Annotated in this window: 112 protein-coding genes, 4 tRNA genes and 1 riboswitch (2 of these 117 cut by a window edge); of the genes, 59 read left to right on the top strand and 57 right to left on the bottom strand. The window is 72.7% G+C overall.

From position 1 onward, the window contains the following. Positions 1-397, top strand: partial view of a bifunctional PIG-L family deacetylase/class I SAM-dependent methyltransferase gene (locus ASD06_RS16210; protein ID WP_056680048.1) — the 3' end only. The gene continues 980 nt to the left of window position 1, outside the view; 397 of the gene's 1,377 nt are visible here — the last part of the coding sequence; its start codon lies beyond the left edge, outside the window; the stop codon is at positions 395-397. Continuing rightward, a complete protein-coding gene (locus tag ASD06_RS16205) occupies positions 394-1,947 on the top strand; it encodes an HAD-IIB family hydrolase (protein WP_056680045.1) in 1,554 nt (517 codons plus the stop codon). The genes ASD06_RS16210 and ASD06_RS16205 overlap by 4 nt, the downstream gene beginning before the upstream one ends. Before the next feature lie 146 nt (positions 1,948-2,093). Here the strand turns inward: ASD06_RS16205 and ASD06_RS16200 are convergent, their stop codons facing one another. After that, on the bottom strand, positions 2,094-2,744 hold the full coding sequence (locus ASD06_RS16200; RefSeq protein WP_056680042.1) for a bacterial proteasome activator family protein: 651 nt from the start codon (positions 2,742-2,744) through the stop codon (positions 2,094-2,096). A 133-nt stretch (positions 2,745-2,877) separates the two neighbouring features. Between ASD06_RS16200 and ASD06_RS16195 the strand changes: the two genes are divergently transcribed. After that, positions 2,878-3,738, top strand: a complete 861-nt coding sequence (locus tag ASD06_RS16195; RefSeq protein ID WP_162248099.1) for a universal stress protein — start codon at positions 2,878-2,880, stop codon at positions 3,736-3,738. Positions 3,739-3,856: 118 nt separating this feature from the next. Here ASD06_RS16195 and ASD06_RS16190 read toward each other — a convergent pair whose 3' ends face one another. The 5 genes from ASD06_RS16190 to ASD06_RS16170 form a co-directional block, all read right to left on the bottom strand. After that, positions 3,857-4,486 carry a M15 family metallopeptidase gene (locus ASD06_RS16190; protein WP_056680036.1) on the bottom strand — a complete coding sequence of 210 codons (630 nt, stop codon included), beginning with the start codon at positions 4,484-4,486 and terminating at the stop codon, positions 3,857-3,859. After that, entirely contained in the window at positions 4,483-7,251 is a 2,769-nt protein-coding gene (locus ASD06_RS16185; protein ID WP_056680034.1) for an FtsX-like permease family protein, read from the bottom strand. The genes ASD06_RS16190 and ASD06_RS16185 overlap by 4 nt, the downstream gene beginning before the upstream one ends. Beyond that, complete coding sequence (locus ASD06_RS16180; protein ID WP_056680031.1) at positions 7,248-8,015, bottom strand: ABC transporter ATP-binding protein; 768 nt, start codon at positions 8,013-8,015, stop codon at positions 7,248-7,250. The genes ASD06_RS16185 and ASD06_RS16180 overlap by 4 nt, the downstream gene beginning before the upstream one ends. Then, positions 8,012-8,593, bottom strand: a complete 582-nt coding sequence (locus ASD06_RS16175; RefSeq protein ID WP_056680029.1) for a PadR family transcriptional regulator — start codon at positions 8,591-8,593, stop codon at positions 8,012-8,014. The genes ASD06_RS16180 and ASD06_RS16175 overlap by 4 nt, the downstream gene beginning before the upstream one ends. 241 nt (positions 8,594-8,834) lie before the next feature. Then, positions 8,835-9,812, bottom strand: a complete 978-nt coding sequence (locus ASD06_RS16170; protein WP_056680026.1) for an NAD(P)H-quinone oxidoreductase — start codon at positions 9,810-9,812, stop codon at positions 8,835-8,837. Positions 9,813-9,966: 154 nt separating this feature from the next. Here ASD06_RS16170 and ASD06_RS16165 point away from each other — a divergent pair, with 154 nt between their 5' ends. Next, positions 9,967-11,199 carry an MFS transporter gene (locus ASD06_RS16165; protein ID WP_056680023.1) on the top strand — a complete coding sequence of 411 codons (1,233 nt, stop codon included), beginning with the start codon at positions 9,967-9,969 and terminating at the stop codon, positions 11,197-11,199. On the opposite strand, the gene ASD06_RS16160 is transcribed toward ASD06_RS16165, so the two are convergent. After that, positions 11,141-11,773: a molybdenum cofactor guanylyltransferase gene (locus tag ASD06_RS16160; protein ID WP_056680021.1), complete on the bottom strand. Its 633-nt coding sequence runs from the start codon at positions 11,771-11,773 to the stop codon at positions 11,141-11,143. The two genes, ASD06_RS16165 and ASD06_RS16160, sit on opposite strands and share 59 nt — an antisense overlap. Before the next feature lie 195 nt (positions 11,774-11,968). Here ASD06_RS16160 and ASD06_RS16155 point away from each other — a divergent pair, with 195 nt between their 5' ends. From ASD06_RS16155 to cysE, 6 genes are all read left to right on the top strand, one after another. Next, a complete protein-coding gene (locus ASD06_RS16155; protein WP_056680018.1) occupies positions 11,969-15,667 on the top strand; it encodes a nitrate- and nitrite sensing domain-containing protein in 3,699 nt (1,232 codons plus the stop codon). 114 nt (positions 15,668-15,781) lie between these two features. Next, the gene (locus ASD06_RS16150) at positions 15,782-16,234 is read left to right on the top strand and encodes a roadblock/LC7 domain-containing protein (RefSeq protein ID WP_056680015.1); all 453 of its coding nucleotides are present in this window, start codon (positions 15,782-15,784) and stop codon (positions 16,232-16,234) included. A 5-nt stretch (positions 16,235-16,239) separates the two neighbouring features. Further along, the gene (locus ASD06_RS16145; RefSeq protein ID WP_200942258.1) at positions 16,240-16,641 is read left to right on the top strand and encodes a DUF742 domain-containing protein; all 402 of its coding nucleotides are present in this window, start codon (positions 16,240-16,242) and stop codon (positions 16,639-16,641) included. Beyond that, positions 16,622-17,260, top strand: coding sequence for an ATP/GTP-binding protein (locus tag ASD06_RS16140; RefSeq protein ID WP_056680013.1), 639 nt, complete (start codon positions 16,622-16,624; stop codon positions 17,258-17,260). Before ASD06_RS16145 ends, ASD06_RS16140 begins: the two co-directional genes overlap by 20 nt. 258 nt (positions 17,261-17,518) lie before the next feature. Further along, on the top strand, positions 17,519-18,451 hold the full coding sequence (cysK, locus tag ASD06_RS16135) for a cysteine synthase A (protein WP_056680010.1): 933 nt from the start codon (positions 17,519-17,521) through the stop codon (positions 18,449-18,451). Positions 18,452-18,492: 41 nt separating this feature from the next. Beyond that, positions 18,493-19,080, top strand: coding sequence for a serine O-acetyltransferase (gene cysE, locus ASD06_RS16130; RefSeq protein ID WP_056680006.1), 588 nt, complete (start codon positions 18,493-18,495; stop codon positions 19,078-19,080). Positions 19,081-19,201: 121 nt separating this feature from the next. Here cysE and ASD06_RS16125 read toward each other — a convergent pair whose 3' ends face one another. Further along, positions 19,202-20,194, bottom strand: a complete 993-nt coding sequence (locus ASD06_RS16125) for a Gfo/Idh/MocA family protein (RefSeq protein WP_056680003.1) — start codon at positions 20,192-20,194, stop codon at positions 19,202-19,204. Then, positions 20,191-21,747, bottom strand: coding sequence for an EAL domain-containing protein (locus ASD06_RS16120; protein ID WP_056680000.1), 1,557 nt, complete (start codon positions 21,745-21,747; stop codon positions 20,191-20,193). The genes ASD06_RS16125 and ASD06_RS16120 overlap by 4 nt, the downstream gene beginning before the upstream one ends. A gap of 154 nt (positions 21,748-21,901) precedes the next feature. Between ASD06_RS16120 and ASD06_RS16115 the strand changes: the two genes are divergently transcribed. Then, positions 21,902-21,988 (top strand) — tRNA-Ser (locus tag ASD06_RS16115). A gap of 38 nt (positions 21,989-22,026) precedes the next feature. Continuing rightward, positions 22,027-23,166, top strand: a complete 1,140-nt coding sequence (locus ASD06_RS16110) for a DUF3048 C-terminal domain-containing protein (RefSeq protein ID WP_056679997.1) — start codon at positions 22,027-22,029, stop codon at positions 23,164-23,166. On the opposite strand, the gene ASD06_RS16105 is transcribed toward ASD06_RS16110, so the two are convergent. The 3 genes from ASD06_RS16105 to ASD06_RS16095 all read right to left on the bottom strand — a co-directional run bounded on the left by ASD06_RS16105 (position 23,156) and on the right by ASD06_RS16095 (position 26,029). Further along, positions 23,156-23,770 carry a GerMN domain-containing protein gene (locus ASD06_RS16105; RefSeq protein WP_162248098.1) on the bottom strand — a complete coding sequence of 205 codons (615 nt, stop codon included), beginning with the start codon at positions 23,768-23,770 and terminating at the stop codon, positions 23,156-23,158. The genes ASD06_RS16110 and ASD06_RS16105 overlap by 11 nt on opposite strands. After that, positions 23,767-25,158, bottom strand: coding sequence for a HAMP domain-containing sensor histidine kinase (locus tag ASD06_RS16100; protein WP_200942257.1), 1,392 nt, complete (start codon positions 25,156-25,158; stop codon positions 23,767-23,769). Before ASD06_RS16100 ends, ASD06_RS16105 begins: the two co-directional genes overlap by 4 nt. Before the next feature lie 157 nt (positions 25,159-25,315). Further along, positions 25,316-26,029, bottom strand: a complete 714-nt coding sequence (locus tag ASD06_RS16095) for a response regulator transcription factor (RefSeq protein ID WP_056679989.1) — start codon at positions 26,027-26,029, stop codon at positions 25,316-25,318. Between the two features lie 174 nt (positions 26,030-26,203). Here ASD06_RS16095 and ASD06_RS16090 point away from each other — a divergent pair, with 174 nt between their 5' ends. The 3 genes from ASD06_RS16090 (at position 26,204) to ASD06_RS16080 (ending at position 27,330) form a co-directional block, all read left to right on the top strand. Further along, a complete protein-coding gene (locus ASD06_RS16090; RefSeq protein WP_162248097.1) occupies positions 26,204-26,548 on the top strand; it encodes an STAS domain-containing protein in 345 nt (114 codons plus the stop codon). A 1-nt stretch (position 26,549) separates the two neighbouring features. Further along, positions 26,550-27,056, top strand: coding sequence for a hypothetical protein (locus ASD06_RS16085; RefSeq protein ID WP_056679986.1), 507 nt, complete (start codon positions 26,550-26,552; stop codon positions 27,054-27,056). Positions 27,057-27,129: 73 nt separating this feature from the next. Beyond that, entirely contained in the window at positions 27,130-27,330 is a 201-nt protein-coding gene (locus ASD06_RS16080) for a hypothetical protein (protein ID WP_056679984.1), read from the top strand. Between the two features lie 6 nt (positions 27,331-27,336). Here the strand turns inward: ASD06_RS16080 and folP are convergent, their stop codons facing one another. From folP to ASD06_RS16040, 8 genes are all read right to left on the bottom strand, one after another. Continuing rightward, the gene (gene folP, locus ASD06_RS16075) at positions 27,337-28,143 is read right to left on the bottom strand and encodes a dihydropteroate synthase (RefSeq protein ID WP_082538205.1); all 807 of its coding nucleotides are present in this window, start codon (positions 28,141-28,143) and stop codon (positions 27,337-27,339) included. A gap of 193 nt (positions 28,144-28,336) precedes the next feature. Beyond that, positions 28,337-29,443: a 1,2-phenylacetyl-CoA epoxidase subunit PaaE gene (gene paaE / locus ASD06_RS16070; protein ID WP_056681114.1), complete on the bottom strand. Its 1,107-nt coding sequence runs from the start codon at positions 29,441-29,443 to the stop codon at positions 28,337-28,339. A 23-nt stretch (positions 29,444-29,466) separates the two neighbouring features. After that, positions 29,467-29,973 (bottom strand): 1,2-phenylacetyl-CoA epoxidase subunit PaaD, encoded by a 507-nt coding sequence (gene paaD / locus ASD06_RS16065; protein WP_056679981.1) that lies wholly within the window; start codon positions 29,971-29,973, stop codon positions 29,467-29,469. Continuing rightward, the gene (paaC, locus tag ASD06_RS16060) at positions 29,967-30,719 is read right to left on the bottom strand and encodes a 1,2-phenylacetyl-CoA epoxidase subunit PaaC (RefSeq protein WP_056679978.1); all 753 of its coding nucleotides are present in this window, start codon (positions 30,717-30,719) and stop codon (positions 29,967-29,969) included. The genes paaD and paaC overlap by 7 nt, the downstream gene beginning before the upstream one ends. Further along, the gene (gene paaB / locus ASD06_RS16055) at positions 30,716-31,039 is read right to left on the bottom strand and encodes a 1,2-phenylacetyl-CoA epoxidase subunit PaaB (protein WP_369853782.1); all 324 of its coding nucleotides are present in this window, start codon (positions 31,037-31,039) and stop codon (positions 30,716-30,718) included. The genes paaC and paaB overlap by 4 nt, the downstream gene beginning before the upstream one ends. Positions 31,040-31,092: 53 nt before the next feature. Next, positions 31,093-32,079, bottom strand: a complete 987-nt coding sequence (gene paaA, locus ASD06_RS16050) for a 1,2-phenylacetyl-CoA epoxidase subunit PaaA (RefSeq protein ID WP_056679975.1) — start codon at positions 32,077-32,079, stop codon at positions 31,093-31,095. Positions 32,080-32,265: 186 nt separating this feature from the next. Beyond that, on the bottom strand, positions 32,266-33,351 hold the full coding sequence (locus ASD06_RS16045; protein WP_056679973.1) for a hypothetical protein: 1,086 nt from the start codon (positions 33,349-33,351) through the stop codon (positions 32,266-32,268). 30 nt (positions 33,352-33,381) lie between these two features. Beyond that, on the bottom strand, positions 33,382-34,626 hold the full coding sequence (locus ASD06_RS16040; protein WP_056679970.1) for a hypothetical protein: 1,245 nt from the start codon (positions 34,624-34,626) through the stop codon (positions 33,382-33,384). Positions 34,627-34,671: 45 nt separating this feature from the next. Here ASD06_RS16040 and ASD06_RS16035 point away from each other — a divergent pair, with 45 nt between their 5' ends. Beyond that, on the top strand, positions 34,672-35,106 hold the full coding sequence (locus ASD06_RS16035; RefSeq protein ID WP_056679967.1) for a hypothetical protein: 435 nt from the start codon (positions 34,672-34,674) through the stop codon (positions 35,104-35,106). Then, positions 35,082-36,305: a hypothetical protein gene (locus tag ASD06_RS16030; RefSeq protein WP_056679964.1), complete on the top strand. Its 1,224-nt coding sequence runs from the start codon at positions 35,082-35,084 to the stop codon at positions 36,303-36,305. The genes ASD06_RS16035 and ASD06_RS16030 overlap by 25 nt, the downstream gene beginning before the upstream one ends. Before the next feature lie 6 nt (positions 36,306-36,311). On the opposite strand, the gene ASD06_RS16025 is transcribed toward ASD06_RS16030, so the two are convergent. From ASD06_RS16025 to ASD06_RS16010, 4 genes are all read right to left on the bottom strand, one after another. After that, positions 36,312-36,908 carry a TetR/AcrR family transcriptional regulator gene (locus ASD06_RS16025; RefSeq protein ID WP_056679960.1) on the bottom strand — a complete coding sequence of 199 codons (597 nt, stop codon included), beginning with the start codon at positions 36,906-36,908 and terminating at the stop codon, positions 36,312-36,314. Positions 36,909-37,003: 95 nt separating this feature from the next. Further along, entirely contained in the window at positions 37,004-37,450 is a 447-nt protein-coding gene (locus ASD06_RS16020) for an iron chaperone (protein ID WP_056679957.1), read from the bottom strand. Positions 37,451-37,552: 102 nt separating this feature from the next. After that, a complete protein-coding gene (locus ASD06_RS16015; RefSeq protein WP_056679954.1) occupies positions 37,553-38,680 on the bottom strand; it encodes a mannosyltransferase family protein in 1,128 nt (375 codons plus the stop codon). Beyond that, positions 38,677-39,681 carry a 2-dehydropantoate 2-reductase gene (locus ASD06_RS16010; protein WP_200942255.1) on the bottom strand — a complete coding sequence of 335 codons (1,005 nt, stop codon included), beginning with the start codon at positions 39,679-39,681 and terminating at the stop codon, positions 38,677-38,679. The genes ASD06_RS16015 and ASD06_RS16010 overlap by 4 nt, the downstream gene beginning before the upstream one ends. 45 nt (positions 39,682-39,726) lie before the next feature. Here ASD06_RS16010 and ASD06_RS16005 point away from each other — a divergent pair, with 45 nt between their 5' ends. Then, a complete protein-coding gene (locus ASD06_RS16005; protein WP_056679951.1) occupies positions 39,727-40,488 on the top strand; it encodes a class I SAM-dependent methyltransferase in 762 nt (253 codons plus the stop codon). Positions 40,489-40,492: 4 nt separating this feature from the next. Here the strand turns inward: ASD06_RS16005 and ASD06_RS16000 are convergent, their stop codons facing one another. After that, positions 40,493-40,693, bottom strand: coding sequence for a hypothetical protein (locus ASD06_RS16000; RefSeq protein WP_056679948.1), 201 nt, complete (start codon positions 40,691-40,693; stop codon positions 40,493-40,495). An 81-nt stretch (positions 40,694-40,774) separates the two neighbouring features. Next, positions 40,775-41,731 (bottom strand): ribose-phosphate pyrophosphokinase, encoded by a 957-nt coding sequence (locus ASD06_RS15995; RefSeq protein WP_056679945.1) that lies wholly within the window; start codon positions 41,729-41,731, stop codon positions 40,775-40,777. 71 nt (positions 41,732-41,802) lie between these two features. Between ASD06_RS15995 and ASD06_RS15990 the strand changes: the two genes are divergently transcribed. Then, a complete protein-coding gene (locus ASD06_RS15990) occupies positions 41,803-42,771 on the top strand; it encodes an alkaline phosphatase family protein (protein WP_082538129.1) in 969 nt (322 codons plus the stop codon). Between the two features lies 1 nt (position 42,772). Here ASD06_RS15990 and ASD06_RS15985 read toward each other — a convergent pair whose 3' ends face one another. The 9 genes from ASD06_RS15985 to ASD06_RS15945 form a co-directional block, all read right to left on the bottom strand. Beyond that, on the bottom strand, positions 42,773-43,822 hold the full coding sequence (locus tag ASD06_RS15985; protein ID WP_056681106.1) for a zinc-dependent alcohol dehydrogenase family protein: 1,050 nt from the start codon (positions 43,820-43,822) through the stop codon (positions 42,773-42,775). Between the two features lie 51 nt (positions 43,823-43,873). Continuing rightward, complete coding sequence (locus ASD06_RS15980) at positions 43,874-45,046, bottom strand: nucleotide sugar dehydrogenase (protein WP_056679939.1); 1,173 nt, start codon at positions 45,044-45,046, stop codon at positions 43,874-43,876. 19 nt (positions 45,047-45,065) lie between these two features. Then, the gene (locus ASD06_RS15975; protein WP_056679936.1) at positions 45,066-45,698 is read right to left on the bottom strand and encodes a 3-oxoacid CoA-transferase subunit B; all 633 of its coding nucleotides are present in this window, start codon (positions 45,696-45,698) and stop codon (positions 45,066-45,068) included. 1 nt (position 45,699) lies between these two features. Continuing rightward, complete coding sequence (locus ASD06_RS15970; protein WP_056679933.1) at positions 45,700-46,488, bottom strand: CoA transferase subunit A; 789 nt, start codon at positions 46,486-46,488, stop codon at positions 45,700-45,702. 152 nt (positions 46,489-46,640) lie between these two features. Next, on the bottom strand, positions 46,641-47,828 hold the full coding sequence (locus ASD06_RS15965; RefSeq protein WP_056679930.1) for a thiolase family protein: 1,188 nt from the start codon (positions 47,826-47,828) through the stop codon (positions 46,641-46,643). Further along, positions 47,821-48,249, bottom strand: coding sequence for a PaaI family thioesterase (locus ASD06_RS15960; protein WP_082538128.1), 429 nt, complete (start codon positions 48,247-48,249; stop codon positions 47,821-47,823). Before ASD06_RS15960 ends, ASD06_RS15965 begins: the two co-directional genes overlap by 8 nt. Before the next feature lie 51 nt (positions 48,250-48,300). After that, a complete protein-coding gene (locus ASD06_RS15955; protein ID WP_056679927.1) occupies positions 48,301-48,768 on the bottom strand; it encodes a hypothetical protein in 468 nt (155 codons plus the stop codon). A 328-nt stretch (positions 48,769-49,096) separates the two neighbouring features. Next, a complete protein-coding gene (locus tag ASD06_RS15950; RefSeq protein WP_056679924.1) occupies positions 49,097-51,058 on the bottom strand; it encodes an acyl-CoA dehydrogenase in 1,962 nt (653 codons plus the stop codon). Beyond that, positions 51,055-51,741 carry a TetR/AcrR family transcriptional regulator gene (locus tag ASD06_RS15945; protein WP_056679921.1) on the bottom strand — a complete coding sequence of 229 codons (687 nt, stop codon included), beginning with the start codon at positions 51,739-51,741 and terminating at the stop codon, positions 51,055-51,057. Before ASD06_RS15945 ends, ASD06_RS15950 begins: the two co-directional genes overlap by 4 nt. Before the next feature lie 90 nt (positions 51,742-51,831). Here ASD06_RS15945 and ASD06_RS15940 point away from each other — a divergent pair, with 90 nt between their 5' ends. From ASD06_RS15940 to ASD06_RS15930, 3 genes are read left to right on the top strand one after another with little or no spacing between them, the layout of a single operon-like run. Beyond that, positions 51,832-53,112 (top strand): acetyl-CoA C-acetyltransferase, encoded by a 1,281-nt coding sequence (locus tag ASD06_RS15940; protein WP_056679918.1) that lies wholly within the window; start codon positions 51,832-51,834, stop codon positions 53,110-53,112. Further along, complete coding sequence (locus ASD06_RS15935; RefSeq protein ID WP_056679915.1) at positions 53,112-54,431, top strand: 3-oxoacyl-ACP reductase; 1,320 nt, start codon at positions 53,112-53,114, stop codon at positions 54,429-54,431. Before ASD06_RS15940 ends, ASD06_RS15935 begins: the two co-directional genes overlap by 1 nt. Then, a complete protein-coding gene (locus ASD06_RS15930; RefSeq protein WP_200942254.1) occupies positions 54,428-55,279 on the top strand; it encodes a MaoC/PaaZ C-terminal domain-containing protein in 852 nt (283 codons plus the stop codon). Before ASD06_RS15935 ends, ASD06_RS15930 begins: the two co-directional genes overlap by 4 nt. A 127-nt stretch (positions 55,280-55,406) precedes the next feature. On the opposite strand, the gene ASD06_RS15925 is transcribed toward ASD06_RS15930, so the two are convergent. Continuing rightward, complete coding sequence (locus tag ASD06_RS15925) at positions 55,407-55,886, bottom strand: TspO/MBR family protein (RefSeq protein ID WP_056679912.1); 480 nt, start codon at positions 55,884-55,886, stop codon at positions 55,407-55,409. A 109-nt stretch (positions 55,887-55,995) separates the two neighbouring features. Between ASD06_RS15925 and ASD06_RS15920 the strand changes: the two genes are divergently transcribed. The 5 genes from ASD06_RS15920 to ASD06_RS15900 all read left to right on the top strand — a co-directional run bounded on the left by ASD06_RS15920 (position 55,996) and on the right by ASD06_RS15900 (position 60,281). Next, a complete protein-coding gene (locus ASD06_RS15920) occupies positions 55,996-56,502 on the top strand; it encodes a VOC family protein (RefSeq protein WP_056679909.1) in 507 nt (168 codons plus the stop codon). 34 nt (positions 56,503-56,536) lie between these two features. Next, complete coding sequence (locus tag ASD06_RS15915; RefSeq protein ID WP_082538127.1) at positions 56,537-57,436, top strand: DNA-3-methyladenine glycosylase; 900 nt, start codon at positions 56,537-56,539, stop codon at positions 57,434-57,436. An 83-nt stretch (positions 57,437-57,519) separates the two neighbouring features. Next, the gene (locus tag ASD06_RS15910; protein WP_056679903.1) at positions 57,520-58,515 is read left to right on the top strand and encodes a serine hydrolase; all 996 of its coding nucleotides are present in this window, start codon (positions 57,520-57,522) and stop codon (positions 58,513-58,515) included. Between the two features lie 57 nt (positions 58,516-58,572). Then, on the top strand, positions 58,573-59,037 hold the full coding sequence (locus ASD06_RS19800; protein WP_056679900.1) for a MarR family winged helix-turn-helix transcriptional regulator: 465 nt from the start codon (positions 58,573-58,575) through the stop codon (positions 59,035-59,037). Next, a complete protein-coding gene (locus ASD06_RS15900) occupies positions 59,034-60,281 on the top strand; it encodes an MFS transporter (RefSeq protein ID WP_056679897.1) in 1,248 nt (415 codons plus the stop codon). The genes ASD06_RS19800 and ASD06_RS15900 overlap by 4 nt, the downstream gene beginning before the upstream one ends. 166 nt (positions 60,282-60,447) lie before the next feature. Here ASD06_RS15900 and ASD06_RS15895 read toward each other — a convergent pair whose 3' ends face one another. Then, a complete protein-coding gene (locus tag ASD06_RS15895) occupies positions 60,448-62,541 on the bottom strand; it encodes a bifunctional diguanylate cyclase/phosphodiesterase (RefSeq protein WP_056679894.1) in 2,094 nt (697 codons plus the stop codon). A 109-nt stretch (positions 62,542-62,650) separates the two neighbouring features. On the opposite strand from ASD06_RS15895, the gene ASD06_RS15890 reads away from it, so the two are divergent. Continuing rightward, a complete protein-coding gene (locus tag ASD06_RS15890) occupies positions 62,651-64,288 on the top strand; it encodes a long-chain fatty acid--CoA ligase (RefSeq protein ID WP_056679891.1) in 1,638 nt (545 codons plus the stop codon). Between the two features lie 18 nt (positions 64,289-64,306). Here ASD06_RS15890 and ASD06_RS15885 read toward each other — a convergent pair whose 3' ends face one another. Beyond that, complete coding sequence (locus tag ASD06_RS15885; RefSeq protein WP_056679888.1) at positions 64,307-65,854, bottom strand: LCP family protein; 1,548 nt, start codon at positions 65,852-65,854, stop codon at positions 64,307-64,309. 282 nt (positions 65,855-66,136) lie between these two features. Between ASD06_RS15885 and ASD06_RS15880 the strand changes: the two genes are divergently transcribed. After that, positions 66,137-66,223 (top strand) — tRNA-Ser (locus ASD06_RS15880). A gap of 202 nt (positions 66,224-66,425) precedes the next feature. Beyond that, positions 66,426-67,442: a hypothetical protein gene (locus tag ASD06_RS15875; RefSeq protein WP_056679885.1), complete on the top strand. Its 1,017-nt coding sequence runs from the start codon at positions 66,426-66,428 to the stop codon at positions 67,440-67,442. A 7-nt stretch (positions 67,443-67,449) separates the two neighbouring features. On the opposite strand, the gene ASD06_RS15870 is transcribed toward ASD06_RS15875, so the two are convergent. Both ASD06_RS15870 and ASD06_RS15865 read right to left on the bottom strand, forming a co-directional pair. Next, entirely contained in the window at positions 67,450-69,345 is a 1,896-nt protein-coding gene (locus tag ASD06_RS15870; RefSeq protein WP_082538123.1) for a penicillin-binding transpeptidase domain-containing protein, read from the bottom strand. Between the two features lie 98 nt (positions 69,346-69,443). Next, on the bottom strand, positions 69,444-71,303 hold the full coding sequence (locus ASD06_RS15865; protein WP_056679880.1) for a phosphoenolpyruvate carboxykinase (GTP): 1,860 nt from the start codon (positions 71,301-71,303) through the stop codon (positions 69,444-69,446). A gap of 439 nt (positions 71,304-71,742) precedes the next feature. Between ASD06_RS15865 and ASD06_RS15860 the strand changes: the two genes are divergently transcribed. The 6 genes from ASD06_RS15860 (at position 71,743) to ASD06_RS15845 (ending at position 76,607) form a co-directional block, all read left to right on the top strand. Continuing rightward, positions 71,743-71,815 (top strand) — tRNA-Arg (locus tag ASD06_RS15860). A gap of 157 nt (positions 71,816-71,972) precedes the next feature. Beyond that, a riboswitch (SAM riboswitch) is annotated at positions 71,973-72,088 on the top strand. Between the two features lie 15 nt (positions 72,089-72,103). Further along, on the top strand, positions 72,104-72,223 hold the full coding sequence (locus ASD06_RS20060; protein WP_369853768.1) for a putative leader peptide: 120 nt from the start codon (positions 72,104-72,106) through the stop codon (positions 72,221-72,223). Between the two features lie 129 nt (positions 72,224-72,352). Then, positions 72,353-73,273: a sulfate adenylyltransferase subunit CysD gene (cysD, locus tag ASD06_RS15855; RefSeq protein ID WP_056679877.1), complete on the top strand. Its 921-nt coding sequence runs from the start codon at positions 72,353-72,355 to the stop codon at positions 73,271-73,273. Beyond that, on the top strand, positions 73,273-74,520 hold the full coding sequence (locus tag ASD06_RS15850; protein WP_082538122.1) for a sulfate adenylyltransferase subunit 1: 1,248 nt from the start codon (positions 73,273-73,275) through the stop codon (positions 74,518-74,520). The genes cysD and ASD06_RS15850 overlap by 1 nt, the downstream gene beginning before the upstream one ends. Then, positions 74,517-75,377 (top strand): sulfite exporter TauE/SafE family protein, encoded by an 861-nt coding sequence (locus tag ASD06_RS18630; RefSeq protein ID WP_162248096.1) that lies wholly within the window; start codon positions 74,517-74,519, stop codon positions 75,375-75,377. Before ASD06_RS15850 ends, ASD06_RS18630 begins: the two co-directional genes overlap by 4 nt. A 270-nt stretch (positions 75,378-75,647) precedes the next feature. Continuing rightward, on the top strand, positions 75,648-76,607 hold the full coding sequence (locus tag ASD06_RS15845; protein ID WP_056679874.1) for an MEDS domain-containing protein: 960 nt from the start codon (positions 75,648-75,650) through the stop codon (positions 76,605-76,607). A gap of 19 nt (positions 76,608-76,626) precedes the next feature. On the opposite strand, the gene ASD06_RS15840 is transcribed toward ASD06_RS15845, so the two are convergent. Both ASD06_RS15840 and ASD06_RS15835 read right to left on the bottom strand, forming a co-directional pair. After that, entirely contained in the window at positions 76,627-76,980 is a 354-nt protein-coding gene (locus ASD06_RS15840; protein ID WP_056679871.1) for a hypothetical protein, read from the bottom strand. 9 nt (positions 76,981-76,989) lie between these two features. Continuing rightward, the gene (locus tag ASD06_RS15835; RefSeq protein ID WP_056679868.1) at positions 76,990-78,099 is read right to left on the bottom strand and encodes a low specificity L-threonine aldolase; all 1,110 of its coding nucleotides are present in this window, start codon (positions 78,097-78,099) and stop codon (positions 76,990-76,992) included. Between the two features lie 91 nt (positions 78,100-78,190). Here ASD06_RS15835 and ASD06_RS15830 point away from each other — a divergent pair, with 91 nt between their 5' ends. From ASD06_RS15830 to ASD06_RS15820, 3 genes are all read left to right on the top strand, one after another. After that, a complete protein-coding gene (locus ASD06_RS15830) occupies positions 78,191-79,573 on the top strand; it encodes a pyridoxal-dependent decarboxylase (protein ID WP_056679865.1) in 1,383 nt (460 codons plus the stop codon). 62 nt (positions 79,574-79,635) lie between these two features. Then, positions 79,636-80,214, top strand: a complete 579-nt coding sequence (locus tag ASD06_RS15825) for a hemerythrin domain-containing protein (protein WP_056679862.1) — start codon at positions 79,636-79,638, stop codon at positions 80,212-80,214. 5 nt (positions 80,215-80,219) lie between these two features. After that, positions 80,220-80,507 carry a hypothetical protein gene (locus ASD06_RS15820; RefSeq protein ID WP_056679859.1) on the top strand — a complete coding sequence of 96 codons (288 nt, stop codon included), beginning with the start codon at positions 80,220-80,222 and terminating at the stop codon, positions 80,505-80,507. A gap of 38 nt (positions 80,508-80,545) precedes the next feature. On the opposite strand, the gene ASD06_RS15815 is transcribed toward ASD06_RS15820, so the two are convergent. From ASD06_RS15815 to ASD06_RS15795, 5 genes are all read right to left on the bottom strand, one after another. Continuing rightward, positions 80,546-81,334 carry a uracil-DNA glycosylase family protein gene (locus ASD06_RS15815; protein ID WP_056679857.1) on the bottom strand — a complete coding sequence of 263 codons (789 nt, stop codon included), beginning with the start codon at positions 81,332-81,334 and terminating at the stop codon, positions 80,546-80,548. A 40-nt stretch (positions 81,335-81,374) separates the two neighbouring features. Then, positions 81,375-83,045 carry a S41 family peptidase gene (locus ASD06_RS15810; RefSeq protein ID WP_056679854.1) on the bottom strand — a complete coding sequence of 557 codons (1,671 nt, stop codon included), beginning with the start codon at positions 83,043-83,045 and terminating at the stop codon, positions 81,375-81,377. A 13-nt stretch (positions 83,046-83,058) separates the two neighbouring features. Next, entirely contained in the window at positions 83,059-84,603 is a 1,545-nt protein-coding gene (locus tag ASD06_RS15805) for an amidohydrolase family protein (RefSeq protein WP_235502387.1), read from the bottom strand. A gap of 100 nt (positions 84,604-84,703) precedes the next feature. Then, positions 84,704-85,645 carry a threonine/serine dehydratase gene (locus ASD06_RS15800; protein WP_200942252.1) on the bottom strand — a complete coding sequence of 314 codons (942 nt, stop codon included), beginning with the start codon at positions 85,643-85,645 and terminating at the stop codon, positions 84,704-84,706. A 121-nt stretch (positions 85,646-85,766) separates the two neighbouring features. Further along, complete coding sequence (locus tag ASD06_RS15795) at positions 85,767-86,633, bottom strand: slipin family protein (protein WP_056679851.1); 867 nt, start codon at positions 86,631-86,633, stop codon at positions 85,767-85,769. Between the two features lie 162 nt (positions 86,634-86,795). Here ASD06_RS15795 and ASD06_RS15790 point away from each other — a divergent pair, with 162 nt between their 5' ends. The 3 genes from ASD06_RS15790 to ASD06_RS15780 all read left to right on the top strand — a co-directional run bounded on the left by ASD06_RS15790 (position 86,796) and on the right by ASD06_RS15780 (position 89,696). Then, positions 86,796-87,506 carry a hemerythrin domain-containing protein gene (locus ASD06_RS15790; protein WP_056679848.1) on the top strand — a complete coding sequence of 237 codons (711 nt, stop codon included), beginning with the start codon at positions 86,796-86,798 and terminating at the stop codon, positions 87,504-87,506. Between the two features lie 148 nt (positions 87,507-87,654). Continuing rightward, complete coding sequence (locus ASD06_RS15785) at positions 87,655-88,449, top strand: polysaccharide deacetylase family protein (RefSeq protein ID WP_082538202.1); 795 nt, start codon at positions 87,655-87,657, stop codon at positions 88,447-88,449. After that, entirely contained in the window at positions 88,446-89,696 is a 1,251-nt protein-coding gene (locus ASD06_RS15780) for a YncE family protein (protein WP_056679842.1), read from the top strand. The genes ASD06_RS15785 and ASD06_RS15780 overlap by 4 nt, the downstream gene beginning before the upstream one ends. Before the next feature lie 24 nt (positions 89,697-89,720). Here the strand turns inward: ASD06_RS15780 and ASD06_RS15775 are convergent, their stop codons facing one another. After that, positions 89,721-90,671: a L,D-transpeptidase family protein gene (locus ASD06_RS15775; RefSeq protein WP_056679839.1), complete on the bottom strand. Its 951-nt coding sequence runs from the start codon at positions 90,669-90,671 to the stop codon at positions 89,721-89,723. Between the two features lie 53 nt (positions 90,672-90,724). Further along, a complete protein-coding gene (locus ASD06_RS15770; RefSeq protein WP_082538119.1) occupies positions 90,725-91,378 on the bottom strand; it encodes an NYN domain-containing protein in 654 nt (217 codons plus the stop codon). Positions 91,379-91,488: 110 nt separating this feature from the next. Here ASD06_RS15770 and ASD06_RS19795 point away from each other — a divergent pair, with 110 nt between their 5' ends. The 5 genes from ASD06_RS19795 to ASD06_RS15750 all read left to right on the top strand — a co-directional run bounded on the left by ASD06_RS19795 (position 91,489) and on the right by ASD06_RS15750 (position 95,501). Further along, entirely contained in the window at positions 91,489-91,611 is a 123-nt protein-coding gene (locus ASD06_RS19795) for a hypothetical protein (RefSeq protein WP_255354509.1), read from the top strand. 63 nt (positions 91,612-91,674) lie between these two features. Continuing rightward, on the top strand, positions 91,675-92,589 hold the full coding sequence (locus ASD06_RS15765; protein ID WP_056679836.1) for an LLM class F420-dependent oxidoreductase: 915 nt from the start codon (positions 91,675-91,677) through the stop codon (positions 92,587-92,589). Positions 92,590-92,659: 70 nt separating this feature from the next. After that, positions 92,660-93,790 (top strand): Re/Si-specific NAD(P)(+) transhydrogenase subunit alpha, encoded by a 1,131-nt coding sequence (locus ASD06_RS15760; protein ID WP_056679833.1) that lies wholly within the window; start codon positions 92,660-92,662, stop codon positions 93,788-93,790. Next, a complete protein-coding gene (locus tag ASD06_RS15755; RefSeq protein ID WP_056679830.1) occupies positions 93,790-94,110 on the top strand; it encodes an NAD(P) transhydrogenase subunit alpha in 321 nt (106 codons plus the stop codon). The genes ASD06_RS15760 and ASD06_RS15755 overlap by 1 nt, the downstream gene beginning before the upstream one ends. Continuing rightward, positions 94,107-95,501 carry an NAD(P)(+) transhydrogenase (Re/Si-specific) subunit beta gene (locus ASD06_RS15750; RefSeq protein ID WP_056679827.1) on the top strand — a complete coding sequence of 465 codons (1,395 nt, stop codon included), beginning with the start codon at positions 94,107-94,109 and terminating at the stop codon, positions 95,499-95,501. Before ASD06_RS15755 ends, ASD06_RS15750 begins: the two co-directional genes overlap by 4 nt. Here ASD06_RS15750 and ASD06_RS15745 read toward each other — a convergent pair. Further along, on the bottom strand, positions 95,488-95,913 hold the full coding sequence (locus ASD06_RS15745; RefSeq protein WP_056679824.1) for a hypothetical protein: 426 nt from the start codon (positions 95,911-95,913) through the stop codon (positions 95,488-95,490). The two genes, ASD06_RS15750 and ASD06_RS15745, sit on opposite strands and share 14 nt — an antisense overlap. A gap of 85 nt (positions 95,914-95,998) precedes the next feature. Between ASD06_RS15745 and ASD06_RS15740 the strand changes: the two genes are divergently transcribed. Further along, positions 95,999-96,769: a 1-acyl-sn-glycerol-3-phosphate acyltransferase gene (locus tag ASD06_RS15740; RefSeq protein ID WP_056679821.1), complete on the top strand. Its 771-nt coding sequence runs from the start codon at positions 95,999-96,001 to the stop codon at positions 96,767-96,769. A 22-nt stretch (positions 96,770-96,791) separates the two neighbouring features. Here ASD06_RS15740 and ASD06_RS15735 read toward each other — a convergent pair whose 3' ends face one another. From ASD06_RS15735 to upp, 3 genes are all read right to left on the bottom strand, one after another. Further along, a complete protein-coding gene (locus ASD06_RS15735; RefSeq protein ID WP_056679818.1) occupies positions 96,792-97,370 on the bottom strand; it encodes a PH domain-containing protein in 579 nt (192 codons plus the stop codon). Positions 97,371-97,383: 13 nt separating this feature from the next. Beyond that, positions 97,384-97,551 carry a hypothetical protein gene (locus ASD06_RS19195; RefSeq protein WP_235502369.1) on the bottom strand — a complete coding sequence of 56 codons (168 nt, stop codon included), beginning with the start codon at positions 97,549-97,551 and terminating at the stop codon, positions 97,384-97,386. A gap of 145 nt (positions 97,552-97,696) precedes the next feature. Then, the gene (gene upp / locus ASD06_RS15730) at positions 97,697-98,335 is read right to left on the bottom strand and encodes a uracil phosphoribosyltransferase (protein ID WP_056679815.1); all 639 of its coding nucleotides are present in this window, start codon (positions 98,333-98,335) and stop codon (positions 97,697-97,699) included. Positions 98,336-98,444: 109 nt separating this feature from the next. On the opposite strand from upp, the gene ASD06_RS15725 reads away from it, so the two are divergent. Both ASD06_RS15725 and tadA read left to right on the top strand, forming a co-directional pair. Next, positions 98,445-99,059, top strand: a complete 615-nt coding sequence (locus tag ASD06_RS15725; RefSeq protein WP_056679812.1) for a tRNA adenosine deaminase-associated protein — start codon at positions 98,445-98,447, stop codon at positions 99,057-99,059. Beyond that, on the top strand, positions 99,056-99,535 hold the full coding sequence (gene tadA / locus ASD06_RS15720; protein ID WP_255354513.1) for a tRNA adenosine(34) deaminase TadA: 480 nt from the start codon (positions 99,056-99,058) through the stop codon (positions 99,533-99,535). The genes ASD06_RS15725 and tadA overlap by 4 nt, the downstream gene beginning before the upstream one ends. Here tadA and ASD06_RS15715 read toward each other — a convergent pair. Next, a complete protein-coding gene (locus ASD06_RS15715; RefSeq protein ID WP_157371757.1) occupies positions 99,532-99,852 on the bottom strand; it encodes a hypothetical protein in 321 nt (106 codons plus the stop codon). The two genes, tadA and ASD06_RS15715, sit on opposite strands and share 4 nt — an antisense overlap. Before the next feature lie 121 nt (positions 99,853-99,973). Here ASD06_RS15715 and ASD06_RS15710 point away from each other — a divergent pair. The 4 genes from ASD06_RS15710 to ASD06_RS15695 all read left to right on the top strand — a co-directional run bounded on the left by ASD06_RS15710 (position 99,974) and on the right by ASD06_RS15695 (position 102,483). Continuing rightward, a tRNA-Ser gene (locus ASD06_RS15710) sits at positions 99,974-100,063 on the top strand. Positions 100,064-100,341: 278 nt separating this feature from the next. Then, on the top strand, positions 100,342-100,938 hold the full coding sequence (locus ASD06_RS15705) for a hypothetical protein (protein WP_056679802.1): 597 nt from the start codon (positions 100,342-100,344) through the stop codon (positions 100,936-100,938). Then, positions 100,935-101,147: a hypothetical protein gene (locus tag ASD06_RS15700; protein ID WP_056679799.1), complete on the top strand. Its 213-nt coding sequence runs from the start codon at positions 100,935-100,937 to the stop codon at positions 101,145-101,147. Before ASD06_RS15705 ends, ASD06_RS15700 begins: the two co-directional genes overlap by 4 nt. A 94-nt stretch (positions 101,148-101,241) precedes the next feature. Then, on the top strand, positions 101,242-102,483 hold the full coding sequence (locus tag ASD06_RS15695; RefSeq protein ID WP_056679796.1) for a hypothetical protein: 1,242 nt from the start codon (positions 101,242-101,244) through the stop codon (positions 102,481-102,483). 67 nt (positions 102,484-102,550) lie between these two features. Here ASD06_RS15695 and ASD06_RS15690 read toward each other — a convergent pair whose 3' ends face one another. Next, positions 102,551-104,695 carry an FUSC family protein gene (locus ASD06_RS15690; RefSeq protein ID WP_056679793.1) on the bottom strand — a complete coding sequence of 715 codons (2,145 nt, stop codon included), beginning with the start codon at positions 104,693-104,695 and terminating at the stop codon, positions 102,551-102,553. 101 nt (positions 104,696-104,796) lie between these two features. Between ASD06_RS15690 and ASD06_RS15685 the strand changes: the two genes are divergently transcribed. The 4 genes from ASD06_RS15685 to ASD06_RS15670 all read left to right on the top strand — a co-directional run bounded on the left by ASD06_RS15685 (position 104,797) and on the right by ASD06_RS15670 (position 110,057). Next, positions 104,797-105,417: an L-threonylcarbamoyladenylate synthase gene (locus ASD06_RS15685; RefSeq protein ID WP_056679790.1), complete on the top strand. Its 621-nt coding sequence runs from the start codon at positions 104,797-104,799 to the stop codon at positions 105,415-105,417. 80 nt (positions 105,418-105,497) lie between these two features. Beyond that, complete coding sequence (locus ASD06_RS15680; RefSeq protein WP_056679787.1) at positions 105,498-107,228, top strand: ABC transporter ATP-binding protein; 1,731 nt, start codon at positions 105,498-105,500, stop codon at positions 107,226-107,228. Further along, positions 107,225-109,219 carry an ABC transporter ATP-binding protein gene (locus tag ASD06_RS15675; RefSeq protein ID WP_056679784.1) on the top strand — a complete coding sequence of 665 codons (1,995 nt, stop codon included), beginning with the start codon at positions 107,225-107,227 and terminating at the stop codon, positions 109,217-109,219. The genes ASD06_RS15680 and ASD06_RS15675 overlap by 4 nt, the downstream gene beginning before the upstream one ends. Before the next feature lie 4 nt (positions 109,220-109,223). After that, a complete protein-coding gene (locus ASD06_RS15670) occupies positions 109,224-110,057 on the top strand; it encodes a CoA transferase (RefSeq protein ID WP_056679781.1) in 834 nt (277 codons plus the stop codon). A gap of 8 nt (positions 110,058-110,065) precedes the next feature. Here ASD06_RS15670 and ASD06_RS15665 read toward each other — a convergent pair whose 3' ends face one another. Together ASD06_RS15665 and ASD06_RS15660 are read right to left on the bottom strand one after the other, a co-directional pair. Beyond that, positions 110,066-110,683, bottom strand: coding sequence for a LytR C-terminal domain-containing protein (locus ASD06_RS15665; RefSeq protein ID WP_056679778.1), 618 nt, complete (start codon positions 110,681-110,683; stop codon positions 110,066-110,068). 13 nt (positions 110,684-110,696) lie between these two features. After that, positions 110,697-110,996: a type II toxin-antitoxin system VapB family antitoxin gene (locus ASD06_RS15660; protein ID WP_056679775.1), complete on the bottom strand. Its 300-nt coding sequence runs from the start codon at positions 110,994-110,996 to the stop codon at positions 110,697-110,699. A gap of 107 nt (positions 110,997-111,103) precedes the next feature. On the opposite strand from ASD06_RS15660, the gene ASD06_RS15655 reads away from it, so the two are divergent. Next, on the top strand, positions 111,104-112,416 hold the 5' portion of the coding sequence (locus tag ASD06_RS15655; protein ID WP_056679772.1) for a helicase HerA-like domain-containing protein. It continues 265 nt past the right edge of the window; 1,313 of the gene's 1,578 nt are visible here — the first part of the coding sequence; its start codon is at positions 111,104-111,106; the stop codon falls past the right edge of the window.

The raw sequence follows: 112,416 nt of genomic DNA, 5'->3' as shown, positions 1-112,416 counted from the left end.
GGATCCGGTGGCAGCGGCGGTGGATCGCGCCGTCGAGCGCACCGCTGGCCTGCCGAACGTCCACGTGCGGCGCGGCGGCGTTCCGGCGGACTGGCCCGACGGCGACTTCGACCTCGTGGTGCTCTCCGAGGTCGGCTACTACTGCGGTCCCGCTGATCTGGCTGACCTGGTCGACCGCGCCGCGCGGAGCCTCACGGACGACGGCGTCGTCGTCGCGTGCCACTGGCGCCACCCGGTCGCCGAGTACCCTCTGGACGGCGACGCGGTGCACGAGGCGCTGCTGGCCCATCCCGGCCTGGCGCCGCTGGCCCAGCACGTCGAGGAGGACTTCAGGCTCGACGTCCTGGCGCGGCCACCGGTGTGCAGCGTCGCGCAGCAGACGGGCCTCGTGCCATGAGCGCCCGGCCCGTCACCGCCGTGGCCGTTGTCGTGCCGGCGCGCGACGAGGAGGAGCTGCTGCCCGGGTGCCTCGAGGCTGTGTCGCTTGCGGCACAACGCATCTGCCTTCCGGTCGTGGTGGTCGTGGTGCTCGACCGATGCCACGACCGCACGGCGGACGTCGTCGCCGCGCGCCCCGAGCTGATCGCGGTGGAGTGCGACGCCGGGGTGGTCGGCACCGCGCGGGCGATGGGGGTGAGCGCCGCGCTGAGGCACCTGCACCAGCACGACCTCGACGGTGTCTGGATCGCCTGCACCGACGCCGACTCGCGCGTGCCGGTCGACTGGCTCGAGCACCAGCTGAAGCTCGCGGACGACGGCGTCGACCTCGTGCTGGGCACGGTCGACCTCGCGGGCGACGAGCTGCCACCGGCCACGGCTGCCCGCTGGTGGCGCGACTACAACCGGCTGGTGGACGAGGCGGCGCACGCGCACGTGCACGGGGCCAACGTCGGCGTGCGCGCGAGCGTCTACGTCGCTGCGGGGGGGGTTCGCGCCGGTCTCGGCCCACGAGGACGTGCTGCTCACGCGCGCGGTCGCGCGGCTGCCGGGGGCCACGGTGGTGCCCTCGGTCGCCGTGCCGGTGGCCACGAGCGACCGCCTGCGCGGTCGCGCGCCGGAGGGCGTGTCGGCCGACCTGCGGCGTCTGGCCGGCTCCGGTCTGGAGAGCACCGCCTGAGCGCTGCGCCGCCCTGCGACAATGACCGCATGCGCATGGTGGCGACCGACCTCGACGGCACCATCGTGGGCCCGGACGGCTCGATCAGCGCCCGCACCGTGCAGGCACTGCAGGCCTGCCAGGACGCCGGCGTCCGCGTCGTGTACGTCACCGGACGCCCGCCGCGGTGGATGGGCGAGGTGGTGTCGCAGACCGGTCACCGCGGCACGGCGTTGTGCGGCAACGGTGCCGTCGTCTACGACCTCGCGGCCGAACAGGTGCTGCACGCACGCGTTCTCACGACCGACGTCGTCCTGGAGGTAGCCCGCCGGCTCACCGAGGCGTTGCCTGACGCGACCTTCGCCCTCGAGACCGTCACCGGACTTCGCCGCACCAGCAGCTACGTGGTGCGGTGGGACGTCGGCGTCGAGGCGGTCGTGGGCGACCTGCCATCCCTGCTCGCCGACGACCCCGGCGTCGTGAAGCTGTTGTGCCGCAGCGAGTCGAGCCTCAGCGACGACATGCTTGCGCGGGCGATCCCCGTGCTCGACGGTCTCGCCGCGCCCACGCACTCGAACCCGAACGACGGCCTGCTCGAGATCTCGGCGCTCGGCGTCGGCAAGGCGTCGGCGCTGGCCGAGCTGGCGCGCGAGTGGGGGATCGACCAGGCCGACGTCGTGGCGTTCGGCGACATGCCCAACGACCTCGACATGATCGGCTGGGCCGGGCGAGGGTTCGCCATGCGCGGTGGGCACGCCGACGTCCTCGCCGTCGCGCACGACGTCGCGCCGCCGGTCACCGAGGACGGCGTCGCCCAGGTGCTCGAGCGCCTCCTCGCCACCCTTCCGTAGGTTTTGGCGCGGTGGCACCCCGTCGCCAACCTATGGCGCAAGGGTGCCCCAGACGCCGTCGGCGGCGAACGCCGCTGGGGCGCCCCGTTGCCAACCTATGGCGCAAGGGTGCCACCGCGCCCAAAAGGGGGGCGCCGAGGTGGGCGTCAGAGGTACTGGCCCGTCCCGTGGTCGGGGCCGTCGGCCTGCTCGGGCCGGCCGGGCATGCCCGGCTGCCCCGGTTGCGGGTGGCCGGGGAACGACGGCGAGCCCCCCTGGCCGGCGGCGGGCAGCGCCCGGCGCATCTCCTCCAGCTGCGCCCGCGCCGCCATCTGCTGGGCCATGAGCGCGGTCTGGATGCCGTGAAAGAGCCCCTCGAGCCAGCCCACGAGCTGCGCCTGCGCGATCCGCAGCTCGGCGTCGGACGGCGTCTCGCCCTCGCCGAACGGCAGCGCGATCCGCCGCAGCTCCTCGACGAGCTCGGGTGCCAGGCCCTGCTCGAGCTCGTGCAGCGAGCGCTCGTGGATCGCCGCCAGGCGGCTGCGCCCCGCCTCGTCGAGCGGCGCGCTGCGCACCTCGTCGAGCAGCTGCTTGATCATGCTGCCGATCCGCATCACCTTGGCCGGCTGCTCGACGAGCTCGGCCGGGTTGCGCTCGAGCTCCTCGTCGTCGTCACCTCCGGGCGCGGACGCGACGCCCATGCCTTCGGGCGTCACGACGACGATGCGGCTCTGGTCGTCGCGGGACGAGCCGAGGTCGCGCTCATCCTGCCGCGAGGCGTCGTCGGTGCCCTGCGCGCGGTCGTCGGATTCGCTCATGCCCCCATCCTGCCCAGCCGAGGGCACCCGCGCAGTACCGGGGTCGAGGGACCTTCTCCCCGGCACCCCCGCCTTCGCGAGCGTGACGATGAAGGCAGCACCTGAGCGACTCCGAGTGAAGCGGGTGGTGGCCATGAGCTTCGAGCAGCCGGCCCGACGTCGAGAGCGGCCCCTGGTGGTGGTCGGGTACGACGAGGGCGAGGCCTCGCGAGCCGCTGTGCGCTGGGCGGGCGCTGAGGCGGCTGCGGCGGGCAGCGACCTCGCCGTGGTGGTGGCGTGGGAGTCCGAGGCGGGCAGCGTCGGTGGGCGGCGCGGGGGTGACTGGGCCCAGCAGGCGGCGGACGACGCCGTGGGCCTGGCCCGCGCCACGGTCGGTGACCAGCTCACCGTGAGCACGGTGGTCGAGTTCGGGCCGCCCGCGGCCGTGCTGCTGCAGGCCGCCCGCGACGCCGAACTGCTGGTGCTCGGCACGCGCGGGCACGTCGGCGCGGTGGGCGTGCTGCTCGGCAGCGTGAGCCGCGAGTGCCTGCGGGCCGGCGAGGTGCCGGTGGTGCTGCTCGGGCCGGACGCCGCCCCCGCCTTGGAGAACCGCGTGCTCGTCACGAGCGTGCACGGCGCCGCCGCCGGCCCCGCGGTGCAGTGGGCGGTGCAGCGGGCCGTGTCGCGGCACCACCCCGTGCACCTGCTCGACCGCTGGAGCGTGCACGCCATGGGACCCGGTCTCACGGTGGGCCACGAGTACGACGCGGCGCGGCAGGAGGCGCTCGAGCGGCACAGCGAGGCCATGGAGGAGCTGCGGGCCGTGGTGGCCGGGCGCGTCCCGGTCACCGGTGAGCTCGTCGAAGGTCGCGGCGTCGACGTCGAGTACGCCCGCAGCAACGCCGGTGACCTGCTCGTCGTCGAGTGGGACGACACCGAGCACCGCCCCTCGCTGCGCTACGAGCGCTGCCCCGTCGTCATGGTGCCCGCGCCTGTGACGGCCACCGTGGTCTGACGACGGCCGACCGCGCCGTCGTCCGGGCGCGCGCCCTCGCGCGCGGCCTGACGCAGTGCGATGGTCTGCCGTTGGCGCAGCCGCGCGAGCTTGAGCCGGCGCCGGCGCTCGTCGCCGGTCACGCGTGCGGCTCCAGGGTCGGGCAGGGCTGGCCCTTGTGGGGCGCGAGCAGCTCGAAGTGCCACGGCTCGTTGGCGTAGCGGCGGCACAGCCCGTATCGCACGCCGTGCTGCTCGAGCCAGGCTGCGGCCGGCCGCGGCCCGACGTCCACGGCCCCGCCTTGCACGTGCTCGGACTGCGACGGCGGCAGCACCCACCGCCGCGCCTTCTGCGCCGAGCCGTACTTGATGATCGCCTGGTCGTACAGCGCCTGCTGCTTGGCCCGGCTGCGCCACCCGGAGGTGACCCGCAGGTCGACCCCGGCTGCCGCGGCGTCGCGGGTGGCGCGGTCGAGCGCGCGCTTCATCGCCGGCTGCAGGTGGCTGACGTCGCCGGTGCCCGAGGGTTCGACGGGTGCGGGGTCGCCGGCCTCCAGCGCCTGCGGCGCCCTCGACGCGGTGCCGGCGTCGGCCACCGGCGGGGTGGCGCCGTCCGCGAAGGCGCCGCGGGCGGCGTCCCACGCGGGCCCGGCGACGAGCACCATCGCCACGACGAGGGACGCCCGCCACGCCATCCGCAGCCGGCGGTCGCGCCGCGTGTCGATGACGTACGTCGCGTGCTCGCCCGGCCGGTCGTCGTCGGCGCTCACTGGCCCAGCCGTCGCGTGAGGGGCAGCCGCGAGCGCACGCCGAGCCCGGCCACCGCCGCGGCAAGCAGCGGGACGCCGACCCCGACCACGAGCAGCAGCAGCCACGGCACGTCGATGGTCGGCGACGACCACTGAGTGCTGCCAGTGGCCTCGTCGAACCGCGCGGCGGTCAACGGCCAGGTCACGGCGAGCCCGGGCACGAGTCCCACCGCGATCCCGGTGAGGCTGCCCAGCAGCCCGATCACCACCGCCTGCGCCGCCGCCATGACCCGGCGGGTGCGCGGCCGGGCACCGACGGCAGCCAGCGTGGCGGCGTCCGGTCGTCCGTCGACGAGGGCGAGGCCGGTGGCCGTGAGGGTGCCGACCAGGACGGCGAGGGCCGCGATCGCGATGAGGCCGACGAGCGGCAACGTGAACTTCTCGTCGAACCCGCGCTCGGTGTAGACGTCGACGTACTGCGCGCTGCCGCGCAGTACCTCGGCGAGGCGGCTCTGGGTGTCGCGGTCGAGCGGCGTGCTCGACGGCGACAGCACCCCGCCGCTCTGCGCCCAGGCGAGGCCCGCCGCGCTCGCGGTCTCGGGCGTCACGACCGCCCCGACCACGGTGAGGAGCCCGTTTTCGCGATGAGGCGCCAGCGCCGCCGCGGGCAGCTGCACCGTGCGGACGTCGCGGACCATCGGCGTGTCGTCGGCGTAGTTGGTCTCGTACGTCGTCAGCCGGACGTGCCCGCTGTCGTCGATGAGCGCGGGCGAGGGCACGAGCACGCCCCCGTTGTCGAGCACCGTCCGCTGCTCGGGGGTCAGGCGGTAGCCGAGGGCGTCGAGCGTCGTGAGATCGGCGACGACGGAGGTGGTCCCGTTCCAGTTGACGGGCGTCTGCTCGCTCGTGCCGCCGAACTGCCAGTTGCTGCACCGCGGCGGCGTGTCCGATCCTTCCGGGACAGCCGGACAGCCCTGCGGCCGGACGTACACGCCCGGCTGCCAGGACGACAGCCGGTGCGTGCGGCCCAGCTCGCCCGTGGGGAGCAGCTGGCGTCCGGGCACGAGGCCCGCGACGGTCTGGGCGGCGAACGCCCACCAGGTCGCGTCGACGTCGCCCGCCTGGACCGTCGTGACCCCGGGTGCCAGCCGGGGCCGGTACTCCGCGCGGCTCTGGGCAAAGTCGCTGCTGGCGCCGATCGCGAGGGTGGTGACTCCCGCGACGGCGGCCATGACCGCGGCGACCGCCGGCGCGGTGCGGCCCCGCTGGCGGGCGCTGTCGCGGGCGGCGAGCCGCAGGCCGAGCGGCAGGCGGCGACCGAGCCGGCCCACGGCGCCGATCAGCGCCGGCAGGAGCGCGATGGCGCCGAGCACCATGACGAGCGTCCCTCCCGCGACCCAGAACTCGCCGCCCTGCCGGGTGCCGCGCACCAGCGCCGCGCCGGCGCCAGCGGCGAGCAGCACCAGGCCCAGCACGGGCAGCCCGCGGTGCGAGCGCAGCTGGCCCCGACGTCCGGCGAGCACCTCGACGACGTCCTGCCGGGCAGCCGACCGGGCCGGGAACCAGGCCGCCACGATCGCCGCCACCGCCCCGAGCGCGGCGGCGGCGAGCAGAGGCAGCCAGGCGACGTCGAACGGCCCGAGGGTCGTCTGCGGGCGCACGCGGGGCAGCACCCAGACGACGACCGCGGCGATCGGGATGCCGGCCACGGCGCTCGCGGCCGAGGCGAGCCCGCCCGTCACCAGCGCCTGCGAGAGCACGATCCGGCGCACGTCGCGCGCTGTCCCCCCGGCGGCCACCACCAGCGCGAGCTGGCGGCGCTGACGGCGCACCCCGACGGCGAACGCGGGCCCGGCGAGCAGGATCACCTCGAGCACGATCGAGAACACGACGAGGACGAGCACGGCGCGGCTCTGCGCGGACGAGCTGCCGTCCGAGAAGGCCCCCGGGTCGGAGAGCGTCGACTGCCAGTCCTTCGGCGGGTCGAGCACCACGGATCGGGACACGACGACCAGTCCCTTGGCGTTGAATGCGCGCACCTGGGCCCAGCTCACCGGCTCCCGACCGGTCAGCAGGTAGGTGGTGGTCACGTCGCCGTCCGCGGCGGCCGCTGCGGGCGAGCTCGGCGGCGCCACGACCACGGCGCTGTCGAAGCTCGACGGCACGACGGCGACGCCGACCACCTGGGCCGACCCGCGTGGGGGCGCCGAGGCGTCGTCGCCGCCGCTGCCCTCCACGACCACCCGCGAGCCGACGGGGAAGCCGTGCTCGGCGAGCCAGGGCGACACGAGGGCCTCGTCGCCGGAGGCGGGCAACCGACCGCTGCGCAGCTCGACGAACCCGGCGAGGATCGGTGCCCGGGTGTCGGCTGCGACGACGTGGGCCGACAGACGTCCGCGCTCGGTGCGCACGGCGGCGCCCGTGGTGGTGACGGAGAGCACCGGACGGCCGACGGCGCGCTCCAGCTCGGGCAGCGTCCACGGGTCGCTGGGCTCCTCGCCCTCGGGCTGGCCCTCCGCGGTGTGCACCTGCACCCAGTTCGCTCCGTCGACCTCCTGGTCGACGGGCTGCCGGCTCACCGGCAGCACCTGCGCCTGCGCCGCGCCCATCTGCTGCGGCAACGCCTCAACGGGTGACACGTCGTCGGTGGTGTAGACGGTCGCGAAGGTCGTGACGCCCAGCACCGGCAGGCCCACCATGGCGACCACCAGCGCGTTGCGGCCCTTGGCGCGCAGGACGTCCCGGCGCGCCACCCGCAGGGCGGCGCGCCAACCGCGGGGCCTCACGCCCGGTGTCCGTCGTCGAGCAGGTGCTCGGGCTCGGCCGGGTCGCCCGTGGTGTCGACGACCACCCCGTCGCGCAGGAACACGACTCGGTCGGCCCACGCGGCGTGCCGGGCCTCGTGGGTCACCAGCAGTCCGGCGGCTCCGGCGTCCACCCGGGCGCGCAGCACGCGCAGCACGGCCTCGCCGGTCTCGGAGTCCAGGGCCCCGGTGGGCTCGTCGGCGAGCACCAGACGGCGGTCGCCGACCAGGGCGCGGGCGATCGCCGTCCGCTGCTGCTGGCCGCCCGACATCTCGTCGGGGAAGCGGTCGGCGAGCTCGGCGATGCCCACCTCCTCGAGCGCGGCCTGCGCCTGGCGGCGCGCGGCACCGGTGCGCACGCCGTCGAGCTCGAGCGGCAGCATGACGTTCTCGACGGCGGTGAGGGCCGGGATGAGGTTGAGGTCCTGGAACACGTAGCCGAGCGACCGGCGGCGCAGCGCCGCCAGGCCCGTGGGCTTGAGCTGCGAGAGGGCCTGCTGCTCGACGAGCACCTCGCCGGACGTCGGGCTGTCGAGACCGCCTGCGAGGGTCAGCAGCGTGGACTTGCCCGAGCCGCTCGGGCCCATCACCGCGACGAGCTCACCTGGGCGCACGGTGAGGCTCACCGAGCGCAGGGCGTGCACCGCGGTGTCGCCCGAGCCGTGGACGCGGCTGACGTCGCGCAGCTCCAGGACGGCGGTGGCGACGTCCTGCGCAGGGCGCGTGGTCTGCGCCGGGGCGGTCATCGCCGCACCTGCTCGGTGGCGTCGACCGCATCGCTCGCCGGCGCCGCAGGGCGCGGGTCCCTGGCCCTGCGCAGCAGGCGCGCCTCGACGTGGTCGAGCCAGCGCACCTCGGCCTCGGCCGCGAAGACGAGGTTGTCGAGGACGAGCAGCCACGCGAGGTCGTCGGCGTCGGTCGCTCGCTGCTTCAGGCGGGTGAGGTCGCGCAGCGAGCGCAGGGTCTGGGTGCGCTGAGCCTGCACGACCGCGGGGACGTCGACGCCGGGCACCGTGACGGCGAGGGCCAGCTTGATGGTGAGCTCATCCCGGGGGTGGTCGGTGCGGTCGACCGGCGTGAGCCACCACCGGCCGACCACCTGCTGGCCCTGGTCGGTGAGCCGGTAGGCGATGCGTCCGTCCTCGTCCGGCCCCCCTGCGGCCTCGACGAGCCCGTCGCGCTCCAGCCGGCTGAGCGTGGAGTAGACCTGGCCGACGTTGAGCGGCCAGGTGCCGCCCGTGCGAGCCTCGAACTCGGCGCGCAGCTGCGCACCGAACATCGGCTGCTGCGCCAGCAGCGCGAGCAGTCCCTGCCTGATCGACATCGGTCCCCCTGAGGTGGTGCATACCGCGTATGCGGCCCGTGAGCAGCATGTATACGCGGTATCCATCCACCCGTCAACCACCTCTCCCCGTGGTTTGGGCGCGGTGGCACCCCGTCGCCATAGGTTGGCGGCGGGGGCACCCAGTGGCGTTCGCCGCCGCCTCAGTCGTCGGCGACTGGGGCACCCAGCTGCCATAGGTTGGCGACGGGGTGCCACCGCGCCAAAAGACGGGAGAGGTGGCTCAGGGGGTGAGGAGCACCTTGCCCACGTGGGTGGAGTCCTCGAGCAGCCGGTGCGCGTCGGCGGCCTGCTCGAGCGGGAGGCGCTCGTGGACGACGGGCCGCACCGCTCCGGCATCCACCAGCGGCCACACGTGCTCGCGCACTGCCGCCACGATCGCCGCCTTCTCCGCCACCGGCCGCGCGCGCAGGGACGTCGCGACGACGGCGGCCCGCTTGCTCAGCAGGGCGCCCAGGTCGAGCTCGGCCTTGCGTCCGCCTTGCAGCCCGATCACGACCAGGCGGCCGTTGGGGGCCAGCACCTCGACGTTGCGGGCCAGGTACTTGGCCCCCATGTTGTCGAGCACGACGTCGGCGCCGCGCCCGTGGGTGGCCGCCCGCACGCGCTCGACGAAGTCGTCGTCGCGGTAGTTCACCAGCACCTCGGCGCCCAGCTCGCGGCAGCGCTCGAGCTTCTCGGCCGACCCCGCCGTCACCGCCACGCGCGCTCCCACCTGCGACGCCAGCTGGATCGCCATCGTGCCGATACCGCTCGACCCGCCGTGCACGAGCAGCAGCTCACCCGGCATGAGGTGCGCTGTCATGAAGACGTTGCTCCACACGGTGCAGGTCACCTCGGGCAGGGCGGCCGCGTCGACGAGCGAGACGCCGGACGGCACGGGCAGCAGCTGGCCGGCGGGCACCGCGACGAGCTCGGCGTACCCACCGCCCGAGAGCAGCGCGCACACCTCGTCTCCGACGGCCCACCCGTCGACGCCCTCGCCCAGCGCCTCGACGGTGCCGCTCACCTCCAGCCCGAGGTACTCCGAGGCGCCGGGCGGTGGCGGGTAGTGCCCCATCCGCTGCATGAGGTCGGCCCGGTTGACGCCGGACGCCGCCACGCGCACCAGCACCTCGCCCGGCCCAGCGACGGCGTCTGCCACCTCGCTCACCGTCAGCACCTCGACGCCACCCGCGCCGTCCGTCGTGATCGCTCGCATGCGCCGACTCTACGGAGGCCCGCAGATACCCGCCCCTTTCCGGTCAGCACGGGGTCCGCGGGGTTGAGACCACCGGAAGAAGGCGGGTATCTGCCGGACGGCGACCAGGAAACCGGGTGCGGCGGCCACCGCCCGAGCGGCACACTCGTCGCTCGTGCGTGAGCTGCTGCGAGACCCTCGCTTCCGGGCGTTCTGGCTGAGCCAGGCCACCAGCGTGGTCGGCAACGGCATCACCCTCGTTGCCGTCGCAGCCCTCGTCATCCCGGCGCGCGGAGGCGAGGTCTACGGCCTGGTGCTGGCAGCCGAGTCGGCGACCATGGCCGTGCTCCTGCTGGGCAGCGGGGTGCTCGTCGACCGTTACTCACGCACCGCGGTCATGGCCCTCGCCGACGTGTCGCGCGGTGCCGGCGTCGTCGGCCTACTGCTGCTCGCGCGCTCCGGCCCGCTGCCCCTGCTGCTGCTCGCGAGCGCACTGGTCGGTGCGGGGGTCGCCCTGCACCAGCCCGCCCACCGCGCCGCCCTCCCACAGCTCGTCGGCGCCGACGACCTGCGCCGCGCCAACGCGCTCGACACCGCCACGATGCGCCTCGGCTTGGGAGCCGGTACGGCGCTCGGTGGCGTCCTCGTCGCCGTGTGGGATGCGCGCCACGCGATCCTCGTCGACCTGGGCACCTTCGTGGCCAGTCTCCTCACCCTGCTGTGGCTGCGTCTGCCGCCGGTGAGCGAGCGGACGCCGGGCGGCGGGCTGCGCCGGGTGCTGCACGAGGCACGTGACGGCGTCACCGAGGTGCGACGTCGCCCCTGGGCCGCGGTGGTGATGCTGCAGGGCACCCTGCAGGTGCTGTGCCTGTTCGCACCCGCCTTCGCGCTGATCCCCGTGGTGGCCCTGGACCGCTACGGCAGCAGCGCCTACGGCTGGTTCATGACGTCGGGCTTCGTGGGCAGCGTGATCGGCTCGGCCCTCGTCGCCCGCACGTCGCCCCGCCGCCCCGGCCTGTCGGCCATGAACGCGCTCGCGCCCTGCTGCTTGCTGCCCCTCGTGCTGGTCGTCGACCTGCCGCTGATCGCCTTCTGTGCGGTGAACCTCGTGAGCTGGGTGGGGATCGGCTGGTTCTCGGTGCTGTGGTTCAGCGCCCTGCAGACCGAGTTCCCGCCCGCCGTCCAGGGGCGCGTGTTCAGCCTCGAGAGCCTCGCCACCTTCGGCCTGGAGCCCATCGCGCTCGCGGTGACACCCGCCGTCGCGGCGGCCGTGGGCGTCGGCCCGCTCGCCGTCGTGGCTGCTGCGGTGATGCTCATCAGCACCTACGCGGTGTTCCTCGTGCCCGGCGTCACGACGTTCGGCTCGGCGGGGGCGGCTTCACCTGAGCCGGCTCCCGCTCCTGCGTGACGCCGCCCCGGGCCCGCGCCCGCGCTCGCTCGAGGTCGGCCGTGGTGTCGACGTCGAAGGCGGACCCCTCCGGTACCTGCACCTCACGCACGCGCAGGGCGCGCACCACCGAGCGCACCGAGCGGTCGGCGCGGTCGTCGCCGATCGCGGCGCGCAGCGGGCCGGCGCGGTAGGCGGCCAGCAGCGGTTGGGGGCGGCCGCCGTCGAGTGCGAGCACGGCGTCGACGTCGAGCGGCGCCACTGCGGCCTCGCGCGCCAGCAGACCCATCGCGGGCCCGGCGAACGGCTGGTCACCCGCCACGACCGCCAGCCACGCGCCGTCCGGCACGTCGTCGAGCGCCCGGGCGAGGCCCGCCACCGGGCCACCGCCCGGCGGGTCCTCGATCAGCCACGTCACCTGACGCCGGGTGGGCCGGGGCGGACCCACGCACACGACGGGCGTGCCGGGTAACCGCTGGTCGAGCGCGTCCAGCAACGCGTCGAGCACCGTGCCGTCGGCCAGCGCGGCCACGATCTTGTCGTGGCCGAGACGCCGCGAGGCACCGCCGGCGAGGACCACGACCTGGTGCAGCATCCGCCCAGTATCGACGTCCCGGCCTCGGGCTGCGCCCCTCCCTACAGGTCGAGCCGTCCCTTACCGATGAAGCAGTGCGGACCGTGGATGACACGCCGCGACTGACCCGAACGGGTGAACGCCCACCGTTGCGCGTTCAATCTCGACTCCGGCGGCGCCGAAGAGGCTCTGACCGGCGACAGAGGGAAGGGCACCATGCTGCGTAACCGAGGGATCAGGACCAAGCTGCTTGCGGTCCTGGCGCTGCCCATCGTGGTCCTCATGATCGGTGCCGCCGTCGTGGCGACCGCCGGTTTCGCCCGAGCGGGCCAGGCCGCCAAGGTCGAGCGGCTCGCCAGCGGCGCGAACGGCCTCGGTGACCTCGTGCTGCGCCTGCACCAGGAGCGCAGCCTCGCGCTGCAGATGGTGAACGGCACCGCCAACGGCAACAAGGTCAACGAGTTCACGCTCGCCCAGGAGGCGACCAACGTCGCGCTCCTCGAGACCCGCAACTTCGTCAACAGCCTCGACCTGAGCTCGCTGTCGAACGAGGCCGTCGCCGCCGTGGCGGCGTCGGAGGCCGCCCACAACAAGCTGCCCGAGGTGCGGGCCGACATCGCGTCGGGTCACGCCCAGGCCGACCAGGTCGCCGCGCGCTACGACGCGATGATCGCCCTCGACGTCGCGCTGCCGCAGCGCATCGGTGACTCCCTCTCCAACCGCCAGATCGGTCGCAGCCTCGCCGCCTACTCCAACCTCGCGAACCTCGTCGAGCTGGCCAGCCAGGAGGCTGAGATCGGCGCCGCCGTGATCGCCGCCGGTGGCGCCGACCCGCAGAGCGCCGTCCAGCTGTCGTCGCTGCAGGGTCTGCAGAACGAGGCCGTGCAGCAGTTCCGCCTGAACGCCACCAAGGCGCAGGCCGACGCGCTCGACGCGGCGCTCTACCAGCCGATCGACGAGCGCGCCGCGTTCACCTCGCAGCGCCTCGACATCGTCGCCAGCCTCAGCGGCACCAAGCCCGCGACGAGCCAGGGCGCCTGGATCAAGTCCGCGACCGCCCGGGTCAACGCGATCCGCCAGCAGCTCGAGCCGCTGGCCGCCACCACCGCGAAGTTCGCTGCCGCGTCGTCGGCCGACGCCCGCCGCCAGGCCGTGGTGCTGCTGGCCGCCGGTCTGGCTCTCGTGGCCCTGCTCGTCGGCCTCGGCCTGGTGCTCGCCCGCGCCATGACCCGCCCCCTGCGCCGGCTGACCGTCACCGCCGGTGAGGTCGCCGAGGAGCTCCCGAAGATGGTGGAGCGCATGGCGACGCCGGGCGAGGGCCCCGGCGTGCAGATGCCCGAGATCGAGGTCAACTCCCGCGACGAGGTGGGCCAGCTCGCCCTCGCGTTCAAGAACGTGAACGACACGACCGTCCGCGTCGCCGAGGAGCAGGCCGCCCTGCGCGCCTCGATCGCCGAGATGTTCGTCAACGTCGCCCGCCGCAACCACGTCCTGCTCTCGCGCCAGCTGTCGTTCATCGACCAGCTGGAGCGCACCGAGGAGAACCCCGACACCCTCGACAACCTGTTCCGCCTCGACCACCTCGCGACGCGGATGCGTCGTAACGCCGAGTCGCTGATCGTCCTCGCCGGCATCGACGCCGGACGCCGCCTGCGCCGTCCGATGCCGCTGTCGGACGTGATCCGCACCGCCGTCTCCGAGATCGAGCGGTACGACCGCGTCGACCTCGCGCTGCAGGCCGACCCGCCCATGGTGGGTCACGTCGCCCTGACCACCGCGCACATGATCGCCGAGCTGCTCGAGAACGCGACGCAGTTCTCCAACCCCGACACCCGCGTGGTCACCTCGACCGCCTTCAGCAGCTCCGGCGTGCGCATCACGATCACCGACCTCGGCCTGGGCATGACCTGGGACGAGATCACCGAGGCCAACCAGCGCATCGCCGCCCCGCCCGCCACCGAGGTGGTCGGCTCGCAGCGCCTCGGCTTCTACGTCGTCGGGCGCCTCGCGCGCCGCCTGGACGCCACGGTCGCGCTGCGTCCGGGCCGCACCCAGGGCACGGTCGTCACCATCGACCTGCCGCCGGCGCTGTTCGTCGCCGGCACCGTCGCCGACCTGCCCGCCGTCGAGATCGACGCGGCGCCGGTCGAGACGAGCGTCGAGGCCACGCCGTCGGGCGAGGCGGCGTCCAGCGACGCGCAGACGTCCGTGGACTCCACCGTCTCCCCGGCCGGCATCGCCCCGCCCGTCGTGCCCGTGGTCCCGAGCGAGGCGGCGTCCGGACTGCCGCGCCGTGGCCAGGCCGCCGACGTCCCCGCGAACGAGGCGCCCGCCGCGGCGACCGAGACGGCGACCGAGACCGCGACCGAGACCGCGACCGAGACGGCGACCGAGACGGTCACCGCGCGGGTCGAGCCCCGCGTGCCTGTGCTGCCGGCGCCCGCCGACGGCGACAGCGCGGACGGCGCGTCGCTGCCCAAGCGCGTCCGTGACAGTGCGGCGCCCGCGGCCCCGCACCCTCCGGCCCCCGCGGCTCCGGAGGGCCCGCGTGGCGGCATCTTCAGCAACTTCCGCTCGCGTCGCGACGTCGAGGAGACCGTCGGCTCCGTGCCGCCGCCTTCCTTCGGCGACGCGACCCCGGCGGCTCTCGACGACGCCTCGGAGGGGCCGGCCTTCGTGCCGGTGCTCGAGGAGTCGACCCCCGCGCTGCCGACGCGCGCCCAGCCCGCCCCCAGCCCGCTGGACGACGACTGGCAGGTCGCCGAGTCGGTCGAGTCGGTCGAGTCGGTCGAGTCCGTCGAGTCCGTCGAGCCCGTCGCGGTCATCGAGGATGAGCTGCAGGAGATCCCGGGGCTGGCCCCGGAGTCGCACCTGACCCTGGTCGACGCCGAGCCGACCTTCGAGCCGACCTTCGAGGCGGAGCCGACTTTCGAGCCGACTTTCGAGGCGGAGCCGACTTTCGAGCCGACCTTCGAGGCGGAGCCGACTTTCGAGCCGACCTTCGAGGCGCAGCCGACTTTCGAGCCGACCGCCGCGGTGGCCGACCCCGGCGCCGCCCGCTCGACGCTCGCCGAGCTCGCCCGCGAGACCGCGGACGCGACCTCGCACGCTGACGGCGCCGCCGAGACCGACGCCGAGACCGACGCCGAGACCGCCGTCCAGCCGGTCGTCGCCGACGAGCAGCCAGCGGCCGAAGCGGTGCCCGTGGTGCCGGCCCTGCCGCCGGTGGGCGTGCCCGCGATGGACATCCTGCCCACGCGCGGTGGCCGCTCGCGCCTGCGCCGCTCCAAGCCACTGCCGGCGCGGACGTCGACGGCCCCCGCGCCCGCTCCCCTGCCGCCCGTGCCCCTCGTGCCGCCCGTGCCGCCCGTGCCGGCGACGCCGGTCCCGGCCGTGACGAGCACCTTCCCGGTGCCCGCCCAGCCGGCGCCCCCCGCGACCCCCGCGCCCGTGCAGGCCGCGCCGAGCTCGCTGTTCGGCTCCCCCCCGCAGCCGAGTGAGCCGGTCGCCGCGCCGTCGTCGCTGTTCGCGCCGCCGCCGGTGGCCGAGCAGGCGCCGACGCCGGAGCCGGCGTTCGCCCCGCCCGCCCTGCCCGCCCTGGCCGCCGCAGCCTCGCTGCGCGAGCGCTCGGCGATGGCCTCGGAGGCCCTGTCGGAGCTGTCGGCCCTGTCGTCGTACAGCCCGCAGGCCGTCGAGGCGGCCGCCCCCACGAGCCTGACCCGCCGGACGCCGCTCGCGACGCCCGCCGGGCAGATGGCCACGCGTCAGCAGCCTGAGGAGCCGATCGGCGCACGCCGCGGAGCCCGCAACGCTGCCGACGTCCGCACGATGCTGAGCGGCTTCCGCGCCGGCGTCGAGCGGGGCCGCACGTCCCCCGCCGCATCCGCGGCCGAGCACCACGAGCCGGAGGCCTGAGCCCCCTGCTCGCCCGAGCGGACACTCCTCACCGAGATCCGCTCAAGCCCAGCACCACCCAGTCCGATCAACCAGCCAAGCACTACCCCGCAGATGCGACGGAGGACCACCACCGTGACGACGATGAGCACCGAGGCAGCCAACTTCAGCTGGCTCCTCGACAACTTCGTGAAGAGCGTGCCCGGCGTCCGGCACACGCTCGTCGTGTCCGCCGACGGGCTGCTCATGGCGATGTCCGACGACCTCGACCGCACCAGCGGCGACCAGCTGGCGGCGATCGTGTCGGGCATGTCCAGCCTCACCCGCGGGGCGGCTCGACAGCTGCGCTGCGGTGAGGTGCGGCAGTCCATCGTCGAGATGGACACCCTGTTCCTGTTCACCATGAGCATCAGCGACGGTTCGGTGCTGTCGGTCATGGCCGACGCCACCTGCGACGTCGGTCTGATCGGTTACGAGATGGCCCTGCTGGTGAGCCGCACCGAGGCGACGCTCACCCCGCAGCTGGTGTCGGAGATGCGCTCGCGCCTCCCCGTCGCCGGCGCGGTGCGGGCCGGGGCCAACGGGTGATCCCGGTGGACCCCCTCGACTTCCCAGCAGACCTGGAAGAGGACGAGGCGGACGACCTGACCTACGCCGTCCGCCCGTACGCCGTCACCGGCGGACGCACGCGGACGACCACCAACGAGCCGCTGCCCGTCGAGACCCTCGTGCAGGGTCTGGCCAGCCCCGACCAGGTCGGCCTGACGCCCGAGCGTCGCAAGATCCTCGAGCTGACCAGTGAGCAGTACCTGTCTGTGGCGGAGCTCTCGGCTCACGTCCACCTCCCCGTCGGCATCATGCGGGTGCTCGTGAGCGACCTCGCCGACTCCGGCCAGCTCCGGATCCACGGGACCGGATCGGTCTCGGCCACCTCAGCCCCGGCAACCAGCCTCAGCGTCCTGGAGAGTGTTCTCAATGGCATTTCCTCGCTCTGACGTCGCCCCGCAGGGCACGCCTGCAGGAGCCCCGGGTACGCCCACTGCCGCGGGCGCTCCCGACGGCCCTCCCACCGTCGTCAAGATCGTCGTCGCGGGCGGCTTCGCCGTCGGCAAGACGACCTTCATCGGGTCCCTCTCGGACATCGAGCCGCTGCGCACCGAGGCGGCCATGACCGAGCACTCCGTGGGCGTCGACGACGCCGGCGGCGTGACCGACCGCAAGACCTCGACCACCGTGGCCATGGACTTCGGGCGCATCTCGCTCCCGGGCAACCTGTGGCTCTACCTGTTCGGCACGCCGGGCCAGGACCGCTTCCTGTTCATGTGGGACGACCTGGTCAAGGGCGCGATCGGCGCCGTCGTGCTCGTCGACACCGACCGGCTCGACCAGTGCTTCCCGGCCGTCGACTACTTCGAGGCTCGGCAGATCCCGTTCGTCGTCGCGGTCAACTGCTTCGACGGCGTAGCGCGCCACCAGCTCGAGGACGTCCGCGAGGCGCTCGCGATCTCGGCGCACGTGCCGATGCTCTACACCGACGCCCGCGCTCGGGCGGCGACCAAGCAGGCGCTCATCTCCGTCGTCCAGCTGGCGATGCAGCGGCTCACCGGCGCCTGACCCGACCCGCACTCCCGGGCGTGATCATGCACGCCAGCGCCCCGTGACCTCTCCAGGTCACGGGGCGCTGGCGCGTCCCCGGTCGCCGTCGGCGCTGGGGCGCATCATCACGCGGCAGGGCGTCTCGACATGTGGACGGATCGCGTCGAGGGGATGATCGAGGCCTGCACCGGGTGTTCCCTGAGGCGGACGGCGAGCACCGCCGTCCTCGCGACCGTCCCGTTGACCCGGGCCGAGACCTCGAAGGTGAGCACCGCTGTGAGCCGCATCTACGACGACGTCACGAAGCTGGTCGGCAACACGCCCCTGGTGCGGCTCAACCGCATCACCGAGGGCGCCGGCGCCACCGTGCTCGCCAAGCTCGAGTTCTACAACCCCGCCAACAGCGTCAAGGACCGCATCGGCGTCTCGATCATCGAGGCAGCCGAGGCGTCCGGGGAGCTCAAGCCGGGCGGCACCGTCGTCGAGGCCACCAGCGGCAACACGGGCATCGCCCTCGCCATGGTCGGTGCCGCACGCGGCTACAAGGTCGTGCTCACCATGCCCGACACCATGAGCAAGGAGCGGCGTGCCCTGCTTCGCGCGTTCGGGGCCGAGCTCGTGCTCACACCGGGCAGCGAGGGCATGAGCGGCGCGGTCGCCAAGGCCGAGGAGATCGGCGCCGAGCGCGGTGCCGTTCTCGCGCGCCAGTTCGCCAACGCCGCCAACCCCGAGGTGCACCGCCGCACGACCGCCGTCGAGATCTGGGACGACACGGACGGCGCGGTCGACGTCGTCGTGGCGGGTATCGGCACCGGCGGCACCATCACCGGCGTCGGTCAGGTGCTGAAGGAGAAGAAGCCCTCGGTGCAGATGATCGCCGTCGAGCCGGCCGAGTCGCCGATCCTCACCGGCGGCAAGCCCGGGCCGCACAAGATCCAGGGCCTGGGCGCCAACTTCGTCCCCGAGGTGCTCGACACCTCGATCTACGACGAGGTGATCGACGTCGACGCCGAGTCCGCGGTGACGTGGGCCCGTCGCGCCGCGGCGGAGGAGGGCATCCTCGTCGGCCTGTCGTCGGGTGCTGCGCTCAAGGCGGCGGTCGACGTCGCGAAGCGGCCCGAGAACGCCGGCAAGACGATCGTCGTGGTGATCCCCAGCTTCGGCGAGCGCTACCTGTCCACGATCCTCTACAGCGACTTGGTCGACTGATTTCCTTGCACGTCAACCGTTCTGTCCCCTCGCCGTCACTCGTGAAGGGGCTCGCCGGGGTGTGGGACCGCTTCGTCGAGGACCTCGACGCCGCGGGACGCCGTGACCCCGCCGCCCGCTCCAAGGTCGAGCTCGCGCTCGCCTACCCCGGCCTGCACGCGGTGTGGATCCACCGGCTCGCGCACCGGATGTGGCGGACGCCGGGCCTGCGCCTCGCCGCACGCCTGCTCTCGCAGCTCAACCGCTCGCTGACCGGCGTCGAGATCCACCCCGGTGCCACGATCGGGCGGCGGCTGTTCATCGACCACGCGATGGGTGTCGTGATCGGCGAGACGGCCGAGATCGGTGACGACGTCATGCTCTACCACGGCGTCACGCTCGGCGGCCGCTCGCTGGGCCGCACCAAGCGGCACCCCACGATCGGCGACGGTGTGATGATCGGTGCGGGCGCGCGGGTGCTCGGGCCGATCACCGTGGGGGCCGGCGCGCAGATCGGCGCCAACTCGGTGGTGGTGAAGGACGTGCCGACCGGTGCGGTCGTGGTCGGTGTGCCCGGTGTCGTGCGGCTGCCCGCCGGGCCGGCGTCCGACCCCTACGACGTCTGGGCCGACCCCGCCATCTACATCTGACCCAGCCCCCCCGGTTTCCTGGCCGACGTCCCGCAGATACCCGCCTTCTTCCGGTGGAAGGGGCGGCAGAAGCGGGGTTCGAGGCGGAAATAGGCGGGTATCTGCGCGACGGAGACAGGGGTCAGAGGCTGGGGTAGGTGAGGCCGATCTGCCGCCGCACCTCGTCCATCGTGGTCATGATCGCCACCGTCTCGTCGAGCGGCATCACCGGGCTCTCGGTGAGCCCCTCGCGCACGCAGCGCGCCAGCTCGGCCACCTCGTGCCGCAGGCCGTGCCCGGGGTGCGGCTCGTCGTAACGCCACGCCGGCCCCACGCGCGGCACCACGGTGAAGGACGTCGGCGCGTACCACGTGGGGTCGATGTCGAGGTAGCCGTCAGTGCCCACGATCGTTGCGCGGCAAGGGCTCTTGGCCAGCAGCGTCGTCGAGATCACGGCCTGCGCGCCGCCCGGGTGGTCGAGCACCACGGAGGTCTGCGCGTCGACCCCCGTGGACGTCGGCACCGACCGCGCGCTCACACCGGACGGCGTCCCCAGCACCATCGAGGCGAACGACACCGGGTAGATCCCGAGGTCGAGCAGCGCCCCGCCGCCCAGCTCGGCAGCGAACAGCCGGTGCGCCGGGTCGAAGGCGAACCACTGCCCGTGGTCGGCGGTCACCATGACGATCTCGCCCAGCGCGCCGCTCGCCACCACCTGGCGCACCCGCACCAGGTGCGGGTTGAAGCGCGCCCACATGGCTTCCATGGCGAACACGCCGGCGGCTCGCGCGGCGGCCACGACCTCACGCGCCTGCGCGGCGTCCATCGTGAACGGCTTCTCCACGAGCACGTGCTTGCCCGCCGCGATCGCCAGCAGCGCGGCGTCCCGGTGCCCTGGGTGCGGGGTGGTGACGTAGACGGCGTCGACGTCGGGGTCGGCCACCAGCGCCTCGTACGAGCCGTGCGCCCGGGGGACGTCGTGCTCCTCGGCGAAGCGCTGAGCCGAGGCGTCGGTGCGCGATCCCACGGCCACGACCTCGACGTCGTCGAGCAGCGTCAGGTCGCCGGCCATCGCCGAGGCGATGCGGCCGGTGCCGAGGATCCCGAGCCGCAGCGCCGCGCTGGTGGAGGTCATGACTCGCCTTCCGCCGGGATGATGTGGGCCACCACGTAGGTCGGCTTGCCGCGCTCGTCGTCGATGGTCGAGGCCCAGACGTGAGCCGGCACGGGCGACCCGTCACGGTGAAGGTAGCGCTTGGTGACGCGCTGCGTCGGCGCGCCCGGCTCCCTGAGACGGCTGAGGTTCACCGCGTCGGTCGGGGCGTCGTCCGGGTGCGTGATGTCGTTGACCGCCCGCCCCGCGAGATCGTCGGGGCCACGGCCGAGCAACTCGGCGAAGGCGCCGTTGGTGCGCACGATGCGCCCGTCGAGGTCCGACAGCGCCATGCCCACCGGCGACTGGTCGAACGCCCACCGCAGCGTCGCCTCAGTGGACTCCAGCTGGCGGCGGGTCTGCACGTGGCGCGTGACGTCCCGGCTCGTCGCCACCACCTGCGCGGGGTAGTCGTCGCCGTCGTACACGAGCTGGGCGCGTGTGCGCATCCAGCGCCAGGAGCCGTCCTGGTGGTGCACGCGGTGCTGCAGCGTCCAGGGAGCACGGCCCCAGTCGGGCTTGGGTGCGCGCAGGATGCCGCGGCGCTCGTCGGGGTGGAGGAAGTCGGTGACCGAGCGGCCCATGAGCTCGCTCGGGGTGTAGCCGAGGACGGCGAGCGCGCCCGGCGAGGCGTAGAGGACGTGGCCGTCAGGACGCAGGATCGTGGTGAGCTCGTCGGAGCCGATCTGGATCGGGGCGGCCACGGCGACGTCGAGGCTGGTGCCGGCGGGTACGGCGGGCGGACCGAGCGTCGCGCTGAGGACACCCGCACGCTCGGCGTCGTCGTTGGGGTCGGGACCCGGGCGGCCGAAGTACCAGCCCTGCGCGGTGTCGCAGCCCAGGCCCAGCAGCTGTCGCGCCTGCTCGCGCGTCTCGACGCCCTCACCGCAGACCGTGAGACCCAGCGTGTGCGCGGTGTCGATGAGCAGCCGGGCGATGACGGCGTCGCGCGCGTTCTCGTGCACCTGCGCGACGAACGAGCGGTCGATCTTGAGGATGTCGAGTGGCAGCTCGCGCAGCATGCTCAGCGGCGAGTGGCCGATCCCGAAGTCGTCGAGAGCGACCCGGACGCCGAGCGCGCGCAACCCGTGCAGCCGCCGGGCCGTGGCCGCCAGGTCGTCGATCACCGCCGACTCAGTGATCTCGAGCACGAGCAGCGCCGGATCGAGGCCGGACTCCTCGAGCGCGGCGCCGACCTCGTCCTCGAAGTGCCCGGCCGCGAGCTGCACGGGGGACACGTTCACCGAGACCCGCACCGGCGCACCGGCCGCGGCCCAGCGAGCGCCGGCGCGGCACGCTCGGCCCAGCACCTGGGCGCCCAGCTGGTGGATCAGGCCGGTTCGCTCGGCGACGGGCACGAAGACGTCAGGCGGGACGGCGCCCAGCTCGGCGTCGTCCCAGCGGGCCAGCGCCTCGACGGCGATGTGCTGCGCCGACGGGAGCGCGACCACGGGTTGGTAGTGGACGTCCAACCGCTGCGCGGCCAGGGCCTCGCGCAGCCGCGGCTCGACGTCCGTCGGCGTCCCGTGGATCACCGCGCGTGCCCCTTCGTGTGCTCTGCGTGCTGGTCGACGTCCCACTGTGTCACGTAGCCGGCGGCGGCTGGCGGCGACACCCGCTCCGGGCCGGGGCTGACCGGAGAGCCCAAGGCAGGATCGGCGCGCCCGTGCGGCACACTCTTACGTGCTGGGAGGGCTCGCATAGTGGCCTAGTGCGGCGGTCTTGAAAACCGCTAGGCGGGCAACCGTCTCGTGGGTTCGAATCCCACGCCCTCCGCTCGAACCGTACGTCGCTGATCTCGAGGAGAACCACGCATGACCGCGCTCGGACGCCGCACCCTGCTCGCCGGTGCGCTTGGTGCCGCCGGGGCGGCGCTCGCCGCCTGCTCCAAGAAGTCACCGGCAGCCGCCCCGAAGCCGTCGGCCACGCCGTCCCCGACGCCGACGGCGTCGCCGACGGCCAGCCCGGCGGCCGACACGCGCCCCCGCTGGCCGCTCACCGGTGAGCTCATGAAGGACCCCAACGCGGGCAAGCACGCCGCCGTGGCGGTCAAGGTGCCCGACAACAAGAACGAGCACCCGCAGGCCGGTCTCGACCAGGCCGACATCGTCTTCGTCGAGCTCGACGGCTACCGCGACTCCTCCGGCTACAGCGGCACGCGCCTGGTGCCGGTGTTCCACTCCAGCATGGCGCGCGACGTCGCGCCGGTGCGCTCCGTGCGCCCGGTCGACATCCCGCTGCTCAGCCCGATCAACGCGATCATCGGCAACACCGGCGCCACCGGCTGGGTCGGCAAGTACGCCAAGCACTTCGGCAAGTACATCGAGGCGATGCTCACGTACATGGCCACGAAGGGCTCCGGCTCGTACTCGATCGACCCCAAGCGGGTGCGCACCTACCAGGGCAACACCTACTACGACCGGGCCGTCGTCTGTCACCCGGCGGTGCTGGCGAAGCAGACCTCGAAGTTCCGTGCTGGTCCGCAGCAGCCGTACTTCCCGTTCGCCACCGGCGCCGACAAGCCCAGCACCGACACCGGGAAGCCCGCGCGGCGCATCCGCGTGCCGTGGAAGAGCGGCGACTCCTACGACATGAGCTACGCCTACGACGCCAAGTCCGGGCGCTACCTGCGCAGCATGCCGTGGGGCCCGCACACCCTCGCGAACGGCAAGCGCGTGGCGCCGGTCAACGTGCTCGTGATCCGCGCGCGCCAGCACTACGACAAGATCTACCACGGCTCGGGTCACGACGAGCCGATCCACGACATCATCAACAGCAAGGGCACGTTCTACTACTTCCATGGCGGCAAGTACGTCACGGGCACGTGGAGCAAGGGCGCGGTCAACCAGCCGTTCCGCTTCGTGCTCTCGAACGGCGCGCCGTTGAAGATGGCGCCGGGCCAGACCTACGTCGAGCTGGCCCAGCGCGACGCCAAGGTGCGGGTCAGCGCGTGAGCAGCGAGGCGTAGTCCTGGCGGGTCAGCGGGGCCGACGTCAGCGCGCCGCCCGGTAGCGGCACCTCCACCGGCTGGCCGTCGCGTACGAGCTGCACGGCGTCCACCTCGCGCAGCGACGTCGCGGTGAGCACGAGCTGCCCGATCGCGAGCGGGAGCTGGTCGGCCGACGGATCTTTCAGGCCGGCCGCGACCTCCACCTGGGCCAGGCCGTCGGTGAAGTCGCGCAGCTGGATCCGCACTCCCGGCGTCCAGGCGCTGCTGAGGCCCTGGCTGCGCTGGTTGTCGTCGGGCCCGCGCTCGAGCAGCGAGAACAGCGCGGCCAAGCGCGCCGACGTCGTCAGCTGGCGCCCCACCCCCGCAGGCACACCCACCAGCTGGTCGTCGCCGTCGAGCAGGTACAGCTCGGCCTGCTGTCCGGTCCGCTTGGTGCTCTTCAGCTCCGCGTCGTCGGTGGGCGGCGGCGTGCTCGACTGCAGCAAGCCGTACGGCACCTGCTTGGGGTCGAGGGCCCGGGCGGACTGGTCGTGCGGCAGGCCGCAACCGGCGAGCAGCGCGCTCGCGACGACACCCACCACGGCGGCCGCCCACCGGGCCCGCCTCACGCCTGCACCCGCGTGCGCTCGGCGTCCGCCGATGTGGCGATGCGCGCCAGCGGCAGCCGGACGACGAACCGCGCCCCACCGCCCGGACGGTCGATGCACCCGACGTTGCCGCCGAGCGACTGCACGGTCTCCGCGACGATGCTGAGGCCCAGCCCCGTGCCGCGCCGCGAGCCGCGTGAACCGGCGCGCACGAACCGCTCGAAGATGCGCTCGCGCTCGGACTCCGGCACACCCGGGCCCTCGTCGTCCACCGTGACCACGGCATGGTCGCCGACGGCTTCGGCTCGCACGGCCGTCAGCCCCCCCGCGTGCAGGTCGGCGTTGTCGAAGAGATTGACCAGCGCTCGGCTCAGCTGCTGCTTGTCGACCTGGACGACCAGTGGCCCGTCCGGCAGCTGCAGCGGGACGTCGCGGTGCCCGGACTCCAGGGCGTACCGCACCAGCTCGCGCAGGTCGACGTCGCTGAGCGAGCGCAGCGCGACGCCGGCGTCGAGGCGTCCGAGCTCGAGCAGGTCCTCGAGCGAGCGCTGGAACCGCTCGAGCTCGGTGGCGATGAGGTCGAGCGCCTGACGGGACCGCTGGGGTAGCTCGTCGCGCCTGCGCTGCAACAGGTCGACGCTCGTCACGAGGGTGGTCAGTGGCGACCTCAGCTCGTGGCTGATGTCGGCGGCGAAGCGCGCGTCACGAGCGATCCGCTCGTCGAGGGCCTCGACCATGGCGTTGAACGAGCCCACGATCGCCGCCAGGTCGGGGTCGTCGGTGGGCGGCAGCCGGGTGCTCAGGTCGCCGACCGAGATCTGCGTCGCCGCGCGCGCGACGTCGTCGAGCGGGGCGACGACGCGACGCGCGGCGGCTCGGCCGAGCAGCGCTCCGCCCAGGGTCGTCACGAGCGCGAAGCCCGCGAGGACGGCGCCGAGCGTCGACAGCGTGCTGCTCAGCTCGCTGGGCCGCGAGATCTCGTACACCTCGGCGTCGACGGCCCCCAGTGGCACCCCGACGACGATCGTGGGGCCGCGCTCGCTGCGACCCCACAGCACGGCCGCCGACCCGCCGCGCACGCTGTCGCGGACGGTGTCGGGCACGTTGTGGGCGTCGGCGCGCAGCGAGGACGAGAACCACCGCCCGTAGCGGTGCACGAGGATGTCGGTGTCCGCCGGCGGGGCCGCGTTGCCCAGGACGTCGCTCACCTGCGCACCGGACGTCAGCAGCCCATCGCGCACGAACGACGCGTCGGCGAAGGCCTGGCGGGTCGCCGTCCGCTCACGCTGGTCGACCAGGTAGTGCCGCACGACGAAGTACGCGCCGGCCGCGAGCACCACCGACAGCAGCAGCCCGCCGGCGGCGAACGACACCATGACGCTCGCCCGCAGGCCCCAGTGCGACCTCACGTCCGACCACCCCCTCCCGCGCGCGCCCGTTGGGTGGCGCGGTGGCACCCCGCTCCACTCCTATGGCGGGTGGGTGCCCCCGCTGCATTCCCGGAATGCAGTGATCCGCCCCACGGTGCGCTGGCGTGCATGATCACGGGCGGGGGGAGGGGCGGCGTCATCGGACGTCGAGCCGGTAGCCGAGGCCGCGCACGGTCACCACGAGCAGCGGGTGGCCGGGATCGCGCTCGATCTTGGTGCGCAGGCGCCGGATGTGGACGTCGACGATGCGCTCGTCACCGAAGAACCCGCGGTCCCACACCCGCTCGAGCAGCGTGGCGCGGCTCAGCACGCGCCCCGGGGGGTCGGCGAGCTCGCACAGCAGCCGGAACTCGGTGACCGTCAGGTGCACCGCGTCGGCGCCGCGGCGCACTGTGCCGGCCTCGGGCGACAGCAGCAAGGGCCCGTCGGAGGAGTCGAGCACCACCGTGCCGTCGGGGGGTGGCGCGTCAGCCGCCCCCGTGGTGACCGTCGGCCGCCGCAGCAGCGCCTTCAGCCGCGCCAGCACCTCGCGGACGACGTACGGCTTGGTCACGTAGTCGTCGGCACCCGCCTCGAGGGCCGAGACGATGTCGTGGGTGTCGTTGCGCGCGCTGAGCACGATGATCGGGGCGTCGCTCGACGGCCGAGCGCGGCGGATGAACGTGAAGCCGTCCATGCCGCCCAGCATGAGGTCCACGAGCATGAGGTCGACGGGCTCGCGCTCGACCGTGGCGAGCGCGCTCTCGGCGTCGGCGTGCTGCACGACGTCGTACCCCTCGTCCTCGAGGCTGAGGGCGAGGCTGTGGCGGATGCCGTCGTCGTCCTCCAGCACGAGCAGGCGGGTGGGCATGGACCCCATGCTGCCAGCACGCCCCCGGACTCCCTCGTGCGTGACGGCCCAGCGGGAAGTTGTCAACAAACCGCAAACAACCGTTCAGGGCAATCGCAATGTCGGGAGTCCATGCTGGACTTCGTCGCGGGCGGGCCGCAGGGGCCCCGCCGACGCCGCAGAGGGGGTGAAGCCGTGAGCCTGGTGAGCATGACGTCCATCGCGTCCGGACCCTCGGCAGCACCACGGCAGCGCACGGTCGTGGCCGTGCTCGAAGACGCCGCTGTGGCGCAGGGCCTCACCGACCTGCGCAGCCGCCTCACCGAGGTGCTGAGCGCTGGCGACGCCCGCCTGGTGGTCGACGTGAGCGGGCTCGACCGCATCTCGTCCAGCGTGGTCGCTGCCCTGCTGCGGGCCAAGCGCAAGTGCGCGGCTCGCGGCGTCGACGTCGTGGTGCGCGGCTCGGCCGGGCAGAGTCTCGGGCTGCTCACGCGCACGGGCCTGGCCGCCGTGCTCGACGTCGAGGACGAGGAGGCCTGAGGTGGCTCTGCACCTGCCGCTGCTCGAGCCCACGGACGTCGGTTCGCTCGCCTCCCTCGTCCGCGCCCACGGCTGGGTGGTCGCCACGCGCAGCTCCCAGGTGGGCGGCGTGCGTCTGGCGAGCCCGCGGGGCGGCCTGCGCCTCGACGTCGCGGACGCCGGGTCGCCCGAGCGATCGACGCGGGTCGAGCTGGGCGCTGACGGCGGCGTGCACGTGGCGGCCTCCACCACGCCCCCGGCCCTGCTCGTCGACGCCGACTCCGCTCGCACGGTGCCGGCGTTGCCGGGCGGCACCGAAAGCCTCCGGTTGGACGTCGGGCAGCGACTACTCGTACTGTCTGCGGACGCGCTGGACGCGTTGCCGGTGTCGGTGGCTGCGGTGCTGCAGTCTCTTCCGGCGCGACTCGCCGCGGGTGAGCCGCAGGACGTGCTGCGCGAGCTGACCGCCGACCTGGACGCCGGCAGCGCCGCCCTGGTGGTCCGCGAGTCGCCAGTTCACGGCACCTGACTCACTCTGGACGACGACCCGAACCACCCGACCACACGCACCACGAACCCCACGCGAGACCTGAGGAGGCGACATGGGAATCAGCGGAGCTTTCCTGAACGAGCTCAGCGCACAGCGCGCCGCAGCACTGCACGAGCTGCAGCAGGCGCGCGCTGCCGGCAACGACGCCGACGCCGCCCTGGCGCTGGCCCGGCTGCGCGATCTCGACGAGCTGCTCGCCCGCTCCGGCAGCACCGACGTCCGGCTCGACGGCGCGCTCAGCGAGGCGGGCTGATCGCCGTCAGACGTTGTGCTGCAAGCGCACCGGCGCTCGCCAGCCGAGAATCGCCTCGGTCATGCGTACGGCGTCGACTGCCGCTGCGACGTCGTGCACCCGCAGGATGCGTGCGCCCTGCAGCACGCAGTACGCGTGCGTCGCTGTGGTGCCGGCGAGCACAGCGTCCTTGGGGCGGCCCAACGTCTCCTGGATGAAGTCCTTGTTCGACACCGCCGCGAGCAGGGGGTAGCCGAGGTCGGCGAGCTCGCCGAGCCGGCGGGTGAGCTCCAGCGAGTGCAGCGTGTTCTTGTTCAGGTCGTGCCCGGGGTCGACGATGATCCGCTCGGCGGCCACCCCGCGCTCGAGGGCGACGGCGACGCGCGCGAGCAGGAACGCGCGCACCTCCGCGACGACGTCGTCGTACGCCGGTGACGGCAGCTTCTCGCGCGGGGCCGCCTTGCTGTGGCACACGATGAGCGTGCCGTCCTGCTCGGCCACCACCTCGGCGAGCTGCGGGTCGTGCAGGCCCGAGGTGTCGTTGATGACGTCTGCTCCCGCCGCGAGCGCCTCGTGCGCCACGAGGGGGCGCACGGTGTCGACCGAGATGACGACGTCGGTGCGCTCGCGCGCGGCCGCCACGAGGGGGACGATCCGCTCGACCTCCTCGCGCACCGACACCTCCTGGGCGTTGGGCGAGAACGGCACGCCCCCGATGTCGACCCAGTCGGCGCCGTCCGCGACCGCCCGCTCGACGGCCTCGAGTGCCGGCCCGAAGTCGAACGTCGCGCCCTGGTCGAAGAACGAGTCGCGGGTGCGGTTGACGATGGCCATGACGGCCACCTGGCGGCTGAAGTCGAACGTGCGGGCGCCGATCGTGCGCACGCTGCTTGTTGTCACCCGCTGATTGTCGCTCAGGCACTGGCCACCCCCTGCCCCACCCCCGCGCCGCAGGGCCGGCAAATTCCCCGGAAGATGTACGTCTGAAGTCCGCCAGGCGTGCAAATTCCGGGGAATTCGCCGGAGGTCAGGCGTCGAAGTCGACGACGAGCCGGTCGGACGTCGGCACCGACTGGCAGGCGAGCGCGAAGCCCTCGGCGATCTCCTCGGGCTCGAGCGCGAAGTTGCGGGTCATGTCGACCTCGCCCTCCACGACCTTCACTCGGCAGGTGCCGCACACCCCGCCCTTGCAGGCGTACGGGGCGTCGGCGCGCACCGCGAGCGTCGCGTCGAGCACCGAGCCCTCGTCGGGCATCGCGAAGGTCGTGGTGCGGCCGTCGAGGCGCACGGTCACCTGGCAGCCGGTGTCGCCGGACTCGGTGCGGGGGCGGGCGAGTCGGGGCGGCTCGCCGTCGACGTGGAACAGCTCGAGGTGGATCGCCGAGTTCGCGACGCCGCGCTCGACGAGGCGTGTCCGCACCTGCTGCACCAGCTCGAAGGGGCCGCAGAGCAGCCAGTCGTCGACCGTGTCGACCGGCACGACCGATTCCAGCAGCCGGTCGAGCTTGGCGTCGTCGATGCGCCCGGTGAGCAGCTCGGCGTCCTGCGGCTCGCGTGAGAGCACGTGCACGAACTGCAGGCGCGCGGGGTAGCGGTCCTTGAGGTCGGCGAGCTCCTCGGCGAACATCACCGAGCCGCTGTCGCGGTTGCCGTAGACCACCGTGAGCTCGCTGCGTGGCTCCGTCTCGAGCACCGCGGGCAGGATCGACATGACCGGCGTGATGCCACTGCCGGCGACGATGGCGACGTACCGCTTGGCGTTCGTGGGATCGAGGGGGACGCCGAAGCGCCCGGCCGGCGTCATGACGTCGAGCACGTCACCGACGGCCAGCCCGCTGTGGGCGTGCGTCGAGAAGACGCCGCCCTCCAACGACTTCACGGCCACCTGCAGCTTGCCGGACGACGGAGCCGAGCAGATGGAGTAGCTGCGGCGCACCTCCTCGCCGTCGACGGTGGTGCGCAAGGTGAGGTGCTGGCCGGGGGCGTAGCGGTAGGCGTCGGCCAGGTTGTGCGGGACGTCGAAGGTGAGGCGCACGGCGGAGTTCGTGAGGTGGTCGATCTCGCTGAGCCGCAACGGGTTGAAGGCGCCGTGGCTGCGGGCGCTGACCTGCGGCGCGGTGCTGGTGGTGCCGATACCCGGCTCGATCTCGGTGGTCATCAGATGGCCTTGAAGTGGTCGAAGGGCTCGCGGCAGGAGCTGCACTGCCACAACGACTTGCAGGCGGTGGAGCCGAAGTGCGACAGCTCGCGGACGTCGGCTGAACCGCAGCGCGGGCACGTCGGCGCCGCGGGTCGGCTCCCGAGCGTCAGCGGTACGGGGCCAGTGGTGCGCGTCGTGGGCGGCGCGATGCCGTACTCGGCCAGCTTGCGGCGTCCGTCGTCGCTCATCCAGTCGGTGGTCCAGGCGGGGCTGAGCACCGTGCGCACGCGGACGTCGTCGAACCCGGCCGCACGCACCGCGTCGAGGACGTCGGAGGCGATGGTCTCCATGGCCGGGCAGCCGGAGTAGGTGGGTGTGATGACCACCTCGACCGCGCCGTCGTCCAGCACGACGACGTCGCGCAGGACGCCGAGGTCGGCGATGGTGAGCACCGGCACCTCGGGGTCGAGCACCTGCGCCGCCGCGTGGCGGGCCAGCTCGACGTCGGCGGCCACGGTCACCACGTCGCCCCCGGATGGGCCCGGTGCAGGCCCTGCATCTCGTCGAGCATCTCGGCCAGGTCCGGCGTGTGCTCGCCGCGGCGCCCGCCGCCCGCCTCGGGCGCGACGTCCGGCAGCGTCAGCGTCGCCTCAGTGACCACGCCGCGCACGACCTGCAGCACCTCGTCGCGCAGGCTCGAGGGATCGACGGCGACGCCGTCCGCGACGAGCTGTGGGTCGACGAAGTCGCCGTCGAACAGCTCGTCGACGTGCGGCCACACCGTCTCGAGGCCCACCTGCATGCGGTGGTGCGACTCGTCAGTGCCGTCACCGAGGCGCAGCACCCACTCGCTCGCGTGGTCGAGGTGGTAGGTGACCTCTTTGACCGCCTTGGCCGCCACGCCCGAGAGCGTCTCGTCGGTGCTGGAAGCCAAGCGCGAGTAGAGCGCGCGCTGGTAGGCGGCGAACACCAGCAGCCGGGCCATGGAGACCGCGAAGTCGGTGTTGGGCAGCTCGACGAGCTGCACGTTCGTGAACGCGTCGGCGTCGCGCAGGTAGGCCAGGTCGTCCTCGCTGCGGCCGTCGGCGGTGCCGGCGTAGGCCAGCAGCGTGCGGGCCTGACCGAGCAGGTCGAGCCCGATGTTGGCGATCGCGACGTCCTCCTCGAGCTGCGGCGAGCGGGTGATCCACTGCCCGCAGCGCTGCGAGAGCACGAGCGCGTCGTCGCCGAGCGCGAGGGCGTAGGCGGCCACCGGGGCGGAGGCGGTCACAGGTGCTGCACCTCGTCGGGGATGTCGTAGAAGGTCGGGTGCCGGTAGACCTTGTCGGCTGCCGGGTCGAAGAACGCGTCCTTCTCGTCGGGGCTCGAGGCAGTGATCGCGGCGCTGGGCACGACCCAGATGCTCACGCCCTCGCTGCGCCGGGTGTAGAGGTCGCGGGCGTTGCGCAGGGCCATCTCGGCGTCCGGTGCGTGCAGTGAGCCGACGTGCCCGTGCGAGAGGCCGCGGCGGGCCCGCACGAACACCTCCCAGAGCGGCCAGTCGCGCCGGGTGGGCGTGGCCGTCTCGGCCGGCACACCGGACGTCGGCACCGCGCCGTGGCCGCCCTCGGCGGTCAGGTTCGGGTCGGTCGGCAGCTGCTCGCTCACGCCACCGCTCCCCGGGCCCGCGCGGCCTGCTTGTCGGCGTACGCGAGCGCGGCCTCCCGCACCCACGCCCCCTCGTCGTGGGCGCTGACGCGGCGCTCGATGCGCTCGGCGTTGCACGGGCCGTTGCCCTTGATGACCTCGTAGAACTCGGACCAGTCGATCTCGCCGAACCGCCAGTGCCCCGACGCCTCGTCGCCGTCGTCAGCGACCCAGCGCAGCTCGGGGTCGGGCAGGGTGAGGCCGAGCACCTGCGCCTGCGGCACGGTCATGTCGACGAAACGCTGGCGCAGCTCGTCGTTGCTGTGCCGCTTGATGCCCCAGGCCATCGACTGCGCGGAGTTGGGCGACTCGTCGTCCGGCGGCCCGAACATCATCAGGCTCGGCCACCACCAGCGGTTCACCGACTCTTGCGCCATCTCGTGCTGCTCAGGCGTGCCGTGGCTGAGCGTGTGCAGGATCTCGAAGCCCTGCCGCTGGTGGAACGACTCCTCCTTGCAGATCCGCACCATCGCGCGGGCGTAGGGGCCGTAGGAGCAGCGGCAGATCGGCACCTGGTTGACGATGGCGGCGCCGTCGACGAGCCAGCCGATGGCGCCCATGTCGGCCCACGACAGGGTGGGGTAGTTGAAGATCGAGGAGTACTTCTGGCGGCCGGTGTGCAGCATCTCGAGCAGCTCGGCGCGGTCGACGCCGAGGGTCTCGGCGGCCGAGTACAGGTAGAGCCCGTGGCCGGCTTCGTCCTGCACCTTGGCCATGAGGATCGCCTTGCGCCGCAGGCTCGGCGCCTGGGCGATCCAGTTGCCCTCGGGCTGCATGCCGATGATCTCGGAGTGCGCGTGCTGGGCGATCTGACGCACGAGGGTCTTGCGGTAGCCCTCGGGCATCGCGTCGCGCGGCTCGATGCGCTGGTCGTCGGCGATGAGCGCGTCGAAGCGCTCCTGCTGCTCCGGCGTCCACTGCTCGGCGCTGGGCTGCGACGTCATGGGGGCTCCCTTCGGGCGACCGGCTACCCGACCGATCGGTCGGGTCCAGTATGCCAGGGTCTGCCTCCCCCGCCCACCTCGCGCGCTCGCCCGTTGATCACGTTCAGTGGGCGACACTCCGCTTGCCGAGGGGTGCACCCCTCGACAAGCGGCCGGAACCCTCGGCAAGTGCTCCGCGCGGCGACGTCAGGGAGTGGGCTTGGGGCACGCGAGCCCCGGCCGGTAGACGGCGTACTTGCGGCCCTCGGGGTCGAAGGAGAAGCCGAGGTAGTTCTTGTAGAACGTGAAGTGGGCCGTGAAGCCGCCGTGCACGTGCATGAGCCGGTCGCCGCCGGTGTCGTACTCGGCGTAGGTGCCGAGCGCGGCGGCGTGCACGGTGACCTGGGCGCCGTCGGCCAGCGCTCGCGCGTAGCAGGCGAGGTTGGCGCGGCACAGCGCGTACTTGAGGTGCTTGAACTTCACCCGGATCGCCGAGCGCGGCTTCGGGAACGGCTTCAGGACGCCGGCCAGGAACCTGTCGAGGAACACGACGTCCTCCTCCACGACCTGCGTGAGGTGCAGCTCGACGTCGTCCCCGAGCCCGACGCCGGCGTACCCCTTGGCCTGCTCCATGGCCCACATCGTGTGGTGGATGGCGCGCGGGAACGCACAGCCCCACAGCCAGGCGACGGCGTCCTTGGCGAAGGCGGCCCGAAACGCCTTCAGCTCGCCCGCGTCCATCGTCGGAGGGCTGAAGTCGAGGTCGCCGCGACCGTCCTTGTCGTCGGGGTCGCGCGAGGTCGGCGCCACGGGCATCTGCACGTGGATGGGCTGGCCGACCGGTGGGTTCAGCGTGATCGTCATCAGCCGGTCGTCGTCGCTGTTGACCAGGATGGGCCCACCCATCCAGCCGTGGCTGAAGATGCTCAGCTCGGCCAGCGTGCCGGCGTCCTTCGTACCGATGTCCTGGACCCGTTGGTACACGTCCGTGATCGACATGACGTCGGGCTGGCCGGGCTTGAAGCGGCGGTGGCCGCCGACGTCCTGGTAGCTGCCCTTGGTCACCGGCGTGAAGGGCTTGCTGCTGGTGACGGTCTCGACGCGCTTGCCGGTGCCGAAGGTCACCTCGCGCACCTCGACCTCCCCTGACCGCACGTCCATCGTGGTGAAGCGCAGGTCGACGCGCGCGGTGTTGCGCTTGTCGAGCAGGCGCCGTCGGTTGTCGGCGAGCTGGCGGAAGTCGACGCCGGAGAACTCGTAGTCGACGCCGGCGACCAGCAGGTACTGCTTCACGGCGACCTCGCTTCGCTGTCGGTCGGGGCGTCAGTTGTCCGGCTGCCAGTCCTCGCCGACCTTCTTCCACTTCGGCAGCGCGTCGTCGGGCCGCAGCTTGGTCAGCGTGGTGGGCAGGCGCACCAGCCACGGGTCGCCCTGGGGGACCTCGTTGCCAGGCGCACCCTGGGCCTCTTGGATCTCCTTGATGATCGGGACGTACAGCGGGTCGCTGACGTCGGGCGCCGGGCCGCCGTTCCAGATCTCGCCGGTCTCGAGGTAGTGCGCCACCGCGGCCTCGAAGCCTGGCCTGACGGGGAACACGACCCGCGCGGCGCCGGCGCGCAGGAAGTCCGCGAACTGCGGGTCGACGTCGTCCAGCAGCATCCGGTGGGTCCACGCCGGCTTCCAGCCCCAGAAGTACGGGTAGTAGAAGTACACGAGGTGCTCCCACTCGAAGGCCTGCTCGAAGAACCGCACGTACGGCATCTGCGCCTCGGCGCGCGCGAGGTTCGGTTGCGGGTAGCCCTGCGGCGACAGCTCGAGCGCACCGAAGGCCTCGAACTGCTGCGCGGTCAGCATCGTGATGCACTGCTTGCGCAGCTCGGTGGTCGCGATCCGCTGGTTCCAGGCGGGGTTGCGTCCCGTGATCACCACGCCGGCCGCAGCGGCGGCCTCGGCGAGCTTGGACTCGTAGGCCTGCTGCTTGGCCAGGTAGCCGGCGGTGATCGCCGCGTGCGTCTTCAGCTGCCAGGCCTTGTAGGCGCGGGCGGTGCGGGTGCAGAAGATCTCGATGGTGGCGGCGAACTCGCGCGTCTTGGCGGCGAGGACGGCGACGGCCACCGAGCCCACCTCGGCGTCCATCGTCACGTAGCCGGTGCTCCCGAGCGCGTCGATCCAGTTGTTGCCGACCAGCACGCGCCAGGAGGCGCCGTCGTAGGTGCGGTACGTGCGCTGGAACAGGGCGTACGACGCCTGGTAGCCGTCGTCGAGCACGACCTCGATGGACTTGGTGGTCTCGTGGTCGCCGTCCGGCAGCAGCGCGTCGATCGCCTTGGCGACCGTCTTGACCGGCGGCGGGGGCGCCTCCAGGCCAGTGACGTCGTACTGCCGGGCGTAGAGGGTGTAGTTGCCTTCGGTGATCTGGTCGGCCGTGAGGGTGAACGGCGTCGGCTTGACGATCGGGTCGCTCTGCTTGTCCGCCGTCTGCGCCACGACGAACGCGGTGCCCGGCTCGGGGATCGTGACGTCGAAGAGCATCCGCTTGCCGTAGTTGTAGACCTGCGCCTGCAGCACCTTGTCGACCCACTGGTAGACCCCGCTGATGTTGCCGGTGCCCCGGTGTTGTCGAAGCCGTGGTGGTACTTCTCCTCGAACTCGGAGATGGTCGTCGTCGAACGGCGCTCGAGCACCCGCTCGACGACCTTGCTCACCGAGCGGGCCACGACGTCCTTGCTGAACTCCGACGCCTGCTTCGTCGACTCCTCGCTGGAGCTCTTGGTCGCGAAGTCGGCGCTGGCCTTGACCTCCACGAACGTGCCGTACTTGGCATCCACCTGGACGCCGGCCTTGAACTCGGTCTCGTTCTTCAGCGTCTCGCTGGTCTCGCGCTTGAGGGAGAAGCGGTCGGTCGACTGGTTGTCACGCTCCTCCTCCTTCGTGCGCTCGGTCTCGGTGAGCACCGTGGTCTCCGTGCGGTCGAGCCGCCGGGTCTCGCGGTCGAGCACCTCGGACTTCAGCACGTTCTCGACGTGCGCGACCTCACCGCCCTCGTAGCGCAGCACGTGCTGCTTGACGATGAGCAGGTCACCGACGCCAACCGGCTTGATGCTGCCGTGACCCGTCGGCATGGTCGTCCCGGGCGTGCCGACGTAGTCCGACCCCTTGGCGGCGCTGACGAACGAGCTGCCGATCTTCACGAGCTGGGCGACGGTGGTCTCGACGCTGCGCGCAGTGGACGCCTCGGCCTGCACGCGCGCCGTGTGCAGCGCCTGCACGACCTGGGGCAGCGCCGTGGTGGTGGGGTCGATCCGCAGCAGCCGCAACGTCTCGCGCACGTGGCCGGGCAGGCCCTCGACCGCGCTCGACCGCAAGTGCCACGTGGCCTGTGCGGGGACGTCGTTTACGAGCGGCGCGTCACCGCCGTCGCCGCGGTCGCCGACCTCGCTCTCCAGCCGGCCGACGCGGGCGGCGAGGCCGGCGACCGTCTCCTGCGCCGGGCGCGACGACTGTTCGGTGTCGAAGTCCTGGGCCCGCACCGAGCTCACGGCGGCGATCGTGTCCTCGATCCGGCGCAGCTGCTCGTGCTCGTCGTGGCCGGCTGGCTCCTCGGTGCGCGAGGCGGCCTGCGCCTGCGCACCGGCGTCCGCACCCTCGGCGTGCGCGAGCCGGCGGTCCGCGTAGCGGCGTTCGTGGTCGTCCTTGGCCTCGAACGACGGCATCTGCAGCGGTCGCAGCTGCACCGGGTCGGCGCCCTCGGCCAGCCGCCGCAGCGCGTCGTACCCCTGAGCCGCGGCGGCGAGGCCGCGGGCGTCGACGTCCGGCGTCCCCGACACCAGCTTGGCCGCCACCAGCGTGTCGGCGAGAGCGCGCTCCTCCGCGGTGAACCGGTCGTCGCCCGTGAGGTCCGTGGCCCGCTTGCCGGTGTGCGTCTTCACCAGGTCCTGCAGCTTCGGAGCAGGCAGGGGGCCGGCGTCCAGGGCCGCGCGGACGGCGAGGGCGAGGTCGCCGTAGCGCAGGCCGTCGGTGCGCCGCAGCAGCGCCTGCGAGCCGAGCAGCTTGATGGCCTCGCGGCGAGCCAGCTCGCGCCCGCGGCCGGTGTCGAGGTGGCTCGGCTCGAGCACCTTGACGTCGCCGTCGGCAGGAAGGTCGGCGGGCCGAAGCAGCAGGAAGCGGAACAGGTCGTCCATCGGGGTCTCCTCGTCTGGGCGGTGATCACCGCGTCACCGAGGAAGAGCCGTCAGCGAGGATCTTGATACCGCCTAGCTGACTTCGGCCCGCAGCCCGTCGAAGGCCAGCCGGACCAGGACGTCCGCGAGCTCGCGCGAGCCCAGGGCCGAGGGGGCGTTCGGGTCGTACCACTCGGCGAGGGAGTTGACCGTGCCGAACAGCAGGCGGGCGACGAGGCCCGGGTCGACGTCGGCGCGCACGTCGCCCTCGCCGGCGGCCTCGGTGACCAACGCCGCGACGAGGTGGTCGAACTCGCGCCGCCGGTCGAGCGCCCAGCGCTCGGTGCTCGAGTTGCCGCGGACCCGCAGCAGCAGGGTCACGTACGGCAGGCGGTCGACGAGCACCTCGACCTCGCGGCGTACGACGTGCTCGAGCCGGGCCAGCGCGCGTCCCTGCCGCGCCCCCGGCTCGTCGAGCACCGCGAACAGCGGCTCGACGGCGCGGTCGAGCGCCAGCCGCAGGAGCTGCTCCTTGGACTCCACGTGGTGGTACAGCGAGGACTTCGACAGCCCCGCGGCAGACGCCAGGTCACCCATGCTCGTGCCGTCGAACCCGCGCTCGGTGTAGACGCGCACGGCCACAGCGAGCAGCGACTCCAGGTCGTGGCGGCGGCGGGTCACGCCGGTCACCCTAGCCAGGCGCGTCTGGACCGACCGCCTGACCAACTTTGCAGTCCTTTATGGGAGGAACACCAAGGCTCGTCAACCAGGTCGCTGGGTACGGTTCAGGAAACGGCGGCGCGCACCAGCTCGATCACCCGCTTCTCGACCTCCGGGGTCCACGCCTGCAGCGCGTACGACACCGGCCAGAGGTCGCCGTCGTCGAGGTTCGCGACGTCCTGGAAGCCGAGCGTCGAGTAGCGGTACTTGAACTTGCCGGAGTCCTGGAAGAACACCACGACCTTGCCATCGGCGTTCGCGTACGCGGGCATGCCGTACCAGGTCTTCGGCGATAGCTCCGGCGCGGTCTCCATCACGGTGACGTGCACCCGCTCGCCGAGCGCACGGTCGTCGGGCGACATCTTCGCCAGCGACTCGAGCGCCTGCTCCAGCCCGTCGGCCTGCTTCGCGCCCTTCTTGCCCTCGGCGCGCAGCTCGGCGGCTCGCTGCTTCATCGCGGCGCGCTCCTCAGCGGTGAAACCGTCGGACGACGTGGTGCCCTTCGCGCTCATCTGCTGACTCCCCTCGTGCGGCCCCGCTCGGTGCGGCGACCTCGTTGACGAGAGGCTAGGGCCGGCGCGTCTGCTCGTGCTTCTCGATTCCTGACCTACCGCTCAGGCCACCCACAGGTGCGCGGCGAAGGCCAGCGACAGGGCTGCGAGCTGCGGGAGGCACGCGACCGGTATGGCGATCCGTAGCCAGCCGAAACCCCTGCGGCGCACCAGCTCTGCTGCGGCGACGTAACCCGGGAACCAGGTCAGCGCGTACCGCGGCGCGGACGTCAGCATGGTCGAGCACACCAGGACGGCGACGCTCAGCGCGACGTAGGTCGCCTCCGGCCAGCGCCGCCACCGCGCCAGCAGCGCGACGAGCGCGATGCCACCCAGGACGGCGAGCAGGTCGGCCCAGCGGCTCACCACCAGGTCGGGCGCGTGGGCGGACCGGATCGCCGCCCAACCAGCCGACAGCCCCTCCCACGGCCAGGCCGCGTGCCGCACCCAGCCGGTGGTCTGGGCGTCCTGCCAGGCTCGCACCGACCCGGTGCGCCAGGCCAGGTAGCCGAAGAAGGCGAGCACCACCAGCCCCGGTGCCGCCAGTGCCAGGACGTCGACGCGCGGGCGCCGGCGTTCGTCGCGGCGCAGCTGCTCGACGTACATCACCGCGAGGGCGGCGGCGACGAACAGGCCGTTGACCCGGATCGCGGCGGTGCCGGCCGCCAGGGCTCCGGCCCACCACCAGCGACGGCGTGACGCCGCGAGCCACGCGCCGAGAGCCAGCGCCAGGAACAGCGACTCGGTGTAGACGGCCGACAGGAAGACGCCGAACGGCGCCACTGCCAGGAACACCACGGCGTCCCGGCCCGTGCCCGGCGTGCGCAGCTCAGCCACCCGCCACAGCAGCACCGCGGCCACGCTGCCGGCGACGAGGCTGATCAGCAGACCCGCGACGGCCACGCTGCCGCCGGTGAGCGGTGACAGCAGCCGCATCAGCAGCGGGTAGCCGGGGAAGAAGGCCTGGTCGCAGCACGGCAGTCCTGGAGGCAGGTAGCCGCGCTCGGCGATGCGCACGTAGTGCCAGGTGTCCCACCAGGTCAGGCGCTCGAGCAGCCAGCGGCCGGCGTCGTGCCCGCGCAGCGCGGTGTCGAAGCGCAGCAGGTACGCCGCGAGCACCACGAAGGCCGCGAGGCTCACGCGGGACGCCGCCCACCAGCCCGCGAGGGTGAGGTCCCGTCGCCAGGTCACGCGGGATACAGGCCGCGGGCCTGAGCGGCGACGCGCGTGAGCCCCAGCAGCGCGTCGGTGAACGGCGTGGCGACGTCCACCGCCTGCCCCAGCTCGCTGACCGCCCCCACGAGAGCGTCGAGCTCGATCGACCGCCCGGCATCTGCATCCTGCAGCATCGAGGTACGCATCGATCCCATCGACCGGGTGATCTCGAGGCGCTCGGCGATGTCCTGCGCCACAGGGGTTCCGATCCGCCGTCCGATCTCGCGCGCCTCGGACATGATCGCGCTGATGAGCTGCTCGACCAGCGGGTCGGCGATGATGCGGTCCATCGTCGTGCCGGTGAGCACCGAGATCGGGTTCATCGTGAGGTTGCCCCACAGCTTGAACCACACGTCGTCCTGGATGCGCCGCGAGAGGGTGACGTCGAAACCCCCGTGGCGCAGCAGGGTGGCCACCGACTCCAGCCGCTCGGAGGTGCCCCCGTGCGGTTCGCCCAGGATGAGCGAGTGCTTCGTGCCGTGCAGCACGACGCCCGGTGACGCCGTGCTGGCGCTCAGGTGCACCACGCAGCCGATGACTCGCGCCGGCGGCAGGGCTTCGGCGATCACTCCGTCCGGGTCGACCGCGCGCAGGCGCCGGCCGTCGACCGGCCCACCGAGACCGTCGCAGAACCACCACGGGACGCCGTTCATGGCGGGCACCACGACGGTGTCGGGCCCGAGCAATGGCGTGAGCCTCGGTGCCAGCTCGGGCAGCGACTGCGCCTTGACGGCCACGACCACGACGTCGTGCGGGCCCAGCTCGGCTGCGTCGTCGCTGGCCCGTACCGGCCCGGAGATCTCTCCGTCGTGCTCGATGAGGCGCCACCCGTTGTGCCGCAACGCCTCCAGCGTCTCGCCGCGGGCCAGGGCCGACGTCGCGGTGCCCGACGCGGCCAGTCGCGCGCCGATCATGCCTCCGACGGCACCGGCGCCGACGACGCACACCCGCAGGTCGGGGGAAGGGTGCTCGGACATGCCGCGACCCTATCTGCGACGCCCGGCCAGGCGTAACGTACGGGCGTGAGCTTCGCGGTCACCGCCGACGCCTACGACCAGTTCATGGGTCGGTTCTCCACGCCGCTCGCCCGTCAGTTCGTCGGACTGCTGGCCCTGGACGACGGCACCCGCGCGCTCGACGTCGGGTGCGGCCCCGGAGCACTCACCCGCGAGCTCGTCGCCCGGCTTGGCGCCGAGCAGGTGGCCGCGGTCGACCCGGCGCCGCCGTTCGTCGCCGCGGTGCGCCAGCGCTGTGCGGGCGTCGACGCGCGGCAGGCTTCGGCCGACGCGCTGCCCTTCGCCGACGCGACGTTCGACGTCGTCGCGGCCCAGCTGGTGGTGCACTTCATGCGCGACCCAGTGGCCGGCCTGCGCGAGATGGCCCGTGTGGCGGCACCGGGTGCGCTCGTCGCGGCGTCGGTGTGGGACCACGCGGGTGGTGGCGGCCCGCTCGCGGCGTTCTGGGACGCCGTCCGCGACCTCGACGTCGCCGCGCCCGACGAGTCCGAGCTGCTCGGCACGCGGCGGGGCGACCTTGCCGACCTCGCGAGGCGGGCCGGCCTGGACGACGCGGCCGAGCACGCGCTCACGGTCGCCGTGCCGTTCGCGTCGTTCGGTGAGTGGTGGGAGCCGTTCACGCTCGGCGTCGGCCCTGCAGGCGCCTACGTGCGCGGGCTGGAGGACGCTGCCGTGCAGCGGCTGCGTGAGCGCTGTGCCGAGCGCCTGGGCGGCGGCCCCTTCGAGGTGCGGGCCACGGCGTGGGCCGTCACCGCCCGGGCGCGCTGATCACCTACTTCGACGGCTGGGGGACGTTGCAGTCCTTGATCTTCGGGTTCACGCCCACGTAGTTGAGCGGGCCAGCGACGATCGTGACCGCGATGGTGCCCGCCTTGGCGCAGTTGTCGGGGCTGCTGGAGAAGTAGCCGCGCTGCCCGGCCGCGATGGCCCCGATCACCAGCCAGACCAGCACGATGATGCTGCCGATGCGCATGTCGCCTCCTGCGGTACGCCTCTTCCCGAGCGGTCGTCACTCAACCGTGCCGTGGGCGATCGCGCCACTCGAGGCGGGCGCCTACCCGTGAGTGACGGTGTCGGACAGCAGGCTGCTCACGGACTCGCCGCGGTGGATCCGCCCGATGGCGTCGGCGAACAGCGGCGCGATCGAGCGCACCTCGAGGTTCGGCAGGGCGTAGTGGTCGCCCTGCGGCAGGGTGTTGGTGGTGATGACCTCGTCGATGTCGGAGCGGCTCGACAGGCGCTCGATGGCCGGGCCGGTGAAGAGCCCGTGCGTGCACGCCAGGGCCACCCTGCGCACGCCCGCGCGGTGCAGGACGTCGAGCAGCTCGACCACCGATCCGCCGGTGGCGATCTCGTCGTCGAGCACCACGACGTCCTTGCCGGCGACGTCACCGACGATGGCGTCGATCACCACGGTGTCGTCGGCGAGCCGGCGTTTGCTGCCGGCCGCCACCGGGACGCCGAGGATGCGCGCGAACTGGGTGGCGGGCTTGGCGTTGCCGAGGTCGGGTGACACGACGACGGTGTTCGACAGGTCCTTGCCCTTGAAGTGCAGCGCCAGCTCGGCGATCGCCGAGAGATGGTCGACCGGCACCGAGAAGAAGCCGTGCACCTGGGGCGCGTGCAGGGCCATGGTGAGCACGCGATTGGCGCCCGCGGTCGAGATGAGGTCGGCCACGAGCCGGCCGCCGATCGAGATGCGCGGCGCGTCCTTCTTGTCCGAGCGGGCGTAGGCGTAGTGCGGGATCACGGCCGTGATCTGGGCCGCGGAGGCGCCCCGTGCGGCGTCCAGCATGAGCAGCAGCTCGACGAGGTGGTCCTGCACCGGCGGCACCAGGGGCTGCACGATGTAGACGTCGCGCTGGCGGCAGTTGGCCCGCAGCTGAGCCTGGATGCAGTCGTTGCTGAAGCGCTGGATGTGCGTCGGCGAGAGCTCGACGCCGAGATCGGAGCAGATCTCCTCGGCGAGCTCGCGGTGGGCACTGCCGCTGAACACCACGATCTCGCTCATACCCATCAGGGTAGGCGGTAGGCGGCGGGCGGCTGGTGGCGGTCCGGCGCGAGGAGGCGCACGATGGGTCGATGAGTCATCGACGCGCAGTGATCGTTGCGCCACTGCTCGCGGTCGTGCTGCTCGCCGCGGCGTGCGGGGGCTCCGCGCAGCCGACCGCGACCGGCACGAGCCGGTCGGGCGCCGTCAGCGTGCAGCCGAGTGCCCCGTCGGTCACGTCGTCACCGCAGGTGGCCGCGGCCGTCGCCCCGCACGTGAGCAAGCTGCTCGTGATCGTGCTCGAGAACCACAGCCGCTCACAGGCCCTGACCCAGATGCCGGCGCTGGCCGCCCAGGCGCGACGGTACGGGCAGGCGACGCAGTGGTACGCCGTCGCCCACCCCTCGCTGCCGAACTACCTCGAGCTGGCGGGGGGCTCGACGTTCGGCGTCCGAGACGACAAGAACCCGTCGAGTCATCACCTCCGCGGTCGCTCGGTGTTCGGCCAGCTCTACGCGGCGCACCACAGCGTGCGTGCCTACGTCGAGAGCATGCCGAGCGCGTGCGCGCAGACCAACTCGGGTCGGTACGCCGTGCGCCACAACGCCTGGGCCTACTTCACCTGGGCGACGGAGCGCACCTGGTGCCGCCGCTACGACATCCCCGCCGGCACCACCAGCCGCGGCGCCCTGCACGACGACATCGTGGCCGGCCGCCTGCCGCGCTACGCCCAGCTCATCCCGGACGTGTGCCACGACGGCCACGACTGCTCCCTCGCCACGGCGGACGCCTGGCTCGGCGCCTGGCTGAAGCGCATCGAGGCCGGTCCGGACTTCACGTCGGGCCGGCTCGCCGTCGTCGTGACCTTCGACGAGGACGACCGCCACGCCAGCAACCACGTGGCGTTCGTCGTCGCCGCCGCGCAGCTGCACGGCAGGTCGGTCAGCACGCGGTTCACCCACGCCTCGCTCGCTGCGGCGCCCTCGCGCCTGGTTGGCCTGCGGCCGCTGCGGTACGCGGCGTCGTCCCCGGACGTCCTGAAGGCGTTCGGCCTGCGGTGAGTCAGGGGCGCAGCAGCGTCTTGATCGCCGTGCGCTCGTCCATGGCCCGGTAGGCGTCCGCGACGTCGGCGAGCGCGAACGTGGCGTCGAACACCGGGCTCGGGTCGAGCCGTCCCTCGAGGACGTCGGCGAGCAGCTCCGGCAGGTACGCGCGCACCGGCGCCACCCCGCCGCCCACGGAGATGTTGGACGAGAACAGCTGGCCGATCGGCAGCTCGGGGCCACCGGCGGGTACACCGACGTAGCCCACGCGACCGCCCGGCCGGGTGGAGTCGATCGCCTGCTGCATCGACTCCTTGGTGCCGACGCACTCCAGCACGGCGTCGGCCCCGACGTCCTTCGTGAGCTGCATGATCGCCGCGACGCCGTCGTCACCGCGCGCGGCCACGATCTCGTCGGCACCGAACTGTCGCGCCACCGCCTGCCGGTCGGCGTGCCGCGACATCGCCACGACCCGCTCCGCCCCCAGCCGCTTGGCGGCCAGCACCGCGCACAGGCCTACGGCGCCGTCGCCGACCACCACGACGGTCTGGCCGGCTCCCACACCGGCCGCACGGGCGGCGTGGTGACCGGTGCCCATGACGTCCGACAGCGTGAGCAACGCGGGCACCAGCGCGTCGTCAGGCCTCTCGGGCGTCGCCACGAGGGTCCCGTCGGCCATCGGCACGCGCACGAACTCGCCCTGGCCGCCGTCGATGACGTGGCCGGAGGCGTCCGTGCTGCCCCACCACTCGCCGTTGACGCACGACGTCTGGATGCCGTGCTGGCAGTGGATGCAGGTGTTGTCGCTGAGGGCGAACGGCGCGATCACGAAGTCGCCGGGCTTCACCGTGCGGACGTCGGCGCCGACCTCCTCGACCACACCCACGAACTCGTGGCCGATGCGCTGCGGCTTCTTGACCTCGCGCACGCCCCGGTAGGGCCAGAGGTCCGAGCCGCAGACGCAGGCGGCCACGACCTTGACGACCGCGTCGCTGGGCAGCTCGACCTTCGGGTCGGGAATGTCCTCGAGGCGGATGTCGCGGGTTCCGTGGATCACCGTGGCGCGCATGTCGACCACCTTGTCACGCCGCGGCGCAGCGAGCCCACCGGGGCGCGGTTGCTACTGGTCGCCGTGGAAGAGGTCGCGCGTGTAGACCTTGTCCGCCACCGACTTCAGCTCGGGCACGAGGCGGTTCGCGACGACCACGTCGCTGCGCGCGACGAACTCGTCGAGGTCGTGCAGCACCGGCGAGCCGAAGAAGTGCTCCTCGTGCAGCTCGGGCTCGTAGACGATCACGTCCACGCCCTTGGCCTTGATCCGCTTCATGATCCCCTGCACGCTGCTGCTGCGGAAGTTGTCGGAGCCCGACTTCATGATGAGGCGGTGGATCCCGACCACCTCGGGGTCGCGCCTGAGGATGTCGTCGGCCACCCAGTCCTTGCGGGTGCGGTTGGCGTTGACGACCGCCTCGATGAGGCTCTGCGGCACGTCGCGGTAGTTGGCCAGCAGCTGCTTGGTGTCCTTCGGCAGGCAGTAGCCGCCGTACCCGAACGAGGGGTTGTTGTAGTGGTGACCGATGCGCGGGTCGAGGCTCACGCCCTCGATGACCTGGCGCGGATCGAGGCCACGCGTCGCCGTGAAGGTGTCGAGCTCGTTGAAGAAGGCGACCCGCATCGCGAGGTAGGTGTTGGCGAAGAGCTTGATCGCCTCGGCCTCGGTGCTCGCGGTGAGCAGCACCGGCACGTCCGCGTCGAGTGCCGCCTCACGCAGCAGCTCGGCGACCCGCTGGCCGCGCTGGCCCTGGTCACCGACGACCACGCGGGACGGATGCAGGTTGTCGTGCAGCGCCTTGCCCTCCCGCAGGAACTCCGGGCTGAACACGACGTTCGCGCCGGTGCGCTCCACCAGGTCGGCCGTGAAGCCCACGGGGATCGTCGACTTGATGACCATCACGGCGTCGGGGTTGTGCCCGGCGACGTCGGCGACGACGCCCTCCACCGAGGACGTGTCGAAGTAGTTGGTTACCGGGTCGTAGTTCGTGGGCGTGGCGATGAACACGAGCTCGGCGCCGTCGTACGCCTCGGCCGGGTCGGTGGTCCAGGTCAGCGAGAGCTCGCGCTCGGACAGGAAGCTCTCGATGTCGGGGTCGCTGATCGGACACCGGCCGGCCTGCAGGCTCGCGATGCGCTCGGCGTCGATGTCGAGAGCCACCACCGGGTGCCGCTGGGCCAGCAGCACGGCGAGGGACAGCCCGACGTAGCCCGTGCCGACGACGGCGATGCGTGTGGTCATGCGGGACAGTGTGTCAGGCTCAGCCGGCGACGACAGGCGCGCCGGTGGCCTGCTGCAGCTGCTCGAGGCTCACGCCGTCGGCGAGCTCGACGAGCCGGAAGTGGTCGCCGGCGACGTCCAGCACGCCGAGGTCGGTGATGACCCGGTCGACGACGCCCTTGCCGGTGAGCGGCAGCTCGCACTCGGTGAGCAGCTTGGGGCTGCCGTCCTTGGCGACGTGCTCCATCAGCACGATGACCTTCTTCGCGCCGTGCACGAGGTCCATCGCCCCGCCCATGCCCTTGACCATCTTGCCGGGGATCATCCAGTTGGCGATGTCGCCGCTGGTCGACACCTGCATCGCGCCGAGCACCGCCGCGTCGATCTTGCCGCCGCGGATCATGCCGAAGCTGATGGCGGAGTCGAAGTACGACGACCCGGCCTGCACCGTCACGGTCTCCTTGCCGGCGTTGATCAGGTCGGGGTCGACCGCGTCCTCAGTGGGGTAGGGGCCCACGCCGAGGATGCCGTTCTCCGACTGCAGGACGACGTGCACGCCGTCCGGAAGATGGTTCGGGATGAGCGTCGGCAGGCCGATGCCGAGGTTGACGTAGGAGCCGTCGGCGAGCTCGCGCGCGGCCCGGGCGGCCATCTGGTCGCGGGTCAGCGGCATGTCAGGCCTCCTGCTTCTCGGCGCCCGCGCGGACGGTGCGCTTCTCGATCTTCTTGTCGGCGGCCTGCTCGGGGGTGAGGGCGACGACGCGCTGCACGAACACCCCGGGGAGGTGGATGTGGTCGGGGTCGATCTCGCCCGGCTCGACGAGGCGCTCGACCTCGGCGATCGTGACGCGTCCGGCCATCGCCGCGATCGGGTTGAAGTTGCGCGCCGACTCGTGGAACACGAGGTTGCCGTGGCGGTCGCCCACCGCGGCGCGCACGAGGGCGAAGTCGGTGGTGATCGACTCCTCCAGCACGAACTCGCGGGTGCGCCCGCCCATCGTGAACTCGCGCACCTCCTTGGCCGGCGACGCCTCGGCGATGCTGCCGTCACCGTTGTAGCGCCACGGCAGGCCGCCCTCGGCGATCTGGGTGCCGACCCCGGTGGGGGTGTAGAACGCGGCGATGCCGGCGCCACCGGCTCGCAGCTTCTCGGCGAGCGTGCCCTGCGGCGTCAGCTCGACCTCGAGCTCGCCGGCGAGGTACTGGCGCGCGAACTCCTTGTTCTCGCCCACGTAGGAGGCGGTGATGCGCTTGATCCGGCCGGCGTTCAGCAGCACGCCCAGCCCGACGCCGTCCACGCCGCAGTTGTTCGACACGACCGACAGGCCGCTCGCGCCCTGCGCCAGCACGGCGTCGATGAGCACCGAGGGGATGCCGCACAGTCCGAAGCCGCCGACCGCGAGTGTCGCGCCGTCCCGCACGTCGGCGACCGCCGCGGCGGCGTCCGCCACCACCTTGTCCACGTCAGACTCCTCGTCGTTGAGTAATCGCCGCCGCCACCCTAGCCGCGCGGGGGAGACGTCCCTCTGTGGGCCGCCCCCACATCCCCCTTGCGCCACCCGAACCCCTATCCGCCGGCCTGGGCGGCGCACAGCGGCCTGGACGGCGGAAGGGCTCAGGCCTCGAGGACGACGGCGATGCCCTGTCCGACGCCGATGCACAGGGCGGCCAGACCCCAGCCGCCACCCCGTGCCCGCAGGCTGTGCGCCAGGTGGCCGAGCACGCGCCCACCAGACGCGCCGAGCGGGTGGCCCAGCGCGATCGCGCCGCCGTGCGGGTTGACGATCTCGGGGTCGAGCTCGGGCCACGCGGCGAGGCAGGCCAGCGACTGCGCCGCGAAAGCCTCGTTGAGCTCGACCTGCGCCAGGTCGCCCCAGCCGATGCCGGCCCGGCGCAGCGCGTCGTTCGCCGCCTCGACCGGCCCGATGCCGAACACGTCCGGGTCGACCCCCGACACCGCGGACGACGCGATGCGGGCGAGCGGCTCGCGCCCGGCCCTTCGCGCGCCAGCGGCCGAGCCGATGAGCACCGCGCTGGCGCCGTCGTTCAGCGGTGAGGAGTTGCCGGCGGTGACGGTGCCGGCGGGGCGGAACACCGGCTTGAGCGTGGCGAGCCTCTCCACCGTGCTGCCGGCTCGGATTGACTCGTCGCGCTCGAGGTCGGTGCCCGGCACGGGGGCGACCTCGGCGTCGTACGCCCCGGCCGACCACGCGGCGTCGGCCAGGCGGTGGCTGCGGGCCGCGAACTCGTCCTGCGCCTCGCGGCTGATGCCGTGCAGGTCGGCGAGGTGCTCGGTGCTCTCGCCGAGCGAGATGGTCCAGGCCGAGGGCATCTCGGGGTTGACCATGCGCCAGCCGAGCGTCGTCGAGTGCAGCGTCTCGTGGCCGCGCGGGAACGGCGTCGAGGGCTTCGGCAGCACCCACGGGGCACGGGTCATGGACTCGACGCCGCCCGCGACGACGAGGTCGGCGTCCCCGCACTCGACGGCGCGTCGTCCCTGGATCGCGGCCTCCAGACCGCTGCCGCACAGGCGGTTCACGGTGGCGCCGGGCACGGACGTCGGCCAGCCGGCCAGCAGCACGGCCATGCGGGCGACGTCGCGGTTGTCCTCACCCGCGCCGTTGGCGTCACCGAGCAGGACGTCGTCGACGTCCGCCGGGTCGAGCTGGGGGCTGCGCTCGCCGAGGCTGCGCACCACGTGGGCGGCGAGGTCGTCGGGCCGGACGTCGGCCAGCGCGCCGCCGAAGCGGCCGAACGGCGTCCGGACGGCGTCGACGACGTACGCGTCGGCGCGCTCAGCCACGGCCGGCCAGGTTCTGCAGCCTCACCTGGCCGCGCGCGATGAGCCGGTCGGCCGCGTCGCGCGTCTCGACCACCCACACCTGCTGCGAGCGACCCCGGTGCAGCGGCGTGCCCACCGACGTCAGCTCGCCGTCCCGCACGGCCCGGAAGAAGTCCGTCTGGTTCGACACCCCCACCACCTGGCCCTGGTCGCCGAACCACGTCGACGCCGCGACGCTGGCGACGGTCTCGTGGATCCAGGCGTGGATGCCGCCGTGCAGGATGCCGTGCGGCTGGTGCACGGCGGGCACGACGTGCCAGCGCACGCGCATGACGTCGCCCGTGAGCTCGTCGACGGTCAGGCCGATCGCCTCGCCGACCAGGCCGAAGGCGCCGTCAGGGAACGCCGGTGCGCTCTCATCCAGCGAGCTGTCGGTGGACATCGGACCTCCCGGGGTGCGTGGGCTGCTGCGCCCGAGCATGTCACCCCGAGGTCAGGCGGTGGTCGACAGGCCCTCGCGTGCGGCGTCGGCGCTGAGCCGGCTGCTGAGCCCCGGCGCGTAGGCGTGGATGGTGACGGCGGGCCGGCCGTGGTCGTTGCGCAGGCCGTACGCCAGGCCGCGCTCGGCGACGCGCACCGCCGGTGCCTGCAGCACGGTGGCCCACGAACCCAGCACGTCGTCGTCGCGCACCTCGGTGAGCGTGCCCTCGACGACCGCGAAGGCGGCGAGCGCACCGTCGTCGTGCAGGGACTGCTGCTGCGCGGGCAACCAGTTGCGCAGCCACACCTCGACGCCGACGGGGCCGGAGAGCTGCACCTCGTGGGCGTCGGCGGCGCGGCTGACGTGCGGGCGCCAACGGCGCGGTTCGCTCGCGACGCGGCGGACGACGAGGGCCAGCTCGTGCGTGGTGAGCAGCCGGCGGCCGTCGTCGGTGGTGGGACGGGAGGCGATGAGAGTCATGGCCGAACCTTCGGGGTGGGCCGCGGGAGGACGTCCGGCGGCTGGTGGCGGGGGTCGTCAGGCAGCGGGATAACGACACGCTGCGCTGCACAGCCGCATGAGGTCGACGTGACGTCGCACGACGAGCTCGGTGGGCTGGACCTGGGCCATGGTCGGAATCGTGCTCTCACGGGCCAGCGCGTGTCAACACGTGGACGTTCCGTCCCACTCTTCAAGACGCAGCCAGCCGTCCCCCCGTCCCCTTTGGACCGGCAAATTCCCCGGAACTCGTACACGTGAACGCCTCCAGGCGTACGAATTCCGGGGAATTTGCCGGCAGGGGGCTGGGTCAGGTGAGGAAGGCCGCGCCGAGCCAGGAGTCGGGGATGCCGAAGCCGTCGACGAGCGCGCGCGCGTGCGGCCGCAGGCGCTCGCACGCCTCGTTGACCAGGCGGGTCACGCTGCGGCTGCGGGCGGGCGTGAGCCGGCCGTGCTCGACGTACCAGGCGCGGTCACGCTCGACCCCCGACAGCACGTGCAGGGTGCACAGCTCGCGCAGCAGGTCGCGCGCGCCCGGGTCGGTGCACCGCTCGATGGCCGCCAGGAACGACTCGAGGACGACGCGCTCGACGTGCGCGCGTGCAGCCAGCAGCACGTGGTCCTGCGCGTCGTTGAAGACGGCGAAGGCGTCGGCCCCTGGCTTGGCGGCGGCCCGCAGCCGGCGGGCCAGGCCCTCGAGCACGTGCGTCTCGCGGTCGGTGAGCAGCCGCAGCTGCCCGGCCGGGTCGAGCAGGTCGTCGCCGTCGTCGCGCCGGCTCGAGCCGACGTCGGCGAGCCGCTGGGCGAGGGTGCGGGCCGCCGTCCGCTCCACCACGGCCGAGGCCACCTGGCGCGCGACGAACTTCACCGTGCCCCACGAGTCCAGGTCGCCGAACGCGTCGCGGTAGCTGGTGAGCAGCCCCTTCGCCACCAGCTGCAGCAGCACGGTGTTGTCGCCCTCGAAGGTCGTGAAGACGTCGGTGTCGGCCTTGAGCGCGGGCAGGCGGTTCTCGGCGAGGTACCCGGCACCACCGCACGCCTCACGGCACTCCTGGATGGTGTGCGTCGCGTGCCAGGTGGCGAGGACCTTGACGCCGGCCGCCAGCGCCTCGAGCTGGCGCTGGCGCAGCTCGTCGCCGACGTCGCGGTCGGCGTGCGCGCCGGTCTGCACGTCGTGCATCAGCGACACGAGGTCGTTCTGCGCGAAGGCCAGCGCGTACGACGTCGCCAGGGCGGGCAGCAGCCGACGCTGGTGCGTGCGGTAGTCGAGCAGGAGCACCTCGTCCGACGACCCGGGCGCCGAGAACTGGCGCCGCTGCTCGGCGTACCGGATCGCGATGGCCAGCGCCGTGCGCGTCGCGGCTCCTGCGCCACCGGCGACGCTGATCCGCCCGCGCACCAACGTGCCCAGCATGGTGAAGAAGCGGCGGTTGGGGTTGTCGATCGGGCTGCTGTAGGTGCCGTCCGGGCTGATGTCGCCGTACCGGTTCAGCAGGTTGGTGCGGGGCACGCGCACGTGGGCGAAGGCCAGCCGGCCGTTGTCGACGCCGTTGAGTCCCATCTTGGGCCCGCAGTCCTCGATGGTGACGCCGGGCAGGGTGCGGCCGTCGTCGTCACGGATCGGCACGAGCACGCCGTGCACGCCGTGGTGCTGGGGGGCGTCGGCCGGCCCGGTGACGAGCTGCGCGAACACCACAGCCATGCGTGCGTCACGGGCGGCGCCGCCGATGTAGTCCTTGCGCGACAGGCGGTCTGGCGTGTTGATGACGAGCTCGTCGCTGGCGGGGTCGTACGTGGCCGTCGTCCCGAGCGACTGCACGTCGCTGCCGTGGCCGGTCTCGGTCATGGCGAAGCAGCCCGGCAGGTCGAGCGAGATGATCCGCGGCAGCAGCTCGCGCCGCTGCTCGTCCGAGCCGAGGTTCGACACCGCCCCACCGAACAGGCCCCAGTGGACGCCGGCCTTCACCAGCAGCGACAGGTCGGTGTGACCGAGCATCTCGAACGCCGTCACCGACGCCCCGATGTCGTTGGTGCCGCCCGCCTCCACCGGGAAGCCGCTGCGCGCGTGGTCGCTGGCGGCCAGCATGCGCATCTGCTCCGCGACGCGCTCACGCTGCTGCTCGAGCGTGAGCGCGGGGTCGGGCAGCAGGGCCTCGGCGTCGAACTCGGCCCGGGCCTGCTGGCGCACGTGCGCCCAGCGGCCGCCGAGCAGCGAGCGCAGGGCGGCGACCGTGTCGGACGTCGCAGCGGGGGCGGTGGGCGTCGTGGTCATGGCTGCTCCTGGGGGGAGAGGACGACGGTGAGGCCGCCGGCGATCAGTGCGCTGAGCTGGCGAGTGAGCTCCTTGCGCGGCAACGGGTCTGCGGTGGTGAGCCAGTGGTCGGCGGCCGCCCGCACGAGGCCGACCACGCCGTGGGCGAGCGCACCCGCGGCGGCGGCTTCGCGGCCGCTGGCAGCGAGCGCTGCCGTGATCAGGGCGGCCAGCTGGTCACCGATGCGGCTGGTGAGGCCGGTCAGTGGGTCGTCACCCATCGGCCGGTCGAGCAGCGGGTGGGTGACGACGAAGCGGTAGACCTCGGGGTCCTTCTCGACCAGCGCCAGGTAGGAGTCGACCGCCGCCTCGATCACCTGCTCGGGGTGCGCGATGAGCGCCTCGGGCTGGTCGGCGGCGGCGACGCTCGAGAGGGCGTGGTCGAGGTCGCGGGCGATGAGCCGGTCGACCGACTCGACGACGGCGAGGTAGAGGGCGGCCTTGTCGCCGAAGTGCCGGTACAGCACCGACTTGCTGGTGCCGGCCTCAGCGGCGATGCCGTCCATGCCGACGCCCGCGCCGTGGCGACGCACCGCGCGCAGCGTGGCCTCGACGAGCTCGGCGCGCCGGGTGAGCCGGTGCTCGGCCCAGCGCGTCGCGCGCCCGTCGGGACGGGTCGAGGCGGTGGTCTCGGAGGAGGACACGTCGGTGAAAGTACCAGGTACTCAAAGTTCCTGCTACCGTCAGTATCGCGTTCTGTTCTGACTGTTCGCCACTGCCCGAAAGGTGCCCTTATGGCCACGCCCCGCCGCGCCGCGATCATCGGCGGCAACCGCCTCCCGTTCGCCCGCGCTCACGGCCCGTACGCCCGGGCGAGCAACCAGGACATGCTGACGGCGACGCTCGACGGGCTCGTGGCCCGCTTCGGCCTGGCGGGTGAGCGCGTCGGGGAGGTGGCCGCGGGCGCCGTCCTCAAGCACAGCCGCGACTTCAACCTCACGCGCGAGGCCGTGCTCGGGTCGCGCCTGTCGCCGTGGACGCCCGCCTACGACGTCCAGCAGGCCTGCGGCACCGGCCTGGAGACGACGGTGCTGGTGGCCAACAAGATCGCCCTGGGCCAGATCGACAGCGGGATCGCGGGCGGGGTCGACAGCGCCAGCGACGCCCCCATCGCCGTCAACGAGGGGCTGCGCGAGGCGCTCCTCGCCCTCAACCGGGCCAAGACCCTGCAGCAGCGGCTGAGGGCGGTGGCCCGCCTGCGCCCTGGCCACGTGGTGCCCGAGATCCCGCAGAACAGCGAGCCCCGCACCGGCCTGTCGATGGGCGACCACATGGCCATCACCGCGGCCGAGTGGGAGATCTCGCGCGAGGCGCAGGACGAGCTCGCCGCCGCCAGCCACCGCAATCTCGCGGCAGCCTACGAGCGCGGGTTCATGGACGACCTGGTCACCGCCTACCTCGGCCTCAGCCGCGACCAGAACCTGCGTCCCGACTCCAGCGTCGAGAAGCTCGCGAAGCTCAAGCCGGTGTTCGGTGAGGGTCCGGGCGCCACCATGACGGCGGGCAACTCCACCCCGCTCTCGGACGGCGCCAGCGCGGTGCTGCTGGGCAGTGACGAGTGGGCGTCCGACCACCACCTTCCCGTGCTGGCGCACCTGGTGGACGCTGAGACCGCCGCGGTCGACTACGTGCACGGCGGTGAGGGTCTGCTCATGGCGCCCGCGTACGCCGTCGCTCGTCTGCTCAAGCGGCAGGGCCTGGGGTTGCAGGACTTCGACTACTACGAGATCCACGAGGCCTTCGCCTCGACGGTGCTCACGACGCTGGCGGCCTGGGAGAGCGAGACGTTCTGCCGCGACCGGCTCGGTCTGGACGCCCCGCTCGGCTCCATCGACCGAGACCGCGTGAACGTCAACGGCTCCTCGCTCGCGGCCGGGCACCCCTTCGCCGCCACGGGTGGCCGCATCGTGGCCGCACTCGCTAAGCAGCTGCACGAGAAGGGCTCGGGCCGCGGGCTCATCTCGATCTGCGCCGCCGGCGGGCAGGGTGTCGTCGCGATCCTCGAGGCGGCGTGATGAGCGACCGGTACGCAGGCTTCGTCAACGGCTCGTTCGGCAAGGCGCTGGCCCAGCGGCTCGGCCTGCCCCGCCCTGTCGAGCTGCGCCGGTACGAGCCCGGGCAGCCGCTGCTGGTGGGCCCGGCGCTCGTGGCGGGCGTGGGCACCCCGGCGCCGGTGATCGACCGCGTGCTGAGCGACTCGGCGACGTCGCACTCGGCGAGCGACGAGCGCCTCGGCGCTGTGGTGTTCGACGCCTGCGCCGCAACGGATCCCGGTCAGCTGGAGTCCCTGCGCGAGGTGCTCGCACCCGCGCTGAGACGGCTCCTGCCCTGCGCCCGGCTGGTGGTGCTGGGCCGGCCGCCCGAGTCGGCGTCGACCGCCGCGGCCGCAGCCGCCCAGCGGGCTCTCGAGGGGATCGTGCGCTCGGTCGGCAAGGAGCTGCGCGCCGGGTCCACCGCCAACCTCGTGCTGGTCGACGAGGGAGCCGACGACGCCGCCGAGTCGACGCTGCGCTTCCTGCTGTCGTCGCGTTCGGCGTACGTCGACGGCCAGGTCGTGCGGGTGACCGCCGCTGAGCTGCCGCCCACCGACTGGCAGAAGCCGTTGCAGGGCAAGGTCGCCGTCGTCACCGGCGCGGCGCGCGGCATCGGAGAAGCCATCGCCGAGGTGCTGGCTCGTGACGGCGCCACGGTGGTGGCCGTCGACGTGCCGGCGGCGGGCGAGGCGCTCATGTCGGTGGCCAACCGCGTCGGTGGCACGGCCCTGCAGCTCGATGTCACCGCTGCCGATGCCGGACGCCGTATCGCCGACCACGCGCAGGAGCGCCACGGCGGCCTCGACGTCGTCGTGCACAACGCCGGGATCACGCGCGACAAGCTGCTGGTCAACACCGACGCGGACCGCTGGGGCAGCGTGCTCGCGGTCAACCTCGAGGCGCAGCTGCGCATCGACGACGTGCTGCTGGGCGACCGCGCCCTGGCACAGGACGGCCGCGTCGTGTCGCTGTCGTCGACGAGCGGCATCGCCGGCAACCGCGGGCAGGCCAACTACGCCGCCAGCAAGGCTGGTGTCATCGGCATGGTGCAGGCCCGGGCGCGCGAGGTGGCCGATCGCGGCATCACCTACAACGCGGTGGCGCCGGGGTTCATCGAGACGGTGCTCACCGCCCGCATCCCGCTGGCGACGCGCGAGGTCGGGCGCCGGATCAACAGCCTGAGCCAGGGCGGCCTGCCGGTCGACGTCGCCGAGGCCGTCGCGTGGTTCGCCCAGCCGGGCAGCGCCGGGGTGACCGGCCAGGTGGTGCGGGTCTGCGGCCAGAGCCAGCTGGGAGCGTGAGCGTGCGCACCATCACCCTCGACGGCCAGCCGCACGTCGCCCTGCTCATGACTCGTGCCACCGCCACGGCGGCGGGTCGCTCGGGTGCGCTGCCCGACACCGAGGTCGTGCAGCGGGGGGTGCGGACCGACCTCGACCACCTCGCGCGCTACGACCGGGTGTGCGGCTTCGCGGTCAGCGACGTGCTACCGGCGACCTTCGTGCACGTCCTGACGTTCGGCCTGCAGCTCACGCTCATGGCCGAGCCGGACTTCCCGCTGCCGCTGCCGGGCCTGGTGCACGTCGCGAACCGCGTCGAGCAGGTGCGTCCGGTCCGGGCCGAGGAGCACCTCGACCTGTCGGTGCGCAGCGAGGCGCTGAGCGCCCACCCCAAGGGTCGACAGGTCGACCTCGTCGGCGAGGCCCGCGTCGACGGCGAGGTGGTCTGGCGCGGGCGCAGCACCTACCTGGCCCGCGGGTCGTCGTCCGGACTGCCTGCAGCGCAAGACCGACACGTGGACGTCGCGCTCGACCGGGCGGCACCACCGACGTCGCGCTGGCGGCTGCCCGCCGACCTCGGCCGGCGCTACGCGCGGGTGAGCGGCGACGTCAACCCGATCCACCTGACGGCGTTGGCCGCCAAGGGTTTCGGCTTTCCGCGGGCCATCGCCCACGGCATGTGGACCATGGCGCGCTGCGTGTCGGCCCTGCAGCCGCGCCTGCCAGACGCCTACGTCGCGGACGTCGAGTTCCGGCGCCCGGTGCTGCTGCCGAGCAGCGTCGAGCTGCGCACGCGGTCGGTCGACGGCGGCTACGACGTGGTCGTGTCGTCGCGCGAGGGCGAGCACCTGCGGGGCACCATCCGCTGACCCCCGCGCCCGACCTTCCGACGTTGATCACGTTCTGTGGGTGACACGCCGCTTGCCGAGGGTTGGACCCCTCGAGAAGTGCACCGAGCCCTCGGTAAGTGCCCGCCGGGGCCGCCGCGCCGGACCCTCAGCGGTTGCGCCGCCAGATGGCGGCAGACAGCACGGCGGCGAACGCCGTCCAGACGGCGTACGGCGACAGCGCGGCCCCCGCACGGCGGTCGGCCTCCCCGACGCGCCGGGTGAGGTCGGCGCTGCTGGCGGCGAGCGCGCCGGCGACGGCGACCGCGGGGCCGAGGCGGTGGAACCGGAAGAACACCCACGACCACGAGGCGTTGAGCACCAGGTTGGCGCCCAGGGCGCGGTGCAGTGCGCGGGCGCGCTCGCTGTCGCCGCGCTCGCGCAGCCGGTCGGAGGCCAGGGCCGTCGTCACCGCGATGTCGGTGTAGAGCGCCGTCCACACCACGGGGAAGACAGCGCCCGGCGGCTGGAACGCGGGCTTGTCGAGGCGGCGGTACCAGCGACCGCCGACGTCCTGGCTGGCGATGCTGCCGGCGACGGCTGTGGCGGCGACGGCGGCGGACGTGGTGACGAGAGTGCGCGGCTTCACCCCTCCACCTGAGCACGCCTCGGGCGATCTCACCTGTCGTGACCGGTTCCCTCGGCGGTGAACGTGCGCTACAGTAGTTGAAGCATCAACTAAGCCTCTGGAGGCCGCTATGCCCGTCACCCGCCTCAACCACGCCGTGCTCTTCGTGCGCGACGTCCAGCGCAGCGTCGCCTTCTATCGCGACGCCCTGGACTTCCGGGTCAAGGCCGAGCTGTCCGGAGCCGCGTTCCTGCAGGCGGCGGCGAGCCAGAACGACCACGACCTCGGCCTGTTCGAGGTGGGCTCGGCGGCTGCGCCCTCGGGGGCCGGCCGCTCGAGCGTCGGGCTGTACCACCTCGCCTGGGAGGTCGACACGCTCGCGGAGCTCCAGCGCATCGCCGGCCGGCTGGCTGAGTTGGGCGCCCTGGGTGGGGCGTCCGACCACGGCACCACGAAGGCGCTCTACGCCAAGGACCCCGACGGCCTGGAGTTCGAGGTCAGCTGGCTCGTGCCGGCCGACCGCATCACCCCCGACCTCACGATGACGACCGCCCCGCTCGACCTGGCCGCCGAGATCGAGCGGTACGGCGCGCAGACCCGCGGCGGCGTCGGCGTCTCCTTCCCCGCCACGGTCTGAGCCCGCCCACGCGGCGCGCCGCTACGGTGCCCGGGTGGTGGAATCGAGCACCCATCGGCTCGCTGCGGTCGGTCGGCACGACACCGGACGCGTGCTCGCCTTCCTCGCGGCGCACGCCGTGCCGGGCGTGGAGGCGTGGGACGGCACCCGCTGGACGACGTCCCTGCGCCTGCCCGGTGGTGCGGGCGTGGCGTCGGTGCAGGCCGCCGTCGACGGGGGCACGCCGGGTGTTGAGGTGCGGCTGCACCTAACCGATTCGGCCGACGAAGGCGTTGCGCTGCAACGACTGCGACTCGCCCTCGCCCTCGATACGGACGTCGAGGACGCCGAGTCCGCCCTGGCGGCGGACCCCCGGCTGCGGCCGATGGTCGAGCGGCGACGGGGACTGCACGTGCCGGGGACGACGGATCCGTGGGAGACCCTCGTCCGCACCGTCGTCGGGCAGCAGGTCTCGGTGGCTGGTGCCCGCACGGTGACCGCGGCGCTGGTGAAGGCCGTCGACGACCGGCTGCCCGCCGAGCTGGTGGCGGCGACGCCGTGTGTCACGCATCTCTTCCCCGCGCCGCAGGCAGTGGCCACGCTGCCACCCGACACCCAGGCCCTGCGGATGCCGCGCAGCCGGGCCCGAGCCGTCGTCGCCGCGGCCGAGCTCGTCGCGGCCACGGCCCTACCGTCTGCCTTACCGTCTGCCCTGCCGTCGCGCGAGCAGCTGCTGGCGCTGCCCGGCGTCGGGCCCTGGACCGCCGACTACTTCGACCTCCGGGCCCGTGGTGACCGCGACGTCCTGCTGGCCACGGACCTCGCGGTGCGTCGGGCGGTCGAGCGGCTCGGGTGCGACGGCTCACCGGCGGCGGTGCGCGAGCTCGGACGCCGCTGGGCGCCGTACCGGTCGCTCGCCATGGTTCACCTCTGGGCCGAGTACCTGTCGCTGTAATGGCGCCGACTCGTGGCACCGAGCGTCCGGCGAGCCGCCGAAATCCCGTCGCCGGCGCGCGCCTGGGCGGTGAGGTTCGGCCTGTGCGGTCGCTCGCGGACGCGGTGGACGAGACGGCGGAGCGCACCGGGTTCTCCGGCGTGGTCCGCGTCGACCGCGCCGGCCGCACCGAGCTGTGTTCGGCTTTCGGGTGGGCGGACCGCGCCCACCACGTGCCCCACACGGTGCACACGCAGCTGGCGATCGCGAGTGGTTCCAAGGGTTTCACGGCACTGGTCGTGATGAGCCTGCTCGAGCGAGGGCTGCTCGATCTGGGGACGACGGCGCGCTCGCTGCTGGCCGACGACCTCGCGCTCATCGCCCCTGACGTCACCGTCGAGCACCTGCTCCGTTCGGGCATCGGTGACTACCTCGACGAGCACGACCTGGAGGTCACTGACTACGTGCTGACGCTGCCGGTGCACCAGCTCGACTCCACCGAGCAGTACCTGCCCGTGCTCGAGGGGCACGAGACGGCGTTCGCCGCGGGCGCCCGCTTCGCGTACAACAACGGCGGCTACGTCGTGCTGGCGCTGCTCGCCGAGCGAGCGAGTGGCGTGGCCTTCCACGAGCTCGTCCGCACCCTGGTCTGCGAACCCGCGGGGATGGTCGACACCGCCTTCCTCCGGTCCGACGAGCTGCCTGGCCGGGCAGCCCGCGGCTACCTGCACCGCCACGGTCTGCGCACCAACGTGCTGCACCTGCCCGTGGTCGGCAGCGGCGACGGTGGCGCGTACTCGACCGCGGCCGACCTGGCCGAGTTCTGGAAGGCGCTGTTCGCCGGTCGGATCGTCTCGCGGGCGAGCGTCGCGGCCATGCTGGACCCCCGCAGCGACTGGCCAGAGGAGCACCAGCGGTTCGGTCTGGGGTTCCATCTGCGGGCGAGCGGCGACGGAGTGTGGCTCGAGGGCTACGACGCCGGGGTCTCCTTCGTGAGCGCGCACGACCCGGCCACGACCACGACGTGCACGGTGATGGCCAACTGGACGGACGGCGCCTGGCTGATGGTCCGTCTGCTCGAGGAGCAGTTCGGCCTCTGACCGCTGCCGCAGTGCCGCCAGTAGCGCTACATAGGATTGCTATGTAATACTCCTGCGGTGACGTCAGAACCCGACCTCGCCGACCTGGGCGCCCAGCTCATCGCCGTCAGCTCGCGCCTGATCCGCTTCGCGGCGCGCGAGAGCACGTCGTCGGTGCCGCGCGCCCTCGCCCGCGCGCTCGCCGTCATCGTCGACCTCGGCGAGCCCCGCATCAGCGACATCGCGGCAGCCGACCGCACCTCCCAACCCACCGCGACCAACCTCGTGCAGAAGCTCGAGGAGCGCGGGTGGGTCGAGCGGACGCCGGACCCCACCGACGCCCGCGCCGTGCGCATCCGCATCACCGACGCCGGCCGCGCCGCCCAGCTGCAGTTCCGCCGCGACGCCGCCTCGGCCCTCACCCCGCGCCTGGCCACCCTCGACACCGCCCAGCTCACCGCGCTGGCCGACGGCGTCCAGGCCCTCAAGGCCGTGCTCCAGCACACCCCCACGCTCAACCCCACCGACGAGGAGAACGCATGACCGCCGCCCCGCCCACCGAGACGCTGGAACGCCCCAGCATCCTGCACCAGCCCCGCGCGGTGTGGGCGGTGGCGTTCGCCTGCGTCATCGCGTTCATGGGCATCGGCCTGGTCGACCCGATCCTCAAGCCCATCGCCGACCAGCTGGACGCCTCGCCGTCGCAGGTCTCGCTGCTGTTCACCAGCTACATGGCCGTCATGGGCGTGGCGATGCTCATCACCGGCGCGGTCTCGAGCCGGCTCGGTGCCAAGCGCACGCTGCTGGCCGGCCTGGCCATCATCGTCGTGTTCAGCGCCTTGGCCGGCTCGAGCAGCACGGTGGGCCAGATCGTCGGCTTCCGCGGTGGGTGGGGCCTGGGTAACGCCCTGTTCATCGCGACGGCGCTCGCGACCATCGTGGGTGCGGCCAGCGGTGGCGTCGCGAGCTCGATCATCTTGTACGAGGCGGCGCTCGGCATCGGGATCGCGACGGGTCCGCTCGTGGGCGGCGTCCTCGGCGACATCTCGTGGCGCGGCCCGTTCTTCGGCGTGGCGGTGCTCATGGCCGTCGCCTTCGTGTCGATCATGGTGTTCCTTCCGGCCACACCGAAGGTGGCCCGACCGACGAGCCTGCTCGATCCCTTCCGGGCCCTGCGGCACCGCAGCCTGCTCACCGTCGGCATCACCGCGCTGCTCTACAACTTCGGCTTCTTCACGCTGCTCGCCTACACGCCCTTCCCCCTGGGCATGGGTCCGCACGCCATCGGCTTCATCTTCTTCGGGTGGGGCATCTGCCTGGCCGTCACGTCGGTGTTCGTGGCGCCGGTGCTGCAGCGGCGCTTCGGCACGCTGCCGGTGATCTCGGCGGCGCTCGTGGCGTTCGCGGCCGACCTCGCGGTGATGGCGCTGTTCACCGAGCACCGGCCGGTGCTGGTGGTGGGTGTGATCGCGGCCGGCGCGTTCCTCGGCATCAACAACACCCTCATCACCGAGGCCGTCATGCTCGCCGCCCCGGTCGAGCGCGGCACGGCCAGCGCGGCGTACAGCTTCGTGCGGTTCGGCGGAGGTGCGGTGGCACCGTGGCTGGCCGGCAAGCTGGGCGAGTCGGTGAGCCCGCACCTGCCCTTCTGGGTCGGCGCCGCCGCGACGGCGCTGGGCGTCGTCGTCCTGTCGACCGGACGCCGCGTGCTGGCTCACGTCGACGAGCACGAGCCGGCGTCGCACAGCCGCGACGAGGCTGAGGTGCTGTCCGCCGCCGACGCCTGAGGACACCCCTCCCGGCCCCGCCCCTCCCAACCCGGCCCCGCCCCTCCAACCCCGCCCGTGATCATGCACGTCAGCGCACCCGGTGGCGCTGGCGTGCATGATCACGCCGGGAAGGGGTGGGCGAGGAGGGGGTGGGCGAGGAGGGGGTGGGCGAGGAGGCGGGAGGTCAGGCGGCCACGCGCATGAGGTCGGCGGCGGGCATGGGCCGGCCCAGGTGGTACCCCTGCACCATGTCGCAGCGCATGCGCCGCAACGCCTCCAGCTGCTCCGCCGTCTCGACGCCCTCGGCCACGACGGTGAGGTCGTGGGCGTGCGCCAGCTCGATCACCGCCTGCACGATCGAGGCAGCTCGCCGGTCGGTGCACACGTCGGCGACGAAGGAGCGGTCGATCTTCATGAAGTCCAGGTCGAAGCGCCGCAGGTAGCTGAGCGCGCTGTAGCCGGTGCCGAAGTCGTCGAGCCCGATCCGGCCGCCCAGCTCGCGCAGGCCACGCAGGTTCTCGACGAGCGTCGAGGTGGGCTCGGCCAGGCAGCTCTCGGTGATCTCGAACCGCAGCGCGGTGCCCGAGCGGGCACGCGAGCCCAGCACGCCGCGCACGCGGTCGGCGAGCCCCGGCACCTGCAGGGAGCGCGGTGAGAGGTTGACGGCGAGCCCGAAGCCGGCGTGCGGTGGCGTCGTCGCCACCTGCCGCACGGCCTCGGCGAACACGGCGACGTCGAGGTCGACGATCAGCCCCGTCTCCTCCGCCACGTCGATGAACTCCACCGGTGGCACCAGCCGGCCGTCGCGGCTCAGCCGGGCGAGCGCCTCGCAGCCGGTGACCCGGTCACCTGTGACGTCGGCGCCGAGCGACACCAGTGGCTGGTAGAGCGGCTGCAGCGACCCGTCGCTGAGGGCGAGCCGCAGCCGGTCCTCCATCTCCAGGCGGGTCACCGTGCGGGCCCGCAGCGCACCGTCGAACACGACGACGTCGTCGCCGCCGGACGCCTTGGCCGCTGCCGCCGCCAGGTCGGCCTGGTGGTAGAGCTCGGACGGCGTGAGCCGGCCGGACGCCGGGGCCACGACGACCCCCACGCTGAACCCCACCACCACGGGCTCGCGCACCCCCGGCAGGTCGTAGGGCTGGCTGAGCCGGGCGTGCAGGTCGCGGGCGGCCCGCTCAGCGCGCACCGGATCGGTGCGCCTGAGCACCAGGCCGAACTCGTCCGCGCCGAGGCGGGTCGGCGTGCAGTCCGAGTCCGTGCAGTGCGCGAGCCGGCGTCCGACGGCCACGAGCAGCGCGTCACCGACGGGGTGCCCGTAGCGCGAGTTCACCGAGTGGAACCGGTCGACGTCGACCAGCAGCAACCCCGTGGTGCCCGTGCTGGTGTGAGCGAGCAGGTCGGCCAGGCGGTCCTCGGCCTGGGCGCGGTTGGCCAGGCCGGTGAGCGGGTCGGTCATGGTGAGGCGGCGGACGGCGGCCTCGGCCTCACGCCGGTCGGTCACCTCCTGGGTGGTGCCCCACAGACCGGTGACCTGGCCGTCGTCGCCGACCACCGACTCGGCCCACATGTGCCAGTGCCGCCACCCGCCCTCCCAGCGGTACCGCACGTCGACCTCGTCCGCGCCGGGCTCGCTGAGCAGCCGCGCGAAGAGCTCGTCGTGGGCGGCGCGGTCGTCGGGGTGGATCCCGTCGAGATACTGCTGCAGGGTGCGCTGCTGGTCGGTGCCGAGGCCGCGGTCGTCACCGTCGAGCCACTCCACGCCGGGGGCGCCGACGGTGTAGCGCCACACGCTGAGCCGGGCCATGCGCTGGGCGACACCCAGCAGGTGGTCGCGATCGCGCAGCGCGGCCAGGGCGGCGTCGTCGTCCGGCGGCGTGAGCACCGCCACCACGGCCCGGGGTGCGAGGACGTCCGCGGCGTCGTCGACGCCATGCTGGGGGAGGGGGACGGCGCGCACCGTGAGCCAGCGCACGGAGCCGTCGACGCCGCGCACCCCCACCACGCGCTGCGCCGGGCGTCCGGTGACCAGGGCGACCCGCAGGGGGTTCTCCACCTCGCCGACGGGTCGGCCCGTGGGGCCGAGCAGGGACGACCAGACCGCCAGGCCCTGCTCGCCGACGAGGTCGTCGCGCGAGAGCAGGTCGTGAGCCGCGCGGTTGGCGCGCTCGACGCGGCCGTCGGCGCCGTGCAGCACCACGCCCTCGGTGAGCAGGTCGATGACGTCCGGCGGCCACGTCGAGGCCAGCTGCCGGCGCGGGGTCGTCGAACTCGTCACCTGGACTGGATCGGCACTGGCGGCCACCGGCTGAAGGAATCCCACTTACCGCCTGACCTGGCGCGATGCAAGCCTCGTGTCCGGCGGCGCGCCGTGGCAGAGTCGGGCCATGAAGAGCACGATGCAGCCCGTCCCGCTGCTCATCTCGCAGATCCTCGAGTACGGCGCCCGCGCCCACGGCACCTCAGAGGTGGTCACCTGGACGCCGGAGGGGCCGCGCCGCTCGTCCTACGCCGACGTCGGTCGAGACTGCCGGCGCCTGGCGAACGCGCTGCGCGGGCTCGGCGTCGACGCCGACCAGCGCGTGGCGACGTTCATGTGGAACAACGAGGAGCACCTCGAGCTGTACCTGGCCGTGCCGAGCATGGGCGCGGTGCTGCACGCGATCAACATCCGGCTCTTCCCCGAGCAGCTGATCTACGTCGCCAACCACGCCGAGGATCTCGTCGTCGTGGTCGACAACTCCCTGGCGGCGCCGTTCAGCCAGCTGCTGCCGCACCTGAAGACGGTGCGGCACGTGGTGGTCAACGGGCCGGTGCCGGACGACGTCCGGGCGGCTCTCGGGGCCGACGGCCGCACGGTGCACGACTACCGCGAGCTGCTCGACGCCCAGCCCGACACCTTCGAGTGGCCCGAGCTGGACGAGAACAGCGGCGCCGCGATGTGCTACACCTCCGGCACCACCGGCAACCCCAAGGGCGTCGTCTACAGCCACCGCTCGAACTACCTGCACACGATGCAGGTGTGCATGAACAGCGCCATGGCGATGAGCGAGGCCCAGCGGATGCTCTCGATCGTCCCGCTGTTCCACGCCAACGCCTGGGGCATCCCGTACGGCGCCCTGATGTCGGGGGCGACGCTGGTCATGCCCGACCGGTTCCTCCAGGCCGAGCCGCTGGCCCAGATGATCCAGACCCTCGGCGTGACCCACAGCGCCGCGGTGCCGACGATCTGGAACGACCTGCTGCAGTACCTCGACTCCCACCCCGACGCCGACGTCTCGACGCTGCAGTCGTGCATCGTCGGTGGGTCGGCCTGCCCGCCAGCGCTGATGAAGGCGTTCGAGGACCGCTACGGCATCGACGTCGTCCACGCGTGGGGCATGACCGAGACCTCGCCGCTGGGTTCGGTCGCGGTGCCGCCCGCCGACTCCGAGGGCGAGGAGCGCTGGGCCTACCGGCAGTCGCAGGGCCGGCTCTCGCCGCTCGTGCAGGGCCGGCTCGTCGGGCCCGACGGCCGCGAGGTGGCCTGGGACGGTGAGCAGGTCGGTGAGCTCGAGGTGCGCGGGCCGTGGGTGACCGGCTCGTACTACCGGGACGACGACCCCGCCAAGTTCGACGGCGGCTGGCTGCGCACGGGCGACGTCGGCTCGCTGTCCCCCAACGGCTACCTGCGGCTGACCGACCGCGCGAAGGACGTCATCAAGTCCGGCGGCGAGTGGATCTCGTCGGTCGAGCTCGAGAACGTGCTCATGGCCCACCCGAAGGTCAAGGAAGCCAGCGTCGTCGGCGTCCCCGACGAGCGGTGGGGCGAGCGCCCGCTCGCCACCGTGGTCGTCGCGGAGGGCCAGAGCGTTGACGCCGAGGAGCTGCGCGACCACCTCGCCCAGCACTTCGCCAAGTGGCAGCTGCCTGAGCGGTGGGCCTTCATCGACGAGGTGCCGAAGACCAGCGTCGGCAAGTTCGACAAGAAGGTGCTGCGCAAGTCCTACGCCGAAGGTGCGCTCGAGGTGCAGACGATCGGCTGAGTCGCGGCCGCTCCGGCGTCAGCAGACGTCGGAGAGGTTCTGCGCCTCCTTGCTGTCGGTGGCTCCAGGCTTCTGCGTGGTCGCTGCGGGGGTGGTCGGCGCCGGGGTGGTCGGAGCCGGAGTGCTGGCCGTGGTCTTCGAGGACTTCGACTTCGACGACGCCCGCTTGGGCGCGAGGGCATCGGCGACGTAGCTGCGGATGGCCTCGAAGTCGGGGTTGGCGCTGTTGATGACCTTGTTCGTCAGGGGCAGCGAGTTGATCCGCGCCTTCTTCATCCGGTCGGCCAGCACCACCCAGGCCTGCAGGTCGTCCTGCTGGATGTCGGTGGTGAGGTTGTTCTTCAGCACGTCGGCCAGCTGCGCGTACCGGTTGAGCACACGCACCGGGTTGACCTGGTTGACGAGGTCGCCGACGAGGCAGCGCTGACGGCGCATGCGGTCGTAGTCGTCGGTGCTCGAGCGAGACCGCGCGAACCACATGGCCCGCTCGCCGAACAGGCGCTGCCGGCCGGGTTCGATCCAGCCCGTGATCGGGCGCGGGCGCGGATCGCTGGCGCTGATCTTGCCGCCGCCGATGGGCAGCCTCTGGTGGACGTTGACGACGACGCCGCCCATGGCGTCCACGAGCTCGCGGAAGCCGGCGATGTCGATGGTGACCACGTTGTCGATCGACAGGCCCGTGACCTCGCTGATGGCGTCTCGGGTGGTCGTGAGGCCCGGGTTCGGGTCGCCCGGGAAGAGGTCCTTGTGCTGGACCGCCTGGGTCCAGACGGCGTTGAGCAGGCACTCTGAGCCGCAGTCGAAGCCGTTCGGCCACAGCTGGTGCAGCGGGTTCGACTCGGGGAACGGCACGTTCTGCAGGTTGCGCGGCAGGCCGATGAGCGTGGCGTTGCCGGTCTTGGTGTCGATGCTGACCACCATCATCGAGTCGGTGCGCACGCCGGTGCGGTCGGAGCCGGAGTCGGAGCCGAGCAGCAGCAGGTTGACCCGCGGGATGCCCTTCCAGGGGTTGCGGGCCCTGGAGTTCGGGTTGGCGGCGCCCTTCGCCGAGTGCGTGCTGCCGTCGAACAGCGACCCGACGAGGTCGCGTTGCACCAGCGCCAGCTGGGCGCCCTTCGCGCTGGGCAGGGCCACGGTGCTGCACAGAGCGCCCACCAGCACCAGACCGACGACGGCCTGGAACGGTGTCGGGCGGTGAGGTCGCGCCCGCCAGGCGGTGATGAGGATGGTCGCGCACCACACCACGCCGACCACCACGATGACGGCGGCGATCGCGAGCAGGCGACCCCGGCTGACGGCGACCGCGAGCGCGCGCTGGATGACGTCGCCGGTCAGCGCCGCCGCGGCGAGCACGGCCAGCCCCACGCCGGCTACCAGGAGCAGCAGCGCGCCGAGGCGTCGTCGGCCGGTGGCGACCAGGCCCGCGCCGGGCAGCAGCGCCAGCGTGGCCAGGACCGCGAAGCGCCCGAACCCGTCGCCGTAGTCGCTGACGTGCCGGCCCCGCTGTCGGGCGGTGCCGCCGGAACGCGGGGCGCGGTGCTTGGGGGAGGCCGGCCGCATGTGCATCGGGCGTGGACTCCTCGGGGCGGACTGGACGGCGTGGACGCGGGGGCGTGCGACGACGGCAGGCACTCGATCGGTTCGGGGCCGGCCCCCAGACGCACCCCCGCACCCCTATTTCACCATCCCGCCGGCCGGGGTTCACCACGCCAGGCGGTCAGTGTGCCGAGATGTCGTGAGAGATTCGTGAAGGCACCGGTGCGGGGCTGGCTTTGGCCGGGCGCCGCCGTCCCGGTAGGCTGATCCGGCTCGCGCGGCTCGCCGCCTGGGCACTGCTCGGATCCACCGGGAGGCGTCGCATAGTGGCCTAGTGCGCCCGCCTGCTAAGCGGGTTGAGGATAAAACCTCTCGCGGGTTCAAATCCCGCCGCCTCCGCCGACGGCCCCGGCGCCCTCGTGGGTGTCGGGGCCTTCGCCTCCCCGCCGCACCTCTCCCCAGGTTTGGCGCGGTGGCACCCCGCTGCCTTCCTATGGCAGCTGGGGCACCCAGTGACCACGAGCGAAGGCAGTGATCCTCCCCAGTTCGGCGCCGCGAGTCCGAAGTGGACGATATTGGCCCGGTACGCGAGGGTGCTCCCATGCTGCACGGACGTCGACGAGCTGGGGTCGCGGCCGCTGCCGTGCTGGCGCTCGCGGCCTGCGCGTCACCCACCGGCGGCGCGGCGGCGCGGCCGTCCGGCTCGACCTCGTCCGCTCACGACGCGGCGGCGAACGGGTCCAGCGCCCCGTCGCCGACCGAGTCACCGTCCGAGTCGCGGTCCGAGTCGCCGTCCCCGTCTTCGTCGCCGTCCCCGACCACCGCCCAGCTGCCTCGCGGGGGGACGACGCTGTTCCCCCACTACCGCCTGGTCGGCTACGCCGGCGGCGCGGGCTCGGCCGCCTTCGGACGCCTCGGCGTCGGCGACATCGACGCGCGGGCCCGCGAGATCGAACGGCGGGCGCAGGCGCTCGCCGGCGGCCGCACCCCCTTGCCGGTCTTCGAGCTGATCACGGTCGTGGTGCACGACACCCCCGGCCGCAACGGCCTCTACAACAGCCGGGTGAGTGACGCCGTCATCGCCCGTTACCTTGCTGCCGCCCGCCGCCACCGGGCGCTCCTGCTGCTCGACATCCAACCGGGCCGTCAGGACTTCCTGCCGTTGGTGAAGGGTCTGGCGCGGTGGCTCGAGCAGCCGGACGTCGGCCTCGCCCTCGACCCGGAGTGGGCCGTGGAGCCGGGTGACGTCCCCGGCCAGACGTTCGGCCGCATGACGGGCCGCGAGCTCGACTCGGTGGCGGCGTACGTCGACGCTCTGGTGCGCCGCCACCACCTGCCGCAGAAGCCGCTGGTGTTCCACCAGGTGGCGGCGAGCGTCGTCGTCGGTCAGTCCGCGCTGAGGGAGCGGGCCGGCGTCGTGGTGATCAAGAGCGTCGACGGCATCGGCTCACGCCGGTTGAAGACGGCGACGTGGACGACCCTCGTGAAGCACCTGCCCGCCCCGATCCACACCGGCTTCAAGCTGTTCTTCGACGAGGACCGTCGCCACGGCCCGATGATGACGCCCCAGCAGGTGCTGGCGCTCCGGCCGCAGCCGGAGTACGTCCTCTACGAGTGAGCCGCAGTCAGCCGTTCAGCTCGCGCAAGAAGCGCGCAGCTACCGGCCCGGCCACCGTGCCGCCGCTCTTGCCCTCCTCGACGAACGCCGTGAAGGCGATGTCGCCCTGCCAGCCGGTCATCCACGCCCGCGTCTTCGGTGGGACCTCGGTGCCGAACTCCGCCGTGCCGGTCTTGGCGTGCACGGGGCCGCCGGGCACCGACTTCAGCGCCTCACCCGTGCCGTTGGTGACGACCTCGCGCATGAGCGACTGCAGCGTCTGCACCGCCGCCGCGGGCAACGCCGACGGCTCCGCCGAGGGCTTGCTGTCGGCGAGCACGAGCGACGGCGGCACGTAGCTGCCCCGGGCCACCGACGCCGTGCCGACGGCCAGCGCGAGCGGCGACACCTCGACGCGGCCCTGTCCGAACGAGGCTGCCGCCTTGTCGACGTCGGAGGTGTTGACCGGCACGCTGCCCGAGAACGCGCTGGTGCCGAGGTCCCACTTCGCGCCGATGCCGAGGCTCTTGGCGGCTGCGGCGAGGTCGTCGTCGCCGAGCCGCTTCGACAGGCCGACGAAGGCGGTGTTGCACGACTTGGCGAAGTCGACGTGGAAGGGCACCGGCCCGAACTTCTCGCTCTCGTAGTTCTTGAACGTGCGCCCGCTGACGGTCGCGGTCGGGGGGCACGGCACGGTGTCGGAGGGCTTGAGGCCCTTCTCCAGCAGCGCGAGCGTGGTGACCACCTTGAACGTCGACCCCGGCGGGTACTTGCCCACCATCGCCCGGTTGAGCCCGGTAGCCGGGCTGTTCGCCACCGCCAGTACCGCGCCGGTGCGCACGTCGACGGCCACGAGCGCGCTCGGCTGCGACAGACCCTGCAGCGCGGTGTCCGCGGCTTCCTGGACGTCGCGCCGCAGCGTCAGCTTGAGCGGTGTGCCGGGCACGGCGTCCTTCGAGAAGAGCGTGCGCGGCTCGGCGCTGTCGTCCACCGACACCGCCTCGACGGTGACGCCGGGCGTGCCGGCCAGCTGCTCGTCGTACTGGCGCTGGAGGCCCGACAAGCCCGCGACGTCACCGGCGACGTAGCGGCCCTTGCTCTCCTTCACGATGTCGCCGGTGACCGGCCCGACCGTGCCGAGCAGCGCCCGGGCGAACTCGCGGGTCGGGGCGAGCGACTGCTGCCGCTCACGGAACACCGCGCCGGGGATCGGGCGCAGCTGGTCGCGCACCGCGTTGTAGTCGCTGCGCCGCAACGTGATGACGTCGACGAACGCCTTGGGGTCAGCCGCCTGCACGCGCTTGATCAGCGGCGCGGCGTCGACCCCGACGATCCCGGCGACCTTCGTGACGGTCTGCGGCACCGAGCCCTTGATGCGGCTGGGCTGGATGCCGACGTCGACGACGTCGCCGAGCGACACCAGCGCCTTGCCGTCACCGCCCAGGATGTCGGCGCGAGGGGGCGTCGTGCGGCGCAGCCGGAGCTTCTCGCCGTCGCGCAGATCAGGGTGCACGAGCTGCTGCGACGCCGGCACGCGCCAGGCGTCGGCGTCGTGCGTCAGTGTGAGCGGCAGCTCGTATGACCACTCGACGTCACCGCCGAGCGTGCGGGTCACGGCGATGACGGCGCGCGCTGAGTCACCGTCGCGCGTCGTCGAGGTCACCTTCGCGGACGTCGGCCGCGTGGCCAGGTTGCCGACCGCCGTCGCGTAGGCCTTCTGCGCGGCCGCACCATCGGTGCCGGCGAACGCGACGCCGCTGACGTCGTTCTTCGCCAGAGCAGCCGCGACCTGGGCCGCGGCCGCCCGGGCCGCGTCGTCAGCGGCCCGCTGCTGCTGCTGACGCCAGATCAGTCCCCCACCGGCCACCAACGCCACGACGACGACGGCAGCGAGCACCCAGATCAACGGTCGGTTTCGACGCATTGGTCCATCCAACACCGAAGGACCCACAGCCGAGGCCGTGGGTCCTTCGGGTCGTGTGCAGGTGCTGCGAAGGTGAAGACCGGTGAAGACCGCTCGGGTCAGACCAGGCCGAGGCGCGCCTTGAGGCCGTCGAGCTCGGTCCAGAGCGTCGTCGGCAGGTTGTCGCCGAACTTCTCGAACCACTCCTGGATCTGCGGGATCTCGGCCTTCCACTCCTCGGTGTCGACCGTGAGGCAGGTGGCGAGCTCCTCGGCGCTCATGTCGAGGCCCTCGGTGTCGAGCGACTCGGCGGTCGGCACGTGGCCGATCGGCGTCTCGACGGCGGCAGCGCGGCCCTCGATGCGCTCGATCGCCCACTTGAGCACGCGCGCGTTCTCGGCGAAGCCGGGCCACACGAAGTGGCCGTCGGCGTCGCGGCGGAACCAGTTGACGTAGAAGATCTTCGGCAGCTTGGTGGCGTCAGCGCTCTTGCCGACGTCGAGCCAGTGCTGGAAGTAGTCGCCGGCGTTGTAGCCGATGAACGGCAGCATGGCCATGGGGTCGCGGCGCACGACACCGACCTGGCCGGTCGCCGCCGCGGTGGTCTCCGACGACAGCGTGGCGCCCATGAACGTCCCGTGCACCCAGTCGCGCGCCTCGGTGACGAGCGGGATGGTCGAGGCCCGGCGTCCGCCGAAAAAGATGGCCGAGATCGGCACGCCCTTGGGGTCGTCGTACTCGGGCGCCAGGATCGGGCACTGGTTGATCGGCGTGCAGTAGCGGCTGTTGGGGTGGCTCGACAGCTCGCCCGACTCCGGCGTCCACTCCTCGTGCTTCCACGACGTCGCGTGGGCCGGCTGGTTCTCCATGCCCTCCCACCAGATGTCGCCGTCGTCGGTGAGGGCGACGTTGGTGAAGATGGAGTTGCCGCGCTCGAGGGTGCGCATGGCGTTGGGGTTGGTCTTCTCGTTGGTGCCCGGGGCGACGCCGAAGAAGCCGAACTCGGGGTTGACGGCGTAGAGGCGGCCGTCCTCACCGAAGCGCATCCAGGCGATGTCGTCGCCGAGGGTCTCGACCTTCCAGCCGGGGATGCTCGGCTCGAGCATGGCCAGGTTGGTCTTGCCGCAGGCGCTCGGGAAGGCCGCCGCGACGTAGTAGGTCTGCTGCTCGGGGCTGGTGAGCTTGAGGATCAGCATGTGCTCGGCGAGCCAGCCCTCGTCGCGCGCCATGACGCTGGCGATGCGCAGGCTGTAGCACTTCTTGCCGAGCAGGGCGTTGCCGCCGTAGCCGGAGCCGTAGCTCCAGATCATCCGCTCCTCGGGGAACTGCACGATGTACTTGGTGTCGCTGCACGGCCACGCGACGTCGGCCTGGCCGGGCTCGAGCGGAGCGCCCACGGAGTGCAGGGCCGGCACGAAGTCGGCGTCGAGCTCCTCGATGCGACGCAGCACGCTCGTGCCCATGCGGGCCATGATCCGCATGGACGCGACGACGTAGGCGGAGTCGGTGATCTCGACGCCGAACATCGGCTGCTCGGCGTCCAGGTGGCCCATCACGAACGGGATGACGTACATCGTGCGGCCACGCATCGACCCGCGGTACAGGTCGGTCATGATGGCCTTCATCTCGTCCGGCGCCATCCAGTTGTTGGTGGGCCCGCAGTCCTTCTCGTCGACGCTGCAGATGAAGGTGCGGTCCTCGACGCGCGCGACGTCGGTGGGGTCGGAGGCGGCCCAGAACGAGTTCGGCTTCTTGTCGTCGTTCAGGCGCACGAAGGTGCCGGAGGCGACCAGGTCGTCGGTGACCTGCGCCCACTCCTCGTCCGAGCCGGTGCACCAGTGGATGCGGTCGGGCTGGGTCAGCTCGGCGACCTGCGACACCCAGGCCTGCAGCCGGGCGTGGGTGGTGGGTGCGGTCTCGGCCGGCGCAGCCGGCTCGACGCTCAGATCGCTCGTGGTGGAGGAGGTATCGGCAGTCATGGCGCTGGCTGTCCCTTCGCGCGGTCATCGTCGACCTGGTTCGACCGTCGGCTTCTCCAACGGTCACCTCGCGGATCGTCAAGGGCGATCCGTTGCAGAGGCTGCGTTGCCAAGCACCGTAGCCCCACATCTCACGTCGTGGTACGCCGAGAAGAGTGACCCGCTCGTGAAATCACTCACAAGCGCGGCGCTTCTTGCGGACTTCTTGCGGCGTCTTGCGGCGTCCTTGCGAGATCCGGCAGGGGCGTTGTGTGAGAGCGCGTCCACGCTGGCGCCCGGTGGGGGGTGCCTTGGTGGTGCCTCCGCGGCTCAGGCCGCGGCCGGCTGGCGGAAAGCGGTTGGGCTGGCGGAAGGGGGTTTGGGTGGCAGCAGGGGGGGTGGGCCTCGATTTCAGGGGCACGCGCGGTGTCCGCTACTATCGACGCGGCCAGTTGGCCGGGCGCCCGTAGCTCAACGGATAGAGCATCTGACTACGGATCAGAAGGTTAGGGGTTCGAATCCCTTCGGGCGCGCGCAGTTGAGACAGCATCACCCAGCAGCCCCGGAGATGTCCGGGGCTGCTGTCGTTTCCGGGTTCTGCGGCTCCCCCAGCGCCCGCCGTCCCACGTGGTGGACCGTTCGCCGACGTCCTTGCGCCCCGCCCGCGGCGCTGCCTAGCCTCCTGATCACGGTCATGAGCGCCAGCGCCAAGCCCCGGCTCGCTGGCCGGCAACCCTCCTGCGCGGCGGGGTGCTCCGGGTGAGGACCAGGCGACGACGGACGCCCCGTCGCCGCAAGCGCGGACTCCGCACAGGGTCCTGATGAGAAGGGGAACCGTGGCCGGATCCCGCACCGCAGGCTCGGCGCACGCCGCCCTGGTTCTGGTGTCGCGTCGCCACGTCGACCTCCAGCGCGTGTCCAGCGCCACCTGTTGCTGCTGAGCGGCCAGCTCTAGCACTCCCTCGACGCCGCTCGTCGGCGTCCCCATCTCGACGTGCCCTCATGCCCGCACGCCGCCCCGTGGCGGTGGGCCGAGCCGGCGCGCGTCCCCGTGCTCCCGAGGAGAGACGTTGACTGCCACCCCACTGCGGGCGAGATCGGCCCTGAGCCACCTCGACCTGCTCGAGTCCGAGGCCGTGCACATCCTGCGCGAGGTCGCAGGTGAGCTCGACCGCCCCGTGCTGCTGTTCTCCGGCGGCAAGGACTCGATCGTCATGTTGCACCTGGCCGCCAAGGCGTTCTGGCCCGGGCGCATCCCCTTCCCGGTGATGCACGTCGACACCGGGCACAACTTCGAGGAGGTCATCGCGTTCCGCGACCGCCGGGTCGGCGAGCTCGGCGTCCGGCTGGTCGTCGCGAGCGTCGAGGACTCCATCGCTCGCGGTCGAGTGCACGAGCGGCCGGGCGGCAGCCGCAACCCGTTGCAGACCGTCACGCTGCTCGATGCCATCGCCGAGCACCGCTTCGACGCCGTCTTCGGCGGTGCGAGACGCGACGAGGAGAAGGCGCGCGCGAAAGAGCGCGTGTTCAGCCTGCGTGATGAGCTCGGCCAGTGGGACCCCCGCGCGCAGCGGCCCGAGCTGTGGGACCTCTACAACGGCCGCCACCGCCCGGGTGAGCACGTGCGGGTCTTCCCGCTGTCGAACTGGACCGAGCTCGACGTGTGGGAGTACATCGAGCGCGAGCGGCTGGAGGTGCCGTCGCTCTACTTCGCCCACGAGCGGGCGGTGTTCCGCCGCGAGGGCATGTGGCTCGCCGACTCACCTCACCTGCCGCGCCGGGCCGGCGAGGTGCTGGAGCAGCGCAGGGTGCGCTACCGCACCATCGGCGACGTCACCTGCACCGGCGCGGTGGAGTCGAGGGCTCGCACGGTGGCCGAGGTCGTGGCCGAGGTCGCCGTCACGCGCGTCACCGAGCGGGGGGCCACTCGCGCAGACGACCGGGCCGGTGAGGCCGCCATGGAGGACCGCAAGCGCGAGGGGTACTTCTGATGACCAGCACGCTGCTGCGCGTCGCCACCGCCGGCTCGGTAGACGACGGCAAGTCCACGCTGCTCGGCCGGCTCCTGCACGACGCCAAGGGCGTGCTGGAGGACCAGCTCGCGTCGGTGGCCGACGCGAGCGAGCGCCGAGGCACCGAGCTCGACCTGTCGCTGCTCACCGACGGCCTGCGAGCCGAGCGGGAGCAGGGCATCACGATCGACGTCGCCTACCGGTACTTCGCGACGCCGGCCCGCACCTTCGTCCTCGCGGACACGCCAGGGCACGTGCAGTACACGCGCAACATGGTCACCGGTGCCTCCACGGCCGACGTCGCGGTCGTGCTGGTGGACGTCCGGCACGGCATCAGCGAGCAGTCACGCCGGCACGCGGCGGTGGCGGCGCTGCTGCGCGTCCCGCACGTGGTGCTGGTGGTCAACAAGATGGACCTCGTCGGGTGGAGCGAGGCGGCCTTCGAGCGGGTGGTCCGTGAGTTCCGTTCGCACGTCACGGGTCTGGGCTTCGATGACGTGCTGGCCGTGCCGGTGTCGGCCCTGCACGGTGACAACGTCGTGCACCGCTCGGTCCGGGCGCCGTGGTATGTCGGACCAACCGTGCTGGAGCACCTCGAGCAGGTCGAGGCAGCGGCGACGGTGCCGGTGAGCGGGCTGCGCTTCGCGGTGCAGTACGTCGTGCGGGCGGCCGACCGCGACTACCGCGGGTACGCCGGCCGCGTCGCCGGCGGCACCGTGAGCCCCGGCGACGACGTCGTCGTCCTCCCCTCGGGGGTGCGCACGACCGTGGCGGCCGTCGAGACGTACGACGGACCCGTCGGCCGTGGGGTGGAGGGCCAGTCCGTGGTGGTGCGCCTCGCCGACGACGTCGACGTGAGCCGCGGGTGCGTCATCGCCGATGTCGACGACGCACCGCCGGTCGTGCGGCAGCTGGAGGCCACGGTCTGCTGGCTGGCCGAGCAGCCCCTGGTGCCCGGGCGCTACCTGCTCAAGCACGGGACCCGCACCACCCGCGCCGAGGTGCGCGCCACGGGCGTCCTCGACGTGACGTCGGCCCAGCTGCGACCCGCGAACTCGTTGGCGCTCAACGACATCGGCCGCGTCGCGGTGCGGACCGCCGAGCCGCTGCCGCTCGACGACTACGCGCGCAACCGTCGTACCGGGGCCTTTGTGCTGATCGACGAGCTGAGCGGTGCCACCGTCGCGGCGGGGATGGCCGGGCGCCTGCCCTGGGGCGCCGGGTGACGGCGGAGCCGACGGCTCCGCTGGTGCTCGCCGGGGTGCTGGTCGGCCTGCTCGTGGGGCTGACCGGGATGGGTGGGGGTGCCCTGCTCACGCCGCTGCTCGTGCTCGGCTTCGGGATGCCGCCGCTGACCGCTGTGTCGAGCGACCTGGTGACGTCGCTGGTCATGAAGCCGGTCGGTGCGGCCGTGCACCTGCGGGCCGGGACGGTCGACTGGCTCCTGGTGCGCCGACTGTGCTTGGGCGCTGTGCCGATGGCGTTCGGCAGCGTCCTCGTGCTGGGCGCCGTGGGGGCCGGTGCAGCGGTGCAGGAGCACCTGCGGGTCGTGACGGGTGGCGTTTTGCTGGCCTCGCTGGCGGCGATGGCCGCGAGCCGGTTGTTGCGTCAGGCTCCGGCGACCACCCGACCAGCCGCCCCGGCCTGGAGCACGGTCGCGGTGGGAGCGGTCGGCGGAACCTGCGTCGGGTTGACCTCGGTCGGCGCCGGCTCGGTCATCCTGGCGCTGCTGCTCGCGACGCAGCCGGCGCTGCGGGCGAACCGGCTGGTCGGCACCGACCTGGTGCAGGCCGTGCCCGTCGTCGCGGCGGCTGCGCTGGGGCACGCGATCTTCGGGGACGTCCGGCTGTCGGTGGCTGCGGCTCTCGTGGTCGGAGCGGTTCCGGCCACCTACGTCGGTGCCCGGCTGTCTGCGCGGGCGCCGGTGGGCGTCCTGCGTGGCGCGGTGGTCGTGCTGGTGTGGACGTCGGCGCTGGCGTTGGTGCGCGTCCCGCCGGTGGCCGCGCTGGTGGTGACGGGTCTGCTCGTGCTGGGGTGGTGGGCGAGCCGACGGCTGATGACGTTTGTCATGCCCAGGTCGTGACGGACGGTCGGGGCCCGGGGCGCGTCCGGTCGGCACAGTCGGTGGCATGACGCTCCCAGCTCCCCTGCGTGCCGGGCTTCGGGCGGCTGTCGACGTACCGGCCCTGCACCTGGCGGCGGTCACCAAGTCGTTCGGTGACGTCCAGGCCGTGACGCCAGCAAGATCATGCTGGCGCACAGGGCCCCGTGCGCTGGCCGCGAGCAAGGGTCGCGCCTACTCTGGGCCGATGGTCCGAGTCCGCACGAAGATGCCCTGGAGTGCGGTCCCCGCATGAGCCCGTCGCCGACGGTGGGGAACTGGCGAGGCGATCAGTTCGCTCACGAGGCGTTCGTCTACGACAGCGACGAGGCGGTTCGGCGACGGTGCCTGCCGTACGTCGAAGAGGGGCTCGACCTGGGGCAGGCCGTCGTGCTGGTCGCCTCGCGCCCCGTGCGCGAGATGCTGGTGGCCGCGTTGGGCGAGCGGCTGGTCGAGCGCGTGGCGATGCAAGCGGCCGAGGCGGCGTGGCACGGAGCGCCGGCCACGCTGGCGGCCTACCAGGAGTCGATGCGCCCGCTGCTCGAGGCGGGCGAGCCGTGGCGCCTCATCGGCGAGCCGGTGTGGCTGGCCTACCCGGGCGGCGAGCGGTGGTCGCGCTACGAGGCGGTAGCCAACGTCGCCTTCGCGCACTACCCGTACTACAGCCTGTGCCTGCACGACTCCCGCCACGTGCCCGCCGAGCGCATCGAGCACCAGCTGCGCACCCACCCGCTCATCTGGGACGGCGAGCCCGAGCCGAACGCCGACTACCTGTCGCCGACGGCCTACCTGCGCTCGGTGGAGCCACCGTGGACGCCCGCCCCGGCCTCGGCGTCGGTCATCGTCGTGTCACGCCCGCGGGCGGCGCTCGCGCAGCTGCAGGAGGTGGTGGCGTCGGTGATGCAGCCGAGCCGCCAGCCCGATGTGCTGCTCGGCATCTACGAGGTGGTGACCAACGCCTTGAAGCAAGGCGTCCCGGCCGAGGTGATGCACTGGCGCGACGGGCGAACGACGGTGTGGCAGGTCAGCGACGCCGGCCCTGGCCTGCACGACTCGCTCGCGGGCTACGCACCGCCCGGCCCTGAGCTGAACTCCGGCCGCGGCCTGTGGATCGCCCGCGGCATCGCTGACGACCTGTCGGTCCGCCCCACGGGCCCGGGCACCGCCGTCCGGCTCTACTTCGAGGACGCGCAGCTCACCGCCTCGGCCTGACGGCTGCGTCCCTGACGCGCTACTTCTCGCGGTGGGCGTCGAGACGCTCCAGGAGCGTGTCGGCCTCCTTGGCGACCGCGTCGTGGTCGTTCTGCGCCGCGCGCTGCTTGGCGTGGATGAGCGCCGCGCGGTTGACCTTGCGGAAGTCGCCGAACGGGAAGCCGTAGCGGTCCTTCGTCTCGTCGTTGGCCTCGGTGTCGAGCGCCAGGTGCCACTCGCCGTAGCCGTCGTAGCCGTGCTTGTCGATGTAGTGGTTCTCGTCGTCGGCGGACGGCGCGGCGTCCGACCACTCGGTGGAGTCGTCGTACTTCCCGGCGTCGATGAGCTCGCGGGCCTTGGCGGCGCCGGCCTTGTTCACGCGGTAGGTGGTCATACCTGACACCTACTCGCTTCTCGGGCGCTCGCAACTGGAGACGATGGCGGTCACGGCCTCGACGAGCTCGCTGACGGACCACTCCATGGTCGCCGGCCCCACGGTGAACTCGGTGGTCGACCAGCCCGGGACGTCGGCAGCGCCGACCCGTCCGATCACCCAGTCGTGGCTGCGCTCGGCGTGGGTGAGGGCTGCCTCGGTGAGGGCTTCGGCTTCGGCCTCGGCGTAGAGGACGAAGGCGTTGGTGTGCGGCGGCTGGGGGTGCACCCGCAGCCCGGGGACGGCGCCCAGCGCCACCGCCAGCTCACGGGCGCGCACGGCGTAGGCCTGGAAGTCCTCCAGGCGCTCGAGGCCCCGGCGCGCCGCCACGACGTACGGGTACTGGCCGAAGAGCGTGCCGCCGTGACGGTGCTGCCAGTGCCGTGCGGCGTCGATGACGTCCTGCGGGCCGGCGAGCGCCGCCCCGGCGATGCCGCCGAGCCCCTTGTAGAACGACACGTAGACGGTGTCGGCCAGGTCGGCGATCTCGGCGAGGCCGCGGTCGTAGAACGGCTGGCTCTCCCACAGCCGGGCGCCGTCGAGATGCACCGGGATGTCCTGGTCGCGCGCGGCAGCGCACAGGTCGACGAGGTCCTCCCACGACGGCAGGAGGTAGCCGGCGTCGCGCAGGGGCAGCTCGACGCAGAGCGCGGCGTAGGGGCCGGGCGCCGTGACGAGGTCCTCGACGGTGAGCGGGCGGTGCTCGCGGGCGATCGGCTCGAGCCGGATCCGGTGCAGCACCTCGAGGGCGTCCTCCTCGTGCACCACCAGGTGCGAGAGGGCGTGCACCGCGACGGCGTCACGCGACGTGCGGTCGGCCCAGACGCGCAGCGCGCACTGCTGGGCCATCGTGCCGCTCGGCATGAAGACGGCGGCCGGCTTGCCGAGGACCTGCGCGACCTCGCGCTCCAGCCCGTCGAGGTCGCCACCTTCGCCGTAGAGGTCGGGTAGCGGGCTCTCGGCGGCATCAGCGAGCGCCCGCAGCCGGTCGGCCACGGGGACGACGGCGGCACCTTGGGCGAAGCGCCGGGCGGTGGCGATGGCGCGCTCGCGGCGCTCACGGTCGTGCGCTGAGGTCATGGGCGCATTCTGCCGCTTCGGGGCGGGGGCAGCGCCGTGCGCGGGCGGCAAAGACCTGGGCCGAGCAGCCGCGAGCGCGTAGCGTCCGCCCATGGACGACCTCATGCCACTGCTCCAGCGCGCCGTCGAGCACGCTGTCGCCTACCGCACCTCGCTGCCGGAGCGCCGCGTCCGCGCTGAGCTGGACGTCGACGCGCTGGCCGCCGCCTTCGACGGCCCGCTGCAGGCGCAGGCGCTGCCGCCGGGTGAGGTGCTCGACCAGCTCGCTGCGGCGGCCGAGCCGGGGCTGGTCGCGACGGCGGGCCCGCGCTTCTTCGGCTTCGTCATCGGCGGGGCGCTGCCGGCGGCCACTGCGGCCGACGTGCTGGCGTCCGGCTGGGACCAGGTGGCGTTCAACAACGTCGCCTCGCCGGCGGGGGCGGCCGCCGAGCGCGCGGCCGGCACGTGGCTGAAGCTGCTGCTCGGCCTGCCGGACCTGGCGTCGGTCGGCTTCGTCACCGGCGCCCAGGCCGCCAACACCGTCGGCCTGGCCGCCGGTCGACACCACCAGCTGGGTGCGGCCGGGTGGGACGTCGAGCGCAGGGGTCTGGCCGGTGCGCCGCGGCTGCGGGTCATCGCGAGCGAGGAACGGCACGCCACCGTCGACCGGTCACTGCGCCTGCTCGGTCTGGGGTCCGACGTCGTCGAGCCCGTGCGGGCCGACGCGGGCGGCGCGATGGACGTCGACGACCTGGCCCGCGTGCTCGCCGCGGCCGAGCCCGGCCCGACGCTGCTGTGCCTGCAGGCGGGTAACGTCAACACCGGCGCGTGCGACGACGTCCGGCGGGCCGTGCAGGTGGCGCGGCGCCACGGGCCGGCGTGGGTGCACGTCGACGGCGCCTTCGGCCTGTGGGCAGCGGCCAGCCCTCGCACCCGGCACCTGCTCGACGGCCTCGAGCTCGCCGACTCGTGGGGCTGCGACGGGCACAAGTGGCTCAACGTGCCGTACGACTCGGCCTTCGCCTTCTGCGCCCACCCCGACGTGCACGTGGCGGCCATGTCGTACACCGCGTCGTACCTCACCGGCTCCGGTGGAGCGCCGGGCCCCGCTGACCTCACGGCCGAGTCATCGCGCCGGGCGCGGGGGTTCGCCGTCTGGGCGGCGCTGAAGGAGCTGGGCCGCGACGGTGTCACCGACCTCGTCGACCGCACCTGCGCCCTCGCCCGCCGGTTCGCCGACGCGCTGCGCGAGGCCGGTTTCGAGATCGCCAACGACGTGGTGCTCAACCAGGTGCTCGTCGCGTTCGGCTCTGACCAGCACACCGACGCCGTCGTCGAGGCGGTGCAGCGCGACGGCACCTGCTGGATGGGTGCCACCACCTGGCGCGGCCGACGGTACATGCGCATCTCGGTGTCGAACCACGCGACGAGCGAGGCCGACGTCGACCGGTCGGTGGCGGCGATCATCAGACTGGCTCAGGAGGTTTCGGCCTGAGCCGTCGGGGTAAGCACCACCAAGCCAGGATCCAGGCCGCCCCCAACTCACCGGAGGTCATCATGAGCGACGCCGCTACCGACCGCGCGAAGGCCGCGCAGCTGCCCGAAGGTGACGTCATCCGCATCCTGCTCGAGCAGCACGCCCGCATCCGCGACCTGTTCGCCGAGGTGCAGTCGGAGTCGGGCGAGCACCGCCAGCACGCGTTCGACGAGCTGCGAGCCCTGCTGGCCGTGCACGAGACGGCCGAGGAGATGGTGCTGCGTCCGGTGTCGAAGGACGTCGCCGGCGCGGCCGTCGTCGACGCCCGCAACCACGAGGAGGAGGAAGCCACGAAGGCCCTCTACGAGATCGAGAAGCTGGACGTCGACTCGACCGAGTTCCTCAGCCGCATCGCCGACCTCGAGCAGGCGGTGAGCAACCACGCCGAGCACGAGGAGCGCGAGGAGTTCCCCCTCATCATCGCCGAGTGCGACGAGGACAAGCGCCGCGCCATGGGCACCAAGGTGAAGGTCGCCGAGAAGGTCGCGCCGACGCACCCGCATCCCAGCGCCGCCGGATCGCCGGTCGCTCAGTACGTCCTGGGCCCGTTCGCCTCGCTGCTCGACCGCAGCCGCGACGCCCTCAGCGCGAAGCACTGACGGCCATGGCGACGTCGTACGAGGCAGTGGTGCGCTTCGTCATCACGGACGCGGTGGACGACGCCGACGCGGTGGCGGAGCGGATCAACGCCGAGCTCCCCACGCCCGCGGTGGTGACGTTCGAGCGCGTGGCACGCGACCTGGCGGCCGACGTCCGGATGCTGCTGGACGCGAACGACGCCTCGCAGGTGCAGCTCGCCGCTCGCGAGCGGTGCCAGCAGGCACTGGAACGCGCCGGTCTGGCCGACCGGGTGCCCGAGCTCAGCGACGTCGACGTCCGCACCGCCAGCTGACCCCCCTCCCCGCCCGTGATCATGCACGCCAGCGCACCTCACGGCTGGTCGGGCGGGGCGTGCCACAGCAGCGTGTGGCGCAGGTCGCTGCCCGGCCGCTCGACGGTGTTGTTGCGGCGCGGCCGCGACGTGCGCCCGACGTGGTCGTCGCCGAACCACGCCGGCAGCCCGAACGGCAGGTCACGGGGCGGCACCGGCGCGTAGTCGCTCTCGCGGAACGACGTGCCGTAGTTGGGGGCCGAGTGGTCGCCGTCGGCGTCCGGCGTGACCACGGCCCGCAGGGACGTGACGGCGTCGTTCCACGCGCTGAGCAGGCGTTTGGCGTCCCGGCTCGACGGGTGCGGCACCTCGAGCAGCGGGACGTCGGGACGGGTGTCCCACAGGGCGGCCGCCGCCTGCGCCTGGGCGCCGAACGCCACCACGGCCTGCAGCTTCGGCCCGGTGATCTTGTCGAGCAGGGCGTTGCGCCAGGCGAGGTGGTCGGGCTCGGCGAGCATCGGCGTCGCCTTCTGCGCCTTCGACGGCAGCAGTGCGTAGGCGAAGGCGTTCACCAGCACGTAGCTGCGCGTCAGGCCGAGCTTGGTGAGGAAGCCCTGCACGCGCTGGCCGGCGTCGCCGACGAGCGTGCGGCACGCGATGCGCTCGGTGGGTCCGGGGTCCGAGGCGATGCACAGCAGCCGGGCCGAGCGGTCGAGCCGGCCGCGGTAGAAGACCGGCCCCCAGTCGTACCAGAACAGCTCACGGTGCGGCGCGTACGTCGGCAGCGCAGCCAGGTGCTTCGCGAGGGTCTTGCTGGGGCCGGCGTCGAAGTCGGCGGTGACGGTCATGGCTGCTCCTGAGGGGATCCCGAGGTCCGGCTGGTCTGCGTCACGCCTGCTCGGCCAGCACCGTGGCGCAGAAGGCGTAGAGGTCCGTGTTGCCGTGCAACAGGTCGTCGCGGGTCATGGCGTAGGGGATGCCGGTGATGCCGAGGTCCTCGATCGGCACGCCGTCCGCCCGCCCCGACCGGATCGCCCGCCGGATCGCGACGGTGAATCCCACGCCCGCCGGGGGAACGGCGAACTGGTGGGGAGTGCCAGCCAGCGCGTCGCGCAGCTGCTCACCGGTCCAGACGTTCGCGCCGCCGGCGCCCGTGGCCTCGCCGACGCACACCAGCGGCCCGACCTCGTTGTCGACCCACCCGGCGGCGAACAGGTCGCCCGACGAGTACGTGTTCGGGTCGACCACGGCGACCGCCGCCCCGGGGTAGACGCGACCGCGGTCGTTGCACCACTCGGGATCGGTGAGCGGCAACGGTTGCGAGTACTGCTCGCCCGTCGACACGGCGTCGTCGAGCGACTCGGCCCACTGCTCGAGCTCCAGACGGTTGAACGGGCTGGCTGCCATCTCCCGCGTCAGCGGTGACGCCACCAGCTGGAACCGCGTCGGGGCGATGCGGTGGTCGGTGAACAGCTGCAGCATGCGCTCGGCCGCCCACACCAGCCCGCCCGGGTTGGCGCGCAGGTCGACCACGAGTCCCTTCTGCGGCAGCAGGCGCAGCAGCCGGGTCACCTCGTCGAGGAACGCGTTGTCGTCCCCGACGTCGAACGACCAGATCCGCAGGTACCCCAGGTCGCGGGTGAGCGCGCGGGCGGCGAGGTTGTCCTGGAAGCTCGTCGGCAGGTCCGCGCCGACGGCCCGCCGGCTGTCGGCGGCGGCGCGCTGCTGCGGCACGGCTGCCGCAGACGGCTCAGACTCCGTGGCCCACAGGTGCGGCGCGAACAGCAGCTTCTTGGCGCGCCGCACCGCTTCTGCCGCAGGGTTCGTGGCCTGCTTGAGCTGGGCTCGCGAGCCGGGCTGCGCGGCCGTGTCGGCCCGGCCCGGCTCCAGGAGCCGCCAGGGCAGCCGGATCTCCTTGGCCGCGCCGCGCTTGCTGCGGTATCCGATGATGACCCACTGCTCGTCGGGCGGTGGGCCGTAGTCCAGCGCGCGGAACGTCAACGACTCCAAGGCCCTGGCCCGCCGGGCGTCGGGCCGGCCACCCGTCTCGCGGTCAGCGTGCAGGTCGACGGCCCGGGCGAAGGGGACGCCGTTCCACCACTCGAGCCGGACGCCGGGTACGAACGTGCCGTCGCCGACGACGTCAGGCGCGGTCTTCGTCACGAGGAACTGCGGGTCGTCGTACGCGCCGTACTGCTCGACGAGGAACGGCAGTGCTGCGACGCGCCCGCGCAGCGCCACCGGCCCGATGTAGCGCGTGTGGGCGTCCCGCAAGCGGGTGACGACGCCGCTGACCGCAAGGTGGAACTCGGCGTCGCTGAGGTCGGTGACCCGTCGTCGCAGCAGCGTGAGCTCCTGCACGGGATCGAGCGCGTACGCCGCCCGCTTCGCCGGGAGGTGCGCGTACGCGCCGCCCAGCACCGCGATCAGGGTGTCGACCACCTGCTGGCGCTGGCCGCCGTCCAGCATCGCGGTGGTGGCGGAGACCACCTCGGGTGCGGCCGCGATCGGTCGCCCGCGCTGTGCCGCCACGAGATCGGGCGCGTTCAGTGTGGTCATGGCACTCACATCGTCAGTCGTAGTAGTGAGCGAGCTGGTCGAGCAGCCCGCCGTGAAAGCCTCTGCCCTGCAACGACTCCAGCCAGGCCGCATCGTGCGTCAGTGACTGCAGCGGCGGCACGTCGACGTCGCCGAGGTCCTTGGGCAGCCCACCGATCGGGCCGAGGCCGGTCGGCATGTCGAGCGCCAGGCGCAGTGGCGCCTCGCGGTCGTCGAGGTGGCCCGCCCAGGCGGCCAGGCGGCCCTGTGCCGCACGGATCTCACCGGCGGGATCAGCGCGCACCTCCTCCAGCCGGTCGACGACGGCGCCCCACTCCCAGCCGGCGGTGGCGTCGTCCGGCCGGGTGAGAGCGAGGGACATCCGGCGCGCCGCCACCGTGACGTGAGTGACCGGCTGCGCCCCGGCCGCCTGCATGAGCTCCGGCGTGCCGTACCGCGGCCGGCCGTCGATCACCACCAGCTCGACGTCCGCCTCAGTGGCCGCCAGCACGCGCGCGTACGGTCGGGCCCGCGGCTTCGCCGAGATCACCAGGACGTCCGCGATCGCACCGGGCTGCAGGCGCCCGACCTGGCGGTTCCACGCGCGGGCCAGGACGTCGCCGGGATCGCAGGTCATCATCGCCACCAGGTCGGCGTCCGACAGGTCCCAGCCCTGCGCGTCGGCCACCAGCCGCGCGGCCTTGGCCTCGCCGAGCACGTGCTTGGTGCCGGACGGCGCCCAGTCCGACCCCAGGCAGACGGTGACGCCCTGGGCCCGCGCGGCGGGGACGTCGGTGGTCTCGCCGTACAGCCACAGGTTCGAGAACGGCGACCACGCGATGGCACCCGGCTCGCGCCACCCGGCGTACACCGCCGGGTCGACCGCGCCGGTGTGCACCGCGACGAAGCGGGTCTGCAGGCAGCCGGCGTGGGCGGCGTCAGTCCACTCACGTGCCACGATCGTGCCGCGCCGTCCCTCGGCGCAGTGGTAGACGAACAGCGAGCCCGCGCGCATGCGGTTGGCCCGGTCGGCGAGCAGCGACGGCTTGGCGGTGAGCGTCGAGGCGTACACCAGGTCGCTGTCACCCGTGCCGAAGGTCTCGTCCTCGACGTTGCGCACCAGCCACCCGTCGCGGGGCCGGTTGCTCGGCGGTGAGCCCTGCACGGTGGTGGTGCCGCCGACGATCGCCTTGGTCTCGACGTAGGCCAGCAGCTCGGCCGGGCACGCGGTGATGAGCGCGTACGCCGGCCAGGTGGTCGATCGCGCGTAGGTTCGGGCGCGCGGCCACGAGCTGTGGTGCAGGAACGGTGTCTGCTGCGTCGGCTCGGTCCACAGCGGCAACGTGTTGTAGGCCAGGTGGTTGTGCAGGTCGACCAGACCGGGCATGACGATCGACGAGCCGACGTCGACCACGGGCGCCGACTCGAAGCCCGCGGGCGGATGGGCCCGGCTGCGCGTCACCGCGGCGACGCGGCCGTCGTCACCGATCCAGACCGTGCCCGCGAACGCGCCGGAGGCCGTCCGCGGGACCGCAGGGTCGTCCGCCATCGCGAGGACGTGCCCCTTGATCGCCCACATGCGCACCGCCGCAGGTCAGCGCAGGGGAGCGCGCCACCTGCGACGTCCGCCTGCAGTCAGGCCCATGATGGCCCTGCCGGCCGGCGCTGGGAAGGGCCCTTCAGCCGGCGAGGTCGCAGGGGTCGGTGTTGGCTCCGCAGAGCACCACGGCCACCGACTCGCCGGACGCGGGCTGGTACGCGCCTTCCAGCAGGGCCGCCAACGCCGTCGCCGCACCGTGCTCCACGACGAGCCGGCAGTCCTGCCAGAGCCTGCGACGGGCCGCGACGATCTCGTCGTCGCTGACGAGGACGCTCTGCACCCCGCACCGCGCCGCGACGTCGAACGCGATGTCGCCCAGCCGTCGCGCGCCGAGGGAGTCGGCGGCCACGCCCGACACCGCCACGTCCACGGGCTCACCCGCCGCCAGCGCCCGGTGCAGCGTGGGGATCGACGTCGGCTCGACGCCGACCACGCGCGCGCGACCCTCCAGCGCCGCCGCCACGCCGGCCATGAGGCCGCCGCCGCCGCCCACGAGCACGGTGTCGACGTCCGGGGCCTGCTCGGTGAGCTCGAGCGCGAGCGTGCCCTGGCCGGCGCAGATCTCCGCCTGGTCGTAGGCGTGGCAGAAGAGCGCACCGCCCGCGTCCGCCCGCTCGCGCGCGGCCTCGTAGGCGTCCACGTACTCGCGGCCCACCTGGCGCACGGTGGCGCCGAGCGCGGCGAGCCGCGCGACCTTCACGGCCGGTGCCGTCGCCGGTACGAACACCTCGGCAGCGGCGCCCACGGTGGCCGCCGCGTACGCGACCGCGAGCCCGGCGTTGCCCCCGGACGCCGCCACGACCCCCACCGGGGTCAGCTCACCGCGTTCGCGGGCGGCGAGCACGCGGTTGAACGCCCCGCGTGCCTTGAACGAGCCCGTGTGCTGCAGGTGCTCGAGCTTGAGGGCCAGCGGGCCCGGCGTCCCGAAGGCGCCCGCCTCGATGACGGCGAGGGGCGTCCGGCGCACGTGCGCGCCGATGCGGGTGGCGGCCTGCTCGACGTCCTCGCGCGTGATGCTCACCCCGCGAACCTACCCACGCACCTCTCCCGTCTTCTGGCGCGGGGGCACCCTGTCGCCAACCTATGGCAGCAGGGTGCCCCAGTGGCCGGGAGCGAATGCAGTGATCCTCCCCAGTGCGCGGCTACGGGACGTTGAGGAACTCGTCGTCCAGCACGGTGTCGACCCGCTGCCCCGGCAGCTCGCGCACGGACGTCGACCGCTCGCGCTCCCCGACCGCCGCCGTCTGCTCGCGGGCCAGGAAGCTGCCGAGCTCGCCGATGGTGCTCATGAGCGGCGCGGGGAACACGACCGTCGTGTTCTTGTCGACGCCGAGCTCGACGAGCGTCTGCAGGTTCCGCAGCTGCAGCGCCAGGGGGTGGGCCATCATGATGTCGGACGCCTCGCCGAGCTTGGCCGCGGCGAGGTGCTCGCCCTCGGCGTTGATGATCTTCGCTCGCTTCTCGCGCTCGGCCTCGGCCTGGCGCGCCATCGCGCGCTTCATGGTGTCGGGCAGCTGGATGTCCTTGAGCTCGACGAGCGTCACCTGCACGCCCCACTCGGTGGTGGTGACGTCGAGGATCTCGCGGATGTCGGCGTTGATGCGGTCGGTCTCAGCCAGCGTCTCGTCGAGAGTGTGCTGGCCCACGACCTTGCGCAGCGTCGTCTGGGCGATCTGGTTGATGGCGGCGTGCACGTTCTCGATGGCGAGCACCGAGCGCACCGGGTCGACGACCCGGAAGTAGGCCACCGCCGACACGTCGACGCTCACGTTGTCGCGCGTGATGATGCCCTGCGACTGGATCGGCATCGTCACGATGCGCAGCGACACGCGGTGCAGCACGTCGACCACCGGCACGATGAGCCGAAGTCCCGGCTCGCGCGTGCCGTGCAGGCGACCGAACCGCAAGACGACGCCCCGCTCGTACTGCTTCACCACTCTCACCGCGAGCCCCAGCAGGGTCACGACCAGCAGGCCGAGCACGATCGCGGTCGTCGTCCAGGCGCTCATGGCGTCCACCTCCCGCCGACCGGCAGGCCCCGGCGGTCTGCTGGCCGGTCAGTTCCACGCTACGCCGGGCACGAGCCCCAAGCGGGCTTCAACTCAAACCCAAGTGGACGGCGGCACGGTGGTGTGCGACGGCCGAGGAGGCCACAACCAGAGGAGCACCCGATGAGCACCACCGAGTCCACCCAGGCAGGCCAGCACCACGGCGTCGACACCCGCGACATGGTCACCGTGCACCGCTTCCTGCGCCGGGAGTTCCGGCTCCTGCCGGACGTCGTCCGCAACGTCACCCCGGGCGACACCGCGCGCGTGAGCGTCGTCGCCGACCACCTGGACTTCCTGACGACCTTCCTGCACCACCACCACACCGCCGAGGACAACAACCTCTGGCCGATCATGCTCGAGCGCGTGCCGGACGAGCTGGCTCCGCTCGTGGAGCTCATGGAGTCCCAGCACCACCGCGTCGACGAGCTGCTGCAGACCGTGGGCCGCATCGTGCCGCAGTGGCGGACGTCGGTCGACGCGGCGCAGCGGGACGAGCTGGTCGGCCTGCTGGCCGAGCTGAGCGCGGCGCTCGACGAGCACATGGAGGCCGAGGAGGACCACATCCTCCCGCTCGCCGCACGCACCGTCACCGAGGCCGAGTGGGACGCCATCGGCGCCGAGGCCAGTGCGCACCACGACAAGAGCGTGATGCCGCTGCTGCTCGGGATGATCCGTTACGAGGGCGATCCGGAGGTGATCGCCGAGATGCTGTCGAAGGCCCCGCGGCTCATCCGCGTGCTGGCTCCCGCGTTGTCGGGGCGCGCGTTCCGCAAGTACGCGCTTGCCGTCCACGGCACCGGTACGCCGCCGCGCATCGGCCTGCGCGCCTGAGGGACGCGTGCTGGCGTGCATGATCACGGGCGGACCTCGGGCCGGGCCCCGGCGTTGAGCATGCGCGTCGGCGCCGGGCCTCTGAGAATCGACTCAGAAAGGGCCGTTACGGTCGGGCGGTCCCCTGGATCGAGTGGTCGGAGGTTCGGTGCCAACGTCTCGTCGTGGCTTCCTGGTCGGCGCCGCTGTCGCGGGTCTGGGAGCCGAGGCGCTGGCGGCGTGCACCGAACCCTCCGCCCCGCCCGAGCGGTCCGGGGCCGCGTCGAGTGATCCCGGCGGGGCCCCGGCACCGTCGTCCCCCACGCCGTCACCAACACCGACCGCCAAGGCCACGCCGGTCGACCACTCCGACCTCGTGCACGGGCCCCGCACGACCGCGGCGGTCGCCCTGACGTTCCACGGCGCCGGCGACCCGCGACTCACGCGCCAGGTGCTCGCCGAGGCCCGATCGGCCGGCGCCCACCTCACCGTGCTGGCGGTCGGCTCCTGGCTGGACGCCAACCCCTCGCTCGCGAAAGCGATCCTGGACGGCGGCCACGAGCTCGGCAACCACACCTGGGCTCACCTGCCGATGCGCCGGCTGTCGGCGTCCAAGGCGCGCAGCGAGGTGCAGCGCGGTGCGGACGTGCTGCACCGGCTCACCGGGTCGCGCGGCCGGTGGTTCCGCCCGAGCGGCACGCCCTCGAGCACCCCGACGATCCGCGCCGCTGCCCTGGCGGCGGGCTACGAGCGCTGCCTCGCCTACGACGTCGACCCCCGTGACTACCAGGATCCAGGCAGCGACGTGGTGGTGTCGCGCCTGGAGAAGACCGTGCGCGCAGGGTCGATCGTCAGCCTGCACCTCGGACACGCCGGCACGGTGGCGGCTCTGCCTCGCGTCTTCGAGCTGCTCCACCGCAAGGAGTTGCGCGCGGTCACCGTCTCCGGTCTCGTGGGGGCATGACGATGCGTCGCCGCCTTCCCGTGATCGTTGCTGCCCTGGCGCTGCCCACAGCCCTCGCGGCCTGCTCCGGCGCCAGCCCGACCAGCTCGAGCGCCCCCTCCAGCGCCGCTTCGGCCGGGCCGTCGTCGTCGGCGACCGCCTCGTCGACGGCGACCGGCACCGGCTCGGCATCCGCGCTGCACGTCTACTCCCACACGGGGAAGAACCAGCTAACGGGCGCCGCCGTGGGTGCGAAGCCGCAGATCTACGTGCCCGACACGCTGTCGAACCGCGTCGACGTCATCGACCCGACGACCTACCGGGTGATTCGCAGCTTCCCGGTGGGGCGTGAGCCGCAGCACGTCGTGCCGTCGTGGGACCTCAAGACGCTCTGGGTCAACGACGACAAGGGCAACGACCTCGTGCCCATCGACGCCCGCACCGGCAAGGTCGGACGCCCCGTGCCCGTGGCCGACCCCTACAACCTGTACTTCACCCCTGACGGCAAGCACGCGCTGGTGATGGCCGAGCGGCTGCGGCGCATCGACGTCCGCGACCCGCACACGATGAAGCTGCAGCGCTCGATGCCGGTGCCCTGCTACGGCGTCAACCACGCCGACTACACCGCCGACGGGTCGGTGATGGTGGCCAGCTGCGAGTTCAGCGGCAAGCTGCTCGTGATCCCGACGACCTTCACCAAGGTGGCGCGGGTCATCGACCTCAACAAGACGAAGACCCCCGGAGCCACCGACCCGAAGATGGCCAAGCACATGGGTGGTCCCATGGCCGGGATCCGCCCGGGTGCGTCCTCGATGCCCCAGGACGTGCGCCTCACCGACGACGGCCGCACCTTCCTGGTGGCGGACATGATGCGCAACGGCGTCTGGAAGGTCGACGCGAAGTCGTTGCGGCTCAGCGGATTTCTGCACACCGGTAAGGGTGCGCACGGCATCTACCCCAGCCGCGACGCGACCCGGATCTTCGTCAGCAACCGCGACGCCGGGTCAGTGAGCGTGCTCGACGCCACCGGGGCGCGGGTGCTGAAGACGTGGCCGCTGTCGAAGGGAGCGTCGCCCGACATGGGTGGCGTGACCGCCGACGGCACGCAGCTGTGGCTTGCCGGCCGCTACGACTCCGAGGTGTACGTCATCGACACCGCGACCGGCAAGCTGCTGCACCGGATCAAGGTGGGCAACGGGCCGCACGGCCTCGCGGTCTGGCCGCAGCCGGGGCGGTTCTCGTTGGGACACACCGGCAACATGCGCTGAGCCCCTCCAGCGGATGCGTGTCGGTCAGGTGGCCAGGCGCGCGGCGTCGGCCATGACCACCACCGGGTGGTCCTGCGGCGTGAGGCTGCGCAGCAGAGCGACCATCCCCTCGCGCGGCACCGACACGCAGCCGTGCGTGGGGCCCTCGTGGTCGACGTGCAGCCAGATGCCGCCGCCGAGCTCGTCGCCCTGCGGGTGCACCGGGTCGCGGGGCGAGACACCGGTGCGCCGGTTGTAGTCGATCGCGATGACGTAGTCGAAGCTGCCTTCAAGGGAGTCACCGAAGACGCTGGAGCCGCTCGGCACGAACTTCGACGAGTGGTCGTACGGCAGCGCGGTGCCGGGATCGGGCAGCCGGCCGCCGGCGTCGGAGAGGGTGAAGGTGCCGACGGGTGTGCTGAGGTCGCCCTCGCGATGGCTCGTCGTCCAACCGCGGGCGCCGACGTGACCAGGCCAGGCGGCGACGCGCCGCCAGGTGCCGCCGTCCACCGCGTAGAGCTCGATGCGCGTCGTCGCCGACTCGGCGCCGTCACCGCGCACCACCACGACCTTGCGGGCGGCGGTCGGCACGGTGGCGAGGGTCTTCGGTCCGAGATGGGCGAGGACACCCAGCCGCTCCCGCGCCGCGAGGTCTCGCGCGGGTTGTCGAGTGCTCGCCGAGGTGCGGCTGGACGTCGCACCGGTCGTCGCCGGCGTGGCCCCGGCCCCCGACCCGGCCGCGCTCATCGGCTGCTCGGCCTCGGCGTCGGCACCCGGGCCGTCGTGCGTGAGGGCCACGACGAGCCAGGTCGTGAGCGTGAGCAGCAGCGCGGCGGCGAAGGTGCGTCGGCGCCGCACGCGCGGCGACGGGCCGCGCCGGCGGTGGGCCGGGCGGCGAGGTGGGTGCGTGGCGGCGCGGCCAGCGTGCGGGCCGACGGGACCACGACGGGACGGCTCGGCGATGGGCTGCGCCTCCTCGGTTGCCTCGGTGACCACCCTAGGCCAGGACTCTGCGCCGACCCTGGGAGGCGCGCAGGCGGCACGACGGCTCAGCCGTCGGCGACGTCGCGCAGCGAGCGCGTCGGCCGCAGCCAGGCGCCCTCGGGCGGCAGGGCGTCCAGACGCACCCGCTCGAGCGGGGTGATGAAGGCGCCAGGGACGTCCTCGAGGTCGACGAACGTCAGCAGGTCGGACTCGAGCGCGTAGCCCGCGACCTCGCTGAACGACAGCACGACCACCTGCACGCCGGCGCGAGCGAGGTCCTCGAGCGGTTCGAGGAAGTTGCGCCCGTCACCGCTGGCCACGATGAGCCGCACCAGGCGGTGGGTGCGTGCGCGATCGGAGATGTGGGCGAGCATGTCGAGGTCGACGTCGTCGTCGGAGTGGATCTTCGGCTTGGCGAACACCGCGTAGCCGAAGGAGCGCAGCGCCTCGATCCAGCCGCGCATCGTCGTGGCCGCCGCGGGCGGGATGTTGGCGAAGACGCTGCCCTCGACGTCGCGGTCGCCAGCGGCTTGGACGAGCCAGCGGGCGATCGCGTCGAAGCGGGGACGCGAGGTGGGCGACGGCTTGGCCCCGATGACGTTCGACAGCGTCATGTCGATGTTGGGGGCGTCCCAGACCAGCAGGTCGAGCTCGGGGCGCTCGGTGCTCGGCGCCTCGGCGTCGGTGGAGGCGGGCGCGTGCGTGCCGTCGTCGCTCATGGCAGCATCGTGGCAGACGGGCGAACTTACTCTGAGTAGGTTACGCTCTCGGGCACCGGGGTGGACCCACGTCATGAGTTGTCGTCATGAGCTGTCGAGAGGTGACCACCGTGAGTGCAGAGCACCAGCCAGAGAACGAGCAGCAGCACCAGCGGGACGCCGGCGCGGCCCTGCTGCTGGGCGCCGTCGTCGTCGCGCTGCTGATGATCGGCTACATGTACCTGCGCGGGTGAGCCGCGCGCCTGACGCCCGCTGCCGCTGAGCGCGGGGCCGGGGTGGCGGCTAGCGTCGGGGCCATGCAGTTGCGCATCTTCACCGAGCCCCAGCAGGGCGCGACGTACGACGACCTGCTGGCCGTCGCCCGCGCCACCGAGGACCTCGGCTTCGACGCGTTCTTCCGGTCCGACCACTACCTCGCCATGGGGGACGGCGACGGGCGGCCTGGCCCGACGGACGCGTGGGTGACGCTCGCCGGCCTGGCGCGCGACACCACGCGCGTGCGCCTCGGCACCCTGGTGAGCTCGGCGACGTTCCGGCAGCCCGGCCCGCTCGCCGTCGCGGTCGCGCAGGTCGACCAGATGAGCGGCGGTCGCGTCGAGCTCGGTCTCGGCACCGGCTGGTTCGAGGAGGAGCACGAGGCGTTCGGCATCCCCTTCCCGCCGCTGGGCGAGCGGTTCGACCGGCTCGAGGAGCAGCTGCAGGTCCTGCGGGGCCTGTGGGAGGCGCCGCCGCCGTTCAGCTTCGAAGGCAAGCACTATCGCCTCCTCGACAACCCCGTGCTCGCGCGCCCGGCCCAGCACCGGCTTCCGGTGATCGTCGGCGGCGGTGGAGCTCGCCGCACCCCACGCCTGGCGGCCACGTACGCCGACGAGTTCAACATGCCGTTCGCGTCGCTCGACGACACGGCTGCGCAGTTCGCCCGCGTCAAGAACGCCTGCGCCGCAACGGGTCGAGAGCTGGTGTACTCGGCTGCGCAGGTGCTGTGCGTGGGCCGCGACGAGGCGGAGATCGCCCGTCGCGCCGCGGCCATCGGGCGCGAGGTCGACGAGCTGCGGCAGAACGGCCTCGCCGGCACACCCGACGAGGTGGCTGAGAAGGCGTCACGGTTCGCGGCGGCGGGCGCGTCGTGCCTGTACCTGCAGGTGCTCGACCTGCACGACCTCGAGCACCTCGAGCTCGTCGCGAGCAAGGTCGCGCCCCAGCTCGCGTGACGCAACACACCTCAGGTCGTCTCGTCGCATCCGCACACGTGGCGGTGGTCTTCCCCTAGGTTGCGGGGGTATGAAGATCGCCGTACCTGCGGAGACCCGTCCCGGCGAGCGTCGCGTCGCGGCGGTGCCCGACACGGTGGCCGCCCTCGTGCGCCAGGGGGCGCAGGTCGTGGTCCAGGCCGGTGCCGGTCGGGCGGCTCTGGTGTCGGACGACGCCTACCGCGAGGCCGGTGCCACGGTGGTCGACGGCGACGTGCTCGCCGACGCCGACGTCGTCCTGCACGTGCGCCCACTGCTGCCGCAGGACGTCGCCCGGCTGCGACGCGGTGCGGTCACCGTGGGGTTCCTGGCACCGTCCGCTGAGCCGGACGGCGTCCGGGCGCTGCGCGACGCCGGTGTCACCGCCTTCGCCGTCGAGCTGGTGCCGCGCATCTCGCGCGCGCAGTCGATGGACGCGCTCACGTCGCAGGCGCTCATCGCCGGTTACCGCTGCGCGCTCGAGGCGGCCATGCGGCTGCCGCGGTTCTTCCCGCTGTTCATGACCGCGGCAGGCACGGTGCCACCCGCGAAGGTGCTGGTGCTCGGCGCTGGAGTCGCTGGGCTGCAGGCGATCGCGACCGCTCGGCGGCTCGGGGCGGTGGTCGAGGCGTACGACGTCCGGCCGGCGTCCGCGGACGAGGTGCGGTCGATGGGCGCGACGTTCGTGCAGCTCGAGCTCGAGGCCATCGAGGGCTCCGGCGGCTACGCGCGCGAGATGGGTGAGGACCGCGCCGCCCGGCAGCGCGAGCTGCTCGCGCCCTACGTCGCCAAGTCCGACGTCCTCATCACGACGGCTGCGGTGCCCGGACGCCCGGCGCCGCTGCTGGTGACGCGCGACATGGTGGCGCCGATGAAACCCGGCTCGGTCGTCGTCGACCTCGCCGCCGAGAGCGGCGGCAACGTCGAGGGGTCGGTGGCGGGCGAGGAGGTGAGCGTCGGCGAGGTGACGCTCGTCGGCATGCGCGACGCGGCCTCGACCATGCCCGTCGACGCCAGCCGCCTCTACGCCAAGAACCTCACGAACCTTTTGGCGCTCATGGTGTCCGACGACGGCGAGGTCGCTCTCGACTTCGACGACGAGGTGCTGGCCGGCGCCTGCGTCACGCACGCTGGCGAGGTCAGGCACGAGCCGACACGACTGCAGCTGGGAGGGGAGGCCTGATGGACGCCATGACGCTGCTGACGTTCTTCGTCCTGTCGGTGTTCGTGGGCTTCGAAGTCGTCTCGAAGGTCTCGACCACGCTGCACACCCCGCTGATGAGCGGCGCCAACGCGATCCACGGCGTGATCCTCGTCGGCGCGATCATCGTCACCGGGCGCTCGGACTCGACGCTGGCGCTGGTGCTCGGGCTCGTCGCCGTCGTCCTCGCGACGGTCAACATGGTCGGCGGCTTCGTGGTCACCGACCGCATGCTCGAGATGTTCAAGGGCCGCTCGAGACCGGCCGGTCGTGGCGGCGGCGACGCCGGGGGTGCCCGGTGAACCTGCTGTCGCCCACCTGGACGGCGCTCGGCTACCTCGTCGCCGCGGTCTGCTTCATCCTCGCCCTCAAGGGCCTGTCGTCACCGGCCTCGGCCCGCCGCGGCAACCTCATCGGGGCGGGCGGCGCGACGCTCGCGGTCGTCGTCGCGTTCCTGTCGGAGGACCTGCACCACGAGGTGGCCATCATCGCCGCGATCGTCGTCGGCAGCGTCGTGGGTGTCCCCGCCGCTCGCCGCGTCGCCATGACGCAGATGCCGCAGCTGGTGGCGCTCTTCAACGGAGTCGGCGGGGCGGCGGCGGCTCTCGTCGCGGGCCTCGAGCTCACTCAGCACGCCAGCCAGGGCGCGGTGTCGGCGGCGGCCGGCGCGTTCACGGTGCTCGTCGGCTGCGTCTCCTTCGCCGGCTCGTGCATCACCTTCGCGAAGCTGCAGGAGCTCATGACCGGGCGACCGGTCACGTTCCCCGGCGGGCAGTACCTGTTCGGCGGTGGCCTGGCCGTGGCCGTGGCGCTCGCCGCGTGGGTCGTGGTGCAGGGCGCCGACGGCCGCCCGTCCGGTGCCGTGCTGGGTCTGCTGGCGCTGGTGTCGCTCGGCGTGGGGGTGCTGTTCGTGCTGCCGGTGGGCGGGGCCGACGTCCCGATCGTCATCTCGCTGCTCAACGCCTTCACGGGCCTCACCGTCGCGGCGTCCGGCTACGTGCTGTCGAACACCCTGCTGCTCGTTGCCGGCACGCTCGTGGGGGCGAGCGGCACGATCCTCACCCGGCTGATGGCGGCGGCCATGGGCCGGTCGATCTCGTCGATCCTGTTCGGAGCGTTCAAGGGGTCGACGGCGGGAACGGCCGGGCCCAGCAGCGACCGGCCGGTGCGCTCGGGCAGCCCGGAGGACGTGGCGATCCTGCTCGGCTACGCGCGCAAGGTCGTCATCGTGCCCGGCTACGGCCTCGCAGTCGCCCAGGCGCAGCACACGATCCGCGAGCTCGCCGAGCTGCTCGAGGCCCGCGGCGTCGAGGTGATCTACGGCATCCACCCGGTGGCCGGCCGCATGCCCGGCCACATGAACGTGCTGCTCGCCGAGGCCAACGTGCCGTACGAGGCGCTCAAGGAGATGGACGAGGTCAACCCCGAGCTCAAGACGGCCGACGTCGCCCTCGTGGTCGGGGCGAACGACGTCGTCAACCCGGCGGCCAAGACAACCCCGGGCGCGCCGATCTACGGCATGCCGATCCTCGAGGTCGACCAGGCCCAGCAGGTGGTGTTCCTCAAGCGCTCCATGCGCCCGGGCTTCGCGGGGATCGAGAACGACCTGCTCTACGACCCCAAGACGATGCTGCTGTTCGGCGACGCCAAGGACTCCCTCACCAAGGTCGTCTCCGCCGTCAAGAGCCTCTGACGTCGGTGGCCCTGTCGCGCAGGGCCGTCTCGGCCCGCCGTCGCAGGCTCTTCCACGACCACACCTCGTCGGTGGTGCCGGCCGAGAAGGCCTTCGCCAGCTCAGACCACGCCACGGGCGGCACGACGAGGTCGGTGTTGCCGAAGACCTCGGCGCGCCCCGGACCGAACGTCTCGAAGCGCAGCAGGCCCTCGACCAGCACTCGGCGTCCCCGCAGGTCGAACCCCACCGGCAGGGCCGGCGAGCGCCAGTCCACGACGCCGGCGACGAAGTGCGTGTAGGCACCCGACCCGGACGTCTTCAGCCCGCGCACCTGGAGGACCGCGAGGTCGCCTCCCTTGAGCGGGACGGCGAACAGGTCGCCCAGCTCGAGATCCGCCGTCGTCCGGGGAACCAGCGGGTATCGACGCACCGGGCGAGCGTACCTAGCGCCTGGGTACGACGGTGCCGACCACTGCCGGCAGCGCCCCCCGGCACCGTCCCCTAGGGTTCATGTCGTGGCCGATCTCGTGTACCCGCCCGTCATCGCGACCTGTCGCCTGGCGTTCAAGCTGCTCGGCATGAAGGTCGAGGTCACCGGCGCCGAGCACGTGCCGGCCACCGGCGGCGCGGTACTCGCCAGCAACCACGTGAGCTACCTGGACTTCATCTTCGCCGGCCTGGCCGGGGTCGAGGCGGGCCGGCTGCCGCGCTTCATGGCCAAGGACTCGGTGTTCCGCGACCGCATCGGCGGCCCGCTGATGCGCGGCATGCACCACATCCCCGTCGACCGCGACGCCGGCTCGGCGTCCTTCCGGCAGGCGCTCGGTGCCCTCAAGGCCGGCGAGGTCGTCGGCATCTTCCCCGAGGCCACGATCAGCCGGTCGTTCACCGTGAAGGAGTGCAAGTCCGGTGCCGTGCGCCTGGCCCAGGCCTCGGGGACGCCGCTGCTGCCCGTCGCGGTCTGGGGTGGCCAGCGGATGTTCACCAAGGGCCGCAAGAAGGACCTCACCTCCCGGGGCCGGCACGTGCTGATCAGCGTCGGCGAGCCGATCGCGGCCCCCAAGGGCGCTGACGGCGACGAGCTGACCCGCACGCTGCGCACACGCCTGCAGGAGCTGCTCGACGACCTGCAGCGCCGCACGCCCGAGCAGCCGCAACCGGGCGAGGACGCCTGGTGGCACCCCGCGCACCTGGGCGGCGCCGCGCCCACGCCCGAGCAGGCCGAGGCCCTGGACGCCGCTGACCGCGAGGCCCGGGGCCGTCGTCCGGAGCCACCCACCGACTGACGGGCAGGGGCGCAGAGGCGGGTCAGTCGTCGAAGCGGGGGCGGAACCGCCGGCTCGACACGATGCCGCGCGGGCCGAAGAGCTCCTCGGACAGCACGGCGAAGAGGAACTGCGAGCGGCCCAGGAAGCTCACCGAGTGCAGCGCCTGCTCCTGCCCCGCGGACTCGAACACGAACTCGCCGTAGCCCAGCAGCCGGCCGAGCACCGAGACGTTGTACGACATGTCGGTGACCTTGGTGAGCGGCATGATCGCGACGCGCCGCGTGATGATGCCGTAGGTGAGCAGCAGCCGCTCGTCGGTCACCACGAACCAGTCGCGGCGGTACTCGTAGAGCCGCCAGAGCATGCGCAGCAGGACGGCGACCGCGGCGAGCGTGATGACGTTGACCAGGAACGGGAACGCGTCCCCTACCTGGACGACGCCCCAGCCCGCGAGCAGCACCGCCAGCACGGACGACGCCACCGGCTCGGCGATCATCGCCCAGTGCCTGCGGGTCGCGATCACCGCGCGCTCCGAGGGCAGCAGGTAGCGCTCGACTTGGCGCAGGCCGGCCGGTGAGACCGCGCTCAGGCGACCGTCGTCCGGTTCGACCGGCTGCACGGCGAGTCCTGCGCTAGCCGGCGAGCAGCGCGTCGAAGAAGTGCCCGACGGCACGCGCGCCGTCGCCGAGGCCGGCCCAGCCGCCCTTCACGATGCTCGCGGCCTGGTCAGGCGACTTGAAGACGGCGTAGACGAAGAAGGCGATGACGATCCACAGCAGCGGCTTGCGCAGCCTGCCCACGCTCATCACCTCCGGTCAGCTCGACGCCTGCTGCAGGGCGCGGATCGCCACAGCACGGCACGGTCCGGATCATCCTGGCGTACCGAGTGCGCCGAACGGGTGAGGCGCGCCGCCCGGCGTGGCGACGCAGCGTCACCACGCCGGGTCAGACGACGCCGTAGAGCCGGTCACCTGCGTCGCCCAGGCCGGGCACGATGTAGCCGAGCTCGTTGAGGTGGCTGTCCATCGCGGCCGTGACGACGGAGACCGGCACCTGCAGCTCGCTCAGCTCGGACTCGAGGCGCGCGACGCCCTCGGGCGCGCTGAGCAGGCAGATGGCCGTGATGTCGTCGGCCCCGCGGTCGACGAGGAAGCGGATCGCCGCCGCGAGCGTGCCGCCGGTGGCGAGCATGGGGTCGAGCACGTAGCACTGGCGGCCGGAGAGGTCGTCGGGCAGGCGCGTGGCGTACGTCGTGGCCGTGAGCGTCTCCTCGTCGCGCACCATGCCGAGGAACCCGACCTCTGCGGTGGGCAGCAGCCGCACCATGCCGTCGAGCATGCCGAGGCCGGCGCGAAGGATCGGAACCACGAGCGGCTTCGGGGTGCTGAGCCGCACGCCCGTCGTCGGCGCCACCGGCGTCTCGATGTCGACCGGCTGCACGCGTACGTCGCGCGTCGCCTCGTAGGCGAGCAGCGTCACGAGCTCGTCGGCCAGTCGGCGGAACGTGGGGGAGTCGGTGTGCTTGTCGCGCAGCGCCGTGAGCTTGTGGGCGATGAGCGGGTGATCGGCGACGTGGACGCGCATACCCCAGAACGTACCGGTCGCCGGGCTCCGCGCGGACCACAACCCGTGAGCACGTGATGACCGCCTGCAGACCCATGACGGCGGCGCGCGTTCATGCCACGATGGGCGCGTGTCGTACTTCTCCGCCGTGATCTGCCGCAACGGTTCCGGCTGGCGTGCGCTCGACGTCGACCTCGAGGACCTCGAGTCCCTGGACGAGGTCGGTGACCACTTGCGGGCCGTGGCCAAGGGGGGCCCGGTGCTCGCCGTCCTGGAGCGCGAGGACGAGTGGTTCGCGCTGATCCGCGTCGACGACGACAACGAGCCGCGCGTGTTTGTCAGCGACCTGGACGCCACGCAGCGCAGCCACTACGCCGAGATGCTCGCGCCCGTGGGTGACGTCGAGCTCGAGGAGTACGCCGACCTGCGCAACCCCAGCGCGTCGACGTCCACGCCGTCGGACCTCGGTGACGACACGGCCGACGACCCGGTCGACGTCGAGGAGCACGACGACACCGAACCTGACCCGCTCCTGTCCGGCGCGGACGACGACCTCGCAGCCGCGGCCATCGACCCCGAGCTGCCGCCGGCCTGGGCCGGTGACCCGGGACTCCTCGAGGACGTCGGCGTCGACGCGACCGAGTTGGTCGACCTCGTGCTCGCGGCCCCGAGCGACCCCGGCTCGGTGGTGGCCGACCTCGGCGAGCGCTGCGGCTTCGACGAGCTCATCGAGGCCCTGCGATAGCCGCGGCCTGGGCTGCCGACCCCGCCGACGAGCGCTGGATGGGGTTGGCGCTCGAGCAGGCGCGCGTGGCGGTCGGCTCGGGCGACGTGCCCGTCGGGGCCGTGGTCGTCGACGCCGCCGGAGAGGTGATCGGCACGGGCATCAACCGGCGCGAGGCGGACGGCGACCCCACCGCCCATGCGGAGGTGCTGGCCCTGCGCGCGGCGGCTCGGGCGCGCGGCGAGTGGCGGCTCGACGGCTGCACGCTCGTCGTCACCCTCGAGCCGTGCCTGATGTGCGCCGGCGCGCTGGTGCTCGCCCGGGTGAGCCGGCTGGTGCTCGGCGCATGGGACCCCAAGGCCGGTGCGACGGGGTCGGTCTGGGACGTCGTCCGCGACCGGCACGTCAACCACCGGGTCGAGGTGGTGGGTGGCGTCCGCGAGCGCGAGTGCGCGCAGGTGCTGCTCGACTTCTTCGCCGAGCGGCGCGACGACTAGCCCGCGCCGAAGGCGAAGCCCGCGAGCACCATGAGCGCCGCGAGGGTCACGACCGTCGCGACGGCCAGGGCGATGCGCAGGACGATCGCGTCGTCCCGATGACTCAGGACGGCGGCTCCGCCCGTCCCGAACGCCGCGAGGCACAGGGCCAGCGCCACGAGCGTCATGATGACGCCGGACCCCACGACGTTCTGCAAGCCACCCCACCACGCGGGGACGGCGATGACGACGAGCAGCAGGACCAGCGCAGCCCAGCCGATCGGGTGGGCCGGCAGCGCGCGGCGAGGCGTGCCGTGGGTGGGTGCGGTGCGGGACATCGCGACCTCCTGCGTCAGCGAGTGGTCCCAGGGCACCTCGCCGTCCGGGCCAGGGGAAGGGTGGAAGGTCCTGCGGCCCCGGATTTCCTGACCACCCGCAGCCTCTAGTAGCCTCTTCGGCGGTGGCGTGTCCGAGCGGCCTAAGGAGCACGCCTCGAAAGCGTGTGTGGGGGTAACTCCACCGTGGGTTCAAATCCCACCGCCACCGCCATGTGATGTCTCAGGACATCTGCAAGGCCCGAACCCACGGAAGTGGGTTCGGGCCTTCGTCATTTCCGGGGTTGGTAGTCCTTGCTGGTGTCGATGGTGAGCTCGCGCAGGAGCTCGCGAGACACCGGTCCCGGATGTCCTGAGCCAGGACACCACCGCCACCGCCATGGGCTGGTGACCACGGGGTTGGACGTTCCGCTGCCTGGATCGGGACAGCGGGAAACCGGTGCGCGCCTGCGGCTGTCGGTGGCATCCTGCCGCCGATGGGAGGAGGCCGCGATGGCCAGGGCCACGATGGTGACGGGGATCTGCTCCGCGGTCGGGGGAGCAGCGTGGACGGCGGCGTGCATCGTGCACGATCAGCAGCCGACGGGCTGCATCGGCGACGGGTGTCTCGACCACGCCATGCGCGATGCGTCCCCGGCGGACGCCGCGCTCATGGCCGTCGCCGGCCTGCTGCTCGCCGTGAGCTGCCTGAGGTTGCTGCTGCTCGCACGGGCCGCAGGCGGATTCGGCCGGGTCGGCACGGCTGCGGCCGCCACCGGTGCCGCGGGCTTCGCCCTCCTGGCCGGCGCCGCGGTCGCCATGACGATCGACGGGAACTGGGACGGCATGCCCGCGCTGGTGGTGCCCGGCGTCGTCCTGCTCGCGGTAGGGATCGTGCTGGTCGCCTGGCTGGTGCTGCGCGCGAGGCTGCTACCGACCGCGCTGGCTGCCCTGCTGCTGGCCACCGCAGCGCTCCTGCCGTTCGCGAACGAGCAGACCTCCCGGGTGCTGCTGGCCGTGCCGTTCGGACTCGCCTGGCTGGCGGCGGGGATCGTCCTTCTCGCGAGTCCGGTAGCTCGCCGGCCGGCCCCGGCTACGGGGGTGCAGTGACCCGGCGACGTCCGGCCCTGGCGGAGACGGGGGACGCCACCTCGGCGTCGGCGTCCGACGTGCGTGCGGGCGCGCGGCTGCTGATCTCGGGCGAGGCTGTGGCGTCGTCCGGGGCGGACGGCCCCTGGCTCGCCTGGGGATGCGGGTTCACGCGGCGCTACTCCGCCGCCGAGGCGGGGCGCTGGGTGCAGGCAGCCGCTTCGCGGTAGTCGCTGGGCCGAACGGGTGAACGGCGTAACCTCCGGCAAATCGCTTCGTTAGTTGGTCAACATGACTTTTGCTTGACCGACCGAGGAGCCACCCATGACCCACCCCGTCCTCCCCTCCTCCCGCACCTCGCAGCGCGCCGCGACCCGGCCGGCGCTGAGGGCGGCCGCCGCCTTCGGCCTCACCGCGGCGCTCGCCGTCACCGGCGCCGGCGGCGCGTTCGCCTCGTCCGGCCACTCCGGCCACTCCGGCCAGTCGGGCCACTCCGGCCAGCCGGGCCACTCCGGCCAGCGCGACAACGGCCACTCCGGCCAGCGAGACAACGCCCACGCGGCGTCGAGCTCTCCCCGCCAGAGCCAGGGGCCGAGCCGGACGGCGAAGCCCGCGGCCCAGCACCACCGCTCGAGCTCGCACGCGAAGACCGCGACGCACCCCGCGCGCCACCCGGCGTCCGACACCTCGTCGACGCGGGCGCAGCGCAGCCACGACCCGCGCGGCAACAACGGCACCATCAAGATCGACGGACCGGCCTACGACACCGGCGTCGACAACGAGCCGCATCCCGGCTGCGCCTTCCGCGTGACCTTCTTCGGCTTCGACGCCGGTCAGACCGCCGACATCACCGTCACCGGCATCGCCCCCACCGGCGGCGGCGTGCTGCTGCACGACACGGCCGTGCCCACGAGCAACGACGCCGCCGGCGGTGCAGCGAAGGACTACGACGGCGCCACCCGGGTGTACACCGTTGACGACCTCGGCCTCAGCGCCGTGACGCCGCACCCCAAGCAGGGCTACCACCTCAAGGTGATGGTCGACTCCCGCGAGGCGCCGGGCGGCGCGAAGCAGAAGGTGCTGTGGCTGGCGCCTTGCGAGCAGCAGCCCTCGCTGGCTGCGGGGGCCCCGCTCTCGCCGTCGGGCACCGTGAGCGCTCCTGGCACCGCGAGCGTGGCCGGTGACACGGCCACCATCGCGGTCGTCGGTTCCGACGTGGCTGGTTCCGACGTCGCTGGTTCCGAGGTCGCTGGTTCCGACGTGGCCGGTTCCGAGGTCGCCGGTTCCGACGTCGCCGGCGCCTCCGCCGACTCGCGGCCGGCCGAGCGCTCACCGCAGGCCGCCGACCAGGTGCTCGGGGCGTCGTACGCGCAGGCGCCGGCCGGCACCACCCTGCGCACCCAGGCGGCGAGCGCCCTGCCCGCCGTCGCCGGCGCCGCGCTGACGTCGCTGGCCTTCACGGGTGCGTCCGGCGTCGCGCTGCTGCTGGCCCTCGGCCTCGGTGCGGTGGCGCTCGGCGTCGCGCTGCGGCTGGCTGGCCGCCGCCGCGCCGTGACCCGCGCCTGACCGTCCAGATCGCAGAAGTGGCCCACCGGATGACCACCGGATGGGCCACTTCTGTGTTCTCGCTGCGTCACTGCCTCCGCAGCAGCGGCACCTGGGCGAGCTCGCGCAGCGTGGCGTGCAGGTGCGCGAGAGGCCGCACGAGCGGGTCGAGGTCGTCCGGCAGGCGCTCGGCGAACAGCGCCTGGTCGGCGCGCTGCAGCGCCGGCGCCGCGGCGGTCACCGGCACGTCGCGCCTCGCCCCGGCCAGCGTGGACGACGACTCGGCCAGCTCGCGGCAGACCTGCGCCACCACAGGGTGCCGGGTGGGGCAGCGGTAGGACGCCACGGTGAGCGCGCGGGCCTGCACTGCCGTCGAGACCAGCAAGGCCAGGCGGTGGCGGGTCTGCTGGCTCTCGTGGCGCCACGGGGACGAGCGGATGAGCGGTCGGGTCACCAGTCGCAGCCGGCGCACCTGGTCGTCGAGCGTGCGCGAGCGCGCATCCAGGTCGGAGCCGGGGGCGCCGCCCGCCACCGCACTGAGCAGGTCGGCCAGGCTGTGCAGCAGGGCGCTCGCCGCGCTGCGCACCGTGTCGCGGGTCGACAGGGGCGTCACCACCACCGCCACGACGATGCCGGCCGCCGCACCGACCGCCGTCTCCTCCAGGCGCAGGACGAGCAGCGCGTCGCTGAAGGTGTGCAGCACCGTGTACATCTGGCCGACCATGATCGTGATGAAGAAGATCATCGCCGCGTACGAGACGCGCACCAGGTAGAAGCCGAAGAACACGCAGAGCAGGATCGTCAGCACGATGGCCGCCGGGTGCCCGTCGGTGAGGTGCGCGACGAGCACTGCCGCCACCAGTCCCACCAGCGTGCCGACCACGCGGTTGACGCCCTTGGTCAGCGAGTCGACGCGCGTGCCGGTGCCGGTGAACGTCACGAACGCCGCGATGACCGCCCAGTAGTAGCGCGTCGGGTCGAGGAAGCGCCCGAGCACGATGGCCAGCGCACCCGCGAGTGCCACCTGCACCGCCTGCCGGCTGGTCAGGTCGAGGCGGGCCAGCGGGTTCCAGCGCGTGCCGCGTGCCGGCACGTCGCGGGCCACGGCTGGTGATCCCGGCAGGTTGCCGAGGAACAGGGCGGTCGTCGGAGTGAACTCGTCCTCGCCGGGCGCCACCTCGGGTGGCTCGCTCGCGTGAGCCGTGAGGTCGAGCAGCTCGAGGGTGCCCACCGACAGCTGGCGGGCCGCGGCAGCAGCGCGCGTCTGGCCGCGCCGGGCGTCACCGAGGTCGCTCAGGTGGACGGCGGCCTCGCGGGCCGCAGCGTCTTGGCGGCGGGCGACGAGGTCGAGCACCGTGTGGGCCGCGTCGCGCAGCGGGGACCGGACGTCGACGAGGTCGACGCTGGCCTGCGCGATGCGCTCCACGGCTTGCTGGGTCTCGAGCAGGCGTCGGCGCAGCGCTGGGGGCGACCAGCCGTCGGGGAGCGCGCCGGCGTCGTCCGACCAGCTCTCAGCCATGAGGGCGGTCTCGGCCAGGCCGGCGTGCCGTGCGCTGATCTGGCGCACCGCGCGGTCGCGACGGTTGCCGCGCCCGGCCGACACCTCGAGCAGGTCGGCGCACTCGCCGACGACCCAGCGCGCCCGGCTGTCGAAGGCGCGCAGCGTGGACCGCATGACCGAGCGAGGGTTGGTGCGCAACACCGTGATCGAGAGGAGGAGCACCCACGCCGAGCCGACCACGACGGCGACCATGAGGTGAGGGATCATCGCTGGCCTCGTCTTGAGGAACGACGCGAAGAAGTAGCCCATCCAGAGCATGAAGCCGTAGAAGAAGAACGGCGTGCCGAAGCGCCGGACGAAGACCGCGACGAATATGACCGCGACGAAGACCGCGAGCATCAGGTCGGTGTGGGCGCCCACCAGCGTGCCGAGGGCGAGCCCCAGGCCGATGGCGACGGGGAAGAGCGCGGCGACCTTGACCTTGCCCCAGACCTCCGGGCCGATGAGGGCGTTCGAGCCCATCATCGCGACGACCGCGCCCAGGATCATCGCGACGAGCGTGCCCTTGCTGTCGGCGCCGCCCAGCCGCGCGACGCCGTACTCCACCACCAGGGCGGTGCCGACCGACACCGCCACCGCCGTCGCCTGCCGCAGCCGTCCCAGGCCGGGATCGGAGGCACGCGCTCGGTCGAGTCCCTCGGCGAGCGTCCCGCGGATCCCTCGCCAGTCCACGGTGCTGCTCCTCACCCTTCCTGGCAGTCGGCCCCGCGCCAGGGTAGTCACCAGGGGGTGATCCGGCGCCAGGTGACCCGCTCGGTCGTAGGCTCGCGCGCATGGCCCGCTACTTCGACGTCCACCCGCAGGACCCGCAGCCACGCAGCATCGGCCAGGTCGTGCAGATGCTGCGGGACGACGCGCTGGTGGCCTACCCCACCGACTCCTGCTACGCGCTCGGCTGCCAGATCGGGAGCCAGACCGGGCCCGACCGGATCCGCCGCATCCGCCACCTCGACGACCGGCACCACTTCACGCTCGTCTGCTCGGACTTCAGCCAGCTCGGCCAGCTCGTGCACCTGGACAACGCGGCGTTCCGGGCCATCAAGGCCGCGACGCCGGGGCCGTACACGTTCATCCTCCCGGCCACGCGCGAGGTGCCGCGCCGCCTCGCGCACCCGAAGAAGCGCACGGTCGGCGTCCGCATCCCTGACCACCCCGTGGTGCGCGCGCTGCTGCGCGAGCTGGGCGAGCCCATGCTGTCGAGCACCCTGCTGCTGCCCGACCACGACGACCCGATGACGGACGGCTGGCAGATCAAGGAGGAGCTCGACCACGTGGTCGACGCGGTGATCGACGCCGGAGACTGCGGTGTCGAGCCCACGACGGTGGTCGACTGGTCGGAGGGCTACCCCGAGGTCGTCCGCGTGGGCGCCGGAGACCCGAGCCGCTTCGCCTGATCCGGCCGGTCCGCCGTCGGCGGAACGGCGTGGTGCCAGCCCGGGCCGTGGTGTGATGATCAAGCCCGGGGAGGTAGTCCATGCTCATCAGCATCCTGCGCACGTACCTGCGCCCCTACCGGCGTGCCCTGCTCGGCGTCGTCGGGCTGCAGCTGGTGGGCACGATCGCCTCGCTCTACCTGCCGAGCCTGAACGCCCGGATCATCGACCAGGGCATCGCGCGCGGCGACAGCGGCTACATCGTGCGCACCGGCGGGTGGATGCTCGGCGTCAGCCTCGTGCAGATCGCGTGCACGATCGCTGCGGTCTACCTCGGCGCCCGCACGGCGATGGCGTTCGGCCGCGACGTGCGCTCCGGCGTCTTCGCGAGGGTCGGCACGTTCTCGGCCCGGGAGGTGAACCAGTTCGGCGCGCCGTCGCTCATCACCCGCAACACCAACGACGTCCAGCAGGTGCAGATGCTCGTGCTGATGACCTGCACGATGATGATCGCCGCCCCGATCATGTGCGTCGGCGGCATCGTCATGGCCCTGCGCGAGGACGTCGGCCTGTCGTGGCTGATGGTGGTGGCGATCCCGGTGCTGGTCGTGGCCATCGGGTCGATCGTGCGGCAGATGGTGCCGGGCTTCCGCCTGATGCAGAAACGGATCGACGAGGTCAACCGGGTGCTCCGCGAGCAGATCACCGGCGTGCGGGTGGTGCGCGCGTTCGTGCGCGAGCCGCACGAGACCCAGCGCTTCGAGCGGGCCAACACCGACCTCACTGACGTCGCCCTGCGCGTCGGCCGGCTGATGATCCTCATCTTCCCGACCGTGATGCTGATCCTGAACGCCTCGAGCGTCGCCGTGTTGTGGTTCGGTGGTCACCGAGTCGACGAGGGCGCCATGCAGGTGGGATCGCTGACGGCGTTCCTGCAGTACCTCATGCAGATCCTCATGTCGGTGATGATGGCCACCTTCATGGCGATCATGGTGCCGCGCGCGTCGGTGTGCGCCGACCGGATCGGTGAGGTCATGGGAACCAGCTCGTCGGTCGTCCCACCGAGCCAGCCCGTCCGCGAGACCACCGCGCCGGCGTCCGTCGAGCTTCGGGACGCCGGATTCACCTACCCCGGCGCGGATTCGCCTGTGCTGGAGGGGATCTCGTTCACTGCGCAGCCAGGTCAAGTGACCGCCGTGATCGGAAGCACGGGCTCGGGCAAGACGACGCTGCTCGGGCTCGTGGCGCGCCTGATCGACCCGACGGTCGGCAGCGTGCGCATCGCCGACGTCGACGTGCGTGACCTCGATCCCGAGCTGCTCTGGCACCGCATCGGGCTGGTGCCGCAACGGCCGTACCTGTTCTCGGGCACCGTCGCCAGCAATCTGCGCTATGGCAACCCCGACGCCTCGGACGACGAGCTGTGGGCGGCGCTCGACGTCGCCCAGGCGTCTGACTTCGTCCGCGAGGCGGGCGGACTCGAGGCGCCGATCGCCCAAGGCGGCACCAACGTCAGCGGCGGTCAGCGTCAGCGGCTGTGCATCGCCCGCGCCCTGGTGGTGCGTCCGGACGTCTACCTCTTCGACGACGCGTTCTCGGCCCTCGACCTGGCCACGGACGCACGGCTCAGACGCGCGCTGCAACCCATCACCGGGGAAGCCACCGTCATCGTGGTGGCGCAACGGGTCTCGACCATCATCGACGCCGACCAGGTCGTCGTCCTCGACTCCGGCCGCGTCGTCGGTATCGGCCGGCACGACGAGCTGCTCGAGACCTGCCCGACGTACGCCGAGATCGTCGAGTCCCAGGCCGCAGCGCAGGAGGCGGCATGAGCGCCACCGGCCCCGGACGCCAGGTGCCGCAGCGGATCAACCGCCCCGGCGCGGCTCGTGGCCCGCACTTCGGTGGCATGGGGATGCCGACCGAGCGCTCGATCGACTTCGGCCCGTCGGCGAAGCGGCTCATGGGACGCCTACGCCCGCACCGCAGCCGCGTGGTGCTGGTCATCGCGCTCGCCGTAGTGAGCGTCGGGCTGAGCGTGCTCGGCCCCAAGGTGATGGGCCGTGCCATCGACATCATCTTCGCCGGCGTCGCCGGCCGGCGGCTGCCGGTCGGGTCGTCGCTCGATCAGGTCGTCGCCTCACTGCGCGCCCGGGGCGAGGGCGGCATGGCCGACATGCTGGCGCGACTGCACGTCGTACCCGGCGCCGGCGTCGACTTCGGTGCGCTGGCGCGGGTGCTGATCGCCGTTCTCGTGATCTACCTGGCGTCGTCGGTGTTCTCCTGGCTCCAGGGCTACATCCTCACCGGCGTCGTGCAGCACACCGTGCAGCGGCTGCGCAGCGACGTCGAGACCAAGCTCAACCGGCTGCCCCTCGGCTACTTCGACGGCCAGCCGCGCGGCGAGCTGCTGAGCCGGGTCACCAACGACATCGACAACATCCAGCAGTCGCTGCAGCAGACGCTGAGCCAGTTGCTGACGTCGCTGCTCACCGTGGTGGGCGTGCTCGTGATGATGGTGGTCGTCTCGCCGTTGCTGGCGGTCATCGCACTCGTCGCGGTGCCCCTGTCTGTCGTCGTCACCCAGCAGATCGCCAAGCGGTCGCAACCGCTGTTCGTCGACCAGTGGCGGCACACGGGCGAGCTCAACGCGCAGATCGAGGAGGCGTTCACCGGGCACGAGCTGGTGAAGGTCTTCGGCCGCTCGCGCGAGGTCGAGGCCGCCTTCGACGCGAAGAACGACGAGCTGTTCGAGGCCAGCTTCGGCGCGCAGTTCGTGAGCGGCATCATCATGCCGACGATGATGTTCATCGGGAACCTCAGCTACGTCGCGGTGGCCGTGGTGGGCGGGCTGCGGGTGGCGTCCGGCGCGATCAGCCTCGGTGACGTCACTGCCTTCATCCAGTACTCGCGGCAGTTCACCCAGCCGCTCACGCAGGTGGCCTCGATGGCCAACCTGCTGCAGTCGGGCGTCGCGTCGGCCGAGCGGGTGTTCGACCTGCTCGACGCCGCGGAGGAGGTGCCGGACGCGGCGGTGCCGGCGCAGGTGGTCGAGCCGCGCGGCCGCGTCGAGTTCGAGCACGTGTCGTTCCGGTACAAGCCTGACGCGCCCCTCATCGACGACCTCTCGCTCGTCGCCGAGCCCGGCCACACCGTGGCCATCGTCGGCCCCACCGGCGCGGGCAAGACCACGCTGGTCAACCTCGTGATGCGCTTCTACGACATCGCATCGGGGCGCATCACCCTCGACGGCGTCGACATCTCCCAGCTGGCCCGCGACGACCTGCGCGGCCGCATCGGGATGGTGCTGCAGGACGCGTGGCTGTTCGGCGGCACGATCCGCGACAACATCGCCTACGGCAACCTCGGGGCCACCGAGGAGCAGGTGCTCGCGGCGGCCCGAGCGACGTACGTCGACCGATTCGTCCGCGCCCTGCCGAACGGCTACGACACGGTGATCGACGAAGAAGGCAGCAACGTCAGCGCGGGTGAGAAGCAGCTCATCACGATCGCGCGCGCCTTCCTGGCCGACCCGTCGCTGCTGATCCTCGACGAGGCGACCAGCTCGGTCGACACCCGCACCGAGGTGCTGGTGCAGCAGGCGATGCACGCGCTGCGCCTCGACCGCACGAGCTTCGTCATCGCCCACCGGCTGTCGACGATCCGCGACGCCGACCTGATCCTGGTCATGGAGTCGGGCCGCATCGTGGAGCAGGGCACGCACGCCGAGCTGCTGGAGCGGCACGGCGCCTACTACCGGCTGTACTCTGCGCAGTTCCGTGGCGCCCACGTGGACGCCGACGACCTGGTGCGGGAGGGCTGAGCCGATGACGGTCGACGTGCTGACCGGCGTCACCGTGGTCTCACTGGCGGTCAACGTGCCCGGACCCGTTGCGGTGGCTCGCTTGCAGGCGCTCGGTGCCGACGTCACGAAGATCGAGCCACCCTCCGGCGACCCGCTGCGACTGGCGAGCGAGGCGTGGTACTCCGCGGTCACGCGCGGGCAGCGGGTGCGGGTGGTCGACCTGAAGACGGTTGAGGGGCGGTCGGCGCTCGACGACGCACTCGCCGGTGCCGACGTCATCGTGACGTCGTCTCGAACCGCTGCGCTGCAACGGCTCGGGCTCGACTGGCCATCGCTCCACCGGGAGTTCCCGCAGCTGTGCCACCTCGAGATCGTCGGCGACGTCGACTCGGCGCACGCCGGCCACGACCTCACGTACCAGGCCGCCAACGGCATGGTGCGGCCCCCGCAGCTGCCGACGGTGCTCGTCGCCGACCTCGCGGGAGCCGAGCGGGCGGTGGCCGAGGTGCTCGCCGCGCTGCTGCTGCGGGTGCGCGAAGGAGTCGGCGTGCACCGGGTGGTCGCGCTCGCCGACGTCGCGCGCGACCTGGCCGCGGCCGCGCGCTACGGCCTGACGACCGAGGGCGGTGCGCTCGGGGGTGCGCTACCGGCGTACGGGCTCTACGAGGCCCGCGAGGGCTGGGTCGCCGTCGCCGCGCTCGAGCCGCACTTCTGGCGGCGGCTGTGCACCGAGCTCGGCGTCGACGGCACGCGTGAGGACCTCGAGGCCGCCTTCGCGCAGCGCCCGGCCCGTGACTGGGAGGTCTGGGCGCGCGAGCACGACCTGCCGCTCGTGGCCGTCTCCCACCCCGCCTGACCGGGCCGTCAGGACGTAGGGCGCGCCGTGGCGGTCGCGGTGCCCGTGCCCGTCGCGGTGCCCGCTCCCGTCGGCGAGGGCGTGACCGGCCGGCAGGTGGGCGTGCCCGTCGGCGTCGGCGTGCTGGACGCCACGGGCTTCAGGCCCCGGTACTTCGCCCCGAGCACGAGGTCGACCACTGCCGTGCGCCGGGCGTCCTTGACCAGCTTGGCTCCCGAGAGCTGGGCCGCCACGAGCTTCGCGGCCGCGGTGCCCTTGGCGCCGTAGCGGATCTCGGCCGCACCGGGGATCTTCGCGTGCTTGGGGTCGTTCGCGATGGCTGCCACGTTGAACGTCCGCAGGTCGAGCGCTGTGGCGACCTTCGCGGCCAGGCCGTTGCGAGCGGTGCCGTTGTAGACGTTCACCGTGACTTTGTCCGGCGTCAGCACGGGCGCCGCCGGCGTGGACGTCGGGCATGGCGGCAGCGCGGCGATGTTGACCTCCTCGGGCCCACCGAGGGCACCGGAGTAGAAGCCGTAGGCCACCGCGCCCGCTCCGACGAGCAGCACCACGACGACCCCGAGCGTGATCCACTGGCGGCGCCGGCGGCGCGTGCGCCAGGACGACGCTTCCTGGATGTACGCCATGGCGCCCCCTCGGTCAGTCCTCGATGACGAGCACCCGCGCATGGAGCACGGGCCGTTGCTGCAGCGCGGCCCGCAGCGCGCGGTGCAGGCCGTCCTCGAGGTAGAGGGTGCCCTGGTACTCCACCACGTGCGCGAACAGGTCGCCGTAGAACGTCGAGTCCTCCGAGAGCAGCGCGTCGAGGTCGAGGGTGCGCTTGGTGGTGACCAGCTCGTCGAGGCGCACCTGGCGCGGCGGCACGTCCGACCAGTCCCGGGGCGTGGTGAGCCCGTGGTCCGGGTACGGTCGCGAGTCCCCGACGGCCTTGAAGATCACCCCCCGATCCTACGGGGACTTGGCCGCTACGCTCGGGCGACGACCGGGGCGGCCCGGGCGTGGCGCGCCCGCCGGCCGCCATGACGCTGCGACCGCGTGGAGGACCCATGGCCGAGACGGCGAACGACCAGCTGGAGCAGATTCGTGCCGGCTACGGCGTGTCGGGTCCTGCGCTCGACCTCGGTGCCGCCGTCAGCGACGGCACGGCGCACGCCGACGCACCGGTGCGGATCCCGCTGTCGTCGCTGAACCGGCACGGCCTGGTGGCAGGTGCCACGGGCACCGGCAAGACCAAGACCCTGCAGGTCATGGCCGAGCAGCTGTCGGCCCAGGGCGTGCCGGTGTTCCTCGCTGACATCAAGGGCGACCTGTCGGGCATCGCGACGCCGGGCGCCACGAACGACAAGATCACGGCGCGCGCCACCGAGGTCGGCCAGGACTGGACGCCCACCGCGTTCCCCACCGAGTTCCTCTCGCTCGGCGGCCAGGGGTCGGGGGTGCCCGTGCGCGCCACCATCACCAGCTTCGGGCCGACGCTGCTGGCCAAGGTGCTGGGGCTCAACGAGGTGCAGGAATCCAGCCTCGCTCTCGTCTTCCACTACGCCGACAAGAACGGCCTGTCGCTGCTCGACCTCGCCGACCTGCGGGCCGTCGTCCAGCACCTGACGTCCGACGAGGGGAAGGCCGAGCTGAAGGAGCTCGGGGGCCTCTCGGCGGCGACGGCGGGCGTGATCCTGCGCGAGCTCATCACGTTCGCGGACGCCGGCGCCGACGTCTTCTTCGGCGAGCCGGAGTTCGACACCGCCGACCTCATGCGCACGACGAGCGACGGCAAGGGCATGGTCACGTGTCTGGAGCTGCCGGGTGTGCAGGACAAGCCGCAGCTGTTCTCGACCTTCCTGATGTGGTTGCTCGCCGACCTCTTCCACGACCTGCCTGAGGTGGGCGACCTCGACAAGCCCAAGCTGGTGTTCTTCTTCGACGAGGCCCACCTGCTGTTCTCGGGTGCCAGCAAGGACTTCGTCGCGGCGATCGAGCAGACCGTGCGGCTGATCCGCAGCAAGGGCGTGGGCGTGTTCTTCGTGACGCAGACGCCGAAGGACGTGCCGTCCGGCGTCCTCGCGCAGCTCGGCAACCGGGTGCAGCACGCGCTGCGGGCCTACACCCCGGACGACGCCAAGGCGCTCAAGGCGACGGTGTCGACGTTCCCGAAGTCGGGCTACGACCTCGAGGAGCTGCTGACCCAGCTCGGCACCGGCGAGGCCGTGGTGACCGTGCTGTCCGAGCGCGGCGCGCCGACGCCGGTCGCGTGGACCCGCCTGCGCGCGCCGATGTCGCTCATGGCGCCCTCGGACGCCGCGCTCGTCACCGCCGCCGTCGAGGCGAGCCCGCTGAAGGCCCGCTACGGCCAGGCCGTCGA

Origin of the sequence: Angustibacter sp. Root456, from assembly GCF_001426435.1 — a bacterium.
GTDB lineage: Bacteria > Actinomycetota > Actinomycetes > Actinomycetales > Angustibacteraceae > Angustibacter.
This window is presented reverse-complemented; position numbering and strand designations above follow the sequence as displayed.

Coding starts and splice junctions, on each gene's coding strand:
- ASD06_RS16205 (WP_056680045.1), top strand. CDS start 394: ATGAGCGCCCGGCCCGTCACCGCCGTGGCCGTTGTCGTGCCGGCGCGC.
- ASD06_RS16200 (WP_056680042.1), bottom strand. CDS start 2,744: ATGAGCGAATCCGACGACCGCGCGCAGGGCACCGACGACGCCTCGCGG.
- ASD06_RS16195 (WP_162248099.1), top strand. CDS start 2,878: ATGAGCTTCGAGCAGCCGGCCCGACGTCGAGAGCGGCCCCTGGTGGTG.
- ASD06_RS16180 (WP_056680031.1), bottom strand. CDS start 8,015: ATGACCGCCCCGGCGCAGACCACGCGCCCTGCGCAGGACGTCGCCACC.
- ASD06_RS16175 (WP_056680029.1), bottom strand. CDS start 8,593: ATGTCGATCAGGCAGGGACTGCTCGCGCTGCTGGCGCAGCAGCCGATG.
- ASD06_RS16170 (WP_056680026.1), bottom strand. CDS start 9,812: ATGCGAGCGATCACGACGGACGGCGCGGGTGGCGTCGAGGTGCTGACG.
- ASD06_RS16160 (WP_056680021.1), bottom strand. CDS start 11,773: ATGCTGCACCAGGTCGTGGTCCTCGCCGGCGGTGCCTCGCGGCGTCTC.
- ASD06_RS16155 (WP_056680018.1), top strand. CDS start 11,969: ATGCTGCGTAACCGAGGGATCAGGACCAAGCTGCTTGCGGTCCTGGCG.
- ASD06_RS16140 (WP_056680013.1), top strand. CDS start 16,622: ATGGCATTTCCTCGCTCTGACGTCGCCCCGCAGGGCACGCCTGCAGGA.
- ASD06_RS16125 (WP_056680003.1), bottom strand. CDS start 20,194: ATGACCTCCACCAGCGCGGCGCTGCGGCTCGGGATCCTCGGCACCGGC.
- ASD06_RS16110 (WP_056679997.1), top strand. CDS start 22,027: ATGACCGCGCTCGGACGCCGCACCCTGCTCGCCGGTGCGCTTGGTGCC.
- ASD06_RS16095 (WP_056679989.1), bottom strand. CDS start 26,029: ATGCCCACCCGCCTGCTCGTGCTGGAGGACGACGACGGCATCCGCCAC.
- ASD06_RS16080 (WP_056679984.1), top strand. CDS start 27,130: ATGGGAATCAGCGGAGCTTTCCTGAACGAGCTCAGCGCACAGCGCGCC.
- folP (WP_082538205.1), bottom strand. CDS start 28,143: ATGGCCATCGTCAACCGCACCCGCGACTCGTTCTTCGACCAGGGCGCG.
- paaA (WP_056679975.1), bottom strand. CDS start 32,079: ATGACGTCGCAGCCCAGCGCCGAGCAGTGGACGCCGGAGCAGCAGGAG.
- ASD06_RS16020 (WP_056679957.1), bottom strand. CDS start 37,450: ATGAGCGCGAAGGGCACCACGTCGTCCGACGGTTTCACCGCTGAGGAG.
- ASD06_RS16010 (WP_200942255.1), bottom strand. CDS start 39,681: ATGTCCGAGCACCCTTCCCCCGACCTGCGGGTGTGCGTCGTCGGCGCC.
- ASD06_RS16000 (WP_056679948.1), bottom strand. CDS start 40,693: ATGCGCATCGGCAGCATCATCGTGCTGGTCTGGCTGGTGATCGGGGCC.
- ASD06_RS15995 (WP_056679945.1), bottom strand. CDS start 41,731: ATGAGCGAGATCGTGGTGTTCAGCGGCAGTGCCCACCGCGAGCTCGCC.
- ASD06_RS15990 (WP_082538129.1), top strand. CDS start 41,803: ATGAGTCATCGACGCGCAGTGATCGTTGCGCCACTGCTCGCGGTCGTG.
- ASD06_RS15985 (WP_056681106.1), bottom strand. CDS start 43,822: ATGCGCGCCACGGTGATCCACGGAACCCGCGACATCCGCCTCGAGGAC.
- ASD06_RS15980 (WP_056679939.1), bottom strand. CDS start 45,046: ATGACCACACGCATCGCCGTCGTCGGCACGGGCTACGTCGGGCTGTCC.
- ASD06_RS15975 (WP_056679936.1), bottom strand. CDS start 45,698: ATGCCGCTGACCCGCGACCAGATGGCCGCCCGGGCCGCGCGCGAGCTC.
- ASD06_RS15960 (WP_082538128.1), bottom strand. CDS start 48,249: ATGTCCACCGACAGCTCGCTGGATGAGAGCGCACCGGCGTTCCCTGAC.
- ASD06_RS15955 (WP_056679927.1), bottom strand. CDS start 48,768: ATGACTCTCATCGCCTCCCGTCCCACCACCGACGACGGCCGCCGGCTG.
- ASD06_RS15950 (WP_056679924.1), bottom strand. CDS start 51,058: ATGACCACGACGCCCACCGCCCCCGCTGCGACGTCCGACACGGTCGCC.
- ASD06_RS15940 (WP_056679918.1), top strand. CDS start 51,832: ATGGCCACGCCCCGCCGCGCCGCGATCATCGGCGGCAACCGCCTCCCG.
- ASD06_RS15935 (WP_056679915.1), top strand. CDS start 53,112: ATGAGCGACCGGTACGCAGGCTTCGTCAACGGCTCGTTCGGCAAGGCG.
- ASD06_RS15920 (WP_056679909.1), top strand. CDS start 55,996: ATGCCCGTCACCCGCCTCAACCACGCCGTGCTCTTCGTGCGCGACGTC.
- ASD06_RS15900 (WP_056679897.1), top strand. CDS start 59,034: ATGACCGCCGCCCCGCCCACCGAGACGCTGGAACGCCCCAGCATCCTG.
- ASD06_RS15890 (WP_056679891.1), top strand. CDS start 62,651: ATGAAGAGCACGATGCAGCCCGTCCCGCTGCTCATCTCGCAGATCCTC.
- ASD06_RS15885 (WP_056679888.1), bottom strand. CDS start 65,854: ATGCACATGCGGCCGGCCTCCCCCAAGCACCGCGCCCCGCGTTCCGGC.
- ASD06_RS15875 (WP_056679885.1), top strand. CDS start 66,426: ATGCTGCACGGACGTCGACGAGCTGGGGTCGCGGCCGCTGCCGTGCTG.
- ASD06_RS15870 (WP_082538123.1), bottom strand. CDS start 69,345: ATGCGTCGAAACCGACCGTTGATCTGGGTGCTCGCTGCCGTCGTCGTC.
- ASD06_RS15865 (WP_056679880.1), bottom strand. CDS start 71,303: ATGACTGCCGATACCTCCTCCACCACGAGCGATCTGAGCGTCGAGCCG.
- ASD06_RS20060 (WP_369853768.1), top strand. CDS start 72,104: ATGAGAAGGGGAACCGTGGCCGGATCCCGCACCGCAGGCTCGGCGCAC.
- ASD06_RS15850 (WP_082538122.1), top strand. CDS start 73,273: ATGACCAGCACGCTGCTGCGCGTCGCCACCGCCGGCTCGGTAGACGAC.
- ASD06_RS15845 (WP_056679874.1), top strand. CDS start 75,648: ATGAGCCCGTCGCCGACGGTGGGGAACTGGCGAGGCGATCAGTTCGCT.
- ASD06_RS15840 (WP_056679871.1), bottom strand. CDS start 76,980: ATGACCACCTACCGCGTGAACAAGGCCGGCGCCGCCAAGGCCCGCGAG.
- ASD06_RS15835 (WP_056679868.1), bottom strand. CDS start 78,099: ATGACCTCAGCGCACGACCGTGAGCGCCGCGAGCGCGCCATCGCCACC.
- ASD06_RS15830 (WP_056679865.1), top strand. CDS start 78,191: ATGGACGACCTCATGCCACTGCTCCAGCGCGCCGTCGAGCACGCTGTC.
- ASD06_RS15825 (WP_056679862.1), top strand. CDS start 79,636: ATGAGCGACGCCGCTACCGACCGCGCGAAGGCCGCGCAGCTGCCCGAA.
- ASD06_RS15820 (WP_056679859.1), top strand. CDS start 80,220: ATGGCGACGTCGTACGAGGCAGTGGTGCGCTTCGTCATCACGGACGCG.
- ASD06_RS15815 (WP_056679857.1), bottom strand. CDS start 81,334: ATGACCGTCACCGCCGACTTCGACGCCGGCCCCAGCAAGACCCTCGCG.
- ASD06_RS15810 (WP_056679854.1), bottom strand. CDS start 83,045: ATGACCACACTGAACGCGCCCGATCTCGTGGCGGCACAGCGCGGGCGA.
- ASD06_RS15805 (WP_235502387.1), bottom strand. CDS start 84,603: ATGTGGGCGATCAAGGGGCACGTCCTCGCGATGGCGGACGACCCTGCG.
- ASD06_RS15795 (WP_056679851.1), bottom strand. CDS start 86,633: ATGAGCGCCTGGACGACGACCGCGATCGTGCTCGGCCTGCTGGTCGTG.
- ASD06_RS15790 (WP_056679848.1), top strand. CDS start 86,796: ATGAGCACCACCGAGTCCACCCAGGCAGGCCAGCACCACGGCGTCGAC.
- ASD06_RS15780 (WP_056679842.1), top strand. CDS start 88,446: ATGACGATGCGTCGCCGCCTTCCCGTGATCGTTGCTGCCCTGGCGCTG.
- ASD06_RS15770 (WP_082538119.1), bottom strand. CDS start 91,378: ATGAGCGACGACGGCACGCACGCGCCCGCCTCCACCGACGCCGAGGCG.
- ASD06_RS15765 (WP_056679836.1), top strand. CDS start 91,675: ATGCAGTTGCGCATCTTCACCGAGCCCCAGCAGGGCGCGACGTACGAC.
- ASD06_RS15760 (WP_056679833.1), top strand. CDS start 92,660: ATGAAGATCGCCGTACCTGCGGAGACCCGTCCCGGCGAGCGTCGCGTC.
- ASD06_RS15755 (WP_056679830.1), top strand. CDS start 93,790: ATGGACGCCATGACGCTGCTGACGTTCTTCGTCCTGTCGGTGTTCGTG.
- upp (WP_056679815.1), bottom strand. CDS start 98,335: ATGCGCGTCCACGTCGCCGATCACCCGCTCATCGCCCACAAGCTCACG.
- ASD06_RS15715 (WP_157371757.1), bottom strand. CDS start 99,852: ATGTCCCGCACCGCACCCACCCACGGCACGCCTCGCCGCGCGCTGCCG.
- ASD06_RS15705 (WP_056679802.1), top strand. CDS start 100,342: ATGGCCAGGGCCACGATGGTGACGGGGATCTGCTCCGCGGTCGGGGGA.
- ASD06_RS15695 (WP_056679796.1), top strand. CDS start 101,242: ATGACCCACCCCGTCCTCCCCTCCTCCCGCACCTCGCAGCGCGCCGCG.
- ASD06_RS15685 (WP_056679790.1), top strand. CDS start 104,797: ATGGCCCGCTACTTCGACGTCCACCCGCAGGACCCGCAGCCACGCAGC.
- ASD06_RS15680 (WP_056679787.1), top strand. CDS start 105,498: ATGCTCATCAGCATCCTGCGCACGTACCTGCGCCCCTACCGGCGTGCC.
- ASD06_RS15675 (WP_056679784.1), top strand. CDS start 107,225: ATGAGCGCCACCGGCCCCGGACGCCAGGTGCCGCAGCGGATCAACCGC.
- ASD06_RS15670 (WP_056679781.1), top strand. CDS start 109,224: ATGACGGTCGACGTGCTGACCGGCGTCACCGTGGTCTCACTGGCGGTC.
- ASD06_RS15665 (WP_056679778.1), bottom strand. CDS start 110,683: ATGGCGTACATCCAGGAAGCGTCGTCCTGGCGCACGCGCCGCCGGCGC.